General features: G+C 73.6%; 101 protein-coding genes (1 of these 101 only partly in view). 40 read left to right on the top strand and 61 right to left on the bottom strand.

Features of this window, described 5'->3' with window-relative positions; genetic code table 11:
- Positions 1-711 carry the 3' portion of a serine hydrolase domain-containing protein gene (locus ACFYNS_RS17515; protein WP_388603654.1) on the top strand. It extends 177 nt beyond the left edge of the window, so the window shows 711 of its 888 coding nt (coding positions 178-888); its start codon lies off the left edge, out of view; it ends in the stop codon at positions 709-711.
- Positions 712-762: 51 nt separating this feature from the next.
- Here ACFYNS_RS17515 and ACFYNS_RS17510 read toward each other — a convergent pair whose 3' ends face one another.
- Entirely contained in the window at positions 763-1,560 is a 798-nt protein-coding gene (locus ACFYNS_RS17510) for a L,D-transpeptidase family protein (protein WP_360298637.1), read from the bottom strand.
- A 179-nt stretch (positions 1,561-1,739) separates the two neighbouring features.
- Positions 1,740-3,800 (bottom strand): phosphocholine-specific phospholipase C, encoded by a 2,061-nt coding sequence (locus tag ACFYNS_RS17505; RefSeq protein ID WP_388603652.1) that lies wholly within the window; start codon positions 3,798-3,800, stop codon positions 1,740-1,742.
- A gap of 327 nt (positions 3,801-4,127) precedes the next feature.
- On the opposite strand from ACFYNS_RS17505, the gene ACFYNS_RS17500 reads away from it, so the two are divergent.
- The 4 genes from ACFYNS_RS17500 (at position 4,128) to ACFYNS_RS17485 (ending at position 9,163) form a co-directional block, all read left to right on the top strand.
- Positions 4,128-5,378 (top strand): aromatic acid exporter family protein, encoded by a 1,251-nt coding sequence (locus tag ACFYNS_RS17500; RefSeq protein WP_360298642.1) that lies wholly within the window; start codon positions 4,128-4,130, stop codon positions 5,376-5,378.
- Positions 5,379-5,613: 235 nt separating this feature from the next.
- Positions 5,614-6,867, top strand: a complete 1,254-nt coding sequence (locus tag ACFYNS_RS17495) for a lycopene cyclase family protein (RefSeq protein ID WP_360298645.1) — start codon at positions 5,614-5,616, stop codon at positions 6,865-6,867.
- A complete protein-coding gene (locus tag ACFYNS_RS17490) occupies positions 6,864-7,607 on the top strand; it encodes a class I SAM-dependent methyltransferase (RefSeq protein ID WP_360298648.1) in 744 nt (247 codons plus the stop codon). The genes ACFYNS_RS17495 and ACFYNS_RS17490 overlap by 4 nt, the downstream gene beginning before the upstream one ends.
- Positions 7,604-9,163: an NAD(P)/FAD-dependent oxidoreductase gene (locus ACFYNS_RS17485; RefSeq protein ID WP_360298651.1), complete on the top strand. Its 1,560-nt coding sequence runs from the start codon at positions 7,604-7,606 to the stop codon at positions 9,161-9,163. Before ACFYNS_RS17490 ends, ACFYNS_RS17485 begins: the two co-directional genes overlap by 4 nt.
- 11 nt (positions 9,164-9,174) lie before the next feature.
- Here the strand turns inward: ACFYNS_RS17485 and ACFYNS_RS17480 are convergent, their stop codons facing one another.
- The 6 genes from ACFYNS_RS17480 to ACFYNS_RS17455 form a co-directional block, all read right to left on the bottom strand.
- On the bottom strand, positions 9,175-10,206 hold the full coding sequence (locus ACFYNS_RS17480; protein WP_388603648.1) for a DUF5914 domain-containing protein: 1,032 nt from the start codon (positions 10,204-10,206) through the stop codon (positions 9,175-9,177).
- A complete protein-coding gene (locus ACFYNS_RS17475) occupies positions 10,203-11,162 on the bottom strand; it encodes a phytoene/squalene synthase family protein (protein WP_388603646.1) in 960 nt (319 codons plus the stop codon). Before ACFYNS_RS17475 ends, ACFYNS_RS17480 begins: the two co-directional genes overlap by 4 nt.
- A complete protein-coding gene (gene crtI, locus ACFYNS_RS17470; protein WP_388603644.1) occupies positions 11,159-12,718 on the bottom strand; it encodes a phytoene desaturase family protein in 1,560 nt (519 codons plus the stop codon). The genes ACFYNS_RS17475 and crtI overlap by 4 nt, the downstream gene beginning before the upstream one ends.
- Before the next feature lie 374 nt (positions 12,719-13,092).
- On the bottom strand, positions 13,093-13,695 hold the full coding sequence (locus ACFYNS_RS17465) for a phospholipase A2 (protein ID WP_360303785.1): 603 nt from the start codon (positions 13,693-13,695) through the stop codon (positions 13,093-13,095).
- Positions 13,696-14,065: 370 nt separating this feature from the next.
- A complete protein-coding gene (locus ACFYNS_RS17460; RefSeq protein ID WP_388603641.1) occupies positions 14,066-14,305 on the bottom strand; it encodes a hypothetical protein in 240 nt (79 codons plus the stop codon).
- A gap of 412 nt (positions 14,306-14,717) precedes the next feature.
- The gene (locus ACFYNS_RS17455) at positions 14,718-15,677 is read right to left on the bottom strand and encodes an ATP-dependent DNA ligase (protein WP_388603639.1); all 960 of its coding nucleotides are present in this window, start codon (positions 15,675-15,677) and stop codon (positions 14,718-14,720) included.
- Positions 15,678-16,040: 363 nt separating this feature from the next.
- On the opposite strand from ACFYNS_RS17455, the gene tdh reads away from it, so the two are divergent.
- The 3 genes from tdh (at position 16,041) to ACFYNS_RS17440 (ending at position 19,364) form a co-directional block, all read left to right on the top strand.
- Complete coding sequence (gene tdh, locus ACFYNS_RS17450) at positions 16,041-17,069, top strand: L-threonine 3-dehydrogenase (protein WP_388603637.1); 1,029 nt, start codon at positions 16,041-16,043, stop codon at positions 17,067-17,069.
- 169 nt (positions 17,070-17,238) lie between these two features.
- Positions 17,239-18,468, top strand: a complete 1,230-nt coding sequence (locus ACFYNS_RS17445) for a glycine C-acetyltransferase (protein ID WP_388603635.1) — start codon at positions 17,239-17,241, stop codon at positions 18,466-18,468.
- Complete coding sequence (locus ACFYNS_RS17440; protein WP_360293084.1) at positions 18,465-19,364, top strand: LysR family transcriptional regulator; 900 nt, start codon at positions 18,465-18,467, stop codon at positions 19,362-19,364. The genes ACFYNS_RS17445 and ACFYNS_RS17440 overlap by 4 nt, the downstream gene beginning before the upstream one ends.
- Before the next feature lie 53 nt (positions 19,365-19,417).
- On the opposite strand, the gene ACFYNS_RS17435 is transcribed toward ACFYNS_RS17440, so the two are convergent.
- The gene (locus tag ACFYNS_RS17435; RefSeq protein WP_360293086.1) at positions 19,418-20,293 is read right to left on the bottom strand and encodes a hypothetical protein; all 876 of its coding nucleotides are present in this window, start codon (positions 20,291-20,293) and stop codon (positions 19,418-19,420) included.
- Positions 20,294-20,459: 166 nt separating this feature from the next.
- Between ACFYNS_RS17435 and ACFYNS_RS17430 the strand changes: the two genes are divergently transcribed.
- Entirely contained in the window at positions 20,460-21,917 is a 1,458-nt protein-coding gene (locus tag ACFYNS_RS17430; protein WP_388603632.1) for a sugar porter family MFS transporter, read from the top strand.
- A 36-nt stretch (positions 21,918-21,953) separates the two neighbouring features.
- On the opposite strand, the gene ACFYNS_RS17425 is transcribed toward ACFYNS_RS17430, so the two are convergent.
- Positions 21,954-22,163, bottom strand: a complete 210-nt coding sequence (locus tag ACFYNS_RS17425; protein ID WP_388603629.1) for a hypothetical protein — start codon at positions 22,161-22,163, stop codon at positions 21,954-21,956.
- Positions 22,164-22,216: 53 nt separating this feature from the next.
- Positions 22,217-23,296 (bottom strand): MBL fold metallo-hydrolase, encoded by a 1,080-nt coding sequence (locus ACFYNS_RS17420; RefSeq protein WP_360293093.1) that lies wholly within the window; start codon positions 23,294-23,296, stop codon positions 22,217-22,219.
- 158 nt (positions 23,297-23,454) lie between these two features.
- On the opposite strand from ACFYNS_RS17420, the gene ACFYNS_RS17415 reads away from it, so the two are divergent.
- Positions 23,455-24,336, top strand: a complete 882-nt coding sequence (locus tag ACFYNS_RS17415) for a LysR family transcriptional regulator (protein ID WP_388603627.1) — start codon at positions 23,455-23,457, stop codon at positions 24,334-24,336.
- Entirely contained in the window at positions 24,333-25,232 is a 900-nt protein-coding gene (locus tag ACFYNS_RS17410; RefSeq protein ID WP_360293099.1) for a serine hydrolase, read from the top strand. Before ACFYNS_RS17415 ends, ACFYNS_RS17410 begins: the two co-directional genes overlap by 4 nt.
- A 109-nt stretch (positions 25,233-25,341) precedes the next feature.
- On the opposite strand, the gene ACFYNS_RS17405 is transcribed toward ACFYNS_RS17410, so the two are convergent.
- From ACFYNS_RS17405 to ACFYNS_RS17395, 3 genes are all read right to left on the bottom strand, one after another.
- Positions 25,342-26,532 carry a cytochrome P450 gene (locus ACFYNS_RS17405; RefSeq protein ID WP_360293102.1) on the bottom strand — a complete coding sequence of 397 codons (1,191 nt, stop codon included), beginning with the start codon at positions 26,530-26,532 and terminating at the stop codon, positions 25,342-25,344.
- A 132-nt stretch (positions 26,533-26,664) separates the two neighbouring features.
- Positions 26,665-27,663 (bottom strand): SigB/SigF/SigG family RNA polymerase sigma factor, encoded by a 999-nt coding sequence (locus tag ACFYNS_RS17400; RefSeq protein WP_360293104.1) that lies wholly within the window; start codon positions 27,661-27,663, stop codon positions 26,665-26,667.
- Between the two features lie 257 nt (positions 27,664-27,920).
- Positions 27,921-28,151: a DUF6480 family protein gene (locus ACFYNS_RS17395; protein WP_360293106.1), complete on the bottom strand. Its 231-nt coding sequence runs from the start codon at positions 28,149-28,151 to the stop codon at positions 27,921-27,923.
- 101 nt (positions 28,152-28,252) lie between these two features.
- Here ACFYNS_RS17395 and ACFYNS_RS17390 point away from each other — a divergent pair, with 101 nt between their 5' ends.
- Both ACFYNS_RS17390 and ACFYNS_RS17385 read left to right on the top strand, forming a co-directional pair.
- Positions 28,253-29,023 (top strand): IclR family transcriptional regulator, encoded by a 771-nt coding sequence (locus ACFYNS_RS17390; protein ID WP_360293108.1) that lies wholly within the window; start codon positions 28,253-28,255, stop codon positions 29,021-29,023.
- Between the two features lie 5 nt (positions 29,024-29,028).
- The gene (locus ACFYNS_RS17385; RefSeq protein ID WP_360293111.1) at positions 29,029-29,874 is read left to right on the top strand and encodes an SMP-30/gluconolactonase/LRE family protein; all 846 of its coding nucleotides are present in this window, start codon (positions 29,029-29,031) and stop codon (positions 29,872-29,874) included.
- Positions 29,875-30,017: 143 nt separating this feature from the next.
- Here ACFYNS_RS17385 and mmsB read toward each other — a convergent pair whose 3' ends face one another.
- The 10 genes from mmsB to map form a co-directional block, all read right to left on the bottom strand.
- Entirely contained in the window at positions 30,018-31,247 is a 1,230-nt protein-coding gene (mmsB, locus tag ACFYNS_RS17380; protein WP_388603623.1) for a multiple monosaccharide ABC transporter permease, read from the bottom strand.
- An 8-nt stretch (positions 31,248-31,255) separates the two neighbouring features.
- Positions 31,256-32,788 carry a multiple monosaccharide ABC transporter ATP-binding protein gene (gene mmsA, locus ACFYNS_RS17375; RefSeq protein WP_388603724.1) on the bottom strand — a complete coding sequence of 511 codons (1,533 nt, stop codon included), beginning with the start codon at positions 32,786-32,788 and terminating at the stop codon, positions 31,256-31,258.
- 44 nt (positions 32,789-32,832) lie between these two features.
- Positions 32,833-33,951 carry a multiple monosaccharide ABC transporter substrate-binding protein gene (gene chvE, locus ACFYNS_RS17370; protein WP_360293116.1) on the bottom strand — a complete coding sequence of 373 codons (1,119 nt, stop codon included), beginning with the start codon at positions 33,949-33,951 and terminating at the stop codon, positions 32,833-32,835.
- A 2-nt stretch (positions 33,952-33,953) separates the two neighbouring features.
- The gene (locus tag ACFYNS_RS17365) at positions 33,954-34,928 is read right to left on the bottom strand and encodes a hypothetical protein (RefSeq protein WP_360293119.1); all 975 of its coding nucleotides are present in this window, start codon (positions 34,926-34,928) and stop codon (positions 33,954-33,956) included.
- 64 nt (positions 34,929-34,992) lie between these two features.
- Positions 34,993-36,024 carry a zinc-binding dehydrogenase gene (locus ACFYNS_RS17360; protein ID WP_388603620.1) on the bottom strand — a complete coding sequence of 344 codons (1,032 nt, stop codon included), beginning with the start codon at positions 36,022-36,024 and terminating at the stop codon, positions 34,993-34,995.
- On the bottom strand, positions 36,021-37,187 hold the full coding sequence (locus ACFYNS_RS17355; protein WP_360293123.1) for a mandelate racemase/muconate lactonizing enzyme family protein: 1,167 nt from the start codon (positions 37,185-37,187) through the stop codon (positions 36,021-36,023). The genes ACFYNS_RS17360 and ACFYNS_RS17355 overlap by 4 nt, the downstream gene beginning before the upstream one ends.
- A 179-nt stretch (positions 37,188-37,366) precedes the next feature.
- Positions 37,367-37,747 carry an FhaA domain-containing protein gene (locus ACFYNS_RS17350; RefSeq protein WP_388603617.1) on the bottom strand — a complete coding sequence of 127 codons (381 nt, stop codon included), beginning with the start codon at positions 37,745-37,747 and terminating at the stop codon, positions 37,367-37,369.
- A gap of 313 nt (positions 37,748-38,060) precedes the next feature.
- Positions 38,061-38,456 carry a DUF2795 domain-containing protein gene (locus ACFYNS_RS17345; protein WP_360293128.1) on the bottom strand — a complete coding sequence of 132 codons (396 nt, stop codon included), beginning with the start codon at positions 38,454-38,456 and terminating at the stop codon, positions 38,061-38,063.
- A 10-nt stretch (positions 38,457-38,466) separates the two neighbouring features.
- Entirely contained in the window at positions 38,467-39,231 is a 765-nt protein-coding gene (locus tag ACFYNS_RS17340) for a VOC family protein (protein WP_388603613.1), read from the bottom strand.
- Between the two features lie 247 nt (positions 39,232-39,478).
- Positions 39,479-40,246 carry a type I methionyl aminopeptidase gene (gene map, locus ACFYNS_RS17335; RefSeq protein ID WP_360293133.1) on the bottom strand — a complete coding sequence of 256 codons (768 nt, stop codon included), beginning with the start codon at positions 40,244-40,246 and terminating at the stop codon, positions 39,479-39,481.
- Between the two features lie 60 nt (positions 40,247-40,306).
- Here map and ACFYNS_RS17330 point away from each other — a divergent pair, with 60 nt between their 5' ends.
- The 3 genes from ACFYNS_RS17330 (at position 40,307) to ACFYNS_RS17320 (ending at position 42,818) form a co-directional block, all read left to right on the top strand.
- Positions 40,307-40,582 (top strand): helix-turn-helix transcriptional regulator, encoded by a 276-nt coding sequence (locus ACFYNS_RS17330; RefSeq protein WP_360293135.1) that lies wholly within the window; start codon positions 40,307-40,309, stop codon positions 40,580-40,582.
- Between the two features lie 146 nt (positions 40,583-40,728).
- Positions 40,729-41,370: a CatB-related O-acetyltransferase gene (locus tag ACFYNS_RS17325; RefSeq protein ID WP_360293138.1), complete on the top strand. Its 642-nt coding sequence runs from the start codon at positions 40,729-40,731 to the stop codon at positions 41,368-41,370.
- A gap of 299 nt (positions 41,371-41,669) precedes the next feature.
- The gene (locus ACFYNS_RS17320) at positions 41,670-42,818 is read left to right on the top strand and encodes a macrolide family glycosyltransferase (RefSeq protein ID WP_388603721.1); all 1,149 of its coding nucleotides are present in this window, start codon (positions 41,670-41,672) and stop codon (positions 42,816-42,818) included.
- 72 nt (positions 42,819-42,890) lie between these two features.
- On the opposite strand, the gene ACFYNS_RS17315 is transcribed toward ACFYNS_RS17320, so the two are convergent.
- From ACFYNS_RS17315 to ACFYNS_RS17270, 10 genes are all read right to left on the bottom strand, one after another.
- Positions 42,891-45,638 carry an alpha-mannosidase gene (locus ACFYNS_RS17315; protein WP_388603610.1) on the bottom strand — a complete coding sequence of 916 codons (2,748 nt, stop codon included), beginning with the start codon at positions 45,636-45,638 and terminating at the stop codon, positions 42,891-42,893.
- Positions 45,635-46,819 (bottom strand): Gfo/Idh/MocA family protein, encoded by a 1,185-nt coding sequence (locus ACFYNS_RS17310; protein WP_388603607.1) that lies wholly within the window; start codon positions 46,817-46,819, stop codon positions 45,635-45,637. The genes ACFYNS_RS17315 and ACFYNS_RS17310 overlap by 4 nt, the downstream gene beginning before the upstream one ends.
- Complete coding sequence (locus ACFYNS_RS17305; protein WP_388603605.1) at positions 46,816-47,883, bottom strand: sugar phosphate isomerase/epimerase family protein; 1,068 nt, start codon at positions 47,881-47,883, stop codon at positions 46,816-46,818. The genes ACFYNS_RS17310 and ACFYNS_RS17305 overlap by 4 nt, the downstream gene beginning before the upstream one ends.
- Before the next feature lie 38 nt (positions 47,884-47,921).
- The gene (locus tag ACFYNS_RS17300) at positions 47,922-49,139 is read right to left on the bottom strand and encodes a CehA/McbA family metallohydrolase (RefSeq protein ID WP_388603602.1); all 1,218 of its coding nucleotides are present in this window, start codon (positions 49,137-49,139) and stop codon (positions 47,922-47,924) included.
- Entirely contained in the window at positions 49,136-50,248 is a 1,113-nt protein-coding gene (locus tag ACFYNS_RS17295) for an ABC transporter ATP-binding protein (RefSeq protein ID WP_360293154.1), read from the bottom strand. The genes ACFYNS_RS17300 and ACFYNS_RS17295 overlap by 4 nt, the downstream gene beginning before the upstream one ends.
- Entirely contained in the window at positions 50,248-51,084 is an 837-nt protein-coding gene (locus ACFYNS_RS17290) for a carbohydrate ABC transporter permease (protein ID WP_360293157.1), read from the bottom strand. The genes ACFYNS_RS17295 and ACFYNS_RS17290 overlap by 1 nt, the downstream gene beginning before the upstream one ends.
- The gene (locus ACFYNS_RS17285; protein ID WP_388603599.1) at positions 51,081-52,106 is read right to left on the bottom strand and encodes a carbohydrate ABC transporter permease; all 1,026 of its coding nucleotides are present in this window, start codon (positions 52,104-52,106) and stop codon (positions 51,081-51,083) included. The genes ACFYNS_RS17290 and ACFYNS_RS17285 overlap by 4 nt, the downstream gene beginning before the upstream one ends.
- Positions 52,081-53,484 (bottom strand): extracellular solute-binding protein, encoded by a 1,404-nt coding sequence (locus ACFYNS_RS17280; RefSeq protein ID WP_388603597.1) that lies wholly within the window; start codon positions 53,482-53,484, stop codon positions 52,081-52,083. Before ACFYNS_RS17280 ends, ACFYNS_RS17285 begins: the two co-directional genes overlap by 26 nt.
- 140 nt (positions 53,485-53,624) lie before the next feature.
- Positions 53,625-53,795 carry a hypothetical protein gene (locus ACFYNS_RS17275; protein ID WP_360293165.1) on the bottom strand — a complete coding sequence of 57 codons (171 nt, stop codon included), beginning with the start codon at positions 53,793-53,795 and terminating at the stop codon, positions 53,625-53,627.
- A gap of 15 nt (positions 53,796-53,810) precedes the next feature.
- Positions 53,811-54,167 carry a PRC-barrel domain-containing protein gene (locus ACFYNS_RS17270; protein ID WP_360293167.1) on the bottom strand — a complete coding sequence of 119 codons (357 nt, stop codon included), beginning with the start codon at positions 54,165-54,167 and terminating at the stop codon, positions 53,811-53,813.
- Between the two features lie 602 nt (positions 54,168-54,769).
- On the opposite strand from ACFYNS_RS17270, the gene ACFYNS_RS17265 reads away from it, so the two are divergent.
- The 4 genes from ACFYNS_RS17265 to ACFYNS_RS17250 all read left to right on the top strand — a co-directional run bounded on the left by ACFYNS_RS17265 (position 54,770) and on the right by ACFYNS_RS17250 (position 58,380).
- Positions 54,770-55,198 (top strand): hypothetical protein, encoded by a 429-nt coding sequence (locus ACFYNS_RS17265; protein WP_360293170.1) that lies wholly within the window; start codon positions 54,770-54,772, stop codon positions 55,196-55,198.
- A gap of 190 nt (positions 55,199-55,388) precedes the next feature.
- Entirely contained in the window at positions 55,389-56,009 is a 621-nt protein-coding gene (locus tag ACFYNS_RS17260; protein ID WP_366773538.1) for a carbonic anhydrase, read from the top strand.
- Positions 56,010-56,020: 11 nt separating this feature from the next.
- A complete protein-coding gene (locus ACFYNS_RS17255; protein ID WP_360300174.1) occupies positions 56,021-57,601 on the top strand; it encodes a SulP family inorganic anion transporter in 1,581 nt (526 codons plus the stop codon).
- A complete protein-coding gene (locus ACFYNS_RS17250; protein WP_360300177.1) occupies positions 57,598-58,380 on the top strand; it encodes an SDR family NAD(P)-dependent oxidoreductase in 783 nt (260 codons plus the stop codon). Before ACFYNS_RS17255 ends, ACFYNS_RS17250 begins: the two co-directional genes overlap by 4 nt.
- Before the next feature lie 61 nt (positions 58,381-58,441).
- Here ACFYNS_RS17250 and ACFYNS_RS17245 read toward each other — a convergent pair whose 3' ends face one another.
- The 5 genes from ACFYNS_RS17245 to ACFYNS_RS17225 form a co-directional block, all read right to left on the bottom strand.
- Positions 58,442-59,050: a tetratricopeptide repeat protein gene (locus tag ACFYNS_RS17245; protein WP_360300180.1), complete on the bottom strand. Its 609-nt coding sequence runs from the start codon at positions 59,048-59,050 to the stop codon at positions 58,442-58,444.
- A 152-nt stretch (positions 59,051-59,202) separates the two neighbouring features.
- On the bottom strand, positions 59,203-60,255 hold the full coding sequence (locus ACFYNS_RS17240) for a M23 family metallopeptidase (RefSeq protein WP_360300183.1): 1,053 nt from the start codon (positions 60,253-60,255) through the stop codon (positions 59,203-59,205).
- A gap of 127 nt (positions 60,256-60,382) precedes the next feature.
- A complete protein-coding gene (locus ACFYNS_RS17235) occupies positions 60,383-60,895 on the bottom strand; it encodes a hypothetical protein (RefSeq protein WP_388603593.1) in 513 nt (170 codons plus the stop codon).
- Positions 60,896-61,011: 116 nt separating this feature from the next.
- A complete protein-coding gene (locus ACFYNS_RS17230) occupies positions 61,012-61,386 on the bottom strand; it encodes a DUF6479 family protein (RefSeq protein WP_075000549.1) in 375 nt (124 codons plus the stop codon).
- Between the two features lie 99 nt (positions 61,387-61,485).
- Positions 61,486-62,205: an MgtC/SapB family protein gene (locus ACFYNS_RS17225; protein ID WP_360300189.1), complete on the bottom strand. Its 720-nt coding sequence runs from the start codon at positions 62,203-62,205 to the stop codon at positions 61,486-61,488.
- Between the two features lie 312 nt (positions 62,206-62,517).
- Between ACFYNS_RS17225 and ACFYNS_RS17220 the strand changes: the two genes are divergently transcribed.
- From ACFYNS_RS17220 to ACFYNS_RS17210, 3 genes are all read left to right on the top strand, one after another.
- Entirely contained in the window at positions 62,518-62,685 is a 168-nt protein-coding gene (locus tag ACFYNS_RS17220) for a hypothetical protein (protein ID WP_162637625.1), read from the top strand.
- A gap of 740 nt (positions 62,686-63,425) precedes the next feature.
- Positions 63,426-63,668 (top strand): hypothetical protein, encoded by a 243-nt coding sequence (locus ACFYNS_RS17215; RefSeq protein WP_360300193.1) that lies wholly within the window; start codon positions 63,426-63,428, stop codon positions 63,666-63,668.
- A gap of 4 nt (positions 63,669-63,672) precedes the next feature.
- A complete protein-coding gene (locus tag ACFYNS_RS17210) occupies positions 63,673-67,281 on the top strand; it encodes a SpoIIE family protein phosphatase (RefSeq protein WP_388603588.1) in 3,609 nt (1,202 codons plus the stop codon).
- 191 nt (positions 67,282-67,472) lie between these two features.
- Here the strand turns inward: ACFYNS_RS17210 and ACFYNS_RS17205 are convergent, their stop codons facing one another.
- Entirely contained in the window at positions 67,473-69,272 is a 1,800-nt protein-coding gene (locus ACFYNS_RS17205; protein ID WP_388603586.1) for a PP2C family protein-serine/threonine phosphatase, read from the bottom strand.
- A 188-nt stretch (positions 69,273-69,460) separates the two neighbouring features.
- On the opposite strand from ACFYNS_RS17205, the gene ACFYNS_RS17200 reads away from it, so the two are divergent.
- The 4 genes from ACFYNS_RS17200 (at position 69,461) to ACFYNS_RS17185 (ending at position 74,700) form a co-directional block, all read left to right on the top strand.
- Positions 69,461-69,859: an RNA-binding S4 domain-containing protein gene (locus tag ACFYNS_RS17200; RefSeq protein WP_360303579.1), complete on the top strand. Its 399-nt coding sequence runs from the start codon at positions 69,461-69,463 to the stop codon at positions 69,857-69,859.
- Positions 69,860-69,932: 73 nt separating this feature from the next.
- Positions 69,933-71,291 (top strand): MFS transporter, encoded by a 1,359-nt coding sequence (locus ACFYNS_RS17195; protein ID WP_360303577.1) that lies wholly within the window; start codon positions 69,933-69,935, stop codon positions 71,289-71,291.
- A gap of 242 nt (positions 71,292-71,533) precedes the next feature.
- Positions 71,534-72,325, top strand: coding sequence for a beta-phosphoglucomutase family hydrolase (locus tag ACFYNS_RS17190; RefSeq protein WP_360303575.1), 792 nt, complete (start codon positions 71,534-71,536; stop codon positions 72,323-72,325).
- Positions 72,322-74,700, top strand: coding sequence for a glycoside hydrolase family 65 protein (locus ACFYNS_RS17185; RefSeq protein ID WP_388603583.1), 2,379 nt, complete (start codon positions 72,322-72,324; stop codon positions 74,698-74,700). The genes ACFYNS_RS17190 and ACFYNS_RS17185 overlap by 4 nt, the downstream gene beginning before the upstream one ends.
- A gap of 140 nt (positions 74,701-74,840) precedes the next feature.
- Here ACFYNS_RS17185 and ACFYNS_RS17180 read toward each other — a convergent pair whose 3' ends face one another.
- Both ACFYNS_RS17180 and ACFYNS_RS17175 read right to left on the bottom strand, forming a co-directional pair.
- Positions 74,841-76,055, bottom strand: a complete 1,215-nt coding sequence (locus ACFYNS_RS17180; protein WP_360302428.1) for an acyl-CoA dehydrogenase family protein — start codon at positions 76,053-76,055, stop codon at positions 74,841-74,843.
- A gap of 8 nt (positions 76,056-76,063) precedes the next feature.
- Positions 76,064-77,086 carry a phosphotransferase family protein gene (locus ACFYNS_RS17175; RefSeq protein ID WP_360302425.1) on the bottom strand — a complete coding sequence of 341 codons (1,023 nt, stop codon included), beginning with the start codon at positions 77,084-77,086 and terminating at the stop codon, positions 76,064-76,066.
- A 214-nt stretch (positions 77,087-77,300) separates the two neighbouring features.
- On the opposite strand from ACFYNS_RS17175, the gene ACFYNS_RS17170 reads away from it, so the two are divergent.
- Positions 77,301-77,450 (top strand): hypothetical protein, encoded by a 150-nt coding sequence (locus ACFYNS_RS17170; protein ID WP_360302422.1) that lies wholly within the window; start codon positions 77,301-77,303, stop codon positions 77,448-77,450.
- A gap of 31 nt (positions 77,451-77,481) precedes the next feature.
- Here the strand turns inward: ACFYNS_RS17170 and ACFYNS_RS17165 are convergent, their stop codons facing one another.
- The 4 genes from ACFYNS_RS17165 to ACFYNS_RS17150 form a co-directional block, all read right to left on the bottom strand.
- Positions 77,482-77,979, bottom strand: coding sequence for a gluconokinase (locus ACFYNS_RS17165; protein WP_360302434.1), 498 nt, complete (start codon positions 77,977-77,979; stop codon positions 77,482-77,484).
- Positions 77,980-78,017: 38 nt separating this feature from the next.
- Positions 78,018-78,329: a DUF202 domain-containing protein gene (locus tag ACFYNS_RS17160; RefSeq protein WP_360302419.1), complete on the bottom strand. Its 312-nt coding sequence runs from the start codon at positions 78,327-78,329 to the stop codon at positions 78,018-78,020.
- Positions 78,326-78,724, bottom strand: a complete 399-nt coding sequence (locus tag ACFYNS_RS17155; RefSeq protein WP_019355365.1) for a YidH family protein — start codon at positions 78,722-78,724, stop codon at positions 78,326-78,328. The genes ACFYNS_RS17160 and ACFYNS_RS17155 overlap by 4 nt, the downstream gene beginning before the upstream one ends.
- 68 nt (positions 78,725-78,792) lie before the next feature.
- A complete protein-coding gene (locus tag ACFYNS_RS17150; protein WP_360302416.1) occupies positions 78,793-79,317 on the bottom strand; it encodes an NUDIX domain-containing protein in 525 nt (174 codons plus the stop codon).
- A gap of 132 nt (positions 79,318-79,449) precedes the next feature.
- On the opposite strand from ACFYNS_RS17150, the gene ACFYNS_RS17145 reads away from it, so the two are divergent.
- Positions 79,450-81,135 (top strand): FAD-binding dehydrogenase, encoded by a 1,686-nt coding sequence (locus ACFYNS_RS17145; RefSeq protein WP_388603578.1) that lies wholly within the window; start codon positions 79,450-79,452, stop codon positions 81,133-81,135.
- Between the two features lie 215 nt (positions 81,136-81,350).
- On the opposite strand, the gene ACFYNS_RS17140 is transcribed toward ACFYNS_RS17145, so the two are convergent.
- From ACFYNS_RS17140 to ACFYNS_RS17125, 4 genes are read right to left on the bottom strand one after another with little or no spacing between them, the layout of a single operon-like run.
- On the bottom strand, positions 81,351-82,319 hold the full coding sequence (locus ACFYNS_RS17140; RefSeq protein WP_388603575.1) for an NADPH:quinone oxidoreductase family protein: 969 nt from the start codon (positions 82,317-82,319) through the stop codon (positions 81,351-81,353).
- Positions 82,320-82,369: 50 nt separating this feature from the next.
- Positions 82,370-83,020, bottom strand: a complete 651-nt coding sequence (locus tag ACFYNS_RS17135; RefSeq protein WP_388603718.1) for a TetR/AcrR family transcriptional regulator — start codon at positions 83,018-83,020, stop codon at positions 82,370-82,372.
- A 27-nt stretch (positions 83,021-83,047) separates the two neighbouring features.
- Positions 83,048-84,766: an AMP-binding protein gene (locus ACFYNS_RS17130; RefSeq protein ID WP_360300037.1), complete on the bottom strand. Its 1,719-nt coding sequence runs from the start codon at positions 84,764-84,766 to the stop codon at positions 83,048-83,050.
- Complete coding sequence (locus ACFYNS_RS17125) at positions 84,763-85,572, bottom strand: SDR family oxidoreductase (protein WP_360300040.1); 810 nt, start codon at positions 85,570-85,572, stop codon at positions 84,763-84,765. Before ACFYNS_RS17125 ends, ACFYNS_RS17130 begins: the two co-directional genes overlap by 4 nt.
- Positions 85,573-85,997: 425 nt before the next feature.
- On the opposite strand from ACFYNS_RS17125, the gene ACFYNS_RS17120 reads away from it, so the two are divergent.
- Entirely contained in the window at positions 85,998-86,579 is a 582-nt protein-coding gene (locus ACFYNS_RS17120) for a hypothetical protein (RefSeq protein ID WP_388603572.1), read from the top strand.
- A gap of 238 nt (positions 86,580-86,817) precedes the next feature.
- Positions 86,818-87,282 carry a MaoC family dehydratase gene (locus ACFYNS_RS17115; RefSeq protein ID WP_019355358.1) on the top strand — a complete coding sequence of 155 codons (465 nt, stop codon included), beginning with the start codon at positions 86,818-86,820 and terminating at the stop codon, positions 87,280-87,282.
- On the opposite strand, the gene ACFYNS_RS17110 is transcribed toward ACFYNS_RS17115, so the two are convergent.
- From ACFYNS_RS17110 to ACFYNS_RS17100, 3 genes are all read right to left on the bottom strand, one after another.
- Entirely contained in the window at positions 87,263-87,898 is a 636-nt protein-coding gene (locus tag ACFYNS_RS17110; RefSeq protein WP_360300046.1) for a TetR/AcrR family transcriptional regulator, read from the bottom strand. The genes ACFYNS_RS17115 and ACFYNS_RS17110 overlap by 20 nt on opposite strands.
- A gap of 124 nt (positions 87,899-88,022) precedes the next feature.
- The gene (locus ACFYNS_RS17105; RefSeq protein ID WP_360300049.1) at positions 88,023-89,108 is read right to left on the bottom strand and encodes a zinc-binding dehydrogenase; all 1,086 of its coding nucleotides are present in this window, start codon (positions 89,106-89,108) and stop codon (positions 88,023-88,025) included.
- A 76-nt stretch (positions 89,109-89,184) separates the two neighbouring features.
- Positions 89,185-90,603, bottom strand: coding sequence for an aldehyde dehydrogenase family protein (locus tag ACFYNS_RS17100; RefSeq protein WP_388603568.1), 1,419 nt, complete (start codon positions 90,601-90,603; stop codon positions 89,185-89,187).
- A 182-nt stretch (positions 90,604-90,785) separates the two neighbouring features.
- Between ACFYNS_RS17100 and hmgA the strand changes: the two genes are divergently transcribed.
- Positions 90,786-92,165, top strand: a complete 1,380-nt coding sequence (hmgA, locus tag ACFYNS_RS17095) for a homogentisate 1,2-dioxygenase (protein WP_388603716.1) — start codon at positions 90,786-90,788, stop codon at positions 92,163-92,165.
- Between the two features lie 108 nt (positions 92,166-92,273).
- Positions 92,274-93,050, top strand: a complete 777-nt coding sequence (locus ACFYNS_RS17090) for a GntR family transcriptional regulator (RefSeq protein WP_360300058.1) — start codon at positions 92,274-92,276, stop codon at positions 93,048-93,050.
- Between the two features lie 185 nt (positions 93,051-93,235).
- On the opposite strand, the gene ACFYNS_RS17085 is transcribed toward ACFYNS_RS17090, so the two are convergent.
- The gene (locus ACFYNS_RS17085; RefSeq protein ID WP_037705985.1) at positions 93,236-93,502 is read right to left on the bottom strand and encodes a hypothetical protein; all 267 of its coding nucleotides are present in this window, start codon (positions 93,500-93,502) and stop codon (positions 93,236-93,238) included.
- A 296-nt stretch (positions 93,503-93,798) separates the two neighbouring features.
- Between ACFYNS_RS17085 and ACFYNS_RS17080 the strand changes: the two genes are divergently transcribed.
- Complete coding sequence (locus tag ACFYNS_RS17080) at positions 93,799-95,013, top strand: DUF5925 domain-containing protein (RefSeq protein WP_360300061.1); 1,215 nt, start codon at positions 93,799-93,801, stop codon at positions 95,011-95,013.
- Positions 95,014-95,160: 147 nt separating this feature from the next.
- Complete coding sequence (locus ACFYNS_RS17075) at positions 95,161-95,769, top strand: hypothetical protein (protein WP_360303018.1); 609 nt, start codon at positions 95,161-95,163, stop codon at positions 95,767-95,769.
- Positions 95,770-95,844: 75 nt separating this feature from the next.
- Here the strand turns inward: ACFYNS_RS17075 and ACFYNS_RS17070 are convergent, their stop codons facing one another.
- On the bottom strand, positions 95,845-96,237 hold the full coding sequence (locus ACFYNS_RS17070) for a GntR family transcriptional regulator (RefSeq protein ID WP_360303016.1): 393 nt from the start codon (positions 96,235-96,237) through the stop codon (positions 95,845-95,847).
- Positions 96,238-96,332: 95 nt separating this feature from the next.
- On the opposite strand from ACFYNS_RS17070, the gene ACFYNS_RS17065 reads away from it, so the two are divergent.
- Positions 96,333-97,265, top strand: coding sequence for a GNAT family N-acetyltransferase (locus ACFYNS_RS17065; RefSeq protein WP_360303014.1), 933 nt, complete (start codon positions 96,333-96,335; stop codon positions 97,263-97,265).
- A 33-nt stretch (positions 97,266-97,298) separates the two neighbouring features.
- Here the strand turns inward: ACFYNS_RS17065 and ACFYNS_RS17060 are convergent, their stop codons facing one another.
- Both ACFYNS_RS17060 and ACFYNS_RS17055 read right to left on the bottom strand, forming a co-directional pair.
- Positions 97,299-98,495, bottom strand: coding sequence for a MarP family serine protease (locus tag ACFYNS_RS17060; protein WP_360303012.1), 1,197 nt, complete (start codon positions 98,493-98,495; stop codon positions 97,299-97,301).
- A gap of 115 nt (positions 98,496-98,610) precedes the next feature.
- Positions 98,611-99,807, bottom strand: a complete 1,197-nt coding sequence (locus tag ACFYNS_RS17055) for an RNA-guided endonuclease TnpB family protein (RefSeq protein ID WP_360303010.1) — start codon at positions 99,805-99,807, stop codon at positions 98,611-98,613.
- A 423-nt stretch (positions 99,808-100,230) separates the two neighbouring features.
- On the opposite strand from ACFYNS_RS17055, the gene ACFYNS_RS17050 reads away from it, so the two are divergent.
- Together ACFYNS_RS17050 and ACFYNS_RS17045 are read left to right on the top strand one after the other, a co-directional pair.
- Positions 100,231-101,238: a lytic polysaccharide monooxygenase gene (locus ACFYNS_RS17050; RefSeq protein WP_388603564.1), complete on the top strand. Its 1,008-nt coding sequence runs from the start codon at positions 100,231-100,233 to the stop codon at positions 101,236-101,238.
- 96 nt (positions 101,239-101,334) lie between these two features.
- Positions 101,335-101,997 (top strand): pyridoxamine 5'-phosphate oxidase family protein, encoded by a 663-nt coding sequence (locus ACFYNS_RS17045; RefSeq protein WP_360303830.1) that lies wholly within the window; start codon positions 101,335-101,337, stop codon positions 101,995-101,997.
- Between the two features lie 40 nt (positions 101,998-102,037).
- Here ACFYNS_RS17045 and ACFYNS_RS17040 read toward each other — a convergent pair whose 3' ends face one another.
- Complete coding sequence (locus ACFYNS_RS17040; RefSeq protein ID WP_388603561.1) at positions 102,038-102,961, bottom strand: esterase/lipase family protein; 924 nt, start codon at positions 102,959-102,961, stop codon at positions 102,038-102,040.
- Positions 102,962-103,380: 419 nt separating this feature from the next.
- Here ACFYNS_RS17040 and ACFYNS_RS17035 point away from each other — a divergent pair, with 419 nt between their 5' ends.
- Positions 103,381-105,636 carry a heavy metal translocating P-type ATPase gene (locus ACFYNS_RS17035; RefSeq protein WP_388603714.1) on the top strand — a complete coding sequence of 752 codons (2,256 nt, stop codon included), beginning with the start codon at positions 103,381-103,383 and terminating at the stop codon, positions 105,634-105,636.
- 38 nt (positions 105,637-105,674) lie between these two features.
- Here the strand turns inward: ACFYNS_RS17035 and ACFYNS_RS17030 are convergent, their stop codons facing one another.
- The 3 genes from ACFYNS_RS17030 to ACFYNS_RS17020 all read right to left on the bottom strand — a co-directional run bounded on the left by ACFYNS_RS17030 (position 105,675) and on the right by ACFYNS_RS17020 (position 111,155).
- Positions 105,675-106,697: a helix-hairpin-helix domain-containing protein gene (locus tag ACFYNS_RS17030; RefSeq protein WP_388603559.1), complete on the bottom strand. Its 1,023-nt coding sequence runs from the start codon at positions 106,695-106,697 to the stop codon at positions 105,675-105,677.
- Positions 106,694-110,173, bottom strand: a complete 3,480-nt coding sequence (locus ACFYNS_RS17025; RefSeq protein WP_360295605.1) for a DNA polymerase III subunit alpha — start codon at positions 110,171-110,173, stop codon at positions 106,694-106,696. The genes ACFYNS_RS17030 and ACFYNS_RS17025 overlap by 4 nt, the downstream gene beginning before the upstream one ends.
- A gap of 217 nt (positions 110,174-110,390) precedes the next feature.
- Complete coding sequence (locus ACFYNS_RS17020) at positions 110,391-111,155, bottom strand: SDR family NAD(P)-dependent oxidoreductase (RefSeq protein WP_360295597.1); 765 nt, start codon at positions 111,153-111,155, stop codon at positions 110,391-110,393.
- A gap of 129 nt (positions 111,156-111,284) precedes the next feature.
- Between ACFYNS_RS17020 and ACFYNS_RS17015 the strand changes: the two genes are divergently transcribed.
- Complete coding sequence (locus tag ACFYNS_RS17015) at positions 111,285-111,953, top strand: TetR family transcriptional regulator (protein WP_360295594.1); 669 nt, start codon at positions 111,285-111,287, stop codon at positions 111,951-111,953.
- Positions 111,954-112,036: the final 83 nt, after the last annotated feature.

Genomic DNA, 112,036 nt, shown 5'->3' with positions numbered 1-112,036 from the left:
GCCGGGCTGCTGGAGGTGGACGCGCCGGTGGAGCGGGTGCTGCCGCAGGCGCCCGCTTCCGGTATCAGCCTCCGGCACCTGATGGAGCACACCTCTGGCCTGCCGCGCCTGCCGCCGGGGCTCTCCGGCCCGCGCAGCGACCCCTACCGCGACTTCACCCCGGCCGCGCTCGGCCAACTGCTCGAACGCCTCGACCGGATCGGCGAGCGGCCTCCGGGGCGGGAGGAGTACTCGAACTTCGGGTACGCGGTGCTGGGGGCCGCCCTGGCCGCGGCCGCCGGGGCGCCGTACCCGGAGCTGGTACGGGAGCACGTCCTCGAACCGCTGGGCCTGGCCGACGAGGTGACCGCCGCCCCGCCGACCGGGCTGACCCTGCGGGCCAGAACCCGGGCCGGAGCCGAGCGGACCCCGTGGACCATGGACGGAGCGATCCTGCCCGCGGGTGGCATGTGGGGAACCCCTCGGGCGCTGGCCGCGCTGGTCAGGGCTTTGCTGGTGGAAGAGGTGCTGGGGGAGCCCGCACCGACCTGGCAGACGGCCGGGCGGCTGCGCTGGCACAACGGCGCCACCCGGGACGCCTCCGCGTTCGCGGGCGCGTTCCCCGACACCGGGGAGTGGGTGGTGGTCCACCGACTCGGTGGCGCGCCGGGCGACACCGACCGGCGGGGGGTCGCGCTGCTCTCCGGAGCAGGGCAGCCGACCGGCGGCTAGAGGGTCCGCACCGGGCCGCGACGCCCCGGGGCCGCGTGCGCCCGCCCCGGCTCACGCCGCGGGTTTGCGCCCCCACACGCGGACGGTGTCGCCGACCCGCATCCAGTTCCAGAGGCGTTCCGCGTCATCGTGGCGGAGATTGACGCAGCCGTGCGAACCGGGCGGGCTGTAGATGTTCTTGCGGGTGCCGTGCAGGGCCTGGCCCCCGCTGAAGTACTGGCTGAACGGCATCGGCTGGTGGTAGAGGGTCGAATAGTCGTCCCGCACCCGCCGCTGGATGGAGAACCGTCCGGTGCGCGTCTCATACCCCGGGGCGCCGCTGCGCAGGGGCACCGCCTGGACGACGACCTTGCGGCCCTTGAGCAGCCACATCACCTGGTGGGTCAGGTCGAGGCAGGCGACCCGCCCGCGTTCGGGCGGGCAGTGCGCGTCCGCCAGCAGCTGCTCGGGGTGCCCGGCCGCCCAGCGCGCGTACAGGGCGCGGTAGGTGGTGGGTGAGGCGAGACCGTCCGCGGGGAGCACGCCCTCCCGCTCCTGGAAGTCCCGGATGGCGGCGCAGTCCTGCGGCGACTGTGCACCGTCCACCGGGAGCCCCAGGTATCCCTCGACCTCGCGCTGCCGCGGGCCGGTTCCGGTGGTGCACTCGCGCTGCGGTTCGGTCTCCTGCGGTTCGGGCTCCTGCCCGGCGGGGTGACCCGTTCCGGAGCGCGGTTGCCCGGCCGCGGTGCCGCTCGGAGGCGGGACGAGCGCCTGCGCGGGCGCGGCTTCGGCGAAGCCGAGCAGCAACAGGAGTGCGAGGGCGGGGGTGTGTGCTTTTCGTACGGACCGCGGGAATGTGTTCACTGGCATGCACGGGGCTGTGCCCTGCCGACCGGGCGCGCAGCACGGAAGTCCGCCGAATCACCTGACCGCCGCACACCGGCTTCCGGTCCCGCGCCGGCCGCGCTCCGCCGGACCGGTCCCGCGCCGGCCGCGCTCCGGTCCGGGTGGAGCACCGGGCCGGGTGCGCGGACGGGGGAACGCGGCTGTCAGTCGGTCAGTGTGGCCGGGTCGCTGACACCCGCCTCGCCGGTCTCCACGTGCCCGGCGAGGCGGCGCTCCCAGTCGGGGTCGGCCTCGCAGGTGACCGTGAGGTCGTACCAGCGCTTGCTCTCCCGCAGCCGTACCGTGGTCACGACTTCGCCGCCCGGGCGTACCGTGTGCGTCCGCTCGGCGCCGCCGTAGGCGTTGCCCACCGTCAGCGTGCGGTCGGCGTCCGTCGCGTTGGTGAGGGTCAGCTCGATGTCGCCGCTCCCGGCGAGGTGGCGCGCGGTCACCTCGCAGCCTGCCTGCCCGTTGGGGCCTTTGAAGGTGCGCAGGAAGCCGTTCGGGCCGTGCGCCGTCAGGTCGTAGCTGCCGCCGGAGTAGGCGCTGTTCCAGGTGTCGGACAGCTCCTTGCCCGCCTCGGTGCTGTAGGTCCAGGGGCCGTCGGTGCGGTTCGCGGAGGTGACGAGGAAGAAGGCACCCGCGGACTTCCCGCCGCTGAAGGTGAGGGTGAACCTGCCGTCCGAGGTGCGGGCCGCGCCGTCCACCAGCGGTGCGTACGGCAGCGGGCGCGTGTGCCGCGAGCCGGCCTCCTGGCGGGGCAGCACCGGCTTGGCCGGCGGCTTGGGCACATAGCTGTCGTGCCGTTCCCGGTCCGGGGGCTCGTAGGCGTCGGTGCTCGGCAGCCGCGCGGGGTCGGTGTCCTTGAGGGTGAAGTCGAACGCCGAGGTCAGGTCGCCGCACAGCGACCGGCGCCACGGCGAGATGTGCGGCTCGTGCACCCCGAAGCGGCGCTCCATGAAGCGGAGGATGGAGGTGTGGTCGAACAGTTCGGAGCACACGTAGCCGCCGGTGCTCCAGGGCGAGACGACGAGCATCGGCACCCGCTGGCCGAACCCGTAGGGTCCGGGGGCGTATCCGGAGAGGCCGCCGGTGTACTGGTCGAGGGCGGTGTCCGCGGTGGCGCGGCCCTGGGCCGCGGAGGCCGGCGGGTAGGGCGGTACGACGTGGTCGAAGTAGCCGTCGTTCTCGTCGTAGGTGATGAACAGCGCCGTCTTCGCCCAGACCTCCGGGTCGGCGGTCAGCGCGTCCAGTACCTGGGAGATGTACCAGGCTCCGTAGTTGGCGGGGAAATTGGGGTGCTCGGTGAACGCCTCGGGTGCGGCGATCCAGGAGATCTTCGGGAGCCTGCCCGCCTTGACGTCGGCCTTGAGCTGGTCGAAGAAGCCGTCGCCCTGCGTGGCGTCGGTGCCGGTGCGGGCCTTGTCGTGGAGCGGGTCGCCGGGCCGGGCGTTGCGGTACGCGTCGAAGTAGAGCAGCGAGTTGTCGCCGTAGTTGCCGCGGTAGGCGTCCTCGATCCAGCCCCAGTGGCCGTCCGCGTCGAGGCCGTCGCCGATGTCCTGGTAGATCTTCCAGGAGATGCCGGCCTCCTCCAGGCGTTCGGGGTAGGTGGTCCAGCCGTAGCCGGCCTCCTCGTTGCCCAGGACGGGGCCGCCTCCCTTGCCGTCGTTTCCGGCGTGCCCGCTCCACATGTAGTAGCGGTTGGGGTCGGTGGCGCCGATCATCGAGCAGTGGTAGGCGTCGCAGACGGTGAAGGCGTCGGCGAGCGCGTAGTGGAAGGGGATGTCCTTCCGGGTCAGATACGCCATGGTGCCGGTGCCCTTGGCGGGGATCCACTGGTCGTACCGGCCCTCGTTCCACGCCTGGTGGCCGCCCGCCCAGTCGTGGTTGAGGCCCGCGATGAACTGCATGCCCAGGTTCTCGGCGTCGGGGTGGTAGGGCAGTACGTCCTTGTGTCCATCGGACTGCTGCCAGACCGTCCGCTTCCCGGTCGGTGCCGCCGGGCGCGGGTCGCCGAAGCCGCGCACTCCGCTCAGGGTGCCGAAGTAGTGGTCGAAGGACCGGTTCTCCTGCATCAGCACGACGATGTGCTCGACGTCGTCGATGGTGCCGGAACGGCGGGCTGCGGGGATGGCGGCGGCCCGCTCGATGCTGCCGGAGAGGGCCGAGAAGCCCGCGGTCGCGCCGGCTATCTGGAGGAACCGGCGCCGGTTGAGTTCTGGCATGGGTCTGCTGACCTCACAGGGCGAATCGGAATCGTCGGACCGGCAGAGTCTGTCAACAACAGCGGCGCCATGGAAGGCCACCTGTATGAACAAGTTGGCAACATCTGGAGGCGAGGCGCGCTAGAACACCCCCTACCACCAGCAAAGACATGCGAGGACGGCGGGCCGATGCCCGCCGGGCTGCGTTCCCCCCCGCTGTCGGCGACCGCTCTCGTGACCACCGCCACACGCCGTCGACCGGAATACGGGGCACCCCGACACGCGCAGCAACGGACGGCCCGCGCCCGTCGGGGGACGCAGGATGAAGCGGTGAAGGAGGACCAACCGATGACCGAGGAGCAGGACGGATCCCCGGAGGGCGGCCGCGAGGTGGCGGCGTCCGGCAGGTGGGCGCGGGCGAGGCAGTGGCTGGACCGGGCGAAGGGGTCGGCCGGCTACGAGCGGCAGACCCTGGAGCTCATCGGCAAGAGCGCCCTGGCGGCCACCGCGGCCTGGTACGTCGCACACAACGTGCTGGCCGCGCAGAGCCCCGCCTTCGCGCCCTTCTCCGCGGTCCTCATCATGCAGGTGACCATCTATCAGTCGCTCGTGCAGGCGCTGCGGTACGTCGCAGCGGTCTCGGCCGGGGTGATGGTGCAGGCGGCGCTGGGCTATCTGGCCGGGCCCGACCTGCTGACCTTCGTGCTGGTCGCGCTCATCGCGATGGCCATCGGCCGGTGGCGGCGGCTGGGTTCCCAGGGCTCCCAGGTGGCGACGGCCGCGTTCTTCGCCTTCTCCACCTACGCCGCCGCCTCCGGAAACCTCGAACGCATCGAGGAACTGGGGCAGATCCTGATGCTCGTCGGCATCGGCTGCGGGATCGGCGTGCTGATCAACGTCACCGTCGTGCCGCCGATGCGCTACCGGAGCGCCGAGTACGGCATCCGCGTCCTGGCCCACTCGCTGTGCGACCTGATAAGCGACATCGCCCCGGCGCTGCGCGAGGGCGACCTGGACGACGAGCGCACCGCACACTGGCGGCAGCGCGCAACGACCCTGGGGCCGCTGGTGACACAGGCGCGCTCGGCGCTGAACACCGCTGTGGAGAGCAAGTACTACAACCCTCGGCAACTGCTGCCCGGGCACCGCACACACCACGACTTCTCCGGCTATGAGGAGCTGGTCGACGCGCTGGAGCGCGTCACCCACCAGCTCACGTCGCTGACCCGGGCCCTGCACCAGTGGCCTGAGGACGAGAACGGCGAGGACTGCCGCGGGTTCCTGACGGACTACGCGGGGCTGCTGGAGGCGCTCTCCCGGATCACCCGGCTGTTCAGCGAGATCGACGAGCAGCACCTCCCACGGCAGGCGGAGGGACTGTGCCGCGCGGCGGAGGCGGCGCAGGAGAAGCGGACCGCGCTGGTCGAGAACGTCCGGGAGACCGCGCTGCCGACCGACGACCCGTCCCGCCCCTACAGCATCCTCCTCGCGGAGGCGACCCGGCTGATGGAGGAGGCCCAGCACTCCTGCGACATACTCCAGCACACCGTCGACGAGGCGTCGCAGACCGGCGAACTCCAGCAGCGGACGGAGGAGTGACAGCGCACCGCCCCGACGCCGGCCGCCGCGTCGGCGGCTCCGCGCATGCCCCCGGCGGCCGCACCCCCGGAAGACGCACGGAACCCCTCCGGTCCGATGACCGGACAGTGCGCTCGGGACTGCATCCGGGTGGAGACCTCCCGGCTCCGCCGTCGCGGCGTCCCTGCCCGGCGCTGCCGGACCCGCAGACTGGGCGCGACCGAACGAGCCGGAAGCGGACGGACGACGGAACCTGGTGGAGTACGAGACGGATGTCGCCATCGTCGGGGCGGGCGCCGCAGGACTGTCGCTGGCCTGGCGGCTGGCCGCCCGCCCGGCAGCGGCCGGCGGCCTGCGCGTCGTCCTCCTGGACGCGCCCCCCGGCCCCGTCCGGCCCCCCGAACGCACCTGGTGCTACTGGGAAGGCCGGGTGGGCGAGTACGACCGGGCGCTGGCGGCCCGCTGGGACCGGCTGCGGGTGCGCGGCCCGGACGGCGAGGCGGTGACGGCCGGCACCGCGCCGCTCTGCTACAAGATGCTGCGCTCGGACTCCTTCGAGGAGTTCGTACGCGGCAGGCTGGACTCCGCGGCCGGGGTGCGCCGGGCGGAGGCACTGGTGCACGACGTGGTGGACGTACCGGGCGGCGCCGAGGTGCGCGGAGTCGCGGCGGACGGCGGCGCGCTCACCGTCCGGGCCCGCTGGGCCTTCGACTCCCGGCCCCCGCGCCGGCTGCCACCCGCCCGGACGACGCTGCTGCAGCACTTCCGCGGCTGGCTGGTACACACCCGGCGGCCGGTCTTCGACCCGGCGGCGGCCGAACTGATGGACTTCCGCACCCCGCAGCCGGCCCGCGGCCTCTCGTTCGGCTACGTGCTGCCACTCGGGCCGCACCGAGCGCTGGTGGAGTACACCGAGTTCTCCCCCGCCGTGCTGGACGGCGCCGGGTACGACCGGGCGCTGCACGACTATGCCGACCGGGTGCTGGGGCTGGGGGACTTCGAGGTGACCGGCGCCGAGCAGGGCGTCATCCCCATGGCCGACGGGCGGTTCGCGCGGCGCGCGGGCGCCTCGGTGTTCCGGATCGGCACCGCGGGCGGCGCGACCAGACCCGCGACCGGCTACACCTTCGCGGCGGTCCAGCGCCAGACCCGGCGGATCGCGTCGGCACTGCGCGCGGGCCGCACCCCGCTGCCGCCGCGCGCCTACCCGCGCCGCGCCCTGGCGATGGACGCGGTGCTGCTGCGGGCCCTGGAGCGCGGCAGGGTGGACGGCACCGCCTTCTTCACCGGACTGTTCCGACAGCTCCCGGCAGCCGCTCTGCTCCGCTTCCTGGACGGGACGAGCGGCCCCGCCCAGACGCTCGCCGTCGGACTCCGCACTCCGGTGGGGCCGATGCTGCGTACCGCGGCGGAGCTGCCCCTGCTGCCGCGTACCGCCTCTCCGGCCCCCGGCCTCCCGCCGGTTGCGCCCCTTCCGCCGCGAAGGCCACCCCTGCGAGGTACCTCATGACGCTGCTGCGCGCCGAGGCGCTGTCCACCGCGTTCGACCACGCTGCCGCCTCCTACGATCGGCTGGTCGCGGTGAATCCGGGCTACCACACGCATCTGCGGCGCTCGGCCCGGCGGCTGGGGCTGCCGCACGGCGGACGCGGCCTGCGCCTGCTCGACCTGGGGTGCGGAACCGGCGCGTCGACGGCGGCCCTGGTCCGGGCCGCGCCGGGGGCCCGGATCCTGGCGGTGGACGCCTCGGCGGGGATGCTGGCACGAGCGCGGGCCAAATCCTGGAGCGACCGGGTCTCCTTCGTGCACGCCCCGGCCGAGCAGTTGGGCGGGGCCGGAGTGACGGGGCCGTTCGACGCGGTGTTCGCCGCCTATCTGTTCCGCAACGTCGCCGATCCGGACGCCCTGCTGCGCGCCGTGCACCGGCTGCTGGCCCCCGGCGGCCGACTGGGAGTGCACGAGTACACGCTGAGCGGCCGTGCGGCCCACCGCGCGGTGTGGCGGCTGGTGTCCGGCGGCGTGGTGCGGCCCGCCGGGACGCTGTGCGGCGACCGGAGCCTGTACCGGCACCTGTCGGATTCGGTCATCACGTTCGACACCGCGGGGCAGTTCGCCCGGCGGATGGCACGGCAGGGCTTCACCGGCGTACGGACGCTGCCGGTGCCGGGCTGGCAGACCGGCATCGTGCACACCTTCCTGGCCTCGGCGGGACCGGTTGCGGCCGGACCCCGCCGCGGGGCCCTCCGGTGAGCGCGGCACGGCACGGGCGCGACCGCAGGGCACGGGTGCTGCATCCCGCGCCGGGGCGACCCGCGTTCGACCGGGCCGGGCCGGGCGGCGCCGCTCCGCGAGTCGCGGTGGTCGGCGGCGGGATCGCCGGACTCGCCGCCGCCACCGGGCTGGCCGAACGGGGCGTGCGGGTCACGGTCTACGAGCGCGAGCCGCAGCTGGGCGGGCGGCTGGCGGGATGGCCGGTACGGCTGCGGGACGGTTCCCCCGCGACGATGAGCCGCGGCTTCCACGCCTTCTTCCGCCAGTACTACAACCTGCGCGGTCTGCTGCGGCGTATCGACCCGCTGCTGGCCGGGCTGCGCGGACTGCCCGACTACCCGCTGCAGCACAGCGGCGGCGCACGCGACAGCTTCGCGCACGTGCCCCGCACCCCTCCGTTCAGCGCCCTGGGGTTCGCCGCGCTCAGCCCCACCTTCGCCCTGCGGGACCTGGCGGGCATGGCGCCGCGGGCCGCGCTGCCACTGCTGGACGTGCGGGTCCCGGAGGTGTACGAGCGGTGGGACGGAACCGCGGCGCAGGAGCTGCTGACGGCGATCCGGTTCCCCGAGTCGGCGCGCGACCTGGCCTTCGAGGTGTTCTCGCGGAGCTTCTTCGCCGACCCCGGCGAGCTGTCGGCCGCCGAGATGGCGCTGATGTTCCACATCTACTTCCTCGGTTCGAGCGAGGGGCTGCTCTTCGACGTCCCCGCCGAGCCGTATCCGCAGGCGCTGTGGGAGCCGCTGGGCGACTACCTGGAGAAGCACGGCGTCCGGCTCCGCACCGGGGAGCAGGTGCTCGGGATCCGGCCGGAGGGCGGAGCGCGGATCGTGTCCACGGCCGTCGGCGAAGAGCACTACGCGGCCGTCGTGCTGGCACTGGACACCGCCGGCCTGCGCGGCGTGGCCGACGCCTCCCCGCAGCTGGCCGACGCGGCGTGGCGGGAGCGGGTGGCCCGGCTGCGCACCGCACCGCCGTTCCTGGTCTCCCGGCTGTGGCTGGACCGCCCGGTGGACCGGCGGCGGCCCGGGTTCCTGGGGACGAGCGGCTACGGACCGCTGGACAACGTGAGCGTGCTGGAGCGCTGGGAGACGGAGGCGGCGCGCTGGGCGGCCCGCTCCGGCGGCTCCGTCGTCGAACTGCACGCCTACGCAGTGGACCCCGCGGCCGCGCGGCAGCCGCGGACACGGGAGCAACTGCAGGAGCAGCTGCGCGGCGAACTGGCCCGGGTCTACCCGGAGACGGCCGCGGCCCGGGTCCTGGACGCCTGCCACGCATGGCGCGCCGACTGCCCGCTCTTCCCGGTCGGCGGCTACCGCGACCGGCCGACGGTGCGCACGCCCGACCCCCGTCTGGTGGTGGCCGGGGACCTGGTCCGCACCGGGCTGCCGGTCGCCCTCATGGAGCGTGCGGCCACCAGCGGGCTCCTCGCCGCGAACGTGCTGCTGGCCCGCTGGCGGGTGCGGGGGCACCCGCTGCGGACGGTGCCGGACCGGGGCAGGTCGGCGCTGCTGCGGTCGCTGGCCCGGCTGGGCTGAGGCCGGGGCCGTCAGCCGGGGAAGTGCCGGGTGCTGCGCAGCTGCCAGCGGCGCTCGGCGTAGGCGAGGTCGTCCCGCCACAGCCGGTCGGCACCGGCCCGCAGCAGCGCCCGGACCAGCGGCGCCCCGGCGCGCGCGAGGGCGAATCCGGGCCGCGGCGAGTGCGCCACGATCGCCTCGGTCACCAGAGTGCGGGGCTCGCCCGCGGTGTCGGCGGCCAGCGGGGTGGCGTGGGTCTCCACCACGGAACCGCGCCCCTCCCCCTCGGTGAGGTGCATGACGACGGTGCGCGGTTCGGGTGCGGTGAAGACGGCGCGTACCGGCACCACGGCCCGGCCGGCGACCTTGAAGGAGACGTCGACCACGAAGCCGTCCGCCGCCCCACCGTGCTCCGACGCCTCGTCCGCGACCGCCTCCGGGGCGCTCACCACCGTCAGGTCCACGAAGGAGTAGGGGTGGTACCAGGCGCCGTGCCACGGGTCGAGGCGATTGGCGACGACATCGTCGGGGGCGCAGCGGCCGACGGCGGTGTAGACGGCGTCCACCGAACGGGCGGGACGCGGCCGGGCCGGCACCACGGGCCGCTCGGTGGGCTCCTCACCGCCGGCGTCGTCGAGCCGGACCCACGCCAGCACCCCGTCGTCGTAGGCGGGATAGGGCGTCCAGCCCGCCGTCGGCCCGCCGTCGAAGGCCATGCCGTGCCAGTGGCAGACCAGCCGTCCGCACCGCACCCGGCTGTCCTTGAGCGGCGCGCCCAGATGCGGGCAGGCGCCCGCGCCCGCGCGGATCCGCCCCTGCGCGTCGTACCAGGCCACGACCTCGACCCCGGCGACGGTGCGGCCCAGCGGGCGTCCCCGGGTCAGGTCCCGGGCCGCACCGAGCACGTACCAGTTGCCGGAGGGCCGCTTCTGGGCGCGCCGTAGCGCGTCCTCGATCAGGCCGGGACGGGCTGCGCGCCAGGTGGGCCGCTGCCGTTCCCAGGGGACGGCGCGGCGGCGCAGGGTGAGGGGGAGGCGGCCGCGTGGGGACGCACCCTCGGTCATGACAACTCCCTCTGTCGGGGCCGGGACGTACGCAGGCGGGCGGCGGAGCTCCGGGCCAGCCCGTCGAGGGCCAGGGCCGCCCGGTGGCGGCGCGGGACGACGGCGCGGCGGTGCAGCACGTCGAAGCCGCTGTCGACGACGGCCTCCAGGATGGCGCTGTAGAGCACGAAGGCGGTGCGGATGCAGGGCCGGGCGCGGGGGTCGAGCATGGCGAGTCCGGGCCGGGCCTCGCGGTAGACCTGGCGGGTGAGATCGAGGGCCGCGCGCAGTGCCGCGGTGATGCGGGTGTCGCGCTGCCCGGTGGCTCTGCTCCAGCGCAGCAGTTCGCGGTCGACTCCGTGCGCCGCCAGCAGGTCCTCCGGCAGGTAGACGCGGCCGCGGTCGAGGTCCTCCCCGACGTCGCGCACGAAGTTGGTCAGCTGGAAGGCCACCCCTAGCGCAGCCGCGTGCGGCGCCGCCTCCGCCGGGGGGACGACGGTGCCGAGCACCGGGAGCATCTGCAGTCCGATGACGGCGGCGGAGCCGTGCATGTAGTGGCGCAGATCCGCGTAGGTCGGGTAGCCCGTGACCACCAGGTCGCTGCGCATGGAGGCCATGAAGTCGGTGAAGTGGCCCGGGCTGATCCGGTAGGTGGCGGCGGTGTGCGCGAGGGCGCGGACGACCGGCTGGCTGCTCTCGCCCGTGTGCAGCCCGGCGACCAGGCGGGTCTCCAGTGCGTCGAGCACCGCGGCGCGTTCGGCGGGGGTGGCGGCGCTGCCCTGGTCGTCCACGATGTCGTCGGCCCAGCGGGCGAAGCCGTAGAGCGCATGCACCGCGGGGCGCCGCTCCGGGGGCAGCAGCCGGGTGGCGAGGAAGTAGGTCTTCCCGTGCCGGGCGTTGAGCCGACGGGAGAGCCGGTATGCCTGCCGCAGGCCGGGGTCGCGGATGCCCGCTGCGTCGAGTTCACGTTCCGTCATGCGCGGGTGTCCTTCACGGGGGTCCGTCGCGGGAGGGTCGGAGCCGGGCGGGGGCTGCGTGCCGGGCGCGGCGCCGGGCCGGTGAGGCGAGCGGCGGCGAGCTTTCCGGACAGCAACACGGTCGGTACGCCGACTCCGGGGGTGGTGCCGCAGCCGGCCAGCACGGCGTTCCGGGTACCGCGCACGAGGTTGCGCGGCCGGAAGGGGCCGGTCTGGGCCGCGGTGTGGGCGGCCGAGAACGGCGTGCCGGCGGCGAGCCCCTGCACACTCCAGTCGGCGGGCGTGACCAGCACCTCCTCCTGCACCGCGGCGGCGATGCCGGTCAGTCCGCGCTGCTCCAGGTGGTCCAGCAGCGTGTCGCGGTACCGGGGGGCCAGATCGTGCCACCGGCGGGCGTCGGGGCCGATGTCCGTGTTGGGGCAGGGCGCCAGCACGTAGTGCACATGGCGGCCGGGCGGTGCCAGCTCCGGGTCCGTGGCGGTGGGCCGGGTGATCAGCAGCGAGGGGTCGGTCATCAGGCTGCCGTCCCGGGTGAGTTCGCGGAAGGTGCGCCGCCACGCGCTGCCGAAGGAGAGCGTGTGGTGCCCCAGCCCGGGCCAGGTGCGGTCGGTACCCACGTGCAGGACGACCGCGGACGGCGCGTGCCGCAGCCGCAGCGCGCGGCGCGGCCGGTGGCCGAGCAGCGCGTAGGACAGCGGCAGGTCTGGGGTGAGGACGACGGCGTCGCAGGGGATGCGCTCGGTGGCGGTGACGACGGCGGTGACGCGTTCACCCGCGCGCTCCAGCCGGGTGACCGGCTGCCCGTAGCGCAGCTCGGCCCCCGCGTCGCGGGCCGCGGCCGCCATGGCGCGGGGCAGCGCGTGCATACCGCCGCGCGGGAACCAGACCCCCGCCACCGTGTCCATGTAGGCGATCACGGCGTACGCAGCCAGTGCCCGCTCGGGCGGCACGCCCGCGTACAGGGACTGGAAGGAGAAGACCCGGCGCAGCCGTTCGTCCGGCAGATACCGCGCGATCCGCGCATCCAGCCTGCCGAACCCGCCCAGTGCGGCCAGCCGGACCAGGTCCGGGTGCAGGAGCTGGCGGGGCGAGTCGAAGTTGACGTCGATGAACCGCCGCATCTGCAGCCGGTAGAGCTCCCCCAGCCAGGTCCGCAGCCGCCGGTAGCCGTCCGCGGCCCCGGCCCCGGCGAAGCGCTCCACCTCGGCCTCCATCGCCTCGGCGTCGCTGTGCACGTCCAGCCGGCTGCCGTCGGCGAACCGCGCCCGGTAGGCGGGGTGCAGCGGCACCAGCTCCAGCCGGTCGCGGAGCGATTCGCCGACCGCGGCGAACGCCTCCTCGACCAGGTCGGGCATGGTCAGCACGGTGGGCCCGGTGTCGAACCGGTAGCCGGACCGCTCCACCCGGCCGGCCCGGCCACCCGGTCGGAGGCCGCTCTCCACCACGGTCACCCGGCGCCCCGCACCGAGGAGATGGAGCGCCGCGGACAGCCCGGCCAGGCCGGCGCCGACCACGACCACGTGGTCGGCGCGCCCCCGTGCGGCCGCGAGCGTCACAGGACGCCCGGGAAGCGGAGGGCGACGGCCGCGGGCAGCGGTGCGGCACCGGGGTGCGCGAGGGGGTGAGGCCGGGTCACGGGGTCCTCCCTGGCTGTTCGTCGGCGGGCCCGGAAGCCGGCCGGGCGCCCGGCGGGACGCGGGTCCGCGCCACCGCGGCGCCCCGGGTGCGCGACCGGTGCCGTCGCCTCAGTCGAGCACGCCACCCCCACGGCGCCCGTGCGACCGCGCCGCGCTGCGCCCCGCCGCGGGGCGGGATCACCCGGGCAGCGGCGGCCGGTGCGCCCGGAGGCGGTATCCGGGCCGGGCGGTGCGGGACGGTCGCGGGGTGGGGGCGGTCGCGGGGTGGGGCGTCGCCGCACCCCGCCCACGTGCTAGAAGAAGGCTTTGTCGCCGCCGATCCGCACCCCGGCGTAGTAGGTGTCGGCCGCGCGGCGGCAGTTGCGGTGGCGCCCCGCGGCCGGGTACCGGTCGTCGCAGATCCGCCGCATCTCGGTGCGGAACCGGCTGTCGATCCAGTTCTTCGTGGCGCGGGTGGGGTCCAGCTTCAGTTCATGGTTGCCGCCGTAGTTGCGGTACCCGAAGTCGTGCTGGACGCAGGCGGGGCGGAAGACCTCGCGGTAGGGGAACAGACCGGTCGGGACGGAGCAGCCGTCGGTGGTCCAGTTGAACGGGGGCGCGTGGCGAACCGCCGCGAACTGCCGGTAGGTCAGCTTCATCAGCCGGTCGGCCTCGGCCCGGACCGCGGGGTCGGCCGGGGCCTCGCGCACCGCCGGAGCGGTCGGACGGACCACGCGGAAGGATCCGGGGAGGACGTCCGCCGGTGCCCCGGCCGGCAGCGGCCGGACCGCCGAGCGGCCGGAGGCGGGCCGCGTGTGAGCGTCGGCCGCGGCGGTGCCCGGCGCGACGAGGACGCCCAGCAGCACGGAGACCGTGAGCACCCCGGTCGGGACGGCGGACAGCATCCTTGCGCGCATCGTGACTCCCGGTCTCGGCTCTCCACGCTCCGCCCTGGTAACGAGCCGATCGGCGGACCGGTGCGGCTGCTTCCCTCCCGCGAGTGACAGTGCGCCGCCGTTCGCCTGCGGGCCGGATCCTCGCCGCGCGCACCAGCAGAGGGAACCGGTGGCAGAGACCGGCGGAGCACAGACCCGTGGCAGAGACCGGCGGAGTGCGGGCAGGACGCGGGCGGCGTCGTACGACCGCCGATGGCGCACTCCCCCGCGTCGACGGACGGTCCGCGGGCCTCGCCTGACGGTGTGACCGGCAGCACCGCCCCGGCACGACCGAACCGCTCGCCCCTCGGGAGCGAGCGGTTCGGTGCGAGGCAAGCGTCAGAGGCAGGCGTCAGAGGAGGCCGAGCAGTCCGAGCCCCAGGAGGCCCTCGCGATCGCCGAGCTTCACCAGCCGGGGGCCTTCCTGGCCGCGGGAGCCCTGGCGGTCGGCGCTCGGGGCCGGGGCGGCCGCGGTGGTTCCGCGGTCGGCGGCCGGTGCCGCCTGGGCGGCCCCGCACAGCGGGACCAGGGCGGTCACCGTGAGCGCTGCGAGGGTGGTCGCGGTGCGGGGCAGGCGGGGAAAGCGGTGCATGGGGACTCCTTCTGTTCGGCCGAGCCGTGTCCGGCGCTTCGGGGCGCAGGCGGTCGTCGGGGGGAGGGGGGACGGTCTTCGCTCTCCTGCTCCCGGCCGGAGGTGCCCCGGGTCCGCATGTCCGGCGGATCACCGCCGCGTGCGGCGGATCACCGCCGCGGCGCGTGCGCGGACCGGGGCACCACCCGGCCGGGAGCCGGGAGCACTTCGGCGGCCGAGACCAGGGCGCCGGGTCGGGCTCGTGGGACGGCCTGGCAGCGGTCGCTGACTCCCACGCTGCACCGGACGGCCGCACCGTGCGCGCGGTGTTGAGCCGGACAGGGCACGAGGGGACCTTCCCGGAGCACGCACCCGCCGGCGGCCGCACCGGATCCCGGTCGGCACCGGAGCGGGGGCACGCGCCCGCGCCGGTTCAGTCGGCGGGACCGGAGGGGAAGCGCGGAACCTCTCCGGGCGCGGTGTCGCGGAGCAGTCGGCGGACCTGCACCGGGTGGCGCCAGCGGCCCTCGTCGAAGGCCACGTCCGCCTCGAACTCGACGACCGCTTCGGGGACCACGCAGCGGTGCGCGAGCAGGTCCCGGGTGCCCCAACCGGACCGGAACCGGGCGTGCTCCCAGGGATGGCCGGGGCCGGCCGGGGCGAGCAGCGGGCCGATCTCCCGGCGCAGCGCGGAGGTGACGGGGGTGCTCTGCGCCACCATCCGCAGCACTCCGTCCGCGTCGTAGCGGCCCAGCAGCAGCACGTCGGGCGAGGTCTCGGGGCCGGTGACCGCGCCGACCACGGCCTCGGTGGTGGCACGGGCCCGCAGCTTGCGCCAGCCGCGCTCGCCGGGGCGGTAGGGCTGCCCCAGCCCCTTGACGACCATGCCCTCGACGCCGACCGCGCCCCAGGCCGGGTCGAGCCACTCGCGGGCCCGGTCCGGGTCGGTGGTCATCGGGCACAACGCCCAGGGCGGCTGCAGGTCGCGGCGGGTGAAGACCTCCTCCAGCAGGGCGCGGCGCTCCCGGTAGGGGCGGGCCATGGTCACCTCGTCGCCGAGCTGCAGCAGGTCGAAGGCGATGAAGTGGGCCGGGTGCGCCGCGGCTGCGGCCTCGGCACGCGGTCCGGTGCGTCGGGCCCGGGACTGGAGCACGGCGAAGTCGACCGCGCCGTCCTCGATCACCACCAGTTCCCCGTCCAGGACCGCCTCCTCGCCGAGGTCGGCGGCGGCCCGCAGGATGTCGGGGAATCCGGGGCCGAGGTCGTTCCCGCGGCGGGACTGGAGGCGGGGGGCCTCGGCGCGGGCGAAGAGCAGCACCCGGTAGCCGTCCCACTTGGCCTCGTAGGCGAGGCCCCCGGCGCGGGGCACCGCCGCCACCGTGCGGGCCGTCATCGGGGCCAGGGGCGGGACGAGGCGCATGTCACCGGAGGCGCGGCAGGCGGCGCGCGGGGTTGTCGGCCATGAGCCACGTATAACCCGGGCGTCCGCGCCCCGCGACCGCGCGCGGGCCGGGGCGGGCGGCCTCCGGGATCCCCCGGGCGGCCCGGGGCGGAGCGGTGCGGGCCGCCGGAGCGGGGTGTGAAGGGAAGCTGCGGGTGCGGTTAAGAAATCCTCGATGGACCCGGGGGCCGCTGTACGGCACATTCGTCCCGGCGGTGCGTGCGCAGCGGCACCGCTTTCCACCCCCGCTCCAGGGCACAGGGCCGGTCGGCCCTGCTTCGCCCTGCCGTGGCGCGAGACGACAGGAGCCGTGGCGTGAAGGCGCTGGTCAAGGAGAAGGCCGAACCGGGACTGTGGCTGGCCGACGTGCCGGAGCCGGAGACCGGGCCCGGCGAGGTGCTGATCCAGGTGGAGCGCACCGGGATCTGCGGCACCGATCTGCACATCCGCGCCTGGGACGGCTGGGCCCAGCAGGCGGTGTCCGCGCCGCTGGTGGTGGGGCACGAGTTCACCGGTGAGGTCGTGGAGACCGGCCGGGACGTGACCGGCATCAAGCCCGGCGACCGGGTGAGCGGGGAGGGGCATCTGGTGTGCGGCACCTGCCGCAACTGCCTGGCCGGCCGGCGGCACCTGTGCCGGGCCACGGTCGGGCTCGGGGTGGGCCGCGACGGCGCCTTCGCCCAGTATGTGGCGCTGCCCGCGGAGAACGTGTGGGTGCACCGCACTCCGGTGGACCCGGACATCGCCGCGATCTTCGACCCGTTCGGCAACGCCGTGCACACCGCGCTCTCCTTCCCGCTGGTCGGCGAGGACGTGCTGATCACGGGTGCGGGGCCGATCGGCCTGATGGCGGTGGCCGTCGCCCGGCACGCGGGGGCGCGGAACGTCGTGGTCACCGACGTCAGCGAGGAGCGCCTGGAGCTGGCCCGCACCGTGGGTGCCTCGCTGGCGCTGAACGTCTCCGGCGCGAGCATCGCCGACGGCCAGCGTGCGCTGGGGCTGCGCGAGGGCTTCGACGTGGGCCTGGAGATGTCGGGCAACCCGGTGGCACTGCGCGACATGCTGGCCAACATGACCCACGGCGGGAAGATCGCGATGCTCGGTCTGCCCGCCGAGGAGTTCGCGGTGGACTGGGCCCGGATCGTCACCTCCATGATCACGCTGAAGGGCATCTACGGCCGGGAGATGTTCGAGACCTGGTACGCGATGTCGGTGCTGCTGGAGGGCGGTCTCGACCTCGCTCCGGTGATCACCGGCCGGTACGGCTACCGCGACCACGAGGCCGCCTTCGCCGACGCCGCCCGGGGGCGCGGCGGCAAGGTCATCCTCGACTGGACGACCTGAGTCACCGCCTTCCCCTCCGGTCCGCGTCCACCCGCACCGTCTGTCCCTCCCGCCTCCTGGGCCTCGTAGCCCTCGTCCTTCCCCGTCCCGCGTTCCTGTGCCGGGCGCCACGGCGCAACCGTGCACCGTCCCCCGGCACCGCCGCACCGCCGACCCTTGGAGAACTCGCATGTTCGACTCCGTACGCGACCAGTTGCGCGCCACCCTCGAAGAGATCACCGCCGCCGGACTGCACAAGCCGGAGCGGGTCATCGGCACGCCCCAGTCGGCCGGCGTCCGGGTCACCGGCGGCGGCGCCCCGGAGCAGCAGGGGGAGGCGGTCCTCAACTTCTGCGCCAACAACTACCTGGGCCTGGCCGACCATCCCGAGGTGATCGCCGCCGCGCACGCGGCGCTGGACCGGTGGGGCTACGGAATGGCCTCGGTCCGCTTCATCTGCGGCACCCAGGAGGTGCACAAGGAGCTGGAGGAGCGGCTCTCGGCCTTCCTGGGCCAGGAGGACACCATCCTGTACTCGTCCTGCTTCGACGCGAACGGCGGGGTGTTCGAGACGCTGCTCGGCGCGGAGGACGCCGTCATCTCCGACGCCCTCAACCATGCCTCCATCATCGACGGCATCCGCCTCTCCAAGGCCCGGCGCTTCCGCTACGCCAACCGTGACATGGCGGATCTGGAACAGCAGCTCAAGCAGGCGCAGGACGCGCGGCGGCGGCTGATCGTCACCGACGGCGTCTTCTCGATGGACGGCTATCTGGCGCCGCTGCCGGAGATCTGCGACCTGGCCGAGCGCTATGACGCGATGGTGATGGTCGACGACTCGCACGCGGTCGGATTCGTCGGGGCCGGGGGGCGCGGCACGCCCGAGCTGCACGGCGTCATGGACCGGGTGGACCTCATCACCGGCACTCTCGGCAAGGCGCTGGGAGGCGCTTCGGGCGGCTATGTGGCGGCTCGCGCGGAGATCGTCGCGCTGCTGCGCCAGCGCTCGCGCCCCTACCTGTTCTCCAACAGCCTGGCCCCGGTGATCGCGGCGGCCTCGCTGAAGGTCCTCGACCTGCTGGAGTCCGCCGGTGACCTGCGGGAGAAGCTGGACGCCAACACCGAGCTGTTCCGCCGCCGGATGACCGAGCAGGGCTTCGAGATCCTCCCCGGCTCGCACGCCATCGTGCCCGTCATGATCGGCGACGCGGCCGAGGCGACCCGGATGGCCGAGCTGCTCCTGGAGCGCGGCGTGTACGTGATCGGCTTCTCCTATCCGGTGGTGCCCCAGGGCCAGGCCCGGATCCGGGTACAGCTCTCGGCGGCGCACTCCACCGAGGACGTCGAACGGGCGGTTGCCGCGTTTGCCGCATCCCGGGCAGAACTCGCCGGGGCGACTGGGGGACAATCACTCACGTGATCGAAGCGCGGCGGCTGCACATCCTCCGTGCGGTGGCAGACCACCGCACGGTGACCGCCGCTGCCGCCGCGCTCTATCTGACTCCCTCCGCGGTCTCCCAGCAGCTCAGCGCGCTGGAGCAGGAGACCGGCCACCGGCTGGTCGAGCGCGGCACCAAGGGGGTGCGGCTCACCCCGGCCGGGGAGATCCTGCTCTCGCACACGCATCGGGTGCTGGCCCAGCTGGAGCGCGCCGAGGCGGAACTGGCCGCCTACGGGTCGGGCGCGGCGGGCCGGGTGGATCTGGCCTCCTTCGCCACCGGTATCGGGCTCGTCGTGGCGCCGGCGCTCGCCCGGCTGGCCCGCACGGCGCCGGGCATCCGGGTGCGGGTCCAGGACGCGGAGGGGGACGCCAGCCTGCCGATGGTGCTGGACCGGGAGACGGACGTGGCGGTGGCCGTCGAGTACCGGGGGGCACCGAGCGCGGACGACCCCCGGCTGACCCGGGTGCCGCTGTACGCGGAACCCTTCGACGCCGTCGTGCCACGGGGGCACCGGCTGGCCGGCGCCGACCGGGTGCCGCTGGGCGAACTGGCCAAGGACACCTGGATCGGCCCGTTCCCCGGCAACCCGTGCCACGACGTGGTCGTGCTCGCCTGCGAGAACGCGGGCTTCGAACCCGCCATGGAGCACTACTCCGACGACTTCAGCGCCGTCGTGGCACTCGCCTCCGCCGGGGCCGGGGTGGCCCTGGTGCCGCGGTCGGCGCTGCTGGGCACCCCGGCGGGCGGAGTCGCGGTGCAGCCGGTGGACGGCAGCGCGCCCACCCGGCGGGTGTTCGCCGCCGTACGCCGGGGCGCGGAGGACCATCCGCTGATCAGCCCGGTACTGGCGGCCCTGACCGAGGCGGCGGGGTAGCCGTACCCCCCTCCCCCGCCGCCGGGACCGGCCTGCTCCCGCGCGCGGTCCGGTCAGGAGGACTGCTTCGCCCCCTTGGCCACCTGGTCGGTCATGTCCGCGGTCTTCCCGGAAGGCGGCGGCTGCACGTCGACCTCGGTGCCGAAGTCGGAGAGCTCGACGACCGTCTTGACCTTCTGCTTCTCGCCGCCCTCGGCGCCGGAGGGCTGCACCCGCAGTTCGATCTCCTGGCGGCGGGTCATCCCCTTGCCGTCGATCCACAGCTCCATCGGCACATCGTCGCCGAGCTGCTCGCGCAGCTTCTTCCGCTCGGCCGCGTCGCCCTTCGTCATCCTGGCGAGGTCGAGATGCACCCGGTAGTGCGTGGTCTCGGTGCTGCCGACCTTCTCCGTGCCGAGCTTCTCGACGTCCTTCTCGGAGAGGGACTTGGTGTACGCGAGCGAGCCCGCCGGGTCGTTGAGCCCCTTGTTCCCGCCACCCTGGGTCTGCAGCTTCCCGAGGTCCACCTTCATCCAGGTCTTGCCGTCCGGAAGCTGCTCCGCCGCCTTCTTCGGCAGCTTCTGGTAGAGGACGCGGTCGACGACGCGCTGCTCGATCTTTTTCGGCCCCTGGTCCAGCGTCAGCTTGCTGGTGCCGTCCCGCAGGTCGATGACGCCGTCACCGGCGACCTTCTTCCCCTGGGCCTGCCCTCCGGAGGTGGTCACCGTCATGGCGATCTTCGCGGTTTCGGCCTCGGTGGTCTTCTTGTTGGTGGCCTGCACCGCCTCGGCCGGGGACTGCGCCTTGGCGGAGTCGGAGGACCCGGTCTTGTCCGAGTCCTTGGAGTCGCCCTCGTCGCTGCTCCCGCAGCCACTGAGCAGCGCCACGCCGACGAGCAGCCCGGCCGAGCCGAGCACTGCGCCGCGCGTGGTTCTCGAGGACCCGTTCATCTGCGATCACCTCTGCCTTTCATGTGATGGTCGATCAAGTACGCGGCCGTGTACCACGGTTGGCGGAGCCCAATCTCACAAAGACGCCGCGCGGAGAATTGTTGAAGCTCAGACGGCATTACGGGACGCTGCAGACTTGTCGTGACGAAACGGATGGGTGGCTGAGATGGCTGAGACGACTGACGGCGCAGCGGCCGGAACGTCCCCGGGACACCACGGCAAGGCGGTGGGGATCTCCGTCGCCGCCGCGGTCGGCGGCTTCCTCTTCGGCTTCGACTCCTCCGTCATCAACGGCGCCGTCGACGCCCTCTCCGACCACTTCCGGCTGGACGCCTTCCTGTCCGGGTTCGTCGTCTCCATCGCCCTGCTGGGCTGCGCGGTCGGCGCCTGGTACGCCGGACGGCTCGCGGACGGGTGGGGGCGGCGGAGGGTGATGCTGCTCGGTTCGGGCATGTTCGTCATCAGCTCCGCCGGCTCGGCTCTCGCCTTCTCGGTGCCCGACCTGCTGCTGTGGCGGGTGATCGGCGGGCTGGGCATCGGGATCGCCTCGGTGATCGCGCCCGCCTACATCTCCGAGGTGGCGCCCGCCTCCGGGCGCGGCGCACTCGGCTCGCTCCAGCAACTGGCCATCACCATCGGCCAACTGGTGGTGCTCAGCTCCAACAAGGGCCTGGCCGGGGCCGCCGGAGGCGCCGCGAACGACCTGTGGTGGGGGCTGCCCGCCTGGCGCTGGATGTTCCTGGTCGGCGTGCTCCCGGCCGCCGTCTACGGAGTACTGGCGCTGCTGATCCCCGAGTCACCGCGCTATCTGGTGCTCACCGGCCGGGACGACCGGGCGGCTTCGGTGCTGGCCCGGGTCAGCGGCGAACGCGACCCGCGGGCCAAGATCACCGAGATCCGCGCCACCCTGCGCAAACAGCACCGCAGCAGTTTCGCGGACATCCGCGGCGCGCGGTTCGGGCTGCATCCGCTGGTCTGGGTGGGCATCGTCATGGCCGCCTTCCAGCAACTGGTCGGCATCAACGCGATCTTCTACTACTCGACCACACTGTGGAAGTCGGTCGGCTTCAGCGAGTCGGACTCCTTCACCACCTCGGTGATCACGGCGGGCATCAATGTGGTGATGACGGTCGTGGCCATGCTGTTCATCGACCGGGCCGGGCGGCGCAGACTGCTGAGCATCGGGTCCGTCGGGATGTTCTGCGCCCTGGCGCTGACCGCCCTCGCCTTCTCGCATCAGCGGGGCAGCGGGAACGACGTGTCCCTCCCGTCCCCGTACGGGCCGCTGGCGCTGGTCGGCGCCAACGCCTTCGTGGTGTTCTTCGCCCTCTCCTGGGGCCCGATCATGTGGGTGATGCTGGCGGAGATGTTCCCCAACCGGATGCGGGCGATGGCCCTGGCCATCGGTACCGCCTCCAACTGGATCTTCAACTTCCTGGTCACCTTCTCCTTCGAGCCCATGACCCGCAAGGTGGGACTGACCTGGCTCTACGGCGCGTTCGCCACCTTCGCACTGCTGTCCTTCCTCTTCGTCCGCGCGAAGCTGCCGGAGACCAAGCGCCTCGAGCTGGAGGAGATGACGGGCGAGACACACCGACGCCGGTCCCGGAACGCGTCGTCGTAGCCGCCGGGACCCGGCCGCGGACGAGGGACAGGGCCGTCAGCGGGCGCACTCGGCCGGATACCGCCGGCCACGCTCCACGTGCGGGCGCACCCGTGCCGGGACGCCGCCGGCCTCGACGACGGTGCGGGAACCGGTACGGTAGCCGGCCGCCATCAGCGCGGGCAGATCCTTCTCCATGCCGTTCTCCTTGCGCCGCCGGTCCAGCCAGCTCGCGTAGTCGGAGTACCGCCGGCCCAGCCGGCTCACGTCGTCGGACAGCCGGCGGACCGCGCGGCACCGGGGCCCGGTGGGCGCGGGGGTCAGAGTTCGAACTGCTGCAGGTGGCGGGGGGACAGGACGCGGCTGTGGGAGCCTGCGGCCTTGCGGAGCCGGTCGACCGCGGCCCGGTCGACCGTCCCGTGCACCGCGGGGTCGTCCAGCGGCGTGACCAGGTCGTCGTGGTGGCTGGGGACGAGGACGCGGGGGCTGCCCAGCGTTTCGACGACGCGCTCGAAGTAGTCGTGCACGGCGGCGTGCCCGCTGGCGCCGAGCACCAGGACGTCGGGCCGGGCGCCGGAGACCTCGCGGGGCGCGAAGTTGGCGGTGCCGCTCAGGAACATGACGGTCAGCCGGTCGCCGACGGTCACCTGGTAGCCGAGCGTGCCGCCCTCCACCAGGTCGTTCAGGGTCCGGGGCCGGGCCGGGGGCGCGGTCAGGGTGCCGTAGGGGTCGAAGCCGTAGCCGCCGACCTGGCTGTGCAGACTGCGCACCACCTCGACGGTGTAGTCGGGGCGGGAACGCTTGCCGGAGGGCTGCAGGGGGTGGCGCAGTACCTCGCCGCCGGAGACCACCGCGGGCCGGTGCTTGCGTCCCCCGCCCGGCACCCCCATGGCGGTGAGCAGGTGCAGATGGGTCTCCGAGCCGAGGACGGTGATCTCCGCGTCCCGCCAGGCCGGGTGTTCCAGCAGGTAGGGGACGTCGGCGAGGTGGTCCCAGTGGCCGTGGGTGAGCAGCAGGAACTCGGGTGCCCCGGTGAGGTGTTCGCGCAGCACCCGGTCGATGATGCGGTGGTCCACCTCCAGCTTCCTGGTCATGTCGGGCTTGCCGTCGGCGCCCGTGAAGCCCTGGCGGGTGAGGTAGGGGTCGATCACCACCCGGTGTCCGTCGAAGGTCATCTCCCAGCCCGCGATGCCCAGCCAGCGCAGCCGTACCCCGCTGTTCCCCGGGCGGCTGCGGCGGGCCGCGGGGCGGGCCGCGGGCGCCCGGTCGCCGGAGAAGGCTCCGGCCGCGGAGGCCGTGGCGATCCCGGTGGCGCCGACGGCTCCGGCGGCGAGGCCGGTGCGCAGCACACCCCGGCGGCTCGGGCGCTGCGGGACGGCTGCGGGCTGCTGATCGGACATGGGTGGCTCCTCGGTCTGGGCGTGTGCGGGCTTCCCGCGCCGGGGGACCGGACCGGGCTCGGGAGCAGGGAGTCAAACTCAGAGGGCACCCCATGTCGAATACACTCTCGACCGGAAAACGATTCGCTCGGCATATCACTGCAGATCACGGGGGGCGCATGCTGACGGAGCGGCATCTGGAAATCTTCGTCGCGCTCGCCGAGGAGGAGCACTTCGGCGATGCCGCGCAGCGCGTGGGCATCACCCAGCCGCCGCTTTCGCAGGCGCTGCGGCGGCTGGAGGCACTGCTGGGAGTACGACTGTTCGACCGGGGGCGCGCGGTGTCCCTGACACCGGAGGGTGCGCTGCTGCTCCCGCACGCGCGCCGCGCCCTGACCGCACTGGCCGAACTGCGGGAGACCGGAGCCCGGGAGCACGCGGACGGGCAGCGCCTCCGGATCGGCCTGCCGCCCGAACTGCCGCCTCCGCTGGGCGCCGCGCTCGCCGCGGCACCGGCCCGGGCCGGTGCCGGCGGCCGGGTCTCGGTACTGACCGCGCCCACGGCCGCCCTGCTGGCGGACGTCTCCGCGGGACGGCTGGATCTGGCCGTGGTCCGCCATCCCGCGGTACTGCACGGGCTGGCCGCGGGGCCGGTGGCGCTGCTGCCGACCTGGCTGCTGGCCCCCCGCGGTCCCGACGGCACAGCGGCCACGGGACGGTTGCCCTACGCCGTCCGTCCGCGGGCCGAGGCGCCCGCCGCCCACGACCTGTTCCTGGACAGCCTCGCGGGGCGGGGACGGCGGGTGGAGACGGTGGTCGTCTCGGACGAGCGTGCCGGCCTCGCCCTGGCAGCCGCCGGACAGGCCGTGCTGGTCACCGCGGACTCCGGGCTGCGGGCCGACGGTGTCGTGCGGCAGCGGACCACCACTCCGGCGCTGCCGTTGCGGCTGCGTGTGGTGTGGGACGCCCGGCGGCTGGCCGCGGCCGGTGCGGACGAGGCGGCCGAGGTGCTGCTGGAGGCGTTGGCCACCGGCCGGACGGTCCGCGCGGGCGAGCGATGAGCGCGGGCACGGGCGTGGAGCGCACGCTGCGGGGGATGTTCGACGACGCCGGGGTGCGCGGCTGGCTCCACGTGGCCGAACTGCGCCACCCCGCGGCCCGGGTGACGGTGGACGCCGACGGCCTCGCGCTGATGGGGTCGGTCTACAAGCTGCCGCTCATGGTGGCCTACTGCCGGCAGGTGGACGCGGGCGCCCTCGACCCGCGGCAGCGCCTCACACTGCCCGCCGGAGACCGGCTTCCCGGGCCGACCGGTCTCTCGCTGCTGCGGGACGAGGTGTCGATGTCGCTGCGCGACCTGGTCGTCATGATGATGAGCATCTCGGACAACGCGGCGGCCGACGCCGTGCTGCGGCAGATCGGTACCGCGGCGGTCGAGGAGACCTGCGCGGCGCTCGGCCTCTCCCGCACCCGGCTGGACGGCGGCGCCGCCGGATCCCTGGCGCGGCTGCTCGCGGAGACCGGAGCGGAGTCGGTGGAGGCGGCCCTGTCGCGGATCGCCGACAACGACCGGGCGGTGCCGCCGGGCGTCTACGACCCCGCGTGGGCGGCCGCGACCACCCCGGCGGAGCTGGCCGCACTGCTGCGCGCCGTCTGGCTGGACGAGGCCGCCTCCCCCGGCGGTTGCGCCTTCATGCGCGCCACGATGGGACTCCAGCCCTGGCAGCACCGGCTCGCGGCGGGATTCCCCTACGACGAGGTGGCGGTGTACGGCAAGACGGGGACGTTCGGCGCGATGCGCCACGAGGCCGGCGTGGTCGAACTCGCCGACGGGCGCGCGTACACGGCCGTCGTCTTCACCCAGGCCGCCCGCGCCGACCGCAGGCTGCCCCGCGCGGACGCGGTCATCGGTGCCGCGGCCCGCACCGCTGTCGAGCACTTGCGAAGCGGCGACTGACATCCTCCCCGGGCCGCGCCGGGCCGCCGGACCCGGCCCGCTCCCGGAGGGCCTCCGGCCGGACCGGCGGTGGCTCCCGAGCCGGCCGGACCGGCACCGGGTCCCGCGCCTACCGGGTCAGCGGCAGTTCGCGCAGCGCGTGGGAGCGGAAGGAGGTCTGCCAGCGCAGCTCCGCGGGCTCGACGGCCGGCCGGAGCGAGGGGAAGCGGTCGAGCAGGACCTCCAGGGCCAGCCCGATCTCCATCCGGGCGAGCGGAGCTCCCAGGCAGTAGTGCGTGCCCTGCCCGAACGCCAGGTGCGCGGGGTCGCGGCGGCGGACGTCCAGCCGCTCGGGCGCCGGGTGCCGGGCCGGATCGCGGTTGGCCGAGGACAGGCACAGCAGCACCGTGTCACCGGCCGGGATGGGCACACCCCCGTACTCCACCGGCTCGGTGGGGAACCGGCGGATGGCCGTCAGGTTCGCGTGCGCGTAGCGGGCCAGTTCCTCGACGGCGTCGGGGAGCAGCGCGGAGTCCGCGCGCAGGGCGGCGAGTTCGTCGGGGTGCCGCAGCAGCGCCAGGAGTCCGCCGCTCACCAGGTGCTGCACGTTCTCGATGCCCGCGCCCAGGAGGAGGAAGGCCAGGGAGCACAGTTCGTCCTCGGAGAGCCTGTCCCCCTCGTCGCGGGCCTGGACGAGCGCGGAGAGCAGGTCGTCGCCGGGCGCGCTCCGGCGCGCGGCGACCAGGCGGCGCAGGAAGTCGTGCATCCGGTCGATCGCCTCGCCCACCTGCTGCGGGCTCTCCATCGCGAGCATCGTGCGCACCCAGGAGGCGAACGGCCGCCGGTCCGTCTCGGGTACCGCGAACATGTCGCAGACCACGGTCATCGGCAGCGGTTCGGCGAACTCCCCCACCAGGTCGGCCGTGCCCTCGGCGTCCAGCCGTGCGGCCAGCCGGCCGGCGAGCCGCTCGGCGACCTCCCGGATGCCGGCCCGCATCGCCTCGGCCCGGCGCGGGGTGAATCCCTGGGCGACCAGGCGGCGCAGCCGTATGTGGTCGCCGTGGTCGAGGTTGAGGAGGTTGGCGTCCAGTGCGGGTGGCAGCGAGAAGCCCCGGTAACCGCCGTTCGAGTGGGCCTTGTCGACGGACAGCCGGGCGTCGGACAGCCCCGCCCGTACGTCCTCGTCCCGCAGTACGAGCCACACCGCGGTCCCGTCCGGCAGCGCCACACGGTGCACGGGCCCCTGTTCCCGCAGTGCGCTGTAGGCGGCGTTCGGCCGGGCGTGGAACGATGCGTCGAAAGGCTGCGGCAGTGCCGTCATTCTCGCTCTCTCCGTCAGATCATCAGATCGGTGTGCCGGCTGCTCGGGTCGGCACGGACGTCTGCCGGACAGGCTAGAGCCCGCCTCCCGGGTCCCGGGGGCGGGGGGATCTCGGCGGAAGCGCTGGGCCGGTCAGGCGGCGGCGCGCGGCGGGTGAGCGTTGCCCTCTTCGTCCTCCCGCTCCTCGATCTCCTCGCGTACCCGGCGGCAGGCCGCCGCGAGCAGGCGGGAGACGTGCATCTGCGAGACGCCCAGCCGACGGGCGATCTGCGACTGCGTGAGCTCGCGGAAGAAGCGCAGATACAGCAGGCGCTGCTCGCGCTCGGGGAGGCGGCACAGGCAGGAGCGGACCGCCTCGCGGTCGACGACGTGGTCGTAGCCGCCCTCGTCCGAGCTGAGGGTGTCCATCAGGCAGATCGCCCCGTCTCCGCCGTCGCCTCCACCGCCGGACTCGGCGGCGACAGGCGCGTCCAGCGAGAGCGAGTTGAAGCACTGGAGGGCTTCCATCCCGGTGAGGATGTCCTCCTCGGAGAGGCCGCTGTGGGCCGCCAGTTCGGCGACGGTGGGGGATCTCCCGGACGAGGTCAGCTCCAGCTCCCGCAGGCTCGCGCGGACGCGGTTGCGCAGGTCCTGGACGCGGCGCGGGACGTGGATCTCCCACATGTTGTCCCGGAAGTGGCGCTTGAGCTCACCGTAGATGGTGGGGATGGCGAAGGTCTCGAAGGCGTTGCCCCGGGCGGGGTCGTAGCGCTCGACGGACTTGACCAGCGCGAGCGCGGCCACCTGCTCGAGGTCTTCGAGCGACTCGCCGCGGTTGCGGAACTTGCGGGCCAGCCGGTGTGCCATCGGCAGCCACGCCGTGACCACGCAGTCCTGGAGCCGGCGGCGCTCGGGAGAGTCCTCGGGCAGTTCCGCCAGCGCGGCGAAGTCGGCCGCGGTGTCGGGCGCGTCGTGATGGGTACGACGGGAGGTGCGGGACGAGGCGGACGTCTCGGCCTCGTCCGTGGTGACTCGGTCCGGAGCGGTCCGGGAAGCGGCGGCGTCCCCGGCCCGGAAGGGGTCGCTGCCGGCCTCGTCCGGAGCAGCGGCGGCGCTGTCGTCCTCGGTGGTGCGGATCTGCGTGGTCTTCATGGACTGCTCACTCCCACGTCTCACATGGGTGCTGCGCAAGACAGGCGGGAAGCGACCCCCAGTCCGCTTCCGGGCACGATCTGTGCCGTGCCGCCGTGTTCCCAGCGGCCCGATTTCACCGTGACACACACCACGCCGCACGGCATCTTCGCAGGTCACACCCGAATGCGCGGGGTGGGAACCGGTCGACGCACGGTGACCGCGCACCGGGTCGGCTCCGGGTGCGGGTACGGGCGCCACCAGCGGGGACGGGAGGCCTACTGCAGCTCGACCAGGTAGCCCACGAAGAACAGCAGCACGGCGACGACGACGAGGGTGATGAGCACGACCGGCACGACGCTCCAGCCGGTGGCCGGGTTGTGCTTCTCGAAGGGGCCGGACTCCGATGTACTGCCCTCCGCGGGCGGTGTCTCGCCGGGCGGCACCTCGCCACCGGCCTCCAGACCGGTGGTGGTGTCCGGATCGGGGTCAGGGTTGGCGTAGCTCATGGCTCCCGAGTGGACCGGCTCACCCCCTCGTACACCTCCCCCACGCCCGATAGGATGTTCGGAGAGGCGATCACTCTTCGATATTTCGAACAGGAGGAGCCATGGGACGGCTCGTGCCCGCGGTGACCAGGGCGCTGGACATTCTGGAGCTGTTCCTGGAGCGGGACGGCCCGCTCTCGGCACCCGACATCGTGCGCGGGCTGGGCCTGCCCCGCACCACCGTGCACGAGCTGGTCGGCACCCTGACGGCCCGCTCCTACCTGGTGCCGGTGCCCGGCCGGGCGGGCCACTACCGGCTGGGGGTGCGCGCCTACCAGCTCGGCAGCCGGTACGCCGAGCAGCTCGACCTCGCGGCCGAGGGGCAGCAGGTGGCCCGCTCGGTGGCCGAGAGCTGCCAGGAGACGGTGCATGTGGCGATCCTGGAGGACACCGACGTCATCTACGTCGCGAAGGTGGACTCCACCCAGGCCGTGCGCATGGTCTCGGCCGCGGGCCGCCGGCTGCCCGCGCACTGCACCGCCGTCGGCAAGATGCTGCTCGCCTCGCTGCCCGCCGAGGAACTCGCCACGCGGCTGCCCGACGGGGCCGAGCTGCGCGCCATGACGCCCCGCAGCGTCACCGACCCGGCGGAGCTGCGGAAGGAGCTGGAAGAGGTCGCCGAGCGCGGGTTCGCCGTCGAGGAGAGCGAGTCGAACACCGATGTGAGCTGCGTGGCCGCGCCCGTCCGCGACCGCTCCGGCCGGGTGGTGGCGGCCCTGTCGGTCTCCGTGCCGCTGATCCGCTGGAACCGGGAGCGGCGGGACGAGCTCGCGGAGCTGGCCCGGCGCGGAGCCGGGCGGCTGTCGGAGCGGCTGGGGCACCCGAGGCGGTGACCGGGATGCGAGCCGAGACCGCCGTGCCCGCGGCCGCCGTGCTCGGCGAGGGGCCGACCTGGGACGCGGCCGCCGGGCGGCTGATCTGGGTGGACATCCTCGCCTCCCGGGTGCACACCTTCGACCCCGCGACCGGCGGGCGCACGGTGCTGGCCACCGAGCAGCACGTGGGCGCGGCCAAGCCGCGCGCGGGCGGCGGGCTGGTCGTCAACCTGCGGGACGGGATCGGGCTGTACGACGCGGACGGACGCTTCCGCTGGCTGCACCACGAGGCGGTGCCCGGCCGCCGGGGCAACGACGCGGCCGTCGCCCCCGACGGCGCGCTGTGGGCGGGCACGATGCGCTACGACGAGGCGCCCGGCGGCGGCACTCTGGAGCGGTTCGCTCCGGACGGCCGGGCCCGCACCGTGCTGGCCGGCGTCACCGTCTCCAACGGAACCGGCTGGAGCCCCGACGGGCGGCTGCTGTACTACGTCGACAGCCCCACCCGGCGGCTCGACGTGTTCGACGTCCGGGAGGACGGGCTGCCCACCGGACGGCGCCCGCTGGCGGAGGTCGAGCCGGGCGCGGGCCACCCGGACGGACTGACCGTGGACGCGGACGGATGCGTGTGGGTGGCGCTGTGGGACGGGGGCGCGGTGCGGCGCTACACGCCCGAGGGCGCGCTGGACCGGGTGGTGCAGCTGCCGGTGCGGCGGCCCACCGCCTGCGCCTTCGGCGGCGCCGGGCTGCGCGATCTGTACATCACCACGGCCCGCGCCGGGCTCGCCGCACCCCGGCAGCCGGCCGGTTCGCTGCTGGTCCTCCGCGACGCGGGGCGGGGGCTGTGCGGGCCGCCCTTCGCCGGGTGAGGCCCACCGGGTGAGCCTTCGCCGGGGCCCGGGGCCTGCCGTCGCCGCGCGCGGACGCACGGCGGCGGCAGGTCCCGGCGCCGGGTGACCCGACCGGACGCCAGGGACGGTGCCGGGCGTCCGGTCCGCTGCCGCCGTCGCTCTCAGCGTCCGGCCCGGCGCTTGTTCCAGACGTCGAATCCGACCGCGGCCAGCAGCACCAGCCCCTTGATGACCTGCTGGTAGTCGGTACCGATCCCGACCAGGGACATGCCGTTGTTGAGCACGCCGAGGACGAGTCCGCCGATGACCGCTCCCACCACGGTGCCGACGCCGCCGCTCATGGAGGCGCCGCCGATGAAGGACGCGGCGATGGCCTCCAGTTCGAAGTTGAGGCCGGCCTGCGGGGTGCCGGAGTTGAGGCGTGCGGCGTAGACGCACCCGGCCAGCGCGGCGAGGACGCCCATGTTGACGAAGACGAGGAAGGTGACGCGCTGGTCCTTGACTCCGGAGAGCTTGGCGGCGGCCTTGTTGCCGCCGAGCGCGTAGACGTGCCGGCCGACGACGGCGTTGCGCATCACGTAGCCGAGCCCGATCAGCAGTGCGCACATCACCAGCATCACCACGGGCACCCCGTGGAAGCTGGCGAGCGTCAAGGTGAAGGCGAGCACGGCGGCGACCAGGGCCACGCACTTGGCGACCCACAGCGTGGTGGGCAGCACCTCCAGCTCGTACCGGAGTTGCCGCCTGCGGTCGCGCCGCTCGCGCAGCAGCAGGAGGACGATGGCGATCAGCCCGATCACCAGCGTGGGGTTGTGGTACTGCGTGTAGGGGCCCATCTCCGGGATGAAGCCCTTGGCGAGGTTCTGGAAGCCGGTGGGGAACGGCGAGAGGGACTGGCCGCCCAGCACGATCTGGGTCAGTCCGCGGAAGAGCAGCATCCCGGCGAGCGTCACGATGAAGGAGGGAATGCCGACATAGGCGATGAAGAAGCCCTGCCACGCTCCGGCGACGGCACCGATCAGCAGCGACAGGATCAGCGCCGGAACCCACGGCATGCCGTGCTCGACCATCATCACCGCGGCCATGGCGCCGACGAAGGCCACCAGCGAGCCGACGGAGAGGTCGATGTGACCGGCGATGATCACGATCATCATGCCCATGGCCAGGATGAGGATGTAGCCGTTCTGCTGGATCAGGTTGGAGACGTTGTTCGGCAGCAGCAGCGTGCCGTCCGTCCATATCTGGAACAGCACGATGAGGAAGACGAGCGCCGTGAGCATGCCGTACTGCCGCATGTGGCCGCGTACGTTCTCCAGCAGCAGGGAAGCCGCCGACCGGGCGGTCCCCTGCGCGGAGGGCGGGGCGTCGGTGGGATCGGTCGTGGTGGTCATGGCGGGCCTCAGCTTCTGTTCCGGGTCATGTGGCGCATCAGGACCTCCTGGGTGGCGTCCGCGCGGGCGACCTCGGCCGTGAGCCGGCCCTCGGCCATGGTGTAGACGCGGTCGCACATCCCCAGCAGTTCGGGCAGTTCGGAGGAGATGAAGAGCACGGCCTTGCCCTGTGCGGCGAGTTCGTCGATGACGGTGTAGATCTCGTACTTGGCGCCCACGTCGATCCCCCGGGTCGGCTCGTCGAGGATCAGCACCTCGGGGTCGGCGTGGATCCACTTGCCGAGCACGACCTTCTGCTGGTTGCCGCCGGAGAGCCGGCCGACCTGCTCGTGCACGGTGGGCGCCTTGATGTTCATGGAGGTGCGGTAGCGCTCGGCGACGGAGCTCTCCCGGTGCTCGTCGACCACGCCGTGCCGGGCCAGCCCGCCCAACGAGGCCAGCGAGATGTTGCGGTTGATGGTGTCGATGAGGTTGAGGCCGTACTGCTTGCGGTCCTCGGTGACATAGGCCAGGCCCGCACCGATCGCGGCGGGGACGGTCCTGGTGCGCACCTCGCGGCCGTCGATCCGCACCGTGCCGGACTCGTAGCGCCCGTAGGAGCGGCCGAAGACGGACATCGCCAGCTCGGTGCGGCCCGCGCCCATCAGCCCGGCCAGCCCGACGATCTCACCGCGGCGCACCGTCAGGGACACGTCGTCCACGACCTTGCGCTGCTGGTCGACGGGGTGCCGTACGGTCCACCCGGACACCTCCAGCGCGGTGCTGTGCTCGCCCCCGTACCGGGTGCGCTCCGGGAAGCGGTGGTCGAGATCGCGGCCGACCATGCCCCGGATGATGCGGTCCTCGGAGAGTTCCGGGGCGTCGCCCGGGTGTGCGCGGACCGGGAGCGTCTCGATCGTTCGGCCGTCGCGCAGGATGGTGACGGTGTCGGCGATCCGGCGGATCTCGCCCAGCTTGTGCGAGATGACGATGCTGGCGATGCCCTGTGCGCGCAGCTCCCGGATGAGGGCGAGCAGGGTGGTGCTGTCCTCGTCGTTGAGCGCGGCGGTGGGCTCGTCCAGGATGAGCAGCTCCACTTCCTTGGACAGCGCCTTGGCGATCTCCACCAGTTGCTGCTTGCCGACGCCGAGGTCGGCGACGGGGGTCTGCGGGTTCTCCCGCAGACCCACTCTCCGCAGCAGCCCGGCCGCCTGCCGCATGGTGGCGCCCCAGTCCACGAACCCGCGTCCGGCGAGCTGCTCGTTGCCGAGGAAGATGTTCTCGGCGATGGACAGGAAGGGCACCAGTGCCAGCTCCTGGTGGATGATGACGATGCCGCACTGCTCGCTGGCGCGGACGTCCTTGAAGGCGACCGGCTCCCCCCGGAAGCTGATCCGGCCCTCGTAGCTGCCGTGCGGGTGTACCCCGCTGAGCACCTTCATCAGCGTCGACTTGCCCGCGCCGTTCTCCCCGCAGACGGCGTGGATCTCCCCGGGGCGCACGGTCAGGTTCACCTCGCTGAGTGCCGTGACGCCCGGGAAGGTCTTGGTGATGCCCCGCATCTCCAGGACGGGGCGGTCCTGCCCGGTGTCGCCGCCGGCCGCGCTCACTTGAGCTGCCCTGCGGTGAAGTAGCCCTCGTCGACCAGGAGCTGGGTGTTCGACTTGTCGACGGAGACCGGTTTGAGCAGGTAGGCGGGCACGACCTTCTTGCCGTTGTCGTAGTCGGTGGTGTTGTTGACCTCGACCTTCTTGTCGTTGAGCAGCGCGTCGCCCATCCGCACGGCCTGCTTGGCCAGCTTGCGGGTGTCCTTGAAGACGGTCTGGGTCTGCTCCCCGGCCACGATGGACTTCACCGAGGCCAGCTCGGCGTCCTGACCGGTGACCACGGGCAGCGGATGGCGCTTGCTGCCGTAGCCGGCGCTCTTGAGCGCGGAGATGATGCCGATGGAGATGCCGTCGTAGGGCGAGAGGACCGCGTCCACGTCGGTGCTGCCGTAGTTCTTGCTGATCAGGTCGTCCATCCGCTTCTGCGCCGTGCCGCCGTCCCAGCGCAGGGTGGTCGCCTGGTTCATCTTCGTCTGCTTGCTGCGCACCACCAGTTGTCCGGTCTTCAGGAAGGGCCGCAGCTTCTTCAGCGCGCCGTTCCAGAAGTACTTGGTGTTGTTGTCGTCCGGAGAGCCCGCGAACAGCTCGAGGGTGTAGTGCTTGTCGGCGTCCTCGTCCGGTTTCTCCAGTTCGAGCCGGTCGAGAATGTACTGGCCCTGGAGTTCGCCGACGCGCTCGTTGTCGAAGGACGCGTAGTAGTCCACGTTCTTCGTGCCGAGAATGAGCCGGTCGTAGGAGATGACCGGGATGTGGGCGTCGGCGGCCCGTTTGAGGACGTTGGTGAGCGCCGAGCCGTCGATGGCGGCGACGACCAGCAGCCGGTGCCCCTTGGTGATCATGTTCTCGAGCTGGGCGACCTGGTTCTCGACCTTGTCGTCCCCGTACTGCAGATCGGTCTTGTACCCGGCCTTGCGGAACTGCTCGGCCATGTTCCTGCCGTCGGCTATCCACCGCTCGGAGGACTTGGTGGGCATGGCGAGGCCGATCGTGCCGCCCTTGCCCTTGTCCGGCCGGTAGCGGCTGCCGCCGCGCGCTTCCTGGCCGCAGGAGGCCAGTGCGGCGACGAGCGCGGCGGCCAGTACCGCGGAGACGGCGGTACGGCGTCTGCGGGTGCGCATGGTCAGTTCCCTTCGGACTCGGTGTGCTCGAAGCGGTGCAGCGGCCCCGGCAGCCGGGCGCCGGGCGGGGACATCCCGTCCGCGGCGCCGTGCCGGGCCAGCAGGTCCAGGGCGAGCCGGCCGCGGCGCACCCGCTCGCGCGCCGTGTCCAGCACGGCAGCGCGCAGCTGCCGCCCGGACGGGTAGACGCCGGGCGCCCTGGCCAGCCCGAACTTCAGGTAGAGCGGGGCGCCGCGCCGGATCAGCTCGGCCAGTTCGTACATCCGCACGTAGCCGCCCAGGTCGTCGGGAGCCTCGATGTACATGTCCATGGGCGCCGCGCTGACCCGCCGGATCTCGGTGAGGTGGTCGGGCGTCAGATCGCTGGGCACGTTCAGCGAGTCGGCGCCGAGCCGCTCGTAGACGGCGTACGAGGCGGGGTTGACCGGCCCGATCAGCGCCGAGACCTTCAGCGTGGTGCCGGCGGGCAGGATGCCGGCGGCGCGGGCCCGGTGCAGCGTCCACAGCACCCCCTCGTCGGCGACGAGCAGGCAGCGCACCCCCAGTCCGGTGGCGCGCACCGCGTCCTCCACGCACCCGGCGAGCGCGCTGTGGCCGCGGGCCCGCAGCCCGGCGCCGCCGGAGTCGGTGCGGGTGGCGGCTCCGGTGTCCCAGGTGCCGCGCGGCCCGGTGAACAGGCACAGCTCGATGTCCCGTTCGGCGCACGCCTGGACCATCTCGGTGATCTCGGCGTCGGTGAGCATCCAGATGCCGCTGCCCTGGCTGATGCGGTGCAGCGGCACCTCGAGCCGCGCCGACTCGGCCAGGACGACGGCCAGCGCCTCGGGTCCCTCGCAGGAGGGCACCTCGGTGCGCCAGCGGCCGCCGTCGGGGAAGGCGTGCGGGGAGGTGTCGGCGGGTTCGGGCGGGGAGGGGGGCAGCTCCAGCGCGGTGAGGGCGGGTTCACCCGGCAGTCGGGGTGCGGTGCTGGTGGTCACGGGGCTCCTTCGGTACGGGGCGGGTGGCCGTGCGGGGAGGGAGGGCGTGCGGGGAGGGAGGGCGTCAGGGGTGCAGCAGCACCTTGCCGACCGCGGGATCGCCGTCGGCCACGAGGGCGACGGCCTGCTCGAACTCGGTGACCGGCAGTCGGTGGGTGACCAGCGGCAGCGGATCCAGCAGTCCGCGGGCGAAGGCGCGCACCGCGTGCGCCCAGGCGGCGGGCGGGGCGCCGAAGACGGTATCCACCCGCAGCGCGCCCAGGACGAGCGCGGCGGGGTCGAGTTCCGCGGCCCCGGCGGGCGGGATCCCGGTGAGCACCAGCCGTCCACCGCGCCGCAGCAACCCTGCCGCCTGCCGCGCCGCACCGGGCACCCCCGCCGCCTCGACCACGGTGTCGTAGCCGCCGAGCCCGGTGGTCTCCCGGTGGTGCCGGTAGCCGGTGGCGCCGAACCCGGCGGCGAGCTCCGCACGTCCGGGTCGGGCACCGGTCAGCAGCAGCTCGGCGGGCGAGCCCGCGGCCAGCAGCCGGACCGCGAGCAGCCCCAGGGTGCCGTCCCCGACGACGGCCACCCGGTCCCCGGCGCGGACGCGGGCACGCAGCGCGGCGGCCGCGGCGCAGGCAGCGGGCTCCAGCAGGGCCGCCGCCGTCAGATCGGCGTCGTCCGGCAGCAGGTGCAGCAGCCGGGCCGGGAGGGTGAGGGTGGGAGCCATGGCGCCGGGCTCGGTGAAGCCGGTCTCGGCGTACCCGGCGGTGCACAGCGTGGTCTCGCCGGCGCGGCAGCGGTCGCACAGCTGGCAGTTGCGGAACCCCTCCCCCACCGTCTTGCGGCCCACGAGCGTGCCGGGCACCCCGTCGCCGACCGCTTCGACGGTGCCCGACCACTCGTGACCGGGCGTCACCGGATAGCGCGCGTACGGCGCGGGGCGGTTGCCCTGGTGCAACTCGCGGTCACTGCCGCAGATCCCGGCGGCGTGCACCCGGACCCGTGCCTCGCCGGGGCCGGGCGGGCGCGGGGTGTGCGGGGCGAGGCGGACGGTGCCGGGGGCCTCCAGGACGACGGCGCGGCCGTCGCCGACGGCAGCGGTCCCGGTCACCGGCCGGCGCCGCTCGGGTCGCGGGTCTCCCAGCCCTCGGCCCACAGGTCGAAGTGGGCGCGCTGCTGGGGGAACTCCGCGGCCGCGTCGGTGTCCAGCTCCACTCCCAGGCCCGGTTCCCGGGAGAGCGGGAAGCAGCCGGTCGCGGGGTCCACCTCGGGTGCGCCCCTGACCACCTTCCTGATCTCGGCGTCGGCGAAGTCGTTGAAGTGCTCCAGCACCTTGAAGTTGGGTGTGGCGAAGCCGACCTGGAGGCTGGCGGCGGTCAGCACCGGGCCGCCGACGTTGTGCGGCGCCACCAGCGTGTAGTGGGTCTCGGCCGTGGCCGCCAGCTTGCGGGTCTCGGCGATGCCGCCGAGGTGTCCGAGGTCCGGCTGGACGATGTCGGCGGCCTGGCTCTCGAACAGCTCGCGGAACTCGATCCGGTCGTGGATGCGTTCGCCCGTGGCCACCGGCATGTCCACCTTGTCCGCGACCTTCGCGAGCGCCTTGAGGTTCTCCGGCGGCACCGGCTCCTCCAGCCACGCGGGCCGGAACGGCGCCATCTCGCGGGCGAGCCGGACGGCGGTGGCGGGCGCGAATCGGCCGTGCATCTCCAGCATGAGTTCCGCCTCGGGGCCGATGGCGTCGCGCACCGCCTCGATGAGGGAGACCGCGTACCGCGTCTCGGCGTGGGAGAGCTCCAGGTGGCCGGTGCCGAACGGGTCGATCTTCAGGGCGCGGTAGCCGCGCGCCATGACCTCCCGGGCCGCCCGGTGGTAGGCGTCAGGGGTGCGTTCGGTGGTGTACCAGCCGTTGGCGTACGCGGGGACGGCCTCGGTGACGTTCCCGCCCAGCAGTTGCCACACGGGCACGCCCAGTGCCTTGCCCTTGATGTCCCAGCAGGCCGTCTCCACGCAGGCGATGCCGGACATCACGATCTCGCCCGCGCGCCCGTAGTCCCCGTACTTCATCCGTCGGACCAGGTCCTCCGTACGGAAGGGGTCGGAGCCGGCGATGTGGTTGACCTCGGCCTCCCGCAGATAGCCGAGCAGCGCTTCGGTGCGGCCCAGCATCCGGGTCTCCCCGACCCCGGTGAGTCCTTCGTCGGTGTGGACCTGGACATAGGTCAGGTTCCGCCAAGGCGTCCCGACCACGTGGGTACTGATACCGGTGATGCGCACGAGAGCCGCTCCTGAGGTCGTCCGCCATGTTCGAGATTTCGACACGTGTTCGAAATAGCGATGTGACACTAAGGAGGGCCCAGGGGGGTGTCAATGGCCGGAACGAGCTTTTCTGCGCGATCTGCTGAGTGAGCGTGAGCGGCTTTGTTGCTCGCTGTGCGGAGTCCTCGTGCGCGCGGTCAGGGGCGCGGGGTGATGCTGCTGTGCACCCGGTAGCGCGGCGGCTCCTGCCCCGCGCGCGGCGGACACAGCCGGACGGCGACCGGCCCCGCGAAGCTGAAGCGCCGCTCGGCGGCGTGCCGCCGCACCTCGGACGCGAGCCGCTCACCGACCGGCCCCGCCTGGCCGGCCAGCCGCGCGTAGCTCTCGGACGGCAGTTCCAGCTCGAAGGCGTTGGGCACCACAGTGCGGCCCCGGGCCACGATGACCGCCTTCGCCTCGCACTCGCGGCGCAGCACCTCCAGCACCTCCACCGGCTCCTCGGCGCCGTGTGCGAACAGCCGCCACAAGGAGTCGGAGAAGCGCTCCATCCTGCTCTCGACCTCACGGAAGAACGTCATCGCTGCCCGATTCCCCTTTCGCGCCCGAGCATGTTCCCCCGATCAGGTGGTCCGGGCAGCTCGGATGGAAACGCGCGTACGGACGGGGCGGCACCCGGTGGCACACCGTTCACCACTCGCCCGGGTGCGCACCACATCCCGCGGTGCGCACCACGTTGCCGCCGGCCGCGAAACCGCGCCGGCGGGCGGGCAGGCAGAAGGTCGGGAGTCCGCCCGGTCCCCGCAGGACTCGGCGGCCCCCGCCCCGGCCGCTGTTCCTCGCGGGCGGCACCCGGGTCCGGCGCCGACCGGCGCCGGACCCGGGCCGGGCGGCTCAGCCGCGGCGCGACTCGGTGTGCAGACCGAGGGCCTGCGCCAGCTCCTGCACGTTGGTGAAGCGGGTGTCGGCGGGGAGCCCCGCGGCCATGTCCACGAGCCGGTCCGGGGCGTGCTCGGCACGCAGCGCGTCCAGTACCTCCGCGCGCCCGGTCGGGTACAGATGGCGGCCCAGATACTGGGCGATCTCCGAGCGCAGCTCGACATCGCGGGGCGTCATCCCGGCGGGCGTGCCACCGGTCCGCAGGGACTGCGGGTCCCGGAAGGGCTCGGGCTGGTCCTCACCCGAGGGCTCCATCTCCCGCCCTTCCTCACGGTTGGACCGCAGGTCTCCGCGGAGCCGCTTCTTGGCCTCGTCGTCCTTGATCGGTCCGTTCTTGTCGTTCTCCTGCATGGTGTGCTCCTTACGCGCTGAGCAGACAGAAGGAGGCTCCCTTGGGATCGCGGAGCGTCACGGTCCGCCCCAGGGGTCCGGCCCGGGGCGGGGTGGCGACGGCGCCGCCTTCCCGTTCCGCGGCACTCAGCGCCGCGTCCAGGTCGGGTACCCGGAAGTACGGCTCCCATCGCGCCCGGATGCCCGGATCGGGCGGCGCCTCCAGGGCGCCGCCGCGCAGCCCGGCCACCGGGGCGCCGTCGACCCGCACGACGATCTCGTCGTACTGCTCCTCGTAGGTGACCCCGTGGCTCGGGTCGGCCATCCAGTCGAAGATCTCCCCGTAGAAGACGGCGGCGGCGAAGGCGTCGGAGGTGTGCAACTGGAGCCAGGCGGGCGCGGGGCCGGACCCCACCCACCAGGAGGCGGGCCCGTCGCCCTGCCACAGGCCGAACGGCGCGCCCCACCGGTCGGCGGCGATGACGGCACGGCCGCCTCCCGCACGCAGTGGGCCGACCGCGACGGTCGCCCCTCGCTCGGCGATGCGTTCGGCGACCACGTCGGCGTCCTCGACCTGGAAGTACACCGTCCAGCGCTCGGCCTCGGGCCCGGCACCGGGGGCGAGCTGGTTGATCCCGGCGACCGGCTGACCGGCCACCGTGGCGATCCGCCGGTCGGGCCCCGCGTCCGAGGTGACGAACGTCCAGCTCAGCACCGGCCCGTAGAACTCCTCGGCGGCCCGTTGATCGGGGGTCATCAGACTCACCCAGCAGGGCACTCCGCCGACCGCAGCCATGTGACCGCCTTCCCGCCGCGTGGGGCATCGCGTGTGCTCCACTCAGGGTACATACGGCCGCGTACCAGGCATAGCGGACACCTTGCCGAAGGCGCGCCCGCCGTGCGCGCCACACCCCGCCGGAGAGGCCGTTCCCCCCGCCCGGGCCCGCACCCGGGAGAGCCTGTACACACCAGTACGTACAGAACGGTGAACCCGGCGGCCGCGCGGACGGCGCGCACCCCGGAAGGAGCGGACCAGGCGGGCCTCAGGGCAGAGTCAGGACGCGGGGGCCCTGGTCGGTGACGGCGACGGTGTGCTCGACGTGGGCGGCCCGGCTGCCGTCGGTGGTCAGCAGCGTCCAGCCGTCGGCGCCGGCGCGGTAGGCGTTCCGTCCACCCGCCATGAACATGGGTTCGATGGCGAGCACCAGGCCGTGGCGGAGCGGGAAGCCGCGGCCGGGACGGCCCCGGTTGGGCACATGGGGGTCCTCGTGCATACTGCGGCCGATGCCGTGCCCGCCGAAGTCGGCGGGCATACCGCAGCCGGCCTGCCGGGCGACGGTGTCGACCGCGTGCGAGATGTCGCCGAGGCGGCCACCGGCCTGCGCGGCGCCGATACCGGCTTCCAGGGCCCGGCAGGTGGCGTCGATCAGCTCGCGGTCCGCGGGGCGCGGGGTGCCGACGGTGAAGCTGACGGCCGCGTCACCGGTCCAGCCGTCGAGCCGCGCACCGCAGTCGAGGCTCACCAGGTCGCCGTCGCGCAGCCGGTAGTCGGTGGGGACGCCGTGCACCACGGCGTCGTTCACGGAGGTGCAGAGCACGGCCGGAAAGGGGGTCGACGCGAAGGAGGGCCGGTACCCCAGGAACGGGGAGTCCGCTCCCGCCTCGGCCAGCACCGCACGGGCCGCCTCGTCCAGCTCCCGCAGGGACACCCCGATCCCGGCCGCCTCCCGGGCCGCGGCCAGGGCGCGGGCCACCACCCGCCCGGCCTCCCGCATCGCGTCCAGCGCGGCGTCGGTCTTGATCTCCACCATGTGCTGCGTCTCCCCGCCTCACCACTACCCAATACTTATACCGGTATTAGTATCACAGTCATGGTGAGGACTCCTTTGACCCCGGAGGAACGGGAACGCGGCGAGCGGTTCGGCCTGCTGCTGCGTCAGGCCCGCGGCAACAGGAGCATGACGGAGGTGGCGGCCGCCGCGGGCGTCTCCGCTGAGACACTGCGCAAGATCGAGACCGGCAGGGCGCCCACCCCGGCGTTCTTCACCATCGCGGCCCTGGCCTCGGCACTGCACGTGTCCCTGGACGCGCTGGCCGCGGGATGCGCACAGGATCCGGAACGGGAGGAGGCGGCGCTCTCGGCCTGACGGCAGAAACCTGCGCGCTGGGCCGCCGCGACGTGGAGCACCGTTCACGCAGATGACAGCCGCAGAGCGGATCGTAAACGGGTGGTCCGGGGCGGCAAGGGTCCGCGATCATGAACCGACCGCGCCTCCGTCGAAGGACCACGCCCATGCCTGTGCCGGCCGATCCGACAGTGCTCCACCCGATGCCCGGGCAGCCGCGGGTGGTGCTGCTCAAACCGCTGGTGACGTCCCCGCTGATCGAGGTCGGCGAGTACTCCTACTACGACGACCCGGACGATCCGACCGCGTTCGAGACGCGCAACGTGCTGTACCACTACGGCCCGGAGAAACTCGTCATCGGCAAGTTCTGCGCACTGGGCACCGGCGTGCGGTTTCTGATGAACGGCGCCAACCACCGCATGGACGGGCCCTCGACCTTCCCCTTCCCCACCATGGGCGGCGCATGGGCGGAGCACTTCGACCTGCTCACCGGGCTGCCCAGCCGGGGCGACACCGTCGTCGGCAACGACGTCTGGTTCGGCCACGGCACGACGGTGCTGCCCGGCGTGCGGATCGGACACGGCGCGATCATCGGCTCCGGCGCCGTGGTCACCAAGGACGTACCCGACTACGGGATCGTGGGCGGCAATCCGGCCCGGCTCCTCCGCACCCGGTACAGCCCGGAGGACGTCGCCCGGCTGCTCGCGGTCGCCTGGTGGGACTGGCCCGCGGACCACCTCACCGCCCATGTGCGGACGGTCATGTCGGGCAGCGTCACCGAGCTGGAGGCCGCCGCACCGCGGACGTGACGCTCCCGCAACTCCGGCGCCCCGCACGGCCCCCGGCTCCCCGCACGGCGCCGGAGACGGCGCCGCGGGAAAAGGGAGTGCCCGCGGGCCGGGGCGGGACTACAGTCACACACATGTACTTCTGCGCTCAGATCTACGGCTGACACGGCCGGGGCAACGCCCCGCCACTCTCCGGCACCCCCCTGTGCGCGCCCCGTCCGGTACCGCCGGGCAGGCCGGCGCGCGGGGCCGCCGTGTCCTGTTCGCCGCAGATCTGAAGTGAGTGATCACCCTTGTCCCGTCGCCGTGCCCATATCGCGATGGTCGGCATCCCCGCCGTCAGCCACGTCCTGCCCAGCCTCGAGGTCATCCGCGAACTGGTGGCCCGCGGCCACCGCGTGACCTACGCCAATGACCCGGCGGTGGCCGACCTGACCGGGGCCACCGGAGCCGAACCGGTCGTCTGCACCTCCACGCTGCCGGTCGCCGACAACAACTGGCCCGAGGACCCCATCGCCGCGATGGACCTCTTCCTCGACAACGCCGTACAGGCGCTGCCCCAGCTGCACGCCGCCTACCGCCATGATCCGGCGGACCTGTATCTGTACGACATCGGCGGCTACGCCGCACGCGCGCTGGCCGAAACGCAGAACCGGCCGCTCCTGCAACTCTCCCCGACCTTCGTGGCATGGGACGGCTACGAGCAGGAGATCGGGGCGCAGTTGCGGCAGCTGCCGGGCGCGGAAGCGCACCGGGCCAAGTTCGCCCGGTGGCTGGCCGGCTGCGGAGCCGCCACCACCGATGTGGACGTCTTCGCCGGCTCTCCCCCGCGCGCCCTGGCGCTGATCTCCCCGGCGATGCAGCCGCACGCCGACCGGGTCGACTCCCGCCGGGTGGACTTCGTCGGGCCCTGCTTCGATCCGGCCGCGTCCGCCGACCAGTGGACCCGGCCGGCGGACGCGGAGAACGTGCTGCTGATCTCCCTCGGCTCGGCCTGCACCCGGCGACCCGAGTTCTACCGCCGGTGCCTGGCGGCTTACGGCGACCTGCCCGGGTGGCATGTCGTCCTCCAGATCGGCAAGTACACCGACCCGAAGGAACTCGGCACCGCCCCCGCCAACGTCGAGGTGCACCCCTGGGTGCCGCAGCGGGCGATCCTGGAGCAGGCGGACGCCTTCGTCACCCACGCCGGGATGGGCGGCTGCGGCGAAGGGCTGCTGGCGGGCGTCCCGATGATCGCCGTGCCGCAGGCCACCGACCAGTTCATGAACGCCGACCGGCTGGTGGATCTGGGCGTGGCCCGCCGGCTGGACACCCCGGAGGCCACCGCCGAGGCGCTGCACACGGCGCTGCGAGAACTGGTCACCGACCCGGAGGTCGCCCGTCGTTCGGCACTGCTGCGCGCGCAGGCCCGGGCCGCGGGTGGCACCACGCGCGCCGCCGACCTCGTCGAGGGGATGCTGGCCTGATCCCGCCTGCGGCCGGGCACCGGGGCGCACCCCGGTGCCCGGCCGCACCCCGTCTCGGCGTCCGAGGCGTCCTCAGCGCTCCAGCAGGAAAGTGGCGATCTCCCAGGGTCGCAGCCGCACGGCGACGGACTCGTCCTGCACCGACAGCGCGCCCTCCTCGACCGGCCGCCCGAGCAGATCGCAGCGCCGCGCGTACCGCAGCCCCGGCAGCGCGAGCCGCGCCGGCACCCGGTGCGGGACCTCGGCGACGACGCGGACCTCCAACCGCCCCTCCCGCTCCCGCAACGCGCTCAGCACCACGCCCTCACCGGCGAGGGTGAACCCCTGCCCCGCGCCGGGCAGCGGGGTGGCGGCGGGCGCGGCGCCGGGCAGCGCGGTGAAGGGGTGCCGGAAGGACTCGGCGGCGGTGTGCACCCCCGACTCGTGCCACTCCCCCGGGTACGGCAGCACGCCGAAGGTCACCGTCCGCGGTCCGCGGCACTGCGCCTGCGGGGTGGCGAACTCGCCGCCCGCGGGCTCGTCGCGCCACGCATTGCGGTTGCGGGACATCATGCCGGTCGGCCGCAGCAGGGTCAGCGCCAGCTCGCCGCCGTCCGCGACCAGTTCGTACTCGGTGGCGTGCTCCAGCAGCACGGCCGCACCGCCCGCCGCGACGAAGGCGGCAGCCGGGAAGGTCGGCAGCGGCTCCTCGCCGAAGCCGCCCTCCGCGGTCAGGCCCCGCTCGACCACGGCGAACTGGCCCTCCGCGTGCGAGGCCCGGGCGCGGCGGGGCAGCGGGACGTGCAGCCGCACGCGGTGGTCCTCGCTGCGGTTGTCGAAGGAGACCCGCAGCCGCACGAACCGCTCGCCGGAACGCAGTTCGACGCGGGTGAGCACGGTCGTCGGCTCGGTGGCGGCGGTGCGGCCGTCGGCGGCGACGTCACCGGCCGCGGGCCAGGAATAGCGGCGCTCGATCTCGTACGCGCCCAGCAGCGGGCCCTCCGCGAGCCGGCGGACGGTGACCCCGGTGGGCCGGTCCACCAGCACGTCGTGCCGGGGCGGGGCGTAGTTGTAGGTGTCGCCCAGGTCGCCGCCGTCCACCACCCGACCCACGCCGGTCAGTTCGATTCCGTCCGCGGTCCGCACGGTGCAGGTGCCGTCCGCGCCGGGCTCCACGGTGAGCAGGCCGTTGGTGAGCGCGCCGTCCGCCGCGCGCACCGGGTGCGCGGGCTCGGGTGCCGCGCCCGGTGCGGCGCGCACGGCCGTGTGGCCCAGCGCCGGTGCCGGGACCGCCGCGACGATCCGCTGCCGGGGCTCGGCCTCGATGACCACCCGCCAGTCGCCCTCCGGCCGCGCGGCGGACAGCGCGTCCCGGACCTCGGCGACGTCGAATCCGGCCTCGCTCCTGCGGGCGACGGTGAAGCGCAGCAGCCGCTCGGCGGGGTCGAGGTGCCAGGAGGTGATCTCCTGCCCGTACAGCTCGCTGCCGTGCACCCGCGCCAGCACGGTGGGCAGCCGGTCGGCCGGAACGGTGTCGTCGGCCAGTAGCGTGGGCGCGCCGGCCGTCCGCTGGGCGGGGAGGACGGTGCCGTCCGCGGCCGCCAGGTGCACGGGGCCGTCGCCCGCCACGTCCAGCTCCACCAGGTCGGTGCGGGGCGCGGGCGTCGGGTTGAGCAGCAGATGCGCATCGTGCGGGACCTGCGCGGTCAGCCGCTTGCCGACCATGTCCCGCACCGCCAGGCCCAGTTGTTCGGCCTCCGCGATGCGTGCCGCGACCTGCTGCGCGGTCTCGTCGCAGCCGCAGCCGGTGACGGAGTCGTGGCAGGAGACCTCGATCAGGCGATGCCAGGCCATCTCCAGGAAGCGCTGTGCCGCGTCGTCGAGCCACAGCGCGGCCGGCGGCTCGGCGTACCGCTCCACGGCGCGTTCGGCGCGGGCCATGGCCTGCTTGAGCGGGGCGCGCGCGGAGAGGACGCCGGGCAGGATGTTGGCCCGCGCGTGGCTGCGCAGTTCGCCGTGCACGGCCCGCAGGCCCGCCGTGCCGGCGGGCTGCGCGGCGAAGTACTCGGCCATGGTCGCCAGCCGCAGCCGGACCCCGCCCTGGGCCGGCTGCCGCCGGTTGTGCCGCTCCAGCAGGTCGGCCAGATCCGCGGCGGGCGCGGTGTGGTCCGAGCCGTACATCGCCAGCATCGGGGAGCCGTCCGGGCGCCAGGCGCGGAGCGCCTCGGCGACGGCGCCGGCCTGCTCGGCGACCCGTGCCGGGTCGTCGAACAGGCCCGCCGCGCTGCCGTATCCGCCCGCGGCCAGGTACTCGGTACGGACGGCCGTACCGTCGGGCGCGGTCCAGGCGAAGACGTGGCTGTCCACGGAGGCCGGGACGCCGCGCCACACACAGGCGTGTTCGAGCCCGGCTCCGCGCAGGATCTGCGGCATCTGGGCGCAGTGCCCGAACATGTCGGGCAGATAGCCGACCGGAAGCGACCCGCCCAGCTCCTGGCTGCGGCGCAGCCCGAGTTCGAGGTTGCGGACGATGTTCTCGCCGGAGCAGAGGAACTCGTCCAGCAGGATCTGCCACGGTCCGACGGCAAGCCGGCCCGCGGAGACCAGTGCCGCCAGCCGTGCGCGCCGCTCGGGCCGGACCTCCAGGTAGTCGTCCACCGCGACGGCCTGCCCGTCGAGGGTGAAGCGCTGCCGCGGGTCGTTCTCCATGCGCTCCAGCACCTCGTCCAGCAGCCCGATGAGCTGGAGGCGGAACTGCTGGAAGGGCAGGTACCACTCCCGGTCCCAGTGGGTGTGCGGCACGATGACGAGTTCGTCCGTGCCCTGTTGTGTGACGCTCATGCGGTTGCTGCCTCTCCTTCGGAGGGGAGCCGGTGGTGGGCCGCGTACGCCGCGACGGCGCGCTGCGCGGTGGTCAGGTCCTGCAGCGCGCCCTCGGTCCCGGTCCGCGGCGGGGTACCCTCGGTGACCATCGCGTGGAAGGCGGCCAGCTCCTCCTCGAACGCCTCGGTCACCGAGCGGTGTTCGGCGCGCCGCTCGGTGTGCGGCCCCTCCCCCGGGGCTCTGGAGGTCTCGGTCAGCAGGGTCGGCGCGTTCATCAGATACGGCGAGGGGAAGGCCAGTTCCAGGGTGCCGCTCTCGTGGTGGACGGCGAAGGTCTCCCGGTAGGCGGCGTGCCCGGGCAGGAAGTGCCAGCGGATCGCGTAGCGGGCGCCGCCGGGCAGCCGCCCCGACAGTTCGACGGAGCCGGGGCCTTCGGCGGAGGCGCCCCACATGGCGGCCAGGTCGACGGTCTCGGGGGCGCCGGCTGCGGTCCGCAGGAGCGACAGGTCGTGGCTGATGGAGCCGATGACGATGTGGTAGAGCGAGCGCATTTCCGGGGTGGCGGCGCTGCCGAGCGCCGCGTCGGTCAGCGCGTCGTCCCGGGCCGTGAGCGCGGCCAGTTCCGCCGGGTCCGCGTCGCCGCCGGGCGCGGGCAGCCGGGCGAAGGCGAGCTGGTCGGGTCCGGTGGGGTGCAGTACGCACACCTCGGCGGACCGGACGCGGGAGGGCCCGCCGGCGTCCGCGAGCAGCGCCGCCAGCCTCCGGGTGGCCGGGTCGTACTGCTTCATGTAGCCGACCATCAGCCGCGGGCCGCGCCGCTGGGCGCGTTCGGCGTCGGCGATGCGGGCCGCCTCGGCCCGGGTGAAGGCGAGCGGCTTCTCGCACAGGACGGCGTGTCCGGCGCGCAGCGCGGCCTCGGCGGCCGGACCGTGCGAGCCGGAGGTCAGCAGCACGACGGCGTCGAATCCGCCGTCGGCGAGCAGTGCTTCGGTGCTGGTGTGCCGGTGCTCGGGCGGTACGCCGTACCTGTCCCCGAGCTCCGCGAGGGCGCTCGGGGACAGGTCGCACAGCGCGGTGATCTCGAACAGTTCGCGGCGCCGCTCCAGCAGCGGCAGATGCGCGGTGCGTGCGATGGCCCCGAGCCCGGCGACGGCGATGCGCAGTGGCCGGCCGGCGGGCGTGGCGGTGGCGGGGGTCATGAGTGCGGCCTTTCCTGACGGAGCGGTTCGGGCGGTGTCCGGTGCGGTGCCACGGGCGGCGGATCGCGCAGCAGGCTGCGCAGCAGGGCGCTGTTCGCCTTCTGCTGTGCGGCGATGCGGCCCTGGTCCATGTCCATGTCCATGTCCATGTCCGCGTCCCGGCCCTGCTCGTGGCCCGGACTCCGGCCCGGGTCCTGGTCGTGGGGTGGGGCGTCCTGCTCGACGACCAGCCAGCCGCCGTAGTCCGCCGCGCGCAGCGCTGCCAGGACGGCGGGGAGGTCGATGTCGCCCTCGCCCAGTGCGGGGAACCCGCCCGCGGCGACCACCGACCACAGGTCCCCGCCGGCGCGGCGGACCCGTTCGTGCACGGCGCGGTCCGCGTCCTTGAGGTGCACCTGGCGGATCCGGGGGCCGAACTCGGCCACCGCGGCCACCGGATCGCCGCCCGCCAGCCACCAGTGCCCGGTGTCCAGGCACAGCGAGACATCGGTGCGGGAGAGCAGCCGGCGGGTCTCCTCGGGGGTTTCCACCGCGGTGCCCAGATGCGGGTGGAAGACCGGCTCCAGCCCGCGCTCCCGGCACCGGTCCGCGGCCCGCTGCACATCCGCGGCGAAGTCTCCCCACTCCTGATCCGAACGGCCCGAACGGCCCGGGCCGTCCGGGCGGTCCGAGGGCAGCCGGTCCGGGCCGAAGGGCATGCCCGGGGCCGCGAAGCGCTCCGGGTCGGCGGGGCAGGCCAGGGTGGGGCGCGGCGCGAAGAGCGCGTCGTCGACCGGGACGGCGGTGAAGGCGTCCAGGGCCCGGTCGAGGGCGCGCAGGTCGGCGGCGAACGCGGCGGGCTCCGCGCCGTAGCGCAGATCGGCCCAGCCGCCCGCGAGGGAGAGGCCGTGCCGGGCGAGGCGACGGGCCAGCGCCTTCCCCTCGCCGAGGTAGCCGATCGGGCCGCTGTCGGTTCCCCGGTAGCCGTGGTCGCGGAAGGCGGCCAGCAGGCGGTCCGGTGGGAGCGGGTGGTCGGGGCGGTATATCCCGTAGGAGACGGGGGCGTTGGCGATGCGGACGCGCATGGGTCCCTTTCGTCGCGCCGGGTGGGCGCCCGGACGGTTCAGGTGCACAGGGCCACCACCTCGCAGGTGTGCGTCTCCAGCCGGTGGAGCCCGTCGGCGGCCGACAGCCGGACGGTGTCGCCGCGCACCACGGTGCGCCGTCCGTCGGGCCGCACGAGAACGGTGCCGTCGGCGTCGAGGGCGAGCAGCTCGTCCCCGTACCGCAGCAGCACGGCGGCGCCGGGACCGGCCGAGACGGCGGTGCGGCCCGCCGCGAGACCGGCCAGGACGTCACCGTCCGGGCTCAGCACCCAGGTGGTCGGCGCGCCGAGGGGGCGGCCCTGCTCGGGTCGGTGGAAGTCGCTGCCGCCGAGCGGGACGACCTCGTCGCGCCAGGCCCGCGCCCAGGCGAGGGGCGCCGAGTGCCGCCGGTCGGTCCAGGTGTGGTGCCAGAGTTCGGCGTGTCGGGGCCGCCGTGCGGCGAAGGGGAGTTCCCAGCCGCAGTCGTCGGCCAACGGATGGTTGACGGACAGGACGCCGCCCGCTGTCTCGGCCTGCTCCAGCCACTCTCCGGCGGGGCGGCGGAAGTCGATCCACCCGGTGTCGCCGAAGACGTTGGCGTGCCCGAGGTCGGTGGTGACCTCCTGGCCGGGCAGCAGCCGGATGCCCTGCCGGCGGGCGACGGCCGGCAGCCAGGGGTGGTGGCTGACGGTGTTGTGGTCGGTGACGGCGAGGAAGTCCAGGCCCTCGGCGGCCGCGGCGCGGGCCAGTTCGTCCGGGGTGAGGGAGCCGTCGCTGTGCACCGTGTGCGCGTGGAGATCGCCGGCCAGCCACTCCGCGCCGTCCAGGCGGGGGACGCCGCGCCGCGGGCGCCTGTCCGCTGCCGGGTGCGGGGGCGGGGTGGTGGCCGGAGGTGCGGCGGGCGCCCGGGTGCCGAGCCGTACCCGCACCGTCCAGGGCAGGCCCGGGGGCGGGATGCGGTGCAGCCGCAGCAGTACGTGCCAGGTACCGGGTTCCAGCGGGCCGGGCGGATAGCCGGGGGTGGCCCACTCCTCGGTGACGGTGAAGGTGTCGCGGGCGCCGCCCGACCAGCCGCGGAACTCTCCGTGCGGGCCGAGGAGTCCCAGGTCGAGCACGCCCGCGGCGCGCGGGTAGGAGAGGATCGCGGTGAGGGCGCCGGTACCGCCGGGCACCTCGACCGGGACGGTGCGGAGGACCTGCTGGGCGCGCTGCTCCATCGTCCAGGTGCCGTGCCGGATCTGTTCGCGTACGGTCATGACAGCGGGGCCGCTGCGGTTCCGGCTTCCGCGCGGGCGGTGAGGAGGTCTCCGTCCCGGTACAGCAGCGCCCGGTCCGCGCGTGGCAGGGCCCAGCCCCGGGCGCCGGGCGCCGGCTCGCGCTCCTCGGGGACGACGACCTGCACGCTGGTGCCGTCCTCGGGCTCCAGGGTGACCAACTGGGCGCTGCCGAGGTTCTCCACGACCGAGACGGTGCCGCCCACCGCACCGTCCACCGCGCGGTCGGACCAGCTCAGGTACTCGGGGCGGATGCCGTAGACGACCTCCTCGCCCGCTGCGGCCAGCGCGGCGGCCTCGTCGGGCACCGGCAGCTCGCCGCCCGCCACCCGTACGGTCCCCTCCCCGGTGACCCGGCCCGCCAGCAGGTTCATGGGGGTCGATCCGATGAACGAGGCGACGAAGGTGCTGGCGGGGCGGCGGAAGACCTCGGTGGGGGTGCCCACCTGGCGCAGTTCGCCGCCCTCCATCACCGCGAGGCGGTCGGCCATGGCCAGCGCCTCGGCCTGGTCGTGGGTGACGAAGACGGTGGTCACGCCCAGTTCCCGCTGGAGCTTCTTGAGGAAGGTGCGGGCCTCCAGGCGCATCCGCGCGTCCAGGTTGGACAGCGGCTCGTCGAAGAGGAAGACCTGCGGATGGCAGGCCATGGCGCGGGCGAGCGCGGCCCGCTGCTGCTGGCCGCCGGAGAGCTGGCCCGGCCGGCGCTCCGAGAGGTGGCCGAGGCCGAGTTCCTCGGCGGTCCGCCGGGCCTTGGCAGCGCGTTCGGCCCGGCCCACCTTCTTGATCTTCAGCGGGTAGCCGATGTTCTCCTCGACGGTCATGTGCGGGAAGAGGGCGTAGTCCTGGAAGACCATGGCGATGTCCCGGTCGCCCGGCTGCAGTTCCGTGACGTCGCGCGTGCCGATCCGGACGGTGCCGCCGCTGGCGGCCTCCAGTCCCGCGATGGTGCGCAGCAGGGTGGATTTGCCGCAGCCGGAAGGACCCAGGAGGGCGAAGAACTCGCCGTCCCGGACGGTCAGGTCCAGGTCGTGCAGGGCCCGCACGCCACCGGGGTAGACCTTGGCGAGCCGGTCGAGGGTGATGTCTGCCATCAGGCCTTGATCCCTCCGTGGAAGCGGAAGCCGTAGCGGCGGCTGACGAAGAGGAACATCAGCACGACCGGCAGCGAGTAGAGCAGGGAGAAGGTGGAGATCAGCGCGAGGTCGGGCTGGCCACCCTCGGTGTAGAAGGTGTACATGACCACCGCGGCGGGCGATTTGTCGGGCGAGCGCAGCAGCAGGAAGGGAATGAGGAAGTTGCCCCACACCTGGGCGACCGTCCACACCCCGACTGTGGCGAGTCCCGGCCGGACCACCGGCACGACGATGTCCTTCATGACGCGCAGCGGAGAGGCGCCGAAGACCCGCGCGGACTCTTCGTAGGAGCGCGGCGTGGTGTCCATGAAGTCCTTGAGGATGAAGATCGCCGCGGGCAGCAGGCCGCCGGTGAGGACGAGGACGACCCCGAGGTAGGAGTCGACCAGGTCGAGTTCGGCGGCGAGCAGGAAGATCGGCACCATCGCCGCGGTGCCGGTGACGATGGAGGACAGCAGCAGCAGCGCGTACAGCAGCCCGTCCCGGCCGCGGATGTGCACCCGGCTGAGCGCGTAGGCGGCCAGCGCGGAGAGCCCGACGACGAGCACGGCGCTGCCGACGGCCAGGATCAGCGAACTGGCCAGGGAGTTCACGGCGTTGGGGTTGTCCCAGAGCCGTTCGAAGTTGGCGAGGGTGAAGTCGGGCAGCGAGACGGTGATGCCCGGGTGCTTGTCGAAGGGGGCGCTGGCCAGCCACAGCATGGGCAGCGCGAAGAACGCGAGGGTGAGGGCGACCAGGAGGTAGACGCCGACGCCGCGCAGCAGTGCGGCGGCTGGGTTCGCCGGGGTTCTCACGCTGACTCCTCCAGTTCGCTGCCGTGGGCGCCTTCGGCGGATGCTCCGCGTGCGGTCCGGGTCTTCTTCTTGCGGTTCTTCTGGCCGAGCAGCCGCAGGTAGATCACCGCCACCACCAGGTTGATCAGCAGCATCAGGAAGGAGAGCGCGGCGCCGTAGCCCAGCTCTCCGCTGCCGAGCGCCGTCTTGTAGATGTGCACGGGCAGCGTCTCGGTCTGCCCGTCGGGGCCGCCGGCCGTGATGAGGAACGGAGTGAAGTCGTTGAACGTCCACAGGCTGATCAGCAGCAGGTTCGTCAGGATGTGGCCGCGGATGCGCGGGAAGACGACGTCGCGCAGTTGCTGGAATCCGCTCGCCCCGGCCAGCCGCGCGGTCTCCAGATGGGAGGCGGGCACGTTCCCGAGGGCCGCGCTGTAGAGCATCATCGAGAAGGCGCTGCCGCGCCAGATGTTGTAGACGATGATCGACAGCATCGGGTGGTCGAGCAGCCAGGCGGCGCCGGGCGTGCGGAGCAGTTCGTTGAGGGTGCCGCCGTCCCGGTCGAGGAAGGCGATCCACAGGAAGGCGACGACCGAACTGGGCAGGATCCAGGCGAGCATCACCAGCGCTTCGAGCGTCGTCCTGAGCCATCCGCTGCGCTCGCGCATCCACCAGGCGAGCGCGAAGCCGAGTCCGGCCTGGCCGATGACGGCGGAGCCGAGGACGAAGAGCAGGGTGAGCCGGAGCGAGTGCAGGAAGCTCTCGTCACCCAGCGCCTTGGTGATGTTGTCGAATCCGACGAAGCTGGGGTCGATGGCGGGGATTCCGGTCAGCCGGTAGTCGGTGGCGCCCAGGTAGAGCGTCCAGACGGCGGGCAGCACCAGGAACAGGGCGATCAGCACCAGCGCCGGCGCGACGAAGGCGGCGGCCCGGCGGCGGCCGAGTCCGGCCGCGTCCCGCTCCGACTCGCGTCCCCCCGCTTCGTGCGGGCCGCGGTCCGCCGCCGGAGCGGCCTGTTCAGCCGATGATGTGGTCGCTGCCACCGAGCACCTCCTCCAGATCCTTGCGGTAGGCCTGTGCGACGTGGTCGGGCTCCTGGCCCGCCACCACCCGGGCCGTCGCCTCCTGGAGCGCGAGGGAGACGGCGGTGTAGGCGGCGAGCGGGGGCCGGAAGCTGGTGACGGGCAGCGCCTTCTCGGCGCAGAACCGGAGCATGGGGTCCTTCTCCAGGACCGTGTCGTTGACGTCGTCCCGCTCGGTGATCATGGCGGCGTCCCCGAGTCGCGCCCGCAGTGCGCGCGCCGAGTGCAGCGCGGTCAACAGGGCGAACGCCTGCCGGGGATGGCGGGTGTTCGGGTTGAGCACGTGCACGGCGCCGCCGGAGAGGCTGACGTGGTCCCGGCCGCCGATGCCCTCGTGCCGCGCCCGGGCGGGCACCAGGGCATAGCCGACATCGTTGTCACGCCGCTTCATGGGGGCCGTTCCGGTACCGGGGGAGATCACGTCCCGCCAGAAGTAGTCGCCCTCGGCCAGGATGCCCAGCCTGCCCTCCGCGAACTGCTCGAAGGACTTGTCCCGGCCCTTGGCCTCCTGCTGGAGCCGCGGGTCGCCCAGTCCGTGCCGGTAGACGTCCCGGTAGAAGCCGAGCACAGCGCGGAGCTCCGGGGTGTCGCCGTACCAGCGGTCCCCCTTGGCGATCCGGCCGCCGGCTCCGGTGAGCAGCGGGAGCACGCCCTGCATGGTGGTGGCCTCGCCCATCGCGGTACCCGCGTCGATCTGGAGCGGGGTGACGCCGTCGAGGCGCTTGAGCGTGCGGGCCGCGTCGAGGATGTCCTGCCAGCCGGCCGGCTGCCAGTCGGCGGGGAGTCCGGCCCTGCGGAAGAGCGGTTTGTGGAAGTAGAGGACCCGCGCGTCGGTGCCTGCGGGTATGCCGTAGAGCTGTCCCTCGAAACGGGCCAGAGAGCGCACCTTCGGGCTGATCTGCCGCCAGCCGGACCAGTCGGCCACGCCGGTCCCGGCCACCTCGTGCAGCGGTCTGATGTACTCGGCCTGCGCGAACTCGCCCAGCCAGATGCCGTCCAGCGCCATCACGTCCGGCCCCGCCTGCGCCTTCAGGTCGAGGGCCAGCTTGGTCTTGTACTGCTCGTCGTCCACGCCGCTGGGCTGGAACTCCACCCGTACGTCGACGCCTTCGGCGCGCTGCTGGGCGACGAAGCGGGGTATGACCCAGCGTTCGATCCACTCGGCCTCGTCGGCGTTCTTACCGCCCGCGACGGCGTTGGTGGCGACGCTGAGCGCTATCGCACCGTCCCCGCCCTCGCCCCCGCGTGGATCGAGCGGGCTCCCGCAGCCTGCGAGTGTCGCCGAGCCAGCTCCGAGGACGGCGGCGGTCAGCGCGGTTCTCCGCGCGACAACTCCCATCCGGGCCCCTCCTTGCGTCCTTGCGCCAGAGATCGTGCCCGGAAGAGTGGCACGGTGCCCGGATGACGTAAAGAGCTGTTGTCCTTACATTTACATCACGTACACAGCGCCCGGTGGCCGGCCGCCTCGGAAGGGGCGGCTCAGCGCGGAGAGCGCCGGGTGGCCCCGGCGGTGATGCGCCAGGCCGCGTACAGAAAGGCGATCAGCGCCACGAAGATGCCGATGACCAGGAGGTAGAACAGCCCCTCCACGATGGAGCCGAAAACCCCCAGCAGGATCGCCACCGCGACCAGGAACAGGAACAGGAACATCGCGACCTCCCCGTCTCAGCGGCGCGCGAGGCGGCGCTCGCCACCCGCACCCGGGGTGTACTCGATCTCGTAGTGGGCGAAGACGGAGGGCTCGTCCCCGGCCGGCAACACGTCGTCCGTGCCGATGGAGGGGGCATCCTTGACCTGGCCCCTGGGGTACCGGACCTTCAGATACCCCGGCCCCACGGTGGCTCCCGCCAGCGGGACGAAGACCAGCCGGTGCCGGGTGGGCATACCGACGGTCACGGTGGCGAAGGAGGGCTGGTCGGTGGCGGTATCCACGTACACCGACTCCAGCGGGCCGATCCTGCTGCCGCCCGCGTCCACCACGTCGTGCCCGCGCCACTCCCGGATGTCGTCCGGCTCGAACATCTCTTCCTCCCATGTCGGGGGCCTGCTTCCATGGTGGCACCGGATCCCCCGGCGCTCGCGGCAGCGCGCCGAGCGGCGGCACGCGCCCCCTACCGCCCGGCCACGGACGGTGACCGCGGGTCGGCCGCCGCGGTCGCCGCGGCAGCCCGGCCGGACCCCCGGGAGCGCCGCCCCGCCCCGGAGCGGCTCGGCGCCCCCGCTCACCCCCGCAGGGCGGGCGTCCGCGCGGGGCGGCGGGTGACCTCCAGGCGGACTCCTGCGAAGAGGGGGGCCGGGGGGATCCCGTCGAGGACGGACCGGCGGAAGCACATCGGGACACCGTCGCCGCGACATCGGACCCCCTTCGGAGCACCGCCGGTCGCAATCGCGTAGCCGCACTCCCGGCCGGGCTCGGCGGTGGGCCCACCGTGGGGCGGCTCCGGGAGCAGACGCGCCGGTGGAGACGTGAAAGTTCGAGTTTCAATCGCATGACCGAATCCGGTCAGCGTTCAATTCCCGCCGTTACGGCTGGAAACCAGCGGAAGAAAGCAGCAACCTCCGCCCCTCCAGGACGAGTTCACCTATCGTTCACCTTCGACGTGCGGGTTCGTCACACCCTGTGGGTGACGATGGAATCGGCCCAGCTCGGAGCAGTGGACCGGAGGACGACGATGCGACGCCACATGACCGCCGCCAAGGCGTGCCTCTCGGCCCTCGTCCTGCTCCTGTCCGTCCTGCTGGCCGCCGAAGGCACCGGCGCCCTCCTCGCCGCGCCGAGCGGACCGGCGGCACCCATCGCCACCGCCGAGGACGTCTCCCCCTCCGCGGGGCACGAGACCGAGCACGGTGCGGCCGACTGCCACCCGCGTCGCACCGTCCGGCACCCGGGCGCACCGCCCGCCCCCGGTGAGCGTCCGCCGCACGCGTGCGCCCCGCGGCTCGGCCCCCCGGCCGCCGCGAAGCGGATCGCACTGCCCGGCAACGGAAGCGCCGGCATGCCGTGGCGCAGATCCGTCGAGGTCCCCGTACTGCACCAGGTGCTGCTGCACTGATACGGCCGCGGCAGCAGCCCGCCGCCGTCCGTGACCGGCCGGTGAGCGGCGCGCGCCGCCGCGGGGCGCGGCCCCGCCGACCCCCGTACGCAGCCTCCGTACCGCGATCCGCGCGCAGCCCCCGCTGCCCGTTCCCGGACCGGGGCCCCGTACGCCGATCCCGTACGCACCTGAACGCAAGGTATCCCTGATGCGCTCTCTCATCCCGCACGCACGCTCCTTCTCCGCACGGATCAGCGATCGCGACGACGAACGCGAGAGCTACGGCAGGCTGGCGCAGGGCCAGTCCCCCGAAGCCCTCTTCATCTCCTGCTCCGACTCGCGGGTGCAGCCCGCCGTGTTCACCGGCGCCCGCCCCGGGCAGCTCTTCGAACTGCGCACCGCGGGCAACGCCGTGCCGCCCTACACCGGAGCCGAACGCCCCAGCGGCGAATCGGCCACCATCGAGTACGCGGTCCGGGTACTGGAGGTGCCCGAGATCGTGGTGTGCGGGCACTCGCACTGCGGCGCGGTCGGCGCCCTGGTGCGCGGTGAGGACCTGGCGGCCGTGCCGGCCGTGCACGGCTGGCTGACCGCCCAACTGCAATCCTCCGCCGAGCTGGCCCCCGACGACGAGGCCCGCACGCAACCCGACGTGGCCGCAGCCGTGCAGCGCCATGTACGCGCCCAGTTGGCCCGGCTGCGCGACCATCCCTGCGTCGCCGAGCGCGAGGCCGCCGGGCTGCTGCGGCTGCGCGGCTGGTTCTACGGCATCGACACCGGTCTGATACTCCAACTCGACACGCGTCTCGACGCGTTCCTCCCGCTGTGAGAGGCGGCGTCATGACGCACTCCGAGAACTCCGAGAACAGCAGTGTGCAGAATCCGGGCGGCGCACGTGCCGTGCTTCCCCTGCCCGACCGGAGCACCCTGCGGGCGGACTTCACCGCCTCGCTGGTCGTCTTCCTCGTCGCCGTGCCGCTGTGCGTGGGCATCGCCGTAGCCTCCGGCGTACCGGCCGAACTCGGGCTGGTCACCGGCATCGTGGGCGGTCTGGTCACCGGGTTCCTGCCCGGCAGCAGTCTCCAGGTCAGCGGCCCCGCCGCCGGGCTGACGGTGCTGGTGTACGAGGCCGTGCAGACCTACGGCATCGGCGCGCTCGGCGTCCTGGTCCTGCTGGCGGGGCTGCTGCAACTGCTGATGGGCGTGCTCCGGCTGGGCCGCTGGTTCCGCGCCATCTCCGTCTCCGTCGTGCAGGGGATGCTCGCGGGCATCGGCCTGGTGCTGATCGCCGGTCAGCTCTACGCGCTGGCCGACGCCGAGGCACCCGCGAGCGGTCCGGAGAAGATCCTGGGCCTGGGCGGGCTGGTGCTGGACACCGCAGGCGACAGCACCGCCGCGACCGCCCTGGCGATCGGGGCCGGGACGGTGGCCGTCCTGCTGCTGTGGCCGAAGTGGCGGCCAGCGGCGCGGGTGCTGCCCGCGCCGCTGGCGGCGGTGCTGCTGGCCACGGCGGCGACTGCGGTGTTCGACCTGCCCGTCGCCCGCGTCGAGGTGCAGGGTCTGCTGGACTCCGTCCAGCCTCCGGGCCTGGACGAGTTCGGCGGCCTCGCCTCGTTCGGCATGCTGGGCACGGTGCTCGCGTTCACCCTGATCGCCTCGGCCGAGTCGCTGTTCAGCGCGGCAGCCGTCGACCGGCTGCACGACGGTCCGCGCACCGACTACAACAAGGAGCTGATGGCCCAGGGCGCCGGGAACACCGTGTGCGGGGCGCTGGGCGCGCTGCCGATGACGGCGGTCATCGTCCGCAGCTCGGCCAACGTCCACGCCGGGGCCAGGACGAAGGTCTCCCGGGTGCTGCACGGCCTGTGGCTGCTGCTGTTCGCGGCCGCATTCCCCGCTGCGCTCGGCATGATCCCGCTCTCCGCGCTGGCGGGCGTCCTGGTGCACGCGGGCTGGAAGCTGATCCCGCTCCGCGACCTGGGGCCGATGTGGCGGGAGCACCGCGCGGAGGTGGTGGTGCTGGCCGTCACGGCGCTGGCCATCGTGCTGACCAACATGTTCGAAGGGGTGCTGCTGGGGCTGCTGATGGCCGTCGTGAAGACCGCCTGGGAGACCTCCCACGTCCACGTCGAGACGGAGGACCCAGGCGCCGGACGGCCGCTGCGGGTCACGGTGCTGGGAAACGCCACTTTCCTGCGGCTGCCCAAACTGCAGGACCAGTTGGAGGCGCTGCCGGCCGACCGGCGCGTCGAACTGTGCCTGGAGAAGCTCCGGCACATGGACCACGCCTGCGGGCTCGCCCTGTCCACCTGGGAGGAGCAGCACAACAAGGCCGCCGCACGCGGCGGTGCCGCCGGGTCCGGTGCCGGGGAGCAGCACGGGGAGCAGCACGGGGAGGGCGCTTCTAGCATGATCCGATGACACGATTCGAGGGATACGCGGCGCTGGTGACCGGCGCCGGACAGGGCATCGGAGCGGCCGTCGCACGCCGGCTCGCCGCCGAAGGCGCACAGGTCCTGGTCACCGACCGGGATCCGGACCGCGCCGAGCGGATCGCCGCGGACATCCGCGGCAGCGGCGGCCGGGCCGCGTCCCGCGGCTGCGACGTGACGGACGCCTCGGCGGCGCAGGCAACGGCCGACCGCGCCGCCGAGGTGTTCGGAGGACTCGACGTCCTGGTCAACAACGCCTACGCCTGCCACCGCGATCCGGCCCGCTTCGAGGACTGGCAGGAAGCGTCCTGGTACGAGGACTTCGAGGTCACCCTGCACGGGGCGGCGCGGTGCACCCGTGCCGCACTGCCCCTGCTGGCCGCGGCCGAGGGGCGGGGTGCCGTCGTCAACGTGGGCTCGGTCAACGCGGAGCGGCACTTCGGGGAGCACGCCTACAGCGCCGCCAAGGCCGGGCTGGCCTCCCTCACCCGCACCCTGGCCGTCGAGTCGGCGCCGCGCGGGGTGCGGGTCAACCTGGTCGAGCCCGGCACGGTGCGCACCGACGTGTGGCGGGAGCGGGCCGAGATGCTGGAGCGCGTCACCGCACACTATCCCCTCGGCCGGGTGGGCGAGCCGTCGGACATCGCCGCAGCCGTGGCGTTCCTGGCCTCCCGGGACGCGGCCTGGATCACCGGGGTCAGCCTCCCGGTGGACGGCGGACTGCTGGTGTCCAACCTCGCGATGAACCGCACCATGGCGCAGCCCTGACCGGCCGCCACCCGGCCCGGACGGCGCCGGTCTCGCCCGGTCCGGGTCCGGGCGCGCGGACTCACTCCTCGGCGCGCCGCGCGAGCTGCCGCGCGTACCCGGCCATCGAGCGCTGATAGCGCGGCAGATGCGGGGCGAGCGCCGTCAGCAGGAGGGGCACCGCCTCGCGGGAGCGGCCGAGGTCGGTGAGGGCCAGCGCGAGAACGGCACGCACAGCGTCCTCCAGCGCGACGACCTCGGCCCTCTCGTGCGCCCCGCCCGCACGGTCGGTGCCGTCGGTGCCGTCCGCGCCGTCCGTCCCGATGTCGCGCTCCAGTTCGGCCCGCAGCAGCGCGACGCTCTCGCCGGGCCGGTCCAGATTGCGCAGCGAGCTGGCGAGCTGGATGACGGCACGGCGGCGGCGCACCCCGGTCAGTCCACCGTGCAGCGCCTCCCGGTAGAGCGGGACGGCCCGCTCCGGGAGGCCCGTGGAATCGAAGGCGCAGGCCCGTTCGAAGGCGGCCTGCGGGCTCCCCGCGGGCAGTTCGCCGGCCAGCTCCCCGACCGCGGCGCGGAACCCGTCCGCTCCGCGCTCGGCCACCAGCGCGTCCATCCGCGCCCAGGTGTCGGCCACCCGCCGCTCCCAGTCGGCGCCGTCCCCGCTCGTACCGCCCGCGTCCTGTCCGTTCACGGCGTCAGCTTCACACGCCGGGCGGCCCGCGGCCAGGGGCCGTCGGTCCGGGGCCCGCGAGGTCGGTCCGGCGGGGCCGGGTGCGGCGGGCGGAAGCGGGCCTCCGGCCGCCGCATCGGGCGCTGCCGCGGCGTCACACCGCGGCGGCGGCGTCAGACGTGCACGCCGCGGCTGCGCAGCCAGGGCAGCGGGTCGACCCCCGAACCGACGTCGGGAGTGACCCGGACCTCGAAGTGCAGGTGCGGTCCTGTGGAGTTGCCGGTGCTCCCGGACAGCCCGATCTGCTCGCCCGCGTGTACCCGGTCGCCCTGCCGGGTCTGGATCCGGGAGAGGTGCGCGTACTGGGTGTAGTAGCCGTTGGGGTGCTTGATGACGATGTGGTTGCCGAACGGCCCGCCGCCGCCGGTCCGTACGACGGTCCCGGCACCGACGGCCCGCACCGGAGTGCCGGTGCCGACGGCGAAGTCCTGGCCGGTGTGGCTGTGGGCCCAGCGCTTGCCCGCCGAGGCGAAGCCCGCCGACAGCGTGTAACCCTCGACCGGGGCCACCCACTTCGCTTCCTCGCCGTCGGAGCGGAGCGCGGCACGGGTGATCGGCCCGGCGGCGCGTGCGACCCTCTCCTCCCGTGCCTCCCGGACCCGCTCGCCGGCCTGGTTCAGCCGCTGTTCGACGGCACGCTGCGCGCGCCGCCGCCGGTCGGCCTCGGCCTTCAGCTCGCCCAGCACCGTTTGCCGGTGCGCCCGCTGCCGGTCCAGCTGCCGCTGGACCGTCTCCGTGGTGCGCAGCAGCCGGTGGAAGGCGTGGTCGCCCTGGTGCTGGGCACGGAGCTGGTCGAAGAGCGTGTCCGGCGATCCGACGGTCAGCAGCCGGGTGGCGGGGGCCCAGCCGCCCTGCTGGTACTGCTTGCGGGCGACGGCGCCGAGCTGCCGGTGCAGCCGCCGCAGCCGGTGCTCTCCTCTGCTGACGGCGCGTTCGGCCCGGGCGACCGCCGCGCGCTGGGCCGCCACCTTGCGGGTGGCGGCCTCGTAGCGGGCGGCGGCGGCCGCGGCCTCCCGGTAGAGCGCGGGCAGTGGCCGCGCGGCCTCGGCGACGCCCTTCGCGGGGGCGGTTCCCGCGGCCTGCGGCGTGCCTCCGGCGAGTACCGCGGCACACACCAGTGCGGCCAGCGGAGCCGCCGCCCGTCTCTTTCGTACGGCCTCATTCATGGCACGATCGTGCGGCCGGGAACCGCGTGGAGGCCGGTTGGCGAGCGCGGCGCGCGGGCAGCTTGAGCCGTTCGCCGCAGCGGTCTGTCCTCAGGACGGGTGCTTTCCCGCCCGGCGTGCGAGTGCGTCAGTCGTGCCGGGCGACTGCCCGGCCGGGGCCGGGAGCCGCGCCGCCGCCCTCCCCGGGCCGGGGCCGCAGCAGCAGCCAGGCCAGGACGGCGGCGACCGCGAGCAGTGCGGCACCGGCCAGCCCGGCGGCCTGGACGCCGACGGTGAAGGCGGACCTGGCCTCGGCGACCAGCACCCTGCCGGGCTCACCACCCAGGTGCGCGGCGGCGGCGAGCGCGTTGCCGAGCGTCTCGCGGGCCGTCTCCAGCGCGGCGGCCGGTACGCCGTCGACCGGGTCGAGGCGCATCCGGTACACGGAGGTGAGCACGCTGCCCAGCACGGCCACGCCGAGGGCCCCCAGCTCGATGCCGGTCTCGGAGACGGCGGAGGCGGCCCCCGCGCGCTCGGGCGGGACGGCGGCCAGGACCATGCTGTTGGTCAGCGTCATCACCGTGCCCACACCCAGGCTGACCAGGCAGAAGGCCAGGACGACCAGGGCCGCTCCGGGGCCGGGCGGCAGTGCCTTCAGCACCGCGGATCCCGCGGCCGAGGTCGCCAGCCCTGCGCTGGGCAGGTCGGAGCGGCCCGGCGAGGGATTTTTGGTCTCGGGTACCAGCAGCGCCCGCCATGCGCTGCGCGGAGACCGGCTCAGCCGGCTCCGCCGCTGCCGAAGGATCCGCTCTTGCCGGGCTCCCATTTCTTGCGCGTCGGTGGTTCGCCCGGATGGTGCTCGCGGTCGCCCTGGTCGTGCACCCCGCTGTGCGGCAGCCGACGGATCCCGTCGCGCGGCATCTCGTCCGGCTCGCGGTTCTCCGTGATCTCCTCGACCGGGCCGCTGTCGGGCAGGTGCGGCTGCTGGTCGGGCTCCGGGAGTTCGGGCTCACGGCTCTTGATCCGGATGCCGAGCCAGACGGCGCCGATCAACGCGGCCACGATCAGCAGCCCGATGAGCCCGGGCACCAAGCCCACCAGGTGATCGCGGGCGGCGAGGTCCGTCGCCGTTCCGAGGACGTCCGCGTTCATGTACTCAGCCCCCTTCGGCTCGCGGTGTCGCCCCACGGGGTTTCCGCAGCCGTCGGGCCGGAAACCTCGCTCTGGGGCGAGCACCCGGCCGCGCCGCGCTCAGTCGCCGTCCTGCGCGCTCGCGGCGGTGCGGCCGTTGACCGCGCGCACCCCCGGCACCGCCACCAGCTCGCCCACCAGTTCCGGCACCGAGCCCGGCCCGGAGACCGCGAGGGTCAGCCGCGCCAGATCCGGTTGCCGCTCGTCCATCTGCTCGACGTTGGTCTCGGTCACCGCGAACCCCCGATCGGTGCACAGCTCCAGCACCGTGCGCAGCACGCCCCTCCCCTCCTGGTAGGTGAGCCGCAGATGGCCGGGCTCCACGCCCGGCAACCGATCGCTGATCTTGGTGAAGCCCCACACCGTGAGGAAGTGCATCGCCACGACTGCCACGGCCAGCAGCGGCAGACCCGCGCCGCAGGCCATCCCGACCGCGGCCGAGACCCACACGATCGCCGCGGTCGTCAGCCCGCGCACCACGTCGCGGCGCAGGAAGATGACCCCGGCACCGAGGAACCCGACGCCCGAGACCACCTGCGCCGCGATCCGGGACGGGTCGAAGGAGACGTCCTCCATCCCCATCAGATCGGCGAAGCCGTACTTGCTGACCAGCATGAAGAGCGCGGCACCGATGCCCACCAGCGCATGGGTGCGCAGTCCCGCGCTCTTGCGCTTGGCCCGCCTCTCCAGCCCGATCAGCGAGGTCAGGACGAAGGCGAGGGCGAGGTCGGCGAACTGCGGCCAGCCCTGGCCCGTCGAGGAGAAGAACGCGTCGTTCATGTCCGAGGTCTCACCGCTTCACATGGTCCGTCCGGGCAGGCGGCCCGCAGACGGCGACGGACGGGCGGCGCCCCGCACCGCGCCCGTCTCCGTCCCCGTATCCGTCTCCGTCTCCGTCTCCGTCTCCGTCTCCGTCTCCGTCTCCGTCTCCGTCAGGGTCCGACTGCCCGTGTTCCTGTGTTCCTGGTTCCTGGGTCCCTGAAGAAGTTTTCCGATTTTCTCCGTTTGGCACCTGTTTCGCCCCGTTTCACCGTTTCGTTGCGCGACGCGTGGGGACCCGCTCCGGTGAGCCGACCTCGGAGGTGATCCCACGTGCAGCAGGACCAGACGACCCGTGACGAGAACGCCCGGGAAACCCGCCGCCCGACAGTGCACGTCTCGCGGACGGCGAGCCGCCCGGACGGCCCCATGAGCTACGGGCCGCGCTCCTCCCGCGGCGACGGGGACCCGGAATCGCACATCTTCCGCGGCGAGGACTGAGCCCGCTCCGACCGGGCCGGGACGGTGCCGGCCCCGGGCCGCCACGCGGCACCCGGGGCCGCCCGGGTACCCGTACCCGCCCGCCGCACTCCGCCCGGATGCCGGACCGGCCGGGCGGAGGACCGCACCCCGGCGACGGGCGGCCGCGCAGCCGGACGGCAGCCGTCGACGCCGACCAGGTCGAAGGGCGCCCAGCCGACGGGCCCCCAGGAGCCGGAGGCGTAGGTGACCCGCCCGCCGAAGTGTCCGGATCGCCGCCGCGGCCCGGGCGAGAAACGCGTGGAGCCGTTCGGGCACCGGCCCCGGCGAGGCGCCGAGCTCGTCGTCGACGCTCTCGACACGGCACACGGCACACGCCTGGGGCGGATCTGAGCCCGGCTGCGTGGTGCACAGCGATCGCGGCAGTGCAGACACGACCGCCCAGCTCCGGCCGCAAATGGGGAAGTCGGGACTGCGGCAGGGCTGCGGACGCACCGGATCACGCTTCGACAACGCCGCCGCGGAAAGCTTCTGGTCCCTGCTCGAAGAGGAGATCGGCGCCTGGTGACCCCCGTGCGGGTGGTCAGGACTGTGGGTGCGGTCGTTGCTGGGGCGTCGGGGTGGTGTTTGCGGGAATACGGGAGGGGGTGTGTCGCTCTTCGGAGGCGCGGTTGGGGGGTCGGTAGCGTACTGGGGGGTGCGGGTGTCGGCCCGGTGTTGCCGGTGGTCGCTGCGATGCGGCACTGGGCGCTTTTGGGCGCATGTCGAAGCGTGAAATCGGGGTTGTGGAGGCAGCCGTGGCGGAGTCGCAGGACGACGGGCGGCTCGCGGGGCGCTTGGCGGCCCTCGCCGCGCTGGGGTTCGTGCTGGTCATTCCGCCGTTGCTGGCGCGGTTCGACCGGGTGGACCGGGTTTTCGGCGTACCGGTTCTGTGGGCGTACCTCTATCTCGTCTGGGTGGTCGTGATCGGCCTGGTCGCCGCCGTGTGCGCCAGGTCCCGGTAGCACTGTGCTCCGGACCGAGGTCATCGTCGCGATTTCGGTGGCGTATCTGGGTCTGCTCTTCGGAGTGGCCTTCTACGCCGACCGGCGGGCGGATGCCGGGCGGAGTCTGATCAACAACGCTACGGTCTACGCGCTGTCGCTCGCGGTGTACGAGACGGCGTGGGCCCTTTACGGCAATGTGGGTGGGGCTGCCACGACCGGTATCGGCTTCCTGGGGGTCTATCTGGGGCCGACGCTCATGCTCGCGCTCGGCTGGCTGGTGCTGCGCAGAATCATCCGGATCAGCCGGCGGCACCGGCTGACTTCGCTGTCCGATTTCGTCTCCGCCCGCTACGGCAAGAGCGCGGTGCTGGGTGGCCTGGTGGCAGTCATCGCCGTGGTGGGGGTCGTCCCTTATATCTCGTTGCAGTTGAAGGCGATCTCCAACGCCTTCGAGATCCTTCGGCGGTATCCCGAGATCACCACTCCTTCGGAGCTCGGCCATGTCCCGCTGCTCGAGGACACCGGCTTGTATGTGACGCTGCTGCTCGCCGCGTTCACCATTCTTTTCGGTGCACGGCACCTGGACACCGCCGAGCGTCACGAGGGGATGGTGACGGCTGTCGCCTTCGAGTCCCTGGTCAAGCTCGGGGCGCTCCTGGCGGTCGGGGTCTTTGTCACGTTCTGGATGTTCAGCGGATTCGGTGATCTGTTCACTCGTGCGGCGAATGCCGACTTCACGCAACTGTTCGTTTTGGAAGGGCACGTCAGCTACGGCAGTTGGGTCTGGCTGACCGTGCTGTCGATGCTGTCGATCGTGCTGCTGCCTCGGCAGTGGCAGATCACCATTGTCGAGAACGTCGATGAGAGGCATCTCAAGCGGGGGATGTGGTTGTTCCCGCTCTATTCGCTCGCCATCACGATCTTTGTGCTTCCGCTCGCGGCCGGGGGGCTGCTGCGACTCGGCAATACCGCCGACGCCGACACCTACGTACTGACCCTGCCGATGGCCGAGGGGCAGCAGGGGCTGGCGCTGCTGGTCTTCGTCGGGGGGCTCAGCGCGGGCACGGCCATGATCACGGTCGAGACCATCGCGCTCAGCACCATGGTGTCCAACTCGCTGGTGATGCCGCTGCTGCTGCGTCCCATGTCCCGGCTTGCGTACCGGGCCGACGTCACCCGGTTGGTGCTGGGCATTCGCCGGACGGCCATCGTGCTGATCCTGCTGCTCGGGTACGCGTACTTCCGGCTCGCGGGTGAAGGGCAGGCGCTGACGGCGTTCGGCCTGGTGTCGTTCGCGGCTGTGGCACAGTTCGCGCCCGCGATTCTCGGCGGCCTGTTCTGGAAGGGCGGTACTCGCTGGGGTGTGCTGGTGGGCCTCGTCGCGGGGTTCGTCATGTGGGCTTACACCCTGCTGCTGCCGAGCTTCGCCGAGGCGGGGTTGTTGTCCGCCTCGTTCCTGCGTGACGGCCCGTTCGGTATCGAACTGCTCCGGCCCCAGCAGTTGTTCGGCCTGACGGGAATGGATCCGATCAGCCATGCGATGTTCTGGAGTGCGCTGGTGAACATCGGCGGATATGTCGGCGTCTCCCTCGTAGGCCGGCCGACGGCCGCCGAGCAGGCGCAGGCGGTGCAGTTCGTCGACATCCTCACGGAGCCTGCCGGAGGGCGCCGTCGGCAGGTCAGTGCCACGGTCGGGGCGTTGCAGTCCGTGCTGGAGCGCTTCCTGGGGCGGGAGGGCGCACAGCGGGCGGTGCGCTCCTACCCCGGAGCCGGCCCCGACTCTCCGGAGGCCAAGGCCACCCCCGATCTGATCCATCACGTGGAGGCTCAGCTCTCCGGCTCTGTCGGTGCGGCGTCCGCGCGGCTTGCGATCGACACGGTGGTCGGAGCGGAACCGGTCCGCACCGATGAAGTAATGGAGATGCTCGGCGAGGCCTCGCAGAGGGTCGAGCTGATCCGGCGACGGCTGGATTTCCTCTACGACGCGACCAGCGACATCGGCACCACCCTCGATGTGGTCCAAACGGCCGAGGAGCTGGCACGGGCAGCGGTCCCGGGCTTCGCGGACTATGTCACCGTGGATCTGGCCGAGCCGGTGCTGCGCGGCGACGAACCGGCGCTGGGCGGCGGCGACAGCAGACGGTTGCTCCGTACGGCCGTCAACGGGATCCGTGATGAGGTGCCTTTCTTCACCGTCGGTGAGGTGATCACGTTCACGCCGGCGTCGCCGTCCGCCCGCACCGTCGAGACGGGTCAGGCGATTCTGGTGCCCCGGCTGCGTGACTCCCCCGGATGGCAGACAGTTGGGCCGGAGCGGGCCGCCCGTATTCTCGACTTCGGGGCTCACTCGCTCATCACGGCGCCGCTGCCCGCCCGCGGTGTGCTCCTGGGCGTCGTCAACTTCTGGCGGTCGGAGAAACCGGAGCCCTTCGATCAGGACGACCTCTCCCTCGCGGCTGAACTGGCCACTCATGCAGCCGTGTCTCTCGACAACGCACGCCGCTACACCCGGGAACACGGTATGGCAGTGGCGCTTCAGCGGAGCCTGCTGCCGCGTGCCCTGCCCGAGCAGCACGCCGTCGAGGTGGCTTACCGCTACCTCCCCGCGCAGGAGGGGGTCGGTGGCGACTGGTTCGATGTCATCCCCTTGCCGGGCGCCCGTGTCGCGCTGGTGATGGGCGACGTCGTCGGGCACGGGCTGCACGCCGCCGCCACCATGGGACGGCTGCGCACCGCTGTGCACAACTTCTCCTCCCTCGACCCGCCTCCCGACGAACTCCTCGGTCACCTGGAAGAGCTGGTCACCCTCACCGACCAGGACGTGGTCGCGGCCGGTGACGAGACCACCATGACCGGCGCCACCTGCCTGTACGCCGTCTACGACTCCGTGACCCGTGACTGTGCGATCGCCAGGGCCGGGCACCCGACGCCCGCTCTGGCACACCCCGACGGCACGGTCGAGTATCTGGATGTGCCGTCCGGGCTGCCTCTCGGCATCGGCGGGCTGCCCTTCGAATCCGCCGAGCTGCGGCTGCCCGAGGGCAGCAGGCTCGTCATGTTCACCGATGGCCTGGTCGAACGCCGGGACCAGGACATCGACGTCGGACTCGAACAGCTCCGCGAGACTCTGAGGGGCGCGGACCAGTCCCCGGAGCAGATCTGCGACGCCGTACTCGAGGCCCTCCTCCCGGTTGTCCAGAGCGACGACATCGCGCTGCTGGTAGCCCGTACGCGAGTGCTGGGGGCGGGGCAGGTCGCACACTGGGACGTGGAGTCGGACCCGGCGGCTGTTCCCCGCGTACGCGCCGCCGTCTCCGCACAACTCACGGGGTGGGGCCTGGCGGGCCTTGCGGATACCACGGAACTGATTCTCAGCGAGCTGATCACCAACGCCATGCGCTACGGGGCCGGGCCCATCAAGGTACGGCTGCTGCGCAACCGTACCCTCACCTGCGAGGTGTACGACCAGAGCCTCACCTCGCCGCACCTGCGCTACGCGGCCACCATGGACGAGGGCGGACGGGGCCTCTTCCTCGTCTCCCAGCTCGCCGCACGCTGGGGCACCCGCTACACCAAGGACGGCAAAGTGATCTGGGCCGAGCAGACCATTTCGGTGCCCCCCGGTGGCTGACCGTCACCGCGTACGAACCGGCGCCCCTGCCCTGCCGGGCTGCGGCCGTAGGCGCTGCGTCGTCACGAAGAGCCAGGGAGGAGCCCGACTGGCCGGCTGGCCGGCGGCGCCGTATCGGCTACGCGGCGTGGGAACTGTCCGGGAACTGTCCGGGGGGCCTCGCGTTTTCACGGGGTGGGCTGTCCGGCGCCTCACGTGACGCACAGCGCGAGGATCGTCGCGTCGTCCTCGGCCTCGCGCCCCAGCAGGGTCGCGGCCAGGCAGTCGACGGCCTCCTGGGCCGAGGTGCCGCGCTCCGCGCACTCCCGGGCGGCTGCCATCAACGCTGCGACCCCCTCGTCCAGGTCCATGCCGCGGTGCTCGATGACCCCGTCCGTGTAGCAGAGCAGCAGGTCGCCCGAGTACAACCGGGTGGTGGTGAGCGGGTAGGCCGCATGCGCGGTGACCCCGAGCATCAGTCCGTGCTCCGCCTCCAGCAGCCGCGGCACCCCGTCCCGCACCAGGATCGGTGTGGGGTGCCCGGCACTGGCCCAGCGCAGCACCCGCGCCCGCGGGTGCAGATGGCCGACCACACAGGTGGCGGTGGTGTCCAGGCCGCTGTAGTAGACGACCTCGCCCAGCGCCGTGGTCAGCGCCGCCGCGTCCTGGTCGGTGTAGGCGAGTCCGGCCAGCGCCGAGCGCTGCTGCACCGCCCGGCTGGCCGCGTCCACACCGTGCCCGGAGGCGTCGCCGACGGCCAGCAGCACCCGCCCGTCGGGTAGCTCCCGGCACTTGTACCAGTCGCCGCCCACCCCAGAGTCGGAGGGCACGTAGACGGCGCCGACGGAGAGCCACGGCGCGGTGAGGACGCCCAGCGGCGGGGTGAGCGCCTGGCGGAAGGTCTCCGAGACCCGCCGGTCGACGGCCGCCTCCCGGCGCAGCCGCTCGGTCTCGGTCAGAGCCCGGCTGAGCAGCTCCTCCTGGCCGGTGACGTTCCGCGCGGTGAACAGCAGGGAATCCGGCACCCCGGCGCCCTCCGGCTCGGCGTGGCCGATCCAGCGGATCCGCCGCTCCCGCCCCGCCACCCGGAGGGTGACCTCGCGGTCCACGACCTCGCCGCCGCGCAGCAGGGCGCTCATGTCGGCGGCGAAGGCGGGCACGTCCTCCGGGACGATCCTCCGCCGCAGCTCCAGCAGCTCGGCCGTCACGTCGTCGACCGAGGTCACCGAGCGGGCCTCGCCGTCCAGACCGTGCTCCGGCTCCGCCGCGGCCCCCGGCGCGGTGGGCAGGTCCAACAGTCGGCGCAGCCCGTGCGACCAGCGCATCCGGCCGCTGACCAGGTCCCATTCCGCCCATCCCAGCCGGCTGCGCTCCTGGATGCGGTGGCTGAGCCGCACGTCGCCCACGGGTTCCCAGTTCGTCAGCAGCAGGCCCTCGTCCGGCAGCAGCACCACCGTGCCGCGCAGCCGCCCGCGCTGGAGACCGCCGTCGACGAGGTCGACGTAGTCGAGGTCGTCGACGGCGACCGGGCCGCGCCCTTCCAGGGCGGCACGGTAGACGTCGTACATCCCGCTGGCCCGGATGCCCGGCCGGGTCTGCGACAACGACCGGCCGAGCAGGCCGCGCGGGTCGCGCTCGACCCCGCTCAGTTCGAGGTGGTTGGCGCCGACGACGAGGAAATCCCGGGCCGCGCCGTCCCCCGTGTGCTGCGCCCGGAGCACCGCGGCGCTGCCCCGCAGCACGCCCAGCACCGCGGGCAGCCAGGACGGCAGCCCGGGCAGCACCGCCACCTCGGGGGTCGCCCGGTCCGCGGTACCACCGCGGCGGGGCGGTCCGCTCCCGGCGCTCCCGGCGGGCGCGGTGGGGAGACGGCGCGCCTCGGTGACACGGACGCGCGCGCGGTGCCGGGCGTGCGCCTCCGTACGCAGCGCGACCCGGTCGAGCTCCCGGAAGGCGTCTTCCGGGGTTCGGGCGACGGCTGCGGAGCCGGGGTCCGCGGAGAAGGCGTCCATATGTGCTCATTGTCGGCCTTGCCGCGGATCTTCGCCGGGTGACGGCCGGCAGCGGCCCCCGGACGGCGGCGCCCTCCGGGGCCGCGCATCCTTTCCCCCCAGCAGACGGACCGCTCGTCCGGAACCGGTCGGGCCGACGCCTGTGGGCGCCCGGGGATCCGCCGGCGCCGCACCCTAGAATCGGGAACATGACGGCAGACGAGGGGTCGGTGCGGGTCGACAGCTGGATCTGGTCCGTCCGCCTGGCGAAGACCCGTTCCCAAGCGGCGACCGCCGCCCGCGGTGGACACGTCAAGGTCAACGGTGAGCGGGCGAAGGCGGCCCACGCTCTGCGGGTGGGCGACGAAGTGCGGGTGCGGCAGGCGGGCCGGGAACGGATCGTGATCGTCAAACGGCTGCTCAAGAAGCGCGTGGGGGCCTCGGTCGCCGTCGAGTGCTATCAGGACAACAGCCCACCGCCGCCCTCCCCGGTGGAGATGCCGCTCGTCCCCCGGCGCGAACGCGGTGCCGGCCGCCCCACCAAGCGCGACCGGCGCGAACTGGACCGGCTCCGCGACGTACGGCGCGCGGTGCCCGAACCGGAGTGAGGCGCGGTTTCCCCAGCCGATGGGACGCGGTGCCCGAGCCGGACCATGCGAACGCGCGGTCTGGAGTTCGCGGATGACCGAGCGGAGCCGACGGCCGCTGGCGGGCGTGCTGGCAGCGATGGCGGTGTCCCTGACCGGGACCCGCATCTCCGCCATCGCGCTCCCCTGGTTCGTCCTGGTCACCACCGGCAGCACCGCCCGCACCGGGCTGGTGGCCCTGTGCGAGATGGCCCCCTACGTCCTGGTCAAGGCGTTCACCGGACCGCTGGTGGACCGGATCGGCCCGCGCACGGTCTCCTGGATCACCGACGTCGTCAGCGCGGCCGCGATCGCCGCCGTCGGCCTGCTGCACCTGGTGGACGTGCTCTCGTTCTGGCTGCTGCTCCTGCTCGTCGCGGTGATCGGAGCGGCCCGTGGGCCCGGTGACCTGTCGAAGGAGATCATGGTCCCGGTGGCCGCGGAACGCGCCCGGGTGCCGCTGGAGCGGGCCGCCGGACTGGCCGGGGTCACCGAGCGGCTGGCCTCCACCGTGGGCCCGGCCGCCGGCGGCGCGGTGGTGGCCCTGCTCGGTGCGCAGACCGCGCTGTTCGCCATCGCCTGCTGCTTCGCCGCGGGTTCGGTCCTCATCGTGCTGCTGCTGCCGGGCCGCCGCGCAACCGCGCCGCCCGGCTCCGGCCCCGAGGCCCGGACCGGGCCCGAGGACGGCTACTGGCGGCGGCTCGGTGCCGGCTTCCGCTTCCTGCGGCGTGATCCGCTGCTGCTCACGGTGATCGCCATGGTCGGCGTCACCAACCTCCTGGACGCTGCCTTCGCCACGCTGCTGCTGCCCGTCTGGGCCCGGGAGTCCGGCAACGGGCCCGGCGCGATCGGGCTGGCCAACAGCGCGCTGGGAATCGCCGCGGTCCTCGGCAGCCTGCTGGCCGCCGCTGTCGCGCACCGGATGCGCCGCCGCCCCGTCTTCTTCGCCGGGTTCCTGCTGGCGGGTGCGCCCAGGTTCCTGATCCTGGCCGTGGACGTACCGCTGTGGGCGGTCTTGGCGGTCTTCGCGTTCGGCGGGTTCGGGGCGGGCTTCCTCAATCCGATACTGGGGGCGCTCAACTTCGAACGGGTGCCCGGCGAGCTGAGGGGCCGGGTCAACGCGCTGGGCGACTCGCTCGCCTGGGCCGGCATCCCGCTCGGCGGCCTCCTCGCCGGAACCGCCGTCGCCTCCTTCGGCCTGGTGCCGGTGCTGTGCGCCGGCGCTGCGACCTACTTCCTCACCACGAACCTGACCGGACTGCGGCCGGAGTGGCGCGAGATGGACCGGAAGCCGTCGCGGCCCCGAAGCGCCGGCGGCCAACCCGCGGACGCGGGAGCCGGCGCCGCGCCCGACGGTCGGGGCACGGCGGCAGAGCCGGGATCGGCCGGCGACCTGACGTCCGCCCGGCCGTAGCCCGCAGCTCCGCCGCGCGGGCCCGGCTGCCGAACGGCGTACGGAAGCGGCCCGGAGCCCGCGGCGCCGGGCAGGTCACCCTCCCCCGCGGCGCGGGCCGCTCCCGGCCTCGATCCGGTCCCGGCCTCGGTCCGGTCCCGAGCTCCCATGCCGAGGGCCATGGTCGGCCCGGCGGACGTCCAGCCGGGCGGCAAAGCGCCTCGGCAGGCATGCCGGAGCGGCGGCCAGGGGACCCGGCACGCATGACGATCCTCGGTCTGCCGGACCGCATCCGCGCATGCCTGTTCGACCTGGACGGCGTGCTGACCAAGACGGCCGCCGTGCACGCCGCCGCGTGGAAGGAGATGTTCGACGCCTATCTGCGGGACCGGGACGGGCCCGGGTTCCGCCCCTTCGACCAGGTGGCGGAGTACGACGCCTATGTGGACGGGCGCCCGCGGGCCGACGGCGTACGGACCTTCCTCGCGGCGCGGGACATCCACCTCCCGGAGGGCGACCCCGACGATCCGCCCGGCCGCGAGACGGTCAACGGCCTGGGCAACCGCAAGAACGACCTGCTGCTGCAGAAGATCCGCACCGACGGTGTGGCGGCGTACGAGGGCTCGGTGCGGTATCTGCACGCGGTGCGGGCGGCGGGGCTGCGGACGGCCGTGGTCTCCTCCAGCGCCAACTGCCGCGATGTGCTGGCCGCGGCCGGTATCGAGGATCTGTTCGAGGTACGGATCGACGGGATCGTGGCCCGGGAGCGCCGACTGCCGGGCAAGCCACGTCCGGACACCTTCCTGGCCGCAGCCGGGGACCTGGGGACGGCCGCGGGCGAGTCCGCCGTCTTCGAGGACGCGCTCGCCGGGATGGACGCCGGACGGGCCGGGGCCTTCGGGTATGTCGTGGGGGTCGACCGGACGGGACAGGCCGACGCGCTGCGCGCGCACGGCGCGGACACCGTCGTGCAGGACCTGGCCGAACTGAGCGACCGGGAGGGGGCCCGGGAACGGGACGCCCCCCGGCACCCGCAGCGGAAGGAGCGCCCGTGATCAGCAACTCGTCCTACGCCGTGCAGCCCTGGTCGTTGCGCGAGAGCACGCTGGATGTCGACAGGCTGCCGCAGAGCGAGTCCCTCTTCGCGCTCTCCAACGGGCACATCGGCTGGCGCGGCAACCTCGACGAGGGGGAGCCGCACGGGCTGCCCGGCACCTATCTCAACGGGGTGCACGAGCTGCGCCCGCTGCCGTACGCGGAGGGGGGCTACGGCTACCCCGAGGCCGGGCAGACGGTCATCAACGTCACCAACGGGAAGGTCATGCGGCTGCTCGTCGACGACGAGCCGTTCGACGTGCGCTACGGCAAGCTGCGCTCCCACGAGCGGGTGCTGGACCTGCGCACCGGACTGCTGCGCCGGGTCTGCGAGTGGAGCTCCCCGGCAGGCTGCACCGTACGGGTCACCTCGACCCGGCTGGTCTCCTTCGGCCAGCGGGCCGTCGCCGCCGTCTCCTACGAGGTGGAGCCGCTGGACTCGGACGTGCGCGTCGTCGTGCAGTCCGAACTGGTCGCCAACGAGCAGCTGCCGCAGAAGAGCGGCGAGGACCCGCGGGTCGCCACCGCGCTGGAGGACGTGCTGCAGCCGGAGGAGGACTTCGCCTCCGACATGCGGCTGCGCCTGGTGCACCGCACCGAGCGCAGCGGGCTGCGGGTCGGCGCGGCCGCCGATCACCTCGTGTACGGCCCCGAGTCGACCAGCACCTCCAGCGAGAGCGGCGAGAACGTCGCGCGGCTCACCGTCACCGCCGAGCTGCGGCCGGGCGAACCGCTGCGGGTGGAGAAGCTGGTGGCCTACGGCTGGTCGGGGGTCCGCTCACTGCCCGCCGTGCGGGACCAGGTCGACGCGGCCCTCGCCGGTGCCCGCAGCAAGGGCTGGCAGGGGCTCGTGGACGAGCAGCAGGCGTATCTGGACAGCTTCTGGGCGCGGGCCGACGTGGAGGTGGACGGGGACGCGGAGATCCAGCAGGCGGTGCGCTTCGCCCTCTTCCACGTGCTGCAGGCCGGTGCCCGGGCCGAGAAGCGCGCCATCCCCTCCAAGGGGTTGACGGGCTCCGGCTACGACGGCCACTCCTTCTGGGACAGCGAGCAGTTCGTGCTGCCGGTGCTCACCTACACCTCGCCGGACTCGGTGGCCGAGGCGCTGCGCTGGCGGCAGGAGACCCTGCCCGCGGCGCGGGACCGGGCCCGCCAGCTCGGCCTGCGGGGTGCGGCCTTCCCCTGGCGGACCATCGACGGCTCGGAGTGCTCCGCGTACTGGCCGGCCGGTACGGCGGCCTTCCATGTCAACGCCGACATCGCGGACGCGGTCACCCGGTACGTCGCGGCCACCGGCGACGTGGAGTTCGAGCGCGAGACGGGGGTCGAGATCCTGGTGGAGACCGCCCGGCTGTGGCACTCGCTGGGCCACCACGACCACCACGGCACCTTCCACTTCGACGGGGTCACCGGGCCCGACGAGTACAGCGCCGTCGCGGACGACAACCTGTACACCAACCTGATGGCGCAGCAGAACCTGCGCGAGGCGGCGGACGTGGTGGAGCGGTACACCGAGCAGGCCGCCGCGCTGGGGGTGGACGACGAGGAGGCCGCCGCCTGGCGGGACGCGGCCGAAGCGGTGGCGCTGCCGTTCAACGAGACACTGGGCGTGCACGAGCAGTCGGCGGGCTTCACCGGGCACCAGATGTGGGACTTCGCCTCGACCGGCCCTGACCAGTATCCGCTGATGCTGCACTTCCCCTACTTCGATCTGTACCGCAAGCAGGTCATCAAGCAGGCCGACCTGGCGCTGGCGCTCTACAAGCGCGGCGATGCCTTCGACGCGGAGCAGAAGGCCCGCAACTTCGACTACTACGAGCAGATGACCGTCCGGGACTCCTCCCTCTCCGCCTGCTGCCAGGCCGTGATGGCCGCCGAGGTCGGGCATCTGCGGCTCGCCTACGACTACGTGGGCGAGGCGGCGCTGATGGACCTCGCGGACCTGGAGAGCAACACCCGCGACGGACTGCACATCGCCTCGCTGGCCGGGGCCTGGATCGCGCTGGTCGCCGGGTTCGGCGGGATGCGGCTGCGGCACGGCATGCTGGACTTCTCCCCGCTGCTGCCCGAGCAGTTGAGCCGGCTGGCGTTCACCGTGCAGGTGCGGGGGCGGCGGCTGCGGGTGGAGATCCGCAGCCGGACGGCCCTCTACACGCTGCTGGAGGGCGAGCCGCTGGAGCTGTGCCACTGCGGCAGGCAGTTCACCCTCTCGGCCGGGGAGCCGCAGACCCACCAGGTGCGGCGCCCGCCGCCCCGGCCCGAACCGTCTCCGCCGCAGGGCCGGCACCCCGCCCGGCGGCGCGGCGGCCCGGTGCCGGTCGAGCCGGGAGGGTGACTCCGGCGCGGCTCCGGGCGGCGCGGACACCCACCGGTCCGCGGGCTTCCGTCCGGAGCCGTCCACCGGGGCCGGGCCGGGGCCGGAACCCTCCGCCGGGCTGCCGGACGCGGCGCTGCCGTCAGGCGTGGGTACTGCCGTCAGGCGTGGCGCTTCAGCTCCCGGCGGGCCAGCGAGCGCTGGTGCACCTCGTCGGGTCCGTCGGCCAGCCGCAACGTCCGTGCCGAGGCCCACAGGTGGGCGAGCGGGTAGTCCTGCGAGACCCCGGCGGCGCCGTGCAGCTGGACGGCGTCGTCGAGGATCCGCACCACCGCACGCGGCGTGGCGATCTTGATCGCCTGGATCTCGGTGTGCGCGCCCCGGTTGCCGACGGTGTCCATCAGCCAGGCCGTCTTCAACACCAGCAGCCGCAACTGCTCCACCTGCACCCGCGCATCGGCGATCCACTCGCGCACCACGCCCTGCCGGGCCAGCGGCGCCCCGAAGGCCGTCCGGTCCAGCGCCCGGCGGCACATCAGCTCGATGGCCCGCTCGGCCATGCCGATCAACCGCATGCAGTGGTGGATACGGCCCGGGCCGAGCCGGGCCTGCGCGATGGCGAAGCCCCCGCCCTCCTCGCCGACGAGAGCGGACGCCGGGACGCGGACGTCGTGGAAGACCACCTCGGCGTGGCCGCCGTGGTAGTGGTCCTCGTACCCGTAGACGGACATGGCACGGCGCACCTCGACACCCGGGGTGTCCCGGGGGACGAGCACCATGGACTGCTGGCGGCGCACGTCCGCGCCGTCCGGGTCGGTCTTGCCCATGACGATGAAGACGGCGCAGTCCGGGTGCATGGCCCCGGAGATGTACCACTTACGGCCGGTGACGACGTACTCGCCGCCCTCCCGCCGGATCCGGGTGCCGATGTTGGTGGCGTCCGAGGAGGCGGCGTCCGGCTCGGTCATGGCGAAGGCCGAGCGGATCTCGCCGGCCAGCAGCGGATCCAGCCACCGGGAGCGCTGCTCGGGCGAGCCGAACTGGGCGAGCAGTTCCATGTTCCCGGTGTCGGGCGCCGCGCAGTTGAGCGCGGTCGGCGCGAGCTGCGGACTGCGCCCGGTGATCTCGGCCAGCGGCGCGTACTGCAGGTTGGAGAGTCCGGCCCCGTACTCCTCGTCGGGCAGGAAGAGGTTCCACAGCCCCTGCTTGCGTGCCTCGGCCTTGAGCTCCTCGATGACCGGCACCGTGCTCCAGGGGGAGTCCTGCGCACCGCGCTGCTCCTCGGCCGTCCGCTCGGCCGGGTACACGTGCTCCGTCATGAAGGCGAGCAGCCGCTCGCGCAGTTCCTCGGTGCGCGCGTCGTATGCGAAGTCCATGTGCTGCCTCAGCCCTTCCGCAGAGTGGAGAGTCCGTTGTCGATGAAGACCGGCACCAGCTCGCCGATCCGGTCGAAGCCCGCGCCGACCGTGCTGCCGAGCGTGAAGCGGTAGTGGATGCCCTCGAGGATGACGGCGAGCTTGAAGTAGGCGAAGGCGGTGTACCAGTTGATCCGCGAGACGTCGCGGCCCGAGAGCTCGGCGTAACGCTCGATCAGCTCCGCGGCCGAGGGGTGTCCCGGGGCCCCGCTGGTGGTGCTGACCGGCGAGTCGGGCACGTCCTGGCGTTCGCTGTACATCGCCAGCAGCCCGAGGTCGGTCAGCGGGTCGCCGAGCGTGGACATCTCCCAGTCGAGCACCGCGGCGACCTCGCCGTCGGCGTCGATCAGCACATTGTCGAGGCGGTAGTCGCCGTGCACGACGGTGGGCCGCGGCGAGTCGGGCAGCGCCTCGCCGAGCGCGCCGCGCAACTCGTCGATACCGGCCAGCTCACGGCTGCGGGACGCCTCCAGCTGTTTGCTCCAGCGGCGCAGCTGCCGCTCCAGGAAGCCCTCGGGCCGCCCGAAGTCACCCAGCCCCACCTCGTGCGGATCGACGGCGTGCAGCGCCACCAGCGTCTCGGGCAGGGCCAGGACGACCTCGCGGGTCCGCTCGGCGCCGAGCGGGGCGAGTTCCCCGGCGGTGCGGTAGGGGGTGCCCTCGACGTGGTCCATCACGTAGAACGGCGCACCGAGCACGTCCGGGTCCTCGCACAGCAGCACGGTCCCGGGCACCGGCACCGGGGTGTCGCGCAGCGCGCTGATGACGCGGTGCTCGCGGGCCATGTCGTGCGCGGTGGCCAGCACGTGCCCGAGCGGCGGCCGCCGCACCACCCACCGGCCGGTCCCGTCGGTGACCCGGTAGGTGAGATTCGACCTGCCGCCCTGGACGACCTCGGCGCTCAGCGGTCCGCGCACCAGTCCGGGGCGCTCGCGTTCCAGGTGCGCGGCCAGCCGCGGCAGATCGAGACCGGGCGGGTTCTGTTCGCTCATCGTGCGCGCTCCTTCGGCATCGGTCGCATCCGATCATGCCGACTAGTCGGTATGGAGTCCAGAGGGGATCCCCATCCGGTCCGGATTCCGCTCCCGGCGGCGGGGCGGCGGGACGGTCCGGATTGACCGCCGACCTCCCGGCTCGGTGTGTGATGCACCGCTTTCCGACCGAAGTCCCATGACAGGCGCACGGGTCGCGCTCTAGCCTCGGGGCATGCCCATGGGTGACAACGAGCCGCTGTTCGTACGCGACGCGCGCTCCAGGAACGGCTACGTCCTCAACCACCGCAACCCCTCCGGCCTGGCCCTGATCATCGTCCTCACGGTCGGGGTGCTGATCCTGGCCGCCGTCGCGCTCGCCTGACCCGCGCCGGCCGAAGCCCGGCGGGCGTCCCTCAGCACACCCGGGCGCGCGCCAGTGCGCTCCGCACGGCCTCGCGGGTCTCCTCCGGAGTGCCGGCGACGGAGACGGCGGCACCGTACTCGTCCCGGCCGAGCGGTTCGAGGGCCTCGAACTGGGAGCGCAGCAGGCTGGACGGCATGAAGTGGCCGCCGCGGCGGGCCAGCCGTCCGGCTATCAGCGGGCAGGGGCCCTCCAGGTGGACGAAGAACAGCCGCCCGGACGCCTGGCGGAGCCGGTCGCGATAGCGGCGCTTGAGCGCCGAGCAGACCAGCACGCCCCCGCCGGCGGAGCTGCCGGCGGCCCGGCGGCGCAGCCAGTCGGCCAGCGCGTCCAGCCACGGCGCCCGGTCCGCGTCGTCCAGCGGGACACCGGCCGACATCTTCTCGATGTTGTGCGCGGGGTGGAAGTCGTCCGCGTCGGCGAACGGCACACCGAGCGCCTCGGCCAGCCACTCCCCGACGGTGCTCTTGCCGGACCCGGACACCCCCATGACGGCAACGAACGGCGCGTGCGTCCCCTCCGGGCCGTTCACAGCAGCATCATTCCTCCCACTCCGACCAGCACCAGCACACACGCCAGCGCCCCCAGGGTCTGAGCCGCCCCCATCGTCCGGGGCCGGGACCGGGAGAGCGCACGGATCCGGCGGTGCGCGGTCACCAGCAGGCCCACCCAGGCCAGCACACCGAGGCAGGCGGCCGCCACAGCGGGACCGGAGGGGTCGGCGAGCGCCACCCGCGCCGTCAGCGCCACCGACACCGCGCAGGTCAGCGTCGTACGGCGCCAGGCCAGCCAGGTGCGCTCCGGCTGGGCGCCCGGGTCGCGGGGCGGCTCGCCGCTCACCGGCCGGCCAGGCCGAACACCACGACGGCGACGACCAGCAGCGCCGCGAACGCCGTGCCGCCGGCCAGCAGCACCGGGAAGCGCGAGGCGGGCAGGTCCTCGCCGCGGCGCATGGCGCGCTCGCAGCGCACCCAGTGGTTCACGGCCCGGACGGCGCACAGCGCGGCACCGGCCAGCAGCACGGTCGCGACGGCCGTGCGCACCCCCCAGCGCAGGTCGGTCAGGAACTGGTCGACCGCGATCCCGCCCGCCACCAGGGCCAGCGCGGTGCGGATCCAGGCGAGGAAGGTGCGCTCGTTGGCGAGCGAGAAGCGGTAGTCGGGCGTGGTGCCCTCCTCCCTGAGCCGCTGGGGGGCGAACCACAGCCGAAGAGTCGCCGAGAGCCGGTCGCGCATGGCTCAACCGTACGCGGTGACCTGCGGCGCTTCCCCACGGGGACACCCGCGCCGCACGGGAGCGCCCCTTACAGCGCGGCGAGCCGCCGGTGGCACTCCAGTCCGTCCGGGACGACGTCGCCCCGCGCCTCCCAGCCGGCCAGCCGCCGCTCCAGCTCCTCCTCCGGCAGGAAGTCCCACCACGCGACCTCTTCCGGCTGCGGCCGGACGGGCAGTGTGCACACCACGTCGTACACCTGGAGGAACCAGGAGTACTCGGGCGTCTCGAAGAGGAACTTCAGCCGCCGCTCGGGCTGCGGCAGCCCGGTGACGCCCAGCTCCTCCTCGGCCTCCCGGAGCGCCGCCGTGTCGTAGTCCTCGCCCGCGCCCACCACGCCGCCCACCACCACGTCGTACATCCCGGGGAAGATCAGCTTGGTGGGGGTGCGGCGGTGCACGAAGATCCGGCCCGCCGCGTCCCGGACCCGGACGGAAGTGCTGCGGTGCCGCAGCCGGCGGGCGTAGACCTCGCCGCGCAGCCGCTGCCCGACCACCTGGTCCTGTGCGTCCACGATGTCCAGCAGCTCGTCCGCCGAGCGCCCCTGCTGTGTCATACGCCCATCCAAGCACCGCAGACGGGCCACGCGCAGGGGTGTCCGCGGGCGGGCCCGGAGGTTACTCTCCGGTCACCGGTCCCGGTGCAGTGTCCGGCACCTGTTGCGGCAGGTGTCGAGAAGGGTGGGAGCATGGCGTACGACGCCGATGTGATCGTGGTCGGAGCCGGACTCGCGGGCCTCGCCGCGACAGCCGAACTGGCCGACGCCGGGCGGCGCGTCGTCCTCCTCGACCAGGAGCCCGAAAATTCGCTCGGCGGGCAGGCGCACTGGTCCTTCGGCGGCCTGTTCTTCGTCGACTCGCCCGAGCAGCGGCGGCTGCGCATCCGGGACAGCCGCGAACTCGCCTGGCAGGACTGGCTGGGCACGGCCGCCTTCGACCGGCCCGAGGACCACTGGCCGCGCCGGTGGGCCGAGGCGTACGTGGACTTCGCCGCGGGCGAGAAGCGCGCCTGGCTGCGCGCCCAGGGGCTGAAGCTCTTCCCCGTGGTGGGCTGGGCCGAGCGGGGCGGCTACGGCGCGGGCGGCCACGGCAACTCGGTGCCCCGGTTCCACATCACCTGGGGCACCGGGCCCGGCATCGTCGAACCGTTCGAGCGGCGCGTCCGCGAGGGCGTGGCACGCGGCCTGGTCGAACTGCGCTTCCGGCACCGGGTGACCGGCCTGTCCCGGACGGCCGGAGCGCTGGACACGGTGACCGGCCAGGTGCTGGAGCCCAGCGACGCGCGGCGCGGCACGGCCAGCAGCCGGAAGGCCGACGGCAGCTTCGAACTGCGGGCCCAGGCCGTGATCGTGACCTCCGGCGGTATCGGCGGCAACCACGATCTGGTGCGTGCCCACTGGCCCGAGCGGCTGGGCACTCCGCCCCGGAAGCTGCTCTCCGGCGTGCCGGCGCACGTGGACGGGCTGATGCTCGACGTGGCCGGAGAGGCGGGCGGCCACATGATCAACCGGGACCGGATGTGGCACTACACCGAGGGGATCGAGAACTGGAACCCCATCTGGGCCCGACACGGCATCCGCATCCTGCCCGGACCCTCCTCGCTGTGGCTCGACGCCACAGGACAGCGGCTGCCGGTCCCGCTCTTCCCCGGCTTCGACACGCTGGGCACCCTCGACCACATCATGCGAACGGGGCACGGCTACACCTGGTTCGTCCTCAGCCGGAAGATCATCGAGAAGGAGTTCACGCTCTCCGGTTCGGAGCAGAACCCGGATCTGACCGGCCGGTCCGTGCGCGAGGTCCTGGGCCGGGCACGCGGCGGCGCCCCCGGACCGGTCCAGGCCTTCATGGACCACGGGGCCGACTTCGTCATCGAGCGCGATGTCGCCGCCCTGGCCCGCCGGATGAACGAGCTGACCGGTGACGGGCTGATCGAGGCGGCGGCGCTGCACCGGGAGATCGCCGCCCGGGACCGGGAGATCCGCAACCCCTTCACCAAGGACCTCCAGATCACGGCGCTGAACGGCGCCCGGCGGTACCTGGGCGACCGGCTCATCCGGGTCGCGGCCCCGCACCGCCTGCTGGACCCGGCCGCCGGTCCGCTGATCGCGGTCCGGCTCAACATCCTGACTCGCAAGAGCCTGGGCGGGCTGGAGACGGACCTCTCCTCGCGCGTACTCGCCGAACCCGCGCCGGGGTCGGGGGACGCGGCGCGCCGGGGCGCCCCGGTTCCCGGGCTCTACGCAGCGGGCGAGGCGGCGGGTTTCGGCGGCGGCGGTGTGCACGGCTACCGCTCACTGGAGGGCACCTTCCTGGGCGGCTGCCTCTTCTCGGGGCGCACGGCCGGACGGGCGGCGGCCGCCGCGGTCGCCTGAGTCCCGGGCCGGGCATGACGCCGGGTGCCCGCCGTGCCCGCCCGAGCGGGGGGGGAGCGGCGCCGGGGGCCCGCCCGGGAGCCCCGGCTGCCCGGTGCTCCGCGGTGCGGCCGGGGAGGCCGGGGAGGCCGGGGAGGCCGGTGCCGACGGAGGCGGTGCGGGTCGGCGGCGGGCCGGGAACGCGTCACGGCCCGCCGCCGCCCGTCCGGGGCGGGTCAGCCGGGAACGACCACCACGCGGCCCGTGGTCACGCCGTCGAAGACCCGCTGGACGGCGTCGGCCGCGCCGCCCAGCGGTACGCGCTCGCTCACCAGCGGCTTGACCGCGCCCTCCGCCGCGAGGCGGGTGAGCTCCTCGTGGCAGCGGTCGACGGCGGAGGGCTCCCGCTGCGCGTACAGCCCCCAGTGCAGCCCGAGGACGGAGTAGTTCTTCACCAGCGCGTGGTTGAGTCCGGGGGTGGGCACCGCGCCGCTGGCGAAGCCGACCACCACGATGCGCCCCTCGAAGGCGATGCACTTGGCGGACGCCGCGTAGGCGTCGCCGCCCACCGGGTCGTAGACCACGTCGGCGCCCGCACCGCCGGTGGCCTCCTTCACCGCGGCGACCACGTTCTCGCTCCTGCGGTCGACGACGACGTCGCAGCCCAGCTCCCGGGCGACCTCGGCCTTCGCGGCGCCGCCGACGACCCCGATCACCCGGGCCCCGGCCGCCTTGCCCAGCTGGACGGCCGCACTGCCGACGCCGCCCGCGGCGGCGTGCACCAGCAGCGTCTCGCCCTTCCGCAGCCCGGCCCGCCGGTGGAGCCCGAACCAGCCGGTCTGGTAGCCGATGTGCAGCGCGGCGGCCTCGGCGTCGTCCAGCGCTTCGGGCGCGGGACGGGCGCTCTCCTCGGCGACGACGGCCGTCTCGCCGAAGGCCCCGCAGGGCAGCACCGGCTGCCCGAGCACCCGCTCCCCCGCCCGGGCCCCGCCGACGATCTCGCCGCAGAGCTCCACGCCGGGGGTGAACGGCAGCGGTGGACGCACCTGGTACTCGCCCCGGCACAGCATGGCGTCCGGGTAGTTGACGTTTGCGGCCCGGACCCGGACCAGCAGTTGCCCCGGACCCGGTTCGGGCTCGGGCACCTCTTCCAACCGCATCACGTCGCGCGGTTCGCCGTTGGTGTGGACGCGCCATGCCTGCACGGATGGTCCTTTCGTCGACGGAGGGCCGCGCTCCGCGGCCCCGGGCCCGCTCAGGGCCGCAGCGCCCGCAGCAGCAGATCGGCCAGGTGGTCGGCGACCTCCTGCGGCGTGAGCCGCCCGCCGGGCCGGTACCAGCTGCTGAGGTGGTGCACGGAACCGAAGTGGTAGTCCACGACCAGGTCGGCGGGGGTCGCGTCGCTGAACACCCCGGAGCGCCGGCCCTCTTCGACCAGCGCACGGAACCTCTCGTGGTAGCGGCGCCGCTCGGCCCGCACCTGCTTCTGCTTCTCCGGCGAGAGCTGGTGCATCGAGCGGAAGAAGATCATGGCGTCGTCGAGGTTGTCGATGGTGGTGACGACGACGTCCGCCGCGGCCTGCCGCAGCCGCTCCTCCACCGGAGCCGCACGGTCGGCGAGCAGGTCGAGGCGCTCCTGCTGGAGCCGCAGCAGCCGGCCGTAGATCTCGTGGAGCAGATCGTCCTTGGAGCCGAAGTAGTGGTAGAGCGCGCCCTTGGTGACGCCTGCCGCCTCCACGATCTCCTGCACGGACGTACGGTCGTACCCCTGTTCCGCGAAGAGGCGGGTGGCGGCCGCCATCAGCCGCTGCGGTACCGGCACCCGGGTGTCGTCCCCGCTCCGGGTGCGCGCCGTGCGGGTCCCGCTGCCGTGTGCCGGATCTCCCGTACCGGCCCTGGTCGCCATGGCCGCCACCTGCCTCTCACTCATCGTTCACCGATCGGCGCCGCCCGGCCGGCCCGACTGCCCGCTCGCCGTCGGGGAGCCGTCCTGCCGGGAACGCAGCTCCCGCCGGAGGATCTTGCCACTGGTGGTCTTGGGCAGCTCTCGCAGCACCTCCACCTCGCGGGGGTACTTGTAGGCGGCCAGCCGCTCCCTGCAGTATCCGCTCAGCTCCTGGGGAGCGGCCGACGCGCCCTCGCGCAGGCTGACGTACGCCTTGACGGTCTCGCCCCGGTACTCGTGCGGCACCCCGACCACCGCGGCCTCGCGGACGGCCGGGTGCGTGTAGAGCACGTCCTCGACCTCGCGGGGCCAGACCTTGAACCCGGAAGCGTTGATCATGTCCTTCTTGCGGTCGACGACGTAAAGCCAGCCGTCCGTGTCCATGAACCCGATGTCCCCGGTGCGCAGTTCACCGCCGGGCATCCCGGCGGCGGTCTCCGCGGGCCGCCGCCAGTAGCCGGGCACCACCTGCGGGCCGCGCACGGCGATCTCGCCCTGCTGCCCGAACGGCACCTCGGCGCCGGACTCGTCCAGTATCCGCACCACCGTGTCGGGGCCGGGCAGGCCGACGGCCAGGGTGCCGGACTCCGGGTCGACCGGGGCCTGCCTGCCGGGCGGTACGGAGGCGCACGGGGCCGAGCACTCGGTGAGGCCGTAGCCGTTGCCGATGTAGGGGCCGAAGGTGGCGCGGAACTTCTCCACCAGCGCGGGGGGCAGCGGCGCGCCGCCGGAGGAGAGATGGGTGAAGGAGGCGAAGTGCTCGCGGGACGCGGCCGGGTGCGCGGCCAGCGCCATGAACGCGGTGGAGGGGCCGACGGTGTAGGCGGGCCGGTGCTCCAGGAAGGCGTCCAGGACGACACCCGCGTCGAAGCGGTAGGCGAGCGCGAGCGTGCCCTTGTTGGCGATGCAGCCGCACAGTTGCACGACCGCTCCGGTGATGTGGAAGAGCGGAGCCAGCGCGAAGACGCACGCCCCCTCGGGGATGCCGTGGCCGACACGCTGCCGCTCCGCGTTGTAGGCGAGGTTGGCGTGCGTGTTCATGGCGCCCTTGGGGTTGCCGCTGGTCCCGGAGGTGTAGCTGATCAGGGCGATGTCGTCGCCGGTGAGTCCGCGCCCGGCGGGTGCGGGCGCGCCGCTGCGGGCGACGGCGAGCAGGTCCTCGGCGTCCTCGGCGGGCGCGCACCGGGCGAAGTCGAGCACCCGGGGGTCGTCCCGCGTCTGCAGGTCGAGTTCGCAGGCGGTCAGCACGGTGCGCACGGTGCCACCGGCCGCCACGGCGCGCAGCCGCTCCTCCCAGGCGCGGTCCGAGCACACCAGCGCGGCCGGCTCCGCGTCCTGGAGCACGTGCGCCACTTCGCGCTCCTTGTACATGGGGTTGACGGGCACGACGGTGGCGCCCGCCTTCCAGGCGCCGAGCAGCGCCAGCACATACTGCGGGCTGTTCTGCAGCATCAGGGCGAGCCGGTCGCCCCTGACCAGGCCACGTGCGGCGAGGTGCGCCGCGACGGCGTCGGAGAGCGCGTCTGTCTCGGCGTAGCTGAGCCGGCCGTCGAAGTAGCTGAGCGCGGCGCGGTCCGGTACCTCGCGGGCCGCGGCGACGAAGGCGTGCAGCAGCGTCTCCGGCGGCGTGACGGGGGCGCGTTGGGCCTCGGTGAGCTGGGCGAGCCAGGGCTTGTCCCCGTACCCGGCGGCGGTCGCTGAGGTCATGCCGGCTCCCCCTCCCGCGTCCCGGCAGCGCCCTTCGGGGTCCCGCCGGCCGCGTCCTCGACCTTGCGCTGCAGATGGTTCATGGCGCTCAGCCAGGTGTCGGTCCCGGTGGCGCGCGCGGTGTAGTGACCCTGGGTGGTGGCGTGCGGCAGGACGAGGAAGCGTCCGTCGGCGAGCGCGGCGAACAGCGCGTCGGCCACGGTCTCCGGGGCGATGGCGCCGGGTCGCAGCACGAGGTCGCCCGCGGCACCGGTGGCCTCCAGCATGTCGGTGCGTACTCCCTCGGGGCAGACGGCGTGCACCTGGAGGCCCTGGTGCCGGTAGGTGACCGACAGCCACTCGGCGAAGGCGAGTGCCGCGTGCTTGGTGACGCTGTAGGGCGCCGAGCCGACCATCGTCAGCAGTCCGGCCGCCGAGACGGTGGAGACGAAGCGCCCCCGTCCGCGCTCCAGCCAGTCCGGCAGCAGCTCGCGCGCGGCCCGGACGTGCGCCATCACGTTGAGGTCCCAGGCGGCGTCCCACTGCGCGTCGGGGGTCTCGGGGCCGCCCTCGGTCGCCAGACCGGCGTTGGCGCAGAACGTGTCGACCGCTCCGCCGAGCGCCTCGCGTGCGGGCGCCACGACGGTGGCGGCGTCCCCGGGGACGGCGATGCCGCCGATCTCCTCGGCGACCGCCCGGGCGCGGCCCGGGTCGAGGTCGTTGACCGCGACCCGCGCACCCTCGGCGGCGAATCTGCGGGCGAGGGCGGCTCCGATGCCGCCGCCCGCTCCGGTGACGACGACGGCACTGTCGCGCAAGGACTCCATCGGCTGCGCCTCCCACTCTCCGGGCGTGTGCTCCTGCGGCCCCGTTCGGGCGCGGTCGGCGGAAGGGTTCCGCGGCGCCGCGCCCGATCGGCAGACTAACCAGTCGGTATGTCTTTGCGGAAGGGGTGCCGGCGACCCGCCCGGCACTGCTTCGGGAACGGCGGCGGCCGCAGGCTCGTTCCTCTGCTGTGGGCGGCGCGCGGCGCCGCGCATGCGTGACCGGTGGAGACCCCGGAAGCGGCTGCGCCCGATGAGGCGGGGTCGCAGCCCTTACAGGAATAGCGGACCGCATCCGGGGTAATCCGCCACGCCGAAGCAAGTGCGCGCTCTCCGCGCGAAAAAGCATCGCCGGAGACGGATCCGAACCGCGGGGCGGCACGTCACATCCCCGACGACACGGGTCCTCTCCGCCGGAGGTGGGATGATTGGCCGGTTTCAGAGCGCTCGCCCGACAGGTCCGGGATCCGGACAGAGAACGGTCCCAGCGGCGACAGGCGCTGCGCAAGTGCCTGGAGCGGTTCGCCCCCTACGGACACCGCGCCACCTGGCAACACCTGTGCAGGAACGCCGGGTTCGACCCGGAGGACCGCGAACCCGACCCCGCGCTGCTCGTCGCGGCCCTGGAGGAACTGGAGGAGGCCCGCGCGGTCTGGCTCGCCTACGAGTCCGAAGTCGCCGCCCGCCGCAGGCGCGAGAAGCACAAGGGGATCAGGCAGCCGACCGCACTCGACGAGTGGCACCGCGGAACGTGGGGCGGCAGGTCGCTGCTGCGGTGCGATCCGGCCCGGCCACCGACTCCCCGGCTGGCGGAGGTGCTGCGCCGCATGATCGCCATGCCGGGCGGCGTCCGGGACGCGCCCCCCTACCGCCGCGCCCTGCGCATGGAGCGGGGGGGCCGCACGGAGATCCGCACCGAGGGCACCGCCCGCCGCGAGAGCCGCAATCCGCACCGCGCGGGCGCCGGCTCCCGGCTCGGGTTCGGCAGTCCGCTGCCCTCCCAGGGCTGAGCGGCCGCCGCGCACGGACGACCGCGGCGCCGCGGAGCCGGCCGGACACGCCGACGGACCGGACGGGGCACCGGAGAGGCGCTGCGCCGGACTGCGGCACCGACCGGGGGCGCGGCAGTCGGCACCGGGGGCCGGGGTGGCGCCCCGCGGGGCCCTGCTGGCATGCTGACGGGCACGTGCTGAGCAATCGCTTATTCGGCATCTGCTCCGCGACTTACCAGCGTGGGAGGTTGTTTGCATGGCGGAACCCCAGGTTTTCACCTCGGCCCCGGAGCTGCGCGCCGCAGTCGGCCAGGAGCTGGGCGTCAGCGACTGGCTTGAGGTGGACCAGAAGCGCATCGACCTCTTCGCGGACGCGACCGGTGACCACCAGTGGATCCACGTGGACCCGGAACGCGCCGCCGAGGGCCCCTTCGGGAGCACCATCGCACACGGCTATCTGACCCTGTCGCTGCTGCCCGCACTCGTCCCGCAGATCCTGCGCGTCGAAGGGGTGCGGATGGGCGTCAACTACGGCACCGACAAGGTGCGCTTCCCCGCCCCCGTGCCCGTCGGCTCCCGGCTGCGTGCCCGGGCGACCCTGGCCGACGTCAGCGAGACGCCGGACGGCGGGGTGCAGGTCGCCGCGCAGGTGACGGTGGAACGGGAGGGCGGCGACAAGCCGGTGTGCGTCGCGGTGAGCCTCAGCCGCTACTACTGGTGAGACCGGCGGGCCGGTGGCCCGCCATCCGCAGGGCGAGATCGGCGTACAGCGCGCCGATCTCGTCCGGCGTCCTGCGGCCCTCCGGGCTGAACCAGCGGGCGACGTCGATGCACAGCGACATCACGGCCAGCGCCGTGCCCCGCAGGTCCGGGATGTCGAACTCCCCGGCCGCCACGCCCTCCTCCAGGACCGCGCGCAGAATCTCCTCACTGCGCCTGCGCAGCAGCACGATGCGCGCGTAGTGCTCCTCCCCCAGCGCCGCCAGCTCGTACTGGACGACCCGCGCCGTGGTGTGGTGCTCCGCGTGCCAGCGCACGAACGCGCGGACGGCACCGGCGAGCCGCTCCGCGCAGTCGGGCGCGCTCGCGACGGCCTCCTCCAGCACCGCCACCGAGCGCTCGTGGCCGACCCTGCTGATGTGGAAGAGCAGCTCTTCCTTGGTCTTGTAGTGGATGTAGAGCGCGGCGGGACTCATCCCCGCACGTTGGGCGATGTCGCGGGTGGTGGTGGCGTGGAAACCCCGCTCGGCGAACGCCTCCACGGCACCCAGCAGCAGGCGGCGGGCGGCGTCCGGGGTGACGCCGCCGAAGGATTCATCGATCTCACCCGTCGTCATCCGCCCAGCTTACTGCGCACTGAGCGGATGCTTAGTCCGGACCCCGCCGGGGCCTGGACCCTCGCGGTGGGCCGGACCCCGCCGGGGCCCGGAAGACCGCCGCGCCCCGGCGGCCGGCCGAGGTTCAGAAGACCACCAGCGTGCGCCCGCCCCGCCCGGCCCGCATGGCCGCGAAGGCGTCCCCGACCCCCTCCAGCCCGACCCGCTCGCTCACCAGCGCCCCGAGCTCCAGCCGTCCGTCCCGCACATGCTGGGCCAGCACGGGGACGTCCCGGGCGGGATCGGAGTCGCCGTAGACGCAGCCCCGCAGCTCCCGCGCGAAGTGGAAGATCTCCAGCGCCGAGAAGGAGACCTGCTCGTCCTTGCCCCCGATGCCGACCACGACGGCCCGGCCGCCTCGCCGGGTGCAGTCCCAGGCGGCGCGGACGGTCGCGGCCCGCCCCACGCACTCGATGGCCACATCGGCGCCGTAGCCGCCCTCGGTGAGCGCGCGGACCTCCTTGGCGGTCTTCTCTCCCGCCACCACGAAGTCCGTCGCCCCGGCGGCCCGGGCCATCTCCTCCTTCTCCGCAGAGACGTCCACCGCCACGATCTGTCCGGCACCGGCCAGCCGCGCCGACTGCAGGGTGGCCAGCCCCACCCCGCCCACGCCGAACACCGCGACGGATTCGCCCACCCGTACCCGGGCGCTGTGGTGCACCGCGCCGTACCCCGTGAGCATGGCGCAGCCCAGCAGCGCCGCGTCCTCCAGCGGCACCCCCGCAGGCAGCGGGAGGACGGCCCGGCGCGGGACGACCGTCTCCTCGGCGAAGGCGGCGACGCTCAGCCCGGGGTAGAGGCCGTCGCCGCTGCGGGTGCGCGCGTAGGGGGTGGTGGTGGCGTCGTTGGCGCGCACGCACAGCCAGGGCTCGGACAGCTGCGCGCAGAAGTGGCACTCGCCGCAGCTCGGTGCCCAGTTGAGGACGACCCGGTCACCGGGGGCGACATCCCGTACGTCCTCGCCCACGGCGACGACGGTTCCCGCGCCCTCGTGGCCGAGGACGGCGGGTACGGGCTGGCGCAGGGTGCCGTTGGCCAGCGAGAGGTCGGAGTGGCAGACCCCGGCGGCGGCGAGCCGCACCCGCACCTGGCCGGGTCCGGGATCCGGCAGGGCTATCGAGGTGACCTCCAGGGGTGCCGAGACGGCGGGCAGGACGAGGGCGCGAACCATGCGGGCTCCAAGCGGGATGCGGGACGGAGGTGGCCTCGGACGGACCGGCCCGGCGCGGCCGGTGTGAGCGCGGTTCTCAGAGCTGGAGGGACTTGGTCTGCAGATACTCCTCCAGGCCGTGCACGCCCAGTTCCCGGCCGACGCCGGACTGCTTGTACCCGCCGAACGGCGCCAGGGGGTTGAACCGGCCGCCGTTGATGTCGACCTGTCCGGTCTCCATCCGGCGTGCGAAGGCGACGGCCTCCTCCTCGTCCTCGGACCACACGGCGCCGGCCAGGCCGTAGACGGTGCCGTTGGCGATCCGCAGCGCGTCCTCGGTGTCCTCGTACTTCAGCAGGGACAGGACGGGGCCGAAGATCTCCTCCTGGGCGATGGTCATCCCGGGGGTGACGTCGGCGAAGACGGTGGGCCGGACGTAGTGGCCGCGCTCCGCGCCCTCGGGGGGCTCGGCGCCGCCCGCCACCAGCCGGGCCCCTTCCTCGCGGCCGCGCTCGATGTAGCCGGTGACCCTCTCGCGCTGCGCGGCGTTGACGAGGGGGCCGACGCGGGTGGCCTCGTCCAGCGGGTCCCCGGTGGTGTACTTGGCGGTGGCTTCGGCGGCCAGCCGTACGGCCTCCTCGTAGCGCTCGGAGTCCACCAGCATCCGGGTCCAGGCGCTGCATGTCTGGCCGGAGTTGGACATCACGTTGGCGACCCCGACCTTCACGGCCTTCGCCAGGTCCGCACCGGGCAGGATGACGTTGGCCGACTTGCCGCCGAGTTCGAGCGCGACACGCTTGACGCCGGACGCGGCCGCCGCGCCGATGCGGCGGCCGACGGCGGTGGAGCCGGTGAAGGAGAGCAGGTCGATGTCCTCGTGCTCGGCCAGCGCCTGTCCGGCGACCGGGCCGAGCCCGGTGACCAGGTTGAAGACCCCGGCGGGCACCCCCGCCTCGTCGACGGCCTCCGCGAACAACTGGGCGACCAGCGGGGTGTCCTCGGCCGGTTTGAGCACCATGGTGCAGCCGGCGGCGAGGGCCGGTGCGGCCTTGGCGACGATCTGGTGCAGCGGGTAGTTCCACGGGGTGATGGCACCGACGACTCCGACCGGCTCGCGCAGCACCAGGGAGTTGCCCAGCCGCTCCTCGAAGGAGTACGCGGCGGCGAGCTCCGCGTAGCCGGTGCAGACGGCGATCGGCACGGCGGCGTGCACCTTCTGCGAGAGGGTGAGCGGGGAGCCGAGTTCGGCGGTGACGGTCCGGGCGATCTCCTCGCGCCGGTCGGTGAGGATCCGCCGGAGCGCGTCCAGCCGCGCGGCGCGTTCCGCCGGCGGGGTGGCGGCCCAGCCGGGCAGCGCCGCGCGGGCGGCGCGCACGGCTGCCGCGACGTCTTCGGGACCGCCCGCGGGGACGGTGGCCAGGAGGGTTCCGTCGGCGGGGTTGGTGACCTCGATCGTCCCGGTGCCCGCAGCGGGGCGCCAGGCGCCGTCGATGTACATGCCGTCGTGTGCCTTCATGGGGCAAACCTACTGTCGGGTCAGCAAGGTGTCAGCACGGCGTCGGGGTGCCCTGGGTCACCGCGGGCCGCCGGCACCGCCCCTGCCCCGGCACGTCCGGCGGGCACGCGTGGTGCGTTGACGGAGACCCCCGTTATTCCTATGGTCCTCCATAGGAATTCATGATGCGGCGGGAGTTGGCGATGGGCCAGGGCACCGACAGCACCACCAGCAGGACCGGCACCTCCGCCGAGCAGGCACGGGATCAGGCGCGCGGCGCGGCCGGGCACCTGACCTACCAGGCCGGGTTCGGCAACGAGCACAGCAGCGAGGCCGAGCCGGGCGCACTGCCCCTCGGGCGCAACTCCCCCCAGCGGGCGCCGCTGGGCCTGTACGCGGAGCAGTTGAGTGGCAGCGCCTTCACCGAGCCCCGGGCGCACAACCGCCGCTCGTGGCTCTACCGCATCCGCCCCTCGGCAGCGCACCCCCGCTTCGTCCGCGCGGACAACGGCGGACTGCGGAGCGCCCCCTTCCAGGAGACGGAACCCGACCCCAACCGGCTGCGCTGGGGCCCGCTGCCCCGGGTGCCGGAGGGCACCGACTTCCTGGACGGTCTCTGGACGCTGGGCGGCAACGGCGACGCACGGCAGCGCAGCGGTATGGCCGTACATCTGTACGCCGCCAACGCGTCCATGACCGACCGGGTCTTCAGCGACGCGGACGGCGAACTGCTGATCGTGCCCGAGCGCGGCGGGCTGCTGCTGCACACCGAGTTCGGGCCGCTGAGCGCGGCCCCGGGGCACGTGGCGCTGATCCCGCGCGGGGTGCGCTTCCGGGTGGAACTGCTGGCGGAGAACGCGCGCGGGTACGTCTGCGAGAACTACGGCCGCCCCTTCGTCCTGCCCGACCTGGGGCCGATCGGCGCCAACGGGCTGGCCAACGCGCGGGACTTCCTGGCCCCCACGGCCGGCTACGAGGACGTGGAGCGGCCGGTCGAGGTGGTCAACAAGTTCTGCGGCAACCTGTGGAAGGCCGTCTACGACCACTCGCCGCTGGACGTCGTGGCCTGGCACGGCAACCATCTGCCCTACATCTACGATCTGCGCCGCTTCAACGTGCTGGGCAGCATCAGCTACGACCATCCCGACCCCTCGATCTTCACCGTACTGACCTCGCCCTCGGACACCCCGGGGCTGGCCGGGGTGGACTTCGTGGTCTTCGCACCCCGCTGGCTGGTGGGCGAGGACACCTTCCGGCCGCCGTACTTCCACCGCAACGTGATGAGCGAGTACATGGGCCTGATCGAGGGCGCCTACGACGCCAAGGCGGGCGGCGCGGGCGGTTTCGTACCGGGCGGAGGCTCGCTCCACAACATGATGTCGGCGCACGGGCCCGACCGGGAGACCTTCGAGCGGGCCTCGGCCGCCGAGCTGGCACCGCAGAAGATCGACGACGGGCTGGCCTTCATGTTCGAGACGCGCTGGCCGGTCACGCTCACCGGGCAGGCCGCGGGCGCCGCACACCGGCAGGCGGACTACGACGCGGTGTGGCAGGGTCTTGAGCGCCATTTCCCGGCTCCCTGACGTCCCCGGTCGGTCCGCCCGCGTGGGCCCGCGCGGCCCCGCTCCGCCGGGACCCGCACCGGCCGTGCGGACCCCGGGCGGGCCGACCCCACCCCGGAGGCACGCCCCATGACGCCGCTGTTCACCCCCGACTCCGTCGAGCTGAACCGGAAGCTGCCCCTCTGGTACCAGGTCTCCCAGTCCCTCCGCGCCTCCATACTCGGCCGCGCCCCGCAGGCGCCGGACCGGCTGCCGCCCGAGGACCGGCTGGCCGAGCACTACGGCGTCAGCGTGCTGACCATGCGCCAGGCCCTCAAGGAGCTGGAGACGGAGGGGCTGATCAGCAGGCACCGGCGGCGCGGCACCTTCATCGAACCGGAGGCGCGCCGGGCCCGGCCGGTGCGACTGCTCGGCTCGGTGGACACGATCGTCGCCCAGCAGTCCGGGGAGCCCACCACGCTGTTGGGCCACGGGCCGGAGCCGGTCCCCGCCGAGCTGGCCGAGTACTTCCCCGGCCAGCAGGAGGCGATGGCCTACCGGCGGCTGCGCTGCGAACGGGAGAGCGGGGAGCCGACCAACTGGGCCTGCAACCTCGTCCGCAGGGACGTCGCCGACCACATCGATCCGGCGGATCTGCGCCGCGACTGGCCGATGACGAAGGTGCTGCGGGACGCCGTGGGGGTGCGGATCAGCAGGATCACGGACACGGTCGAGGCGCGGCTGGCCGATCCGGAGACGGCCCGGCTGCTGCGGGTGCCGCTGCTGAGCCCGATCCTGCACTACACGGGAGTGACCTACGACGAAGCAGGCCGTGTGGTGGACGTGGTCCGCATCCACTACCGGGGGGACCGCTTCGCCTTCTCCGTGACGCTGGAGAACCTGGCGGACCACGACGAACGGGCGTGACGGGCGCAACGGGCCGGGAGGAACGGGCCGGGAAGCCGGGGCCGGGCCCGGGACGGGGTGCGAGAAGTACGGGAGCTGCGGGGGGGTACGGGAGACGCGAGGGGGAAACGGCCGCCGGGACGCGTTCCGCAGAGGATCCGCGGAGGATTCGCGGACTCCGCGAGGGAGCAGTCCGGCGGCCGCCTTCAGCCGCGCTCGCCGAACAGCGTGCGGCGCAGCTTGCGCAGCGGGGCGAAGAGGGAGACCCGCGCACCGCGGTTGCGCGTGCGGCTGTGCAGCGCGTCGCGCTGCGTGATCTCCCGCATCAGCGTGGTCGCGTCCTCCGCCTCGCGCGGTGGGACGGCGGGACCCGCGAGCACGGAGAGGTGCCGATCGAGGCGCGAACTCGTCGCGCCGGTACCGCATTTGATCGCGGGCACCCGCGCCCTGCTGCCGACTGTTATCTGTTCCATGTCACTCCCCACCCGTACGAGGGCACCCGGCCCGGGCAGAGTAACCCTATCTCCCGACTACGACATGCGTGTATCCCGGCCACAGCATTCACCTGCCCCACAAGGCTGTTGACGCACACGGTACGCCGTCCGGGCAGCTGACCGGCACCCCGGGAAGTCCCGCGAACCAGGACGAACCCGCCGCATTCCGGGAGGCGTCGGGCGCACACAGGGGGCGGACGGGTTTCCGGGATGCGCGGGTGGCGCGCCGCGAAACCCGCGTGCGAGTGCCGCCGCCATGCCGGATCATGGCAGTCATGAGTACCGACCGCCGACCCGACCAGAGGAGCGCGGCCCTGGCTTCCGAGACCTCGACGACGCCCCCGGCCACCCCCGCCCCCGGCACCGCGGCGGCCACCGCGGCCGGCAGCGGCGCACCGGCACCGACCGCGCCCGAACGGGCCCTGGTGCCACGGCTGCAGATCGACGACAGCGACTCCACCGGCGACATCATCGACGCCCTCTTCCTGGGCCGCTTCACCCTGGGGGAACAGCCGTACTCACGCAGCCACACCGTCGACCGCGTCAAGAAGGGGCGCACCCTGCTGCCGCCGGGAGCACACATCCTGCGGGAGGCCAAGGACGACAACTCCGGCTCGGTACTGGCCGAGGGGGAGGGCTGGACGGCGCGCGTCTCGCGCTGGAACCGCGGCGCCGAGGTCACGGTCACGGCGGTCACCGACGAACTGGCCGAACAGCGGCTGCGGCAGGCCGTGGACGGCGCGGAGGACGAGCCCGAGCCGCAGGAGGACCAGGTGTCCATGGGGTTCTGGTACCACTCCCCCATGCGCGGCCCGCGCCGCACCTCCCGCACCATCAGCGCCGGCGCCTGGTCGGACGTGCGGCAGAACTACACGGCCCGGGTGGCCACCGCCATGGACGATCTGATGAAGGTCACCCCGGACGAGATCTCCGGGCGCCTGCTGCTGCTGCACGGCCCGCCCGGCACCGGCAAGACCTCCGCGCTGCGCACGCTGGCCCGGTCCTGGAGCGAGTGGTGCCAGGTGGACTGCGTCCTGGACCCCGAGCACCTGTTCAACAACATCGGCTATCTGATGGACATCGCCATCGGGTCGGACGACTCCGACCCGGAGTCCGGCCGCTGGCGGCTGCTGCTCCTGGAGGACTGCGACGAGCTCATCCGCGGCGAGGCCAAGTACGCGGCGGGGCAGGCGCTCTCCCGGCTGCTGAACCTCACCGACGGGCTGCTGGGCCAGGGCCGCAACGTACTGGTAGGGGTCACCACGAACGAGGACCTGGAGCGGCTGCACCCGGCGGTGGTGCGGCCCGGGCGCTGCCTGGCCCGGATCGAGGTGGGCTCGCTCAGCCGCGAGGAGGCGGTCGCCTGGCTCGGCGCCGAGGACGGCGTCGGCCGCGACGGCGCCACCCTGGCGGAGCTCTACGCCCGGAAGAAGGGCAAGCGGCCCGCAGACGTCCCCGGCCGGCGGGAGAGCGCGGGCCTGTACCTGTGACCGCCGGGCGACGTCCCCGGCCCCGGCCCGTGCCCACCACTCGCCGGGGCCGGGGGCGGGGTGCCCGGCAGCCGCCCGCCGCGGACAACCATCGGCCGGGCTCATGGGTCTGACCCCACGACAGTTCGCCCAGGGGGAGGACCCACGATGCGTACCCGCTCCGCCGCCGCGGCCACCGCCGCCGCCGTCGCCCTGCTCACCGCCGCGACGGCCACCGCCGCCGCGGCCCCGGCCCGGACCGCGGCACCGGGCTTCCTGACCGCCGACGACCTGCCGCCGCACGCCACGTCCCCGTGGTACGAGGGTGCGGTCACCAAGGGGCTGCCGGACCCGGAACCCTTCTGCGTGGACGGTGCGGTGCCCGACACCTCCGGCACCTACCACCGCCTCTTCGGCACCGACTACGACACCCACGCCTCCCAGGTCGCCACCACGACCGCGTCCGTGAAGGCGGCGGACAAACTCGCCTCGAAGCTGGCGGCCCGCGCGGCGGGCTGCGCCGCCGACTGGCTGCGGGACCACCCCGGCAGCACGGCTTCCTGGGACGACTACGGCACGGTCGACGCCGGGGACAGCGCACACCTCTACGGCGTGCACACCGCGCCGCCGGAGTCGGAGCACGGCGTGAACCTGTTCGCGGTGATCCGCAAGGGCACGAAGGTCACCGTGGTGCGCTGGGCCGAGATGGGCACCCTGCCGGACGCCCCGGTCGCCGCGTTCCGCACCACCGCCACCAAGGCAGCGGCCCGCCTCTGATCCCCGGACCGGCGCGGCGAGGCCTGCCGCGCCGGTCCGGGGCCGGTGCGAGGGTCAGTCCGGAGAGCGGCCGGGCTACCCGCCGTACTGGGCCCGGAGCGCGTCCCGGGCGGCGGACAGCGCCGCGTCCCGGCCGGCGTCCAACCGCCTCGCCCGGGCGGCGAACGCCTGCGCCGCCTCGGCCAGTTCCCGCTCGGCGACCCCGCCGGCGGCAGCGATGAAGGTGCCGTTGCGCCCCCGGGTCTCGATGACGCCGTCGGCCTCCAGCGCGCGGTACGCCTTGGCGACCGTGTTCGCGGCGAGCCCCAGCTCCTCCGCGAGGCCCCGCACGGTGGGGAGTTTGTAGCCGGTGGGCAGGTCGCCGCCGCGTGCGAGCGCGGCGATGCGCGACCGCACCTGCTCGTAGGGCGCTTCCGGCGCGTCGGGATCGAGGTCGATGTCCAGGGCGTTCGTGGGGTTCGGCGGCACAGGTCCTCCGGGGAGCGAGCGGGTACGGGCCGATTCTCCCCCACCCCGGGAAATCCGGAAGCGCCGCGCCGCGCCGCCGACGTAGCCTCCGCGCCATGACGTCCCTGATCCGTACCTTCAGCCCCGAGGACCCCGGCGACGCCCGGTCCGTGGCCGCCGTCCGCCGCGCGACGATCCCGTATCTGGTGTGCACGGCCGAGACGGTCGCCTGGGAGGTGGCGCAGGCGCCCGCGGGGCAGCGGCGGCGGCTGCTGGTGGCCGAGGACGCGGACGGCACGATCGCGGGGTGTGCGGAGGCGGGCCTGGTCGCGGGGAGCGTGGCGCCCGGTCAGGGCTTTCTGCACACGGCGGTACCACCCGGGCGCCGGGGCCGGGGCGCGGGCTCGGCCCTGGTGGCCGCGGGCGAGGCGTATCTGGCGGAGCAGGCGGTGCGGCGGGTATATAGCTGGGTTGCCGCGGACGGCCACGCCGCCGCGTTCGCCGAGCGTCGCGGCTACGTCCCCTCCCGGCAGGCGCACTTCCTCGGACGCGAACTGCACCGCGCCACCTTGCCGGAGCTGCCCGATCCGCTGCCGCCGGGCGTGACCCTGCACCGGGTCGCCGAGTTCGCCGACGACCTGCGGCCGCTGTACGAAGCCGACACCGAGTGCGCCGCCGACGAGCCGGGCGACGTGCCCGTGGGCAGGACGCCGTACGCGCAGTGGCTGCGACACAACTGGCAGCGGCCCGACTGGAACGCCGAGCTGAGCAGCGTCGCGCTGGTGGACGGGCGGATCGCGGCCTACAGCGTCGCGCAGACCGACGGGGTGGACCGCTACTGGTCGGGGATGACGGGCACCCGGCGGGCCTTCCGCGGCCGGGGGCTGGCGCGACTGGCCAAGCTGGCCGCGCTGCGGCGGGCCCGCGCGGCGGGCTACCGGCACGCCTACACCGGGAACGACGCGACGAACGAGCCCATGCTGGCCGTCAACCGGCGCCTGGGCTACGCGGAGGTCGCCACGGAGTGGCGGTGCGTCAAGCGGATCTGACGGGCCGTCGCCCAGGACCGGGCGGCCCTGGTCTCACAGCGCCGAGCGATTCCCGGTGTCCACCGCGGCCGTGGCGTCCGCGGCCTCCCGTGCGGCTCCGCGTACCTGATCGGCGGTGAGCGCGTATCCGGTTCCCGCGTCCGTGGTCGAGCGCGCGAACACGACGCCGTACACCCGCCCGCCGGAGGTCAGCAGCGGTCCGCCGGAGTTGCCCGGGCGGACCTGGGAGCGGATGGCGTAGATGTCCCGGGTGGTCAGCGAGCCTCCGTAGATGTCCTGGCCGCGCGCCGGGGTGCGGGCCGCCACGGCCGCGGCGCGCAGGTCGAGGCCGCCGTTCTCCGGATAGCCGGCCACCACGGCCCGGTCCCCCCGTCCGGCGTCCCCCGCGAACCGCAGCGCGGGCGCCTCCAGGCCCGGCACGTCCAGGACGGCGATGTCCTTGTCCGGGTCGAAGAGGACGACCCGGGCCGGGTAGGGGCGGCCGACGCCGCCGACCCGGACGGTCGGCGCGTCGACACCGGCGACGACGTGCGCGTTGGTCATCACATGGCCGCGGGCGTAGACGAACCCGCTGCCCTCCTGCCCCTGCCTGCCGCCCCGCACGTCGGCGACGCCCTCGACCTTGACCGTGCTGCGCCGTGCGGCGGAGGTCGCCGCCTCGGTGACGGCGTCCCCGGACGGCTGCGGCACGGATGCGCCCGGCTCCTGTTCGAAGGGGTTGAAGACCGGTGGGAAGCCCGCCGTGGTGAGCGCGCCGGTGGCACGGTTGAACCAGGTCGCCGCACTGTCGGGCATCCGCTCGTGCACCCCCTCCAGCAGCGCGGAGCCCCGTATGGCCTGGTTGAGCGCGGGCGAGGGGGAGGCCGCGAGCGCGCTGCCCGCCATCCAGCCGACGACGAGGACGGCGACGACGTTGACGAGGGCGCCGCCCGCTCCGTCCACCCAGCGCGCGGGGGTGCGGCGGAGCGCGTGGCGTATCCGCCAGGCGAACTGGGAGGCCAGCGCGTGCCCGGCCAGCGCGGGCACCAGCACGGTCAGCAGTGCGAGCAGGGTGGCGGTGGTGGTGCCGCGGTCCGCGAGGCGGAGGACGTAGGGGAGCAGCCACACGCCGAGGGAGGCGCCCCCGACGAACCCGGCCAGCGAGACCAGGCCCGCGACCAGCCCCCGGTGGTATCCGGAACCGGCATAGGCGAGCGCCGCGACGATCAGGAGCAGATCCAGCAGGTTCACGGCCTGCTCCCTCCCTTCGTGCGCTGGGTGTCCGCCGCGGTCCGCGGCGGGGTCCGCGGGGGCCGGGCGGGGCGTTCAGGGTTGACATCCTCCCCTCCCTGAAGGGAGGGGATTCCTACGGCTCGCGCCGTGGGGTTTTCTGCTTCGTCGCCGACTGCCCGCCCGGAGAACTCCGTTGAGGTCTTACACCAGCTCCACAGACAGACACGGCCAGCCCGGCCGCCAGAAGGTTCTTCGCCGCGTTCACGTCGCGGTCGTGGGTGATTCCGCAGCCGCACGTCCAGGTGCGGACGTGCAGGGGCATCTTCGATGCGATAGTGCCGCAGGCGGAGCACAGCTTGGAGGAGGGGAAGAAGCGGTCCACCGCGACCACTTCCCGCCCGTACCAGGCAGCTTTGTACTCCAGCATGTTCCGGAAGTCGGACCATGCGGCGTCGGAGACGGCGCGGGCCAGGCTGCGGTTCTTGACCATGTTGCGCACGGTCAGGTCCTCGATCACGAGCGTTTGGTTTTCACGCACGAGTCGAGTGGTCAGCTTGTGCAGGTGGTCACGGCGCCGGTCGGTGATCCGGGCGTGGATCCTGGCGACCTTGCGCCGGGCCTTGGCCCGGTTGGCGCCGTCGCCCTTGGCCTTCTTCGCCAGGCGGCGCTGGGCCAGGGCCAGACGTGCACGGTCGCGGCGCTCGTGCCGGGGGTTGGCGAGCTTCTCGCCGGTTGAGAGGGTCAGCAGGTGGGTCAGGCCCACGTCGATGCCGACCGCCGCACCGGTGGCGGGCAGCGGCTTCACGGCCGGGTCGTCGCACAGTATCGACACAAACCAACGTCCCGCACTGTCCTGCGACACGGTGACCGTGGACGGAGACACACCCTCGGGCAGTGGCCGGGACCACACGACCTCCAGTGGCTCGGTCATCCTGGCCAGAGTGATCCTGCCGTCCCGGTACCGGAACGCACTGGTCGTGTACTCGGCGGACTTCCTGGACTTCTTGCGGGACTTGAAACGCGGGTACTTGGCCCGCTTCCCGAAGAAGTTGGTGAACGCCACCTGCAAGTGCCGCAGCGTCTGCTGCAACGGCACCGAGGACACCTCGGACAGGTAGGCCAGCTCCTCAGTCTTCTTCCACACGGTCAGAAGCGCCGACGTCTGGTTGTAGTTGACCCGCTCACCCCGCACCCACGCCTCGGTGCGGGCCGCGAGCGCCAGGTTGTAGACCTTCCGCACACACCCGAAGGTGCGCGACAGCTCTGCTGCCTGCGCATCCGTCGGGTAGAAGCGGTACTTGAACGCCCGCTTCACGTGAGCCCTGGTCATGGCTCACAAACTAGCCAGACCGCAGGTGAAGATCAAACCTGCGGGTCAGAGCACTGCGGTCCGCCCTGGGGGCGAATCGCAGCCCGTTGCCCTGCTTCGCAGGTGCTTCGCTTCCTCCCCCACCTGAAGGTGGGGGTATCCACGAAGGAGTCACGATGAAAACGCATAAGCCCAGCTCGCGGTTCCGCGCGGCGTGCCGCGGCCCCGAGCCTGTCGGGGTGCTTAGACCCGCCTTAAGCGATCCCTAAGGATCCCGGCAGCGGCCGCCGACGGGCCGTTCCGGGCCCTAGGCGTGGCTAACGTGCTGGCCACCGGGGCGGGTTCGGCAGCAATCCGCTGGGGAGGCGGTGCGCCCCGAGCCCGTTCCGGTCCCCGCACCTGCCGCCTGAGGGCGGCGTTTCCCCGTGACAAGGAGCCCTTCACATGTCCGTTCGCCGCACGGCCGCAGGAATCGCCGCGCTGGGCGCCGCACCGCTCGCGCTGGTCCTGGCGACGGCCGTCCCCGCCGCCGCGCACGGTTCGATGGCCGACCCGGTCAGCCGGGTGTCCGCCTGCTTCGCCGAGGGACCCGAGAGTCCGCAGTCGGCGGCGTGCAAGGCGGCGGTCGCCGCGAGCGGGACGCAGGCGTTCTACGACTGGAACGAGGTCAACATCCCGGACGCGGCGGGCAGGCACCGGCAGATCATTCCGGACGGGAAGCTGTGCAGCGCGGGCCGGGACAAGTACAAGGGGCTGGACCTGCCCCGTACGGACTGGCCGGCCACCGCGATGAAGGCCGGTCCGCACACCTTCCGGTACCGGGCCACCGCGCCGCACAAAGGCACCTTCGAGCTGTATCTGACCAAGGAAGGCTACGACCCGTCCGAACCGCTGACCTGGTCCGACCTGGAACCGGAGCCGTTCGCGAAGGCGACCGACCCGGCGCTGGAGGACGGCAGCTACGTCATCGAGGGCACCGTGCCGGAGAAGTCGGGGCGGCACCTCGTCTACAGCATCTGGCAGCGCTCGGACAGCCCTGAGGCGTTCTACACCTGCTCGGACGTCACCTTCGGCGGAGAGGGCGGCGACGGCGCCGGGAAGGCGCCGAAGGCGCCCGACGAGCAGCAGATCGAGGCGGGTGCGGACAAGTCGACCGTGGACCACGGCGGACACGGCGGCGGGGACGGCGGTTCCGGGCACGGCACGGAAGGCGGCGCCGGACACCGCGACGACTCCGCCGCTCCCGGCTCCGGGCCGGACGGTGAGGGGCCCGCGCCGCAGGGCGGAGCCGCGCCGCGCGGCGGGGATGAGGACGCCGACCTGGCCAAGACCGGTGGCGACAGCAGTACGGTCCCGCTCGCCGTGGGCGGCGCCGCGGTTCTCGCGGCGGGTGCCGGGCTGGTCGCCGCCGCCCGCCGCAGGGCCGCCTCCTCGGCCCCGCCGCGCGGCTGACCGCGCCGATCGCGTACGGCGCCGCCCTCCCTCGCAGCGGGGTGGGCGGCGCCGTACGCTCGTTCCCGATACCGGGGTTGAGGGAGCGGGGCAGTCATGACGGCACGTGAGGCGGATGCGGTCGGAGCGGCGGACGGGATGGTGGAGGTCACCACCGAGGAGGAGTTGCGGGCCCTGGTGGGGCAGCCGGCCTCGCACGCGGTGCACAAGACCCGCACCGCGCTGCATCCTCTGGACCGCGCGTGGCTGGCGCGCTCGCCGTTCTGCCTCGTGGCCACCTCGGCGGCCGACGGGAGCTGCGACGTCTCCCCCAAGGGCGATCCGCCGGGGTTCACCAAGGTGCTGGACGACCGCACGATCGCCCTGCCCGACCGGCCGGGCAACCGGCGGGTGGACGGGCTGCGCAACATCCTGTCCAACCCGCACGTCGGTCTGATCCACTTCCTGCCCGGCCGCGGTGACACGCTCCGGATCAACGGCCGGGCGCGGATCGTGCGCGAAGCCCCGTTCCTGGACGGGATGTCGGCCCGGGGCCACCGTCCCGCGCTGGCGCTGGTGGTGGAGATCGACGAGGTCTTCCACCACTGCTCCAAGGCGTTCCTGCGCTCCGGTACCTGGGATCCGGAGACCTGGCAGCCGGACGCGCTGCCGAACCGCGCCCGGCTGGCCAAGGCCCTCGACCGGACCGAGGACTCCCTGGAGTTCCTGGAGGAGTACTACGGTCCGCGGTACGCCGAGAAGATTCACACCGAGGGGTGAGCCCCGGCGCCGGTCCGCCCCGGGAGAGGGCGGATCCGCCTCAGGAGAAGCAGGTGGTGCGGGTGGCGTGCGGCGGGTCGAGCGCATTCGCCGTCTCGTGCCAGGCCGCCCGGTCGATGAGCGCGATGGCCAGGTGCTCGGAGATGTCGATCGGGCACAGGTCCTGGAGCTTCACGTTCCTGACGTCCGGCCCGTCGAGGAACTGCGTCCGGTAGGGCGTGACGACCTCGTCGTACCTGGTGGCGATCACGGTGTAGGCGACGCCGGGCACCGTGTCGCCGCCCGCGTTGAGCTTCTCGAGGAAGTCGGAGCCCTTCTTCTGCTGGAGCAGCGCCGGGCCGATCTCGTCGACCACGTCGCCCACGGGCGGGAACTGGTCGGCGAGCGCGGCCAGACCGCTGAGGGTGGTGCCGTGGTTGCTGGGGGCGATGCCGACGAGGGCGTTCACCTTCGGGGCGCCGCCGAGGAACTTGAGGTAGTACCGGGGCATCATGCCGCCCTGCGAGTGGCCGACGATGTCGACCTTGCCGGTGCCGGTGGAGTCGAGCACCTTGTCGACGTAGGCGGAGAGCTGCCCGGCGGAGTCCTCGATGGGGCCGAGTCCGTGGAAGAAGGGTTTGCCCGGCAGCTGCCCGTAGTCCAGTGAGAAGACGCAGTAGCCGCGCCTGACCAGGTAGGGGGCGAGCCCCAGCCAGTTGTCCACGGAGTTGCCGAAGGTGCCGTGCACCAGGACGACGGGGCGCGGGTGCGCGGCGGACGGTTTGCAGGAGTAGTCGTTCCAGCCGCTGGTGCGTGCGCTCTCGGGCGCCGCGGTGGCGGTGGCGGGCAGTGCCACGACCGCCGCGACGGCCAGGGCCAGTGCGGCGGCCGCCGACCTGCGGATGCGCGATCTGCGGAGGGGTCTGTCCGACGGCGGCGGCGATGACGTCGACGACGCTGCCGGGGTTGACGGCTTCAGCTTCATGTCCGGCTCCTCGTGCTGTGAGGGATGGGGGGGAGCGGAGCTGTTGAATCGCCGTCAACTTACGCGCGAGTAAGGTCACTGGCCAGTAGTCGCGCACGACTTTGTTACCGGGAGGTTTCCGCCCTCTCGCCCCGCACCCCGCCCCGCCGGACGGCGGCGGATCGCCGGAACTCCCTCCGGATCACCCTCCGCGCCCCCGGGAACCCCTTGCGTCCGATACGGGGTGGGGGTATACATGACCCTGGCTCCACTGATACCCCAGGCGGGTATGACAGAGTGGTGCGGAGAACACCGTGCCCCGGCATCCCGCCGGGCACCGCCGAGGAGACGTGATGACCGCGACGCATGAGAGCACGGAGCGGACCGCGGGCGCCGGACGCCCCGCCGCGCAGACCGACGTCGAGCTGGCGATCGGCGGCATGACCTGCGCCTCCTGCGCCGCCCGCGTCGAGAAGAAGCTCAACCGGATGGACGGCGTCACCGCCAGCGTCAACTACGCGACGGAGAAGGCCAAGGTCAGCATGGCCGACGGTGTCCAGGTGACCGATCTGATCGCCACCGTCGAGGCCACCGGCTACACGGCGGCCCCGCCGGCGCCCCGGCACCCGGAACCGGCGCCGGCGCCGGCGCCGGCGCCGGCGCCGGAGCACGGCGGCGGCGAGATCCCGCCCCCCGCGGCCGGCGGCCGGGACGACGAGCTGCGCACCCTGCGTGAACGGGTGATCGGCTCGGCGGTCCTGGCGGTGCCGGTCATCGCGATGGCGATGATCCCCGCGCTCCAGTTCACGTACTGGCAGTGGCTCTCCCTCACCCTCGCCGCGCCCGTCGTGGTCTGGGGCGCCTGGCCCTTCCACCGCGCCGCCTGGACCAACGCGCGGCACGGCGCGGCCACCATGGACACCCTCGTCTCGCTGGGCACCTCGGCCGCGATGCTCTGGTCGCTGTGGGCGCTGTTCTTCGGCACCGCGGGCATGCCCGGGATGACGCACCCCTTCGAGCTGTCGATCGGGCGCAGCGACGGCGCGGGGAACATCTATCTGGAGGCGGCCGCCGGTGTCACCGCCTTCATCCTCGCCGGGCGGTACTTCGAGGCCCGCTCCAAGCGGAAGGCGGGTGCGGCGCTCAGGGCGCTGCTGGAGCTGGGCGCCAAGGAGGTGACCGTGCTGCGGGACGGTCGCGAGCTGCGGATCCGCACCGAGGAGCTGGCCGTCGGCGACCGCTTCGTCGTCCGCCCCGGCGAGAAGATCGCGACGGACGGCACCGTCACCGAGGGCAGCTCCGCCGTGGACGCCTCGATGCTCACCGGCGAGTCCGTGCCCGTCGAGGTCGGTGTCGGGGACGGCGTCACCGGCGCGACGCTCAACGCGGGCGGACGGCTGGTGGTGGAGGCCACCCGGGTGGGCTCCGACACCCAGCTGGCCCGGATGGCCGCGCTGGTCGAGGACGCGCAGAACGGCAAGGCCGCGGCGCAGCGGCTCGCGGACCGGATCTCGGCGGTCTTCGTCCCCGTGGTGATCGTGCTCGCGCTGGCCGCCCTCGGCGGCTGGCTGGTGGCCGGCGCCGGAGCGACGGCCGCGTTCACCGCCGCCGTCGCCGTCCTGATCATCGCCTGCCCCTGCGCACTGGGCCTGGCCACCCCGACCGCGCTGATGGTCGGCACCGGACGCGGCGCCCAGCTCGGCATCCTGATCAAGGGCCCGGAGGTGCTGGAGACGACCCGCAGGGCGGACACCGTGGTGCTGGACAAGACCGGCACGGTGACGACCGGCGAGATGACGCTGCTGGCCGTGCGCCTGGCGGAGGGAGTCACCAGGGAGGAGGCGCTGCGGCTGGCGGGCGCCCTGGAGAGCGCCTCCGAGCACCCCATCGCGCAGGCGGTGGCCAGGGGTGCCGAGCGGGAGCACGGCACGCTGCCGGTCCCCGAGGACTTCGCCAACGTCCCCGGGCTCGGCGTCCAGGGGGTCGTCGAGGGTCACGCGGTGCTGGTGGGACGCGAGAAGCTGCTGCGGGAGTGGGCGATGGAGCTGCCGCCCGCGCTGGCCGCGGCCAAGGAGGAGGCCGAGCGGGCCGGACGTACCGCGATCGCGGTGGCCTGGGACGGCGAGGCACGCGCCGTCCTGGAGGTCGCCGACGCGGTGAAGCCCAGCAGCGCCGAAGCCGTCCGGCGACTGCGGGCACTGGGGCTGACCCCGGTGCTGCTGACCGGTGACAACCGCGCCGTGGCCGAGTCGGTGGCCGCCGAGGTCGGCATCCCGGCCGAAGACGTGATCGCCGAGGTCATGCCCGAGGACAAGGTCGGCGTCGTCGAGCGGCTCCAGGACGAGGGGCGCTCGGTCGCCATGGTCGGCGACGGCGTCAACGACGCGGCGGCGCTCGCACAGGCCGACCTGGGGCTGGCGATGGGCACCGGGACGGACGCGGCCATCGAGGCCGGGGACCTGACCCTGGTACGGGGCGATCTGCGGTCGGCCGCCGACGCCATCCGGCTCTCCCGGCGCACCCTGGGCACCATCAAGGGCAATCTCTTCTGGGCCTTCGCCTACAACGTGGCCGCACTGCCGCTCGCCGCTGCCGGCCTGCTGAATCCGATGATCGCGGGCGCGGCGATGGCGTTCTCGTCGGTGTTCGTGGTGGGCAACAGCCTGCGGCTGCGGAGGTTCCGCGCGGCGGAGTGAGCGTGGGCGGCCTGCGGCGCCCCGGGAGCCGGGGCGCCTCAGGCCGCTTTCGGCGGGTCCGATCCGGCCGGGCGCACCGCGGCCGCGCCGAAGCGGCGGCGGGCGCGGTCGGCCGCCGCCTCCGCACGGCGGGCCTTCTCCTCGCGCACGTCGAACGAAAGCTGGTGGGAGGCGAGTTCGGCCGCCGTCAGCTCCTCGGCGCGGAGCGCCAGGCCCCGGACCCTGGCGCGCTGCAGGCCCAGCGCGTCGTGCAGCGCATAGGCGGCGGCGGTCAGCCCGGGGGTGTGCGCGGTGGGTTCGGGCAGCGTGCGGGTACGGGTGGTGGCGGTGCGGTCGGCATAGCGGACGGTGAGGGTGAGGGCTCGGGCCACCTGCCCCTCGGCCCGCAGCCGGAACCCCAGCCCGTCGGCGAGGGTGAGCAGCACGCCGCGGCGCCGGGCGGCGTCGAGTTCGTCCCGTTCGAAGCGGTGCTCGGCGCCCGCGGAGCGCGGCGGTGCCGTGGGGGTGACGGGCGCGGGGTCGATCCCCCGCGCCCGTTCGTGCAGCCGCCGCCCCGCCGCGGCGCCGAGGATCCGCTGGAGGGTGGCGGGCGGCGCGGCGGCGAGCCGGCCGACGCTGTCGAGGCCGTAGGCGCACAGCGCACGCGCGGTCGCAGGGCCGACCCCGTGCAGCGCGGCCACCGGTCTGCGGTCGAGGAAGTCGGCCGCGTCCTCGGGGCGCACCTCGCGCACCCGCCCCGGCTCTCCCGCCTGTGCGGCCATCCGCGCCAGCAGCGGATTGGCGGCGACCCCGACGGTGCAGTCGGTGCCGTACAGCGCGAGGGCGCGCAGCCGCACGAGCCGTGCCAGGTCGACGGCCTCCCGTCCGAAGTACCGCAGCGCGCCTTGGACGTCGGCGAGCGCGGCATCCGGCGGCAGGGCCTGGACGACGGGGGTGATGTCGGCGAGGAGGGCGAGAAGCGCGTCGTGGCGTCCGGGCCCGGCGGCTCCGGTGCCGTCGAGGTGCACATAGAGCACGTGGGATCGCCGGGGTCCGGCCGGTGCCGGCGCCGGTCCGCTCATCCCGCGCTCCCCGGGCTGGAGTGCCACATCCTGCGGAGCGCCCTGGCCGAGCCCGCGGTCTCGCCCGCGGGGCGGAGGTCCGCCCAGGGGTGCATCTCGTACCCGGGGGCGACCTGGAGGGTGCGGCCCGGACCGTCGGCGGGCTGCGGGCCGCCCTCCGGCGGCTCCGCCAGCCGGGCCGTGACCGCCTCCAGGCCGCCCGTGCGGCGCAGCTCGACCAGTTCGGCCAGGTCCCAGGCGGCGGAGCCGACGACGGTGAGGCTGCGCGGCCCGCGCCGCTGGACGACGCCGCGCACCAGCAGCAGCCAGGAGTGGAAGACGGTGTGGGCGCAGGCGGCGTGCGCGTCCTCGAAGAAGGCGAGGTCGGACAGGCCGGTGCCGTCGTCCAGCGTGGTGAAGATGACGCGCTTGCCCGAGGCGAGCGGCGGGGTCTGGGTGGCGGCCTTGGCCCCGGCGATCAGCACCGTCTCGCCGTGCCGTGCCGAGCGCAGGGTACGGGCCGAACGGGCGCCCAGTTCCCGCAGGAAGGCGACGTGGTCGGTCATCAGATGGCGGGAGGTGTCCATGCCCAGGACGTCGAGTTCGGCGCCGAGCCGCTCGCCCCTGTCCAGGTCGGGCAGGTGGACCGGTTCGGCCTGCTGCGGGGCCCGGTCCGCGGGTGCGGCGCCCTCGCCCAGCGCGAGCTGCCCCTCGCGCGCTCCGGCCGCACGCTGGGTGCGGTGCAGTTCGGCGAGGTGCAGCAGCAGGTCGCGGCGGTTGCCGCCGGGGGCGAAGGCGTCCAGCGCGCCGACCTGGGCGAGGCGTTCGGCCACGGGCCGGGAGGGGCGGGCCCGGCGCCAGAAGTCCGCGAGCGAGTCGTAGGGCTGCCCGGCCTCGATCCGGGCCGCGTCGGCCTCGCTGATGCCCTGCACCTCACCGAGCGCGAGGCGCAGCCCCCACACTCCGGATTCGGACTCCAGTTCGATCCGATAGGAAGCCGCGGACCGGTTCACCTCCAGCGGCAGCACCGGAACCCCGCGCCGCCGGGCGTCCGCCAGCAGCAGCCGCTTGGGATACATCCCCGGATCGTGCTCCAGGATCCCGGCATAGAAGGCGGCGGGACGGTGCGCCTTGAGCCACGCGGACTGGTAGGTCGGCACGGCGAACGCCACGGCATGCGCCTTGCAGAACCCGTAGGAGCCGAAGGACTCCACGATCTCCCAGGCGTGCGCGACCGTCCCGGCCGCGAACCCCCGGCGCGCCGCCGCGCGTTCGAACCAGAGCTTCGCGGCGGGACGCTGCTCGTCGTCCTTGAGCACCCGCCGCACCTCGTCCGCCCGGCCGCGGTCGCAGCCGGTGAACCGCGAGAGGATGCGGATCACCTGCTCGTGGAAGACCGCAACGCCATACGTCTCGGCCAGCGGCTCCGCCAGGTCGGGATGCGGATGGCGGATGCGGCGCCGCCCGTGCCGGGCCTCGACGAAGGGGTGGACCATGTCGGCGCCGACGGGTCCCGGCCGGAAGAGGGAGATGTCCACGACCAGGTCGTGGAAGGTCTCCGGCTGGAGCCGGCCGATCAGCTCGCGCTGGCCCGGCGACTCGATCTGGAAGCAGCCCAGTGTCTCGGAGGAGCGGATCAGCTCGTAGGTGGCCCGGTCCCCCTCCGGGACCGCGTCCAGGTCGATCCGCTCCCCCGCCGCGCGCTCCACCTCGGCGACCGCGTACGCCATCGCCGACTGGAGCCGCACACCCAGCACATCCAGCTTGAGCAGTCCGAGGTCCTCCACGTCGTCCTTGTCGAACTGCGCCATCGCGAAGCCCTCGCCGCTGGTGGGCACGACGGGCGTACGGGCACGCAGCGACGCGTCCGAGAGCAGCAGCCCGCACGGGTGCATGGCCAGCCCGCGGGGCAGCCCGTCCAGCGCCTCGACCAGCTCCCAGAAGCGCTCCCCGTGCCCGGCGGGCGCCCCCTCGGCCGCCTCCCGCCGCAGCTCCTCCAGCTCCGGCAGCTCGGCCAGCGCGGAGCGCGCGTCCCGCGCCCTGATGTGCGGGAACGCCTTGGCCAGCCGGTCGGTCTCGGCCGGGTCCAGCGCCAGCGCCGCGCCCACGTCGCGGATGGCGTGCCGCACCCGGTAGGTCTCGGGCATGGCGACGGCGGCCACCCGCTCCTCGCCGAAGCGTTCGAAGACCGCGCGGTAGACCTCCAGCCGCCGGGCCGACTCCACGTCGATGTCGATGTCCGGCAGCTCGGCCCGGCGCAGGGAGAGGAACCGCTCCATCAGCAGCCCGTGCTCGACCGGGTCGGCGTGCGCGATGCCCAGCAGATGGTTGACGAACGACCCGGCGCCCGAGCCGCGCGCGGCGACCCGGATGCCCCGCTCCCGCACGTCCTCGACGATGCGGGCGACGGTCAGGAAGTACGAGGAGTAGCCGAGCTTCTCGATGACGGCCAGCTCGTCCTCCAGCCGTCGCCAGCGGGCGGGCTGCCGGTCGTAGCGGCGGGTGACCATCGCGGCGGCGCAGCGGGAGCGCAGGACGCGCACGGCGGTGCGGCCGCCGGTGCCGGCCAGCCGGGACTCGGGGAAGTGGACCCGGCCCAGGCCCAGGTCCTCCTCGGGGTCGACCCGGCAGGCCTCCGCGGTCTCCTCGGTGAGGGCGAGGAGACGGTGTGCGGTGTTGCGCCGGTATCCGGCGGCCTCGGCGATCCGCTCCGCGGCTGCGGCCATCTCCGCGGGCCCCTTCAGCCAGCGCTCACCGCCATCGAGCCCCGCGCGCGGGTCGACGGGGACGAGGCGGCGGGCGGCGTCCAGCACGTCGGCGACGTTCACCTCGGCGGACGGCGCCGGATCGGCGTAGCGCACGGCGTTGGTCAGCACGGGTGCGACGCCCTCCTGCGCCGCCAGTCCCAGCGCTCTGGCGGCCTCGCGCAGCGGCCCTGCGGCGGAGACGGCCAGCCGGAGCGCGTCGCCGTAGATCTCGCGCCACCGCCCCAGGAGAGCGGCCGCGCGGTCGGGGCGGCCCGCGGCGAGGGCGCGCCCGACGTCCGAGCCGGCGCCCAGCAGCACCGTCACGGCGCCGCCGCGCAGCGCGGTCCGCGGAAGGAGCGGCGCGTCCTGCCCGGTGGCGTGCGCCTCAGTGATCATCCGGCACAGTTCGGCCCAGCCGCGGGCGCCGTCGCGGGCGAGGAAGACGGCGCGCCGGGCGGACTCGTCTACGAAGCGCCCGCCTCTGACCGGTGTGCGGCGCCGCTCTCCGCCTGGCACGTCCGGCTGATCCGGTGGCGGCCCGACCGCGAGGTCGACTCCGTACACCGGGCGCACCCCGGCGCGTGCGCACGCCTTCGTGAAGCGGACGGCACCCGCGACGCCGTCCCGGTCGGTGAGGGCGACAGCGGCCATTCCCCGCTCGGCGGCCCGCTCGGCGAGAGCCTCGGGGTGCGAGGCGCCGAAGCGCATGGAGAAGCCGGAGGCCACGTGCAGATGGGTGAACGCCGACATCGTCCGCACCACCTCCTGCCTCAGCACCCCCTCTGTCCCGAGCAACCACAATAGACCAGCTATCGAATCTGTATTCGAATAGCACACCACGCCGCCGCTCCCTCCCGCCGCACGGGGGGCGCCACCGGAGTGGCGGGCCTCCGGGAGCAGGGGCCGTGGCGGGCTCGGAGCAGGCGGCCGGGGCGGGCTGCCGGGAATCGGCCAGGAGCCGGGCGGCTCACATGTGGGTGCCGCCGTCGATGCGCAGTTCGGTACCGGTGATGAAGGCGCCGTCCTCGGAGGCCAGCATCGCGATGGCGCCCGCCACGGTCTCCGGGCCGGCGAACCCCTCTCCGAGGGCCGGTGCGAGCTTCGTGAACAAGTCCGGGTCGGCGTCCCCGGGCAGCCCCGGGGCCCGGGTCATACCGGAGTCGATGGAGCCGGGCGCCACACAGACGGCCCGCAGCCCTCGCTTGCCGTACTCGGCCGCGATGGCGTGCGTGAAGGACTGGATGCCGCCCTTGGAAGCGGCGTAAGCGGCCATATAGGGATGCGCGAAGCTCGCCGAGGTCGAACTGAAGTTGACGACGACCCCCTTTCCGGCCGCCAGCAGCGCGGGCAGCGCCTGCCGGGTCACCAGGAAGGTGCCGGTGAGGTTGACGCCGATGATCCGGTTCCAGAACTCCAGGGTCATCGCCCCGGTGTGCCGCGAATCGAGCATGCCCGCCGCGTTGACCAGCACGTCCAGGCCGCCGAGGCGCTCGACGGCGGCATCGACTCGCGCGCGCACGGAATCCTCGTCCGCGATGTCGAGGACCGTCCGGCTCAGCCGCCCGTCCGTGCCCGCCTCGGCGGCCAGCGAGCGGGTCTTCTCCAGCCCTGCCTCGGCGATGTCGGCGGCGGCGACACTGCCGCCCTCCGCGAGTATCCGCAGCGCGGTGGCCTGGCCGATGCCGGAGCCGGCTCCGGTGACCAGGACTCTGCTGCCGGTGAAGCGGTTCATGACCGACTCCCCTTCTGATGTGGGATGCCCTTTTCGGGCACGTATCTGGTCACAGTACGCCGTGATGGCACGACATGCCATCACGGCGCAGAACGCAACTCTGCGCACTCCTGGCATACGCTTCCGTCCATGACCTCCCAGCCCGACAGGCCGATCCCGCACACCACCCGCCCCTCCCTCACCGAACGCCGCAAGGCCGAGACCGAACGGGAGATCGCGCGGCACGCCGCCGGACTGTTCTCCGCACACGGCGCGGCGAGCGTCACGGCGGAGGGGATCGCCCACGCGTCGGGCGTCTCGCTGCGCACCTTCTACCGCTACTTCCGCACCAAGGAGGAGGCGGTCGCCCCGCTGCTGACCGGAGGCGTACGCCAGTGGCTGGCCGACCTGGCCGCCGCACCCGCCGAGCTGCCCGTGGCCCAGGCCCTGGAGCACGCCGTCCGGGCCGCGCTCACCCCGGCCGGACCCTACGCGGACCTCCAGGCCGAGGCCCTGGAGAGCACCCGGGGGTTGCTGCGCGCCGTCCCCGGCGACCCGGCGCTGCGATCGGTGTGGCTGCAGGTGCACGCCGAGACGGAGGAGGCGCTGGTGCCCGTACTGGCCGGGCTCGCCCGCGAGGACACCGACCCGCTGGAGCTGCGGCTGACGGCGAGCGCGGCCAATGCCGCCATGCGGATCGCGATGGAGACCTGGTCGGCCGGTGAAGCGGATTCCGACGATCCGGAACAGGGCCCCGCCGCACTCGCCGTACGCTGTCTGCGGGGGCTGACCGCAGGACTGCGCACGCCCCGCGCGTGAGCCCCGATGCCACCGGCACCGCGGCGGCGGTGCCACCGTGCCGGGCTGTGACCCAAATCAAAGTGCTGGCACCCCGTACCCGG

Source organism: Streptomyces sp. NPDC006925 (genome assembly GCF_042869575.1).
GTDB lineage: Bacteria > Actinomycetota > Actinomycetes > Streptomycetales > Streptomycetaceae > Streptomyces.
This window is presented reverse-complemented; position numbering and strand designations above follow the sequence as displayed.

Bases quoted from the DNA above. Each gene is read 5' to 3' on its own strand.
- ACFYNS_RS17500 (WP_360298642.1), top strand. From the start codon at position 4,128: ATGACCGAGGAGCAGGACGGATCCCCGGAGGGCGGCCGCGAGGTGGCG.
- ACFYNS_RS17455 (WP_388603639.1), bottom strand. From the start codon at position 15,677: ATGACGGCCCGCACGGTGGCGGCGGTGCCCCGCGCCGGGGGCCTCGCC.
- ACFYNS_RS17155 (WP_019355365.1), bottom strand. From the start codon at position 78,724: ATGCGCGACCGGCTCTCGGCGACTCTTCGGCTGTGGTTCGCCCCCCAG.
- ACFYNS_RS17435 (WP_360293086.1), bottom strand. From the start codon at position 20,293: ATGAACGGGTCCTCGAGAACCACGCGCGGCGCAGTGCTCGGCTCGGCC.
- ACFYNS_RS17025 (WP_360295605.1), bottom strand. From the start codon at position 110,173: ATGTCGGCGTTCACCCATCTGCACGTGGCCTCCGGCTTCTCCATGCGC.
- ACFYNS_RS17080 (WP_360300061.1), top strand. From the start codon at position 93,799: ATGAGTACCGACCGCCGACCCGACCAGAGGAGCGCGGCCCTGGCTTCC.
- ACFYNS_RS17325 (WP_360293138.1), top strand. From the start codon at position 40,729: ATGCCTGTGCCGGCCGATCCGACAGTGCTCCACCCGATGCCCGGGCAG.
- ACFYNS_RS17385 (WP_360293111.1), top strand. From the start codon at position 29,029: ATGCGAGCCGAGACCGCCGTGCCCGCGGCCGCCGTGCTCGGCGAGGGG.
- ACFYNS_RS17050 (WP_388603564.1), top strand. From the start codon at position 100,231: ATGTCCGTTCGCCGCACGGCCGCAGGAATCGCCGCGCTGGGCGCCGCA.
- ACFYNS_RS17400 (WP_360293104.1), bottom strand. From the start codon at position 27,663: ATGAAGACCACGCAGATCCGCACCACCGAGGACGACAGCGCCGCCGCT.
- ACFYNS_RS17225 (WP_360300189.1), bottom strand. From the start codon at position 62,205: ATGAACGACGCGTTCTTCTCCTCGACGGGCCAGGGCTGGCCGCAGTTC.
- ACFYNS_RS17145 (WP_388603578.1), top strand. From the start codon at position 79,450: ATGGCGTACGACGCCGATGTGATCGTGGTCGGAGCCGGACTCGCGGGC.
- ACFYNS_RS17420 (WP_360293093.1), bottom strand. From the start codon at position 23,296: ATGTCCGATCAGCAGCCCGCAGCCGTCCCGCAGCGCCCGAGCCGCCGG.
- ACFYNS_RS17475 (WP_388603646.1), bottom strand. From the start codon at position 11,162: ATGACGGAACGTGAACTCGACGCAGCGGGCATCCGCGACCCCGGCCTG.
- ACFYNS_RS17280 (WP_388603597.1), bottom strand. From the start codon at position 53,484: ATGGGAGTTGTCGCGCGGAGAACCGCGCTGACCGCCGCCGTCCTCGGA.
- ACFYNS_RS17415 (WP_388603627.1), top strand. From the start codon at position 23,455: ATGCTGACGGAGCGGCATCTGGAAATCTTCGTCGCGCTCGCCGAGGAG.
- ACFYNS_RS17205 (WP_388603586.1), bottom strand. From the start codon at position 69,272: ATGGACGCCTTCTCCGCGGACCCCGGCTCCGCAGCCGTCGCCCGAACC.
- ACFYNS_RS17035 (WP_388603714.1), top strand. From the start codon at position 103,381: ATGACCTGCGCCTCCTGCGCCGCCCGCGTCGAGAAGAAGCTCAACCGG.
- ACFYNS_RS17030 (WP_388603559.1), bottom strand. From the start codon at position 106,697: ATGAGCGGACCGGCGCCGGCACCGGCCGGACCCCGGCGATCCCACGTG.
- ACFYNS_RS17215 (WP_360300193.1), top strand. From the start codon at position 63,426: ATGTCGAAGCGTGAAATCGGGGTTGTGGAGGCAGCCGTGGCGGAGTCG.
- ACFYNS_RS17040 (WP_388603561.1), bottom strand. From the start codon at position 102,961: ATGAAGCTGAAGCCGTCAACCCCGGCAGCGTCGTCGACGTCATCGCCG.
- ACFYNS_RS17490 (WP_360298648.1), top strand. From the start codon at position 6,864: ATGACGCTGCTGCGCGCCGAGGCGCTGTCCACCGCGTTCGACCACGCT.
- ACFYNS_RS17340 (WP_388603613.1), bottom strand. From the start codon at position 39,231: ATGGCTGCGGTCGGCGGAGTGCCCTGCTGGGTGAGTCTGATGACCCCC.
- ACFYNS_RS17510 (WP_360298637.1), bottom strand. From the start codon at position 1,560: ATGCCAGTGAACACATTCCCGCGGTCCGTACGAAAAGCACACACCCCC.
- ACFYNS_RS17390 (WP_360293108.1), top strand. From the start codon at position 28,253: ATGGGACGGCTCGTGCCCGCGGTGACCAGGGCGCTGGACATTCTGGAG.
- ACFYNS_RS17480 (WP_388603648.1), bottom strand. From the start codon at position 10,206: ATGACCGAGGGTGCGTCCCCACGCGGCCGCCTCCCCCTCACCCTGCGC.
- ACFYNS_RS17465 (WP_360303785.1), bottom strand. From the start codon at position 13,695: ATGCGCGCAAGGATGCTGTCCGCCGTCCCGACCGGGGTGCTCACGGTC.
- map (WP_360293133.1), bottom strand. From the start codon at position 40,246: ATGGTGGAGATCAAGACCGACGCCGCGCTGGACGCGATGCGGGAGGCC.
- ACFYNS_RS17115 (WP_019355358.1), top strand. From the start codon at position 86,818: ATGGCGGAACCCCAGGTTTTCACCTCGGCCCCGGAGCTGCGCGCCGCA.
- ACFYNS_RS17135 (WP_388603718.1), bottom strand. From the start codon at position 83,020: ATGGCGACCAGGGCCGGTACGGGAGATCCGGCACACGGCAGCGGGACC.
- ACFYNS_RS17200 (WP_360303579.1), top strand. From the start codon at position 69,461: ATGACGGCAGACGAGGGGTCGGTGCGGGTCGACAGCTGGATCTGGTCC.
- ACFYNS_RS17150 (WP_360302416.1), bottom strand. From the start codon at position 79,317: ATGACACAGCAGGGGCGCTCGGCGGACGAGCTGCTGGACATCGTGGAC.
- ACFYNS_RS17505 (WP_388603652.1), bottom strand. From the start codon at position 3,800: ATGCCAGAACTCAACCGGCGCCGGTTCCTCCAGATAGCCGGCGCGACC.
- ACFYNS_RS17100 (WP_388603568.1), bottom strand. From the start codon at position 90,603: ATGAAGGCACACGACGGCATGTACATCGACGGCGCCTGGCGCCCCGCT.
- ACFYNS_RS17405 (WP_360293102.1), bottom strand. From the start codon at position 26,532: ATGACGGCACTGCCGCAGCCTTTCGACGCATCGTTCCACGCCCGGCCG.
- ACFYNS_RS17075 (WP_360303018.1), top strand. From the start codon at position 95,161: ATGCGTACCCGCTCCGCCGCCGCGGCCACCGCCGCCGCCGTCGCCCTG.
- ACFYNS_RS17430 (WP_388603632.1), top strand. From the start codon at position 20,460: ATGGCTGAGACGACTGACGGCGCAGCGGCCGGAACGTCCCCGGGACAC.
- ACFYNS_RS17310 (WP_388603607.1), bottom strand. From the start codon at position 46,819: ATGACCCCCGCCACCGCCACGCCCGCCGGCCGGCCACTGCGCATCGCC.
- ACFYNS_RS17410 (WP_360293099.1), top strand. From the start codon at position 24,333: ATGAGCGCGGGCACGGGCGTGGAGCGCACGCTGCGGGGGATGTTCGAC.
- ACFYNS_RS17165 (WP_360302434.1), bottom strand. From the start codon at position 77,979: ATGGGGGTGTCCGGGTCCGGCAAGAGCACCGTCGGGGAGTGGCTGGCC.
- mmsB (WP_388603623.1), bottom strand. From the start codon at position 31,247: ATGACCACCACGACCGATCCCACCGACGCCCCGCCCTCCGCGCAGGGG.
- ACFYNS_RS17255 (WP_360300174.1), top strand. From the start codon at position 56,021: ATGACGCACTCCGAGAACTCCGAGAACAGCAGTGTGCAGAATCCGGGC.
- ACFYNS_RS17125 (WP_360300040.1), bottom strand. From the start codon at position 85,572: ATGGAGTCCTTGCGCGACAGTGCCGTCGTCGTCACCGGAGCGGGCGGC.
- ACFYNS_RS17020 (WP_360295597.1), bottom strand. From the start codon at position 111,155: ATGAACCGCTTCACCGGCAGCAGAGTCCTGGTCACCGGAGCCGGCTCC.
- ACFYNS_RS17275 (WP_360293165.1), bottom strand. From the start codon at position 53,795: ATGTTCCTGTTCCTGTTCCTGGTCGCGGTGGCGATCCTGCTGGGGGTT.
- ACFYNS_RS17320 (WP_388603721.1), top strand. From the start codon at position 41,670: ATGGTCGGCATCCCCGCCGTCAGCCACGTCCTGCCCAGCCTCGAGGTC.
- ACFYNS_RS17345 (WP_360293128.1), bottom strand. From the start codon at position 38,456: ATGCAGGAGAACGACAAGAACGGACCGATCAAGGACGACGAGGCCAAG.
- ACFYNS_RS17045 (WP_360303830.1), top strand. From the start codon at position 101,335: ATGACGGCACGTGAGGCGGATGCGGTCGGAGCGGCGGACGGGATGGTG.
- ACFYNS_RS17295 (WP_360293154.1), bottom strand. From the start codon at position 50,248: ATGGCAGACATCACCCTCGACCGGCTCGCCAAGGTCTACCCCGGTGGC.
- ACFYNS_RS17305 (WP_388603605.1), bottom strand. From the start codon at position 47,883: ATGCGCGTCCGCATCGCCAACGCCCCCGTCTCCTACGGGATATACCGC.
- ACFYNS_RS17105 (WP_360300049.1), bottom strand. From the start codon at position 89,108: ATGGTTCGCGCCCTCGTCCTGCCCGCCGTCTCGGCACCCCTGGAGGTC.
- ACFYNS_RS17230 (WP_075000549.1), bottom strand. From the start codon at position 61,386: ATGAACGCGGACGTCCTCGGAACGGCGACGGACCTCGCCGCCCGCGAT.
- ACFYNS_RS17015 (WP_360295594.1), top strand. From the start codon at position 111,285: ATGACCTCCCAGCCCGACAGGCCGATCCCGCACACCACCCGCCCCTCC.
- ACFYNS_RS17110 (WP_360300046.1), bottom strand. From the start codon at position 87,898: ATGACGACGGGTGAGATCGATGAATCCTTCGGCGGCGTCACCCCGGAC.
- ACFYNS_RS17170 (WP_360302422.1), top strand. From the start codon at position 77,301: ATGCCCATGGGTGACAACGAGCCGCTGTTCGTACGCGACGCGCGCTCC.
- ACFYNS_RS17460 (WP_388603641.1), bottom strand. From the start codon at position 14,305: ATGCACCGCTTTCCCCGCCTGCCCCGCACCGCGACCACCCTCGCAGCG.
- ACFYNS_RS17190 (WP_360303575.1), top strand. From the start codon at position 71,534: ATGACGATCCTCGGTCTGCCGGACCGCATCCGCGCATGCCTGTTCGAC.
- ACFYNS_RS17180 (WP_360302428.1), bottom strand. From the start codon at position 76,055: ATGGACTTCGCATACGACGCGCGCACCGAGGAACTGCGCGAGCGGCTG.
- ACFYNS_RS17350 (WP_388603617.1), bottom strand. From the start codon at position 37,747: ATGACGTTCTTCCGTGAGGTCGAGAGCAGGATGGAGCGCTTCTCCGAC.
- ACFYNS_RS17315 (WP_388603610.1), bottom strand. From the start codon at position 45,638: ATGAGCGTCACACAACAGGGCACGGACGAACTCGTCATCGTGCCGCAC.
- ACFYNS_RS17195 (WP_360303577.1), top strand. From the start codon at position 69,933: ATGACCGAGCGGAGCCGACGGCCGCTGGCGGGCGTGCTGGCAGCGATG.
- ACFYNS_RS17395 (WP_360293106.1), bottom strand. From the start codon at position 28,151: ATGAGCTACGCCAACCCTGACCCCGATCCGGACACCACCACCGGTCTG.
- ACFYNS_RS17260 (WP_366773538.1), top strand. From the start codon at position 55,389: ATGCGCTCTCTCATCCCGCACGCACGCTCCTTCTCCGCACGGATCAGC.
- ACFYNS_RS17330 (WP_360293135.1), top strand. From the start codon at position 40,307: ATGGTGAGGACTCCTTTGACCCCGGAGGAACGGGAACGCGGCGAGCGG.
- ACFYNS_RS17270 (WP_360293167.1), bottom strand. From the start codon at position 54,167: ATGTTCGAGCCGGACGACATCCGGGAGTGGCGCGGGCACGACGTGGTG.
- chvE (WP_360293116.1), bottom strand. From the start codon at position 33,951: ATGCGCACCCGCAGACGCCGTACCGCCGTCTCCGCGGTACTGGCCGCC.
- ACFYNS_RS17055 (WP_360303010.1), bottom strand. From the start codon at position 99,807: ATGACCAGGGCTCACGTGAAGCGGGCGTTCAAGTACCGCTTCTACCCG.
- ACFYNS_RS17445 (WP_388603635.1), top strand. From the start codon at position 17,239: ATGTTCGACTCCGTACGCGACCAGTTGCGCGCCACCCTCGAAGAGATC.
- mmsA (WP_388603724.1), bottom strand. From the start codon at position 32,788: ATGCGGGGCATCACCAAGACCTTCCCGGGCGTCACGGCACTCAGCGAG.
- ACFYNS_RS17085 (WP_037705985.1), bottom strand. From the start codon at position 93,502: ATGGAACAGATAACAGTCGGCAGCAGGGCGCGGGTGCCCGCGATCAAA.
- ACFYNS_RS17065 (WP_360303014.1), top strand. From the start codon at position 96,333: ATGACGTCCCTGATCCGTACCTTCAGCCCCGAGGACCCCGGCGACGCC.
- hmgA (WP_388603716.1), top strand. From the start codon at position 90,786: ATGGGCCAGGGCACCGACAGCACCACCAGCAGGACCGGCACCTCCGCC.
- ACFYNS_RS17250 (WP_360300177.1), top strand. From the start codon at position 57,598: ATGACACGATTCGAGGGATACGCGGCGCTGGTGACCGGCGCCGGACAG.
- ACFYNS_RS17300 (WP_388603602.1), bottom strand. From the start codon at position 49,139: ATGACCGTACGCGAACAGATCCGGCACGGCACCTGGACGATGGAGCAG.
- ACFYNS_RS17175 (WP_360302425.1), bottom strand. From the start codon at position 77,086: ATGAGCGAACAGAACCCGCCCGGTCTCGATCTGCCGCGGCTGGCCGCG.
- ACFYNS_RS17130 (WP_360300037.1), bottom strand. From the start codon at position 84,766: ATGACCTCAGCGACCGCCGCCGGGTACGGGGACAAGCCCTGGCTCGCC.
- ACFYNS_RS17240 (WP_360300183.1), bottom strand. From the start codon at position 60,255: ATGAATGAGGCCGTACGAAAGAGACGGGCGGCGGCTCCGCTGGCCGCA.
- ACFYNS_RS17090 (WP_360300058.1), top strand. From the start codon at position 92,274: ATGACGCCGCTGTTCACCCCCGACTCCGTCGAGCTGAACCGGAAGCTG.